93 protein-coding genes and 1 other annotated feature (1 of these 94 running past the window's edge) are annotated in these 107,306 nt (G+C 59.6%); of the genes, 16 read left to right on the top strand and 77 right to left on the bottom strand.

Annotated elements, in window-relative coordinates; translation table 11 throughout:
• Nucleotides 1–377: 377 nt before the first annotated feature.
• The 15 genes from VE009_RS04385 to gpr all read right to left on the bottom strand — a co-directional run bounded on the left by VE009_RS04385 (nucleotide 378) and on the right by gpr (nucleotide 15,187).
• A complete protein-coding gene (locus VE009_RS04385; RefSeq protein WP_325006176.1) occupies nucleotides 378–2,084 on the bottom strand; it encodes a copper amine oxidase N-terminal domain-containing protein in 1,707 nt (568 codons plus the stop codon).
• A 246-nt stretch (nucleotides 2,085–2,330) separates the two neighbouring features.
• Nucleotides 2,331–2,699 (bottom strand): hypothetical protein, encoded by a 369-nt coding sequence (locus VE009_RS04380; protein ID WP_325006175.1) that lies wholly within the window; start codon nucleotides 2,697–2,699, stop codon nucleotides 2,331–2,333.
• A gap of 16 nt (nucleotides 2,700–2,715) precedes the next feature.
• Nucleotides 2,716–3,081, bottom strand: a complete 366-nt coding sequence (locus tag VE009_RS04375; RefSeq protein ID WP_325006174.1) for a hypothetical protein — start codon at nucleotides 3,079–3,081, stop codon at nucleotides 2,716–2,718.
• Nucleotides 3,082–3,097: 16 nt separating this feature from the next.
• Nucleotides 3,098–3,232 carry a YfhD family protein gene (locus tag VE009_RS04370; protein WP_414694774.1) on the bottom strand — a complete coding sequence of 45 codons (135 nt, stop codon included), beginning with the start codon at nucleotides 3,230–3,232 and terminating at the stop codon, nucleotides 3,098–3,100.
• A gap of 79 nt (nucleotides 3,233–3,311) precedes the next feature.
• Entirely contained in the window at nucleotides 3,312–3,497 is a 186-nt protein-coding gene (locus VE009_RS04365; RefSeq protein ID WP_325006173.1) for a hypothetical protein, read from the bottom strand.
• A 102-nt stretch (nucleotides 3,498–3,599) separates the two neighbouring features.
• Nucleotides 3,600–4,718 carry a molecular chaperone DnaJ gene (gene dnaJ, locus VE009_RS04360; protein ID WP_325006172.1) on the bottom strand — a complete coding sequence of 373 codons (1,119 nt, stop codon included), beginning with the start codon at nucleotides 4,716–4,718 and terminating at the stop codon, nucleotides 3,600–3,602.
• Between the two features lie 74 nt (nucleotides 4,719–4,792).
• Nucleotides 4,793–6,637, bottom strand: coding sequence for a molecular chaperone DnaK (gene dnaK / locus VE009_RS04355; RefSeq protein WP_325006171.1), 1,845 nt, complete (start codon nucleotides 6,635–6,637; stop codon nucleotides 4,793–4,795).
• A gap of 69 nt (nucleotides 6,638–6,706) precedes the next feature.
• Nucleotides 6,707–7,303 (bottom strand): nucleotide exchange factor GrpE, encoded by a 597-nt coding sequence (gene grpE / locus VE009_RS04350; RefSeq protein ID WP_325006170.1) that lies wholly within the window; start codon nucleotides 7,301–7,303, stop codon nucleotides 6,707–6,709.
• Nucleotides 7,304–7,412: 109 nt separating this feature from the next.
• Nucleotides 7,413–8,438, bottom strand: coding sequence for a heat-inducible transcriptional repressor HrcA (hrcA, locus tag VE009_RS04345; RefSeq protein ID WP_325006169.1), 1,026 nt, complete (start codon nucleotides 8,436–8,438; stop codon nucleotides 7,413–7,415).
• A gap of 95 nt (nucleotides 8,439–8,533) precedes the next feature.
• Entirely contained in the window at nucleotides 8,534–9,001 is a 468-nt protein-coding gene (locus VE009_RS04340; RefSeq protein ID WP_414694773.1) for an N-acetyltransferase, read from the bottom strand.
• A gap of 182 nt (nucleotides 9,002–9,183) precedes the next feature.
• Nucleotides 9,184–10,350, bottom strand: coding sequence for a radical SAM family heme chaperone HemW (hemW, locus tag VE009_RS04335; protein WP_325006167.1), 1,167 nt, complete (start codon nucleotides 10,348–10,350; stop codon nucleotides 9,184–9,186).
• A gap of 150 nt (nucleotides 10,351–10,500) precedes the next feature.
• Nucleotides 10,501–12,315, bottom strand: a complete 1,815-nt coding sequence (lepA, locus tag VE009_RS04330; RefSeq protein WP_325006166.1) for a translation elongation factor 4 — start codon at nucleotides 12,313–12,315, stop codon at nucleotides 10,501–10,503.
• A 68-nt stretch (nucleotides 12,316–12,383) separates the two neighbouring features.
• Nucleotides 12,384–12,830 (bottom strand): hypothetical protein, encoded by a 447-nt coding sequence (locus tag VE009_RS04325; RefSeq protein WP_325006165.1) that lies wholly within the window; start codon nucleotides 12,828–12,830, stop codon nucleotides 12,384–12,386.
• 33 nt (nucleotides 12,831–12,863) lie between these two features.
• Nucleotides 12,864–13,988 (bottom strand): stage II sporulation protein P, encoded by a 1,125-nt coding sequence (locus VE009_RS04320; RefSeq protein WP_325006164.1) that lies wholly within the window; start codon nucleotides 13,986–13,988, stop codon nucleotides 12,864–12,866.
• A 197-nt stretch (nucleotides 13,989–14,185) separates the two neighbouring features.
• Nucleotides 14,186–15,187: a GPR endopeptidase gene (gene gpr / locus VE009_RS04315; RefSeq protein WP_325006163.1), complete on the bottom strand. Its 1,002-nt coding sequence runs from the start codon at nucleotides 15,185–15,187 to the stop codon at nucleotides 14,186–14,188.
• A gap of 182 nt (nucleotides 15,188–15,369) precedes the next feature.
• On the opposite strand from gpr, the gene rpsT reads away from it, so the two are divergent.
• Complete coding sequence (gene rpsT, locus VE009_RS04310; RefSeq protein WP_325006162.1) at nucleotides 15,370–15,642, top strand: 30S ribosomal protein S20; 273 nt, start codon at nucleotides 15,370–15,372, stop codon at nucleotides 15,640–15,642.
• Nucleotides 15,643–15,745: 103 nt separating this feature from the next.
• Here the strand turns inward: rpsT and holA are convergent, their stop codons facing one another.
• The 10 genes from holA to VE009_RS04260 all read right to left on the bottom strand — a co-directional run bounded on the left by holA (nucleotide 15,746) and on the right by VE009_RS04260 (nucleotide 27,915).
• On the bottom strand, nucleotides 15,746–16,786 hold the full coding sequence (gene holA / locus VE009_RS04305; protein WP_325006161.1) for a DNA polymerase III subunit delta: 1,041 nt from the start codon (nucleotides 16,784–16,786) through the stop codon (nucleotides 15,746–15,748).
• Between the two features lie 239 nt (nucleotides 16,787–17,025).
• Entirely contained in the window at nucleotides 17,026–18,126 is a 1,101-nt protein-coding gene (locus VE009_RS04300; protein WP_325006160.1) for a zf-HC2 domain-containing protein, read from the bottom strand.
• Nucleotides 18,126–18,671, bottom strand: a complete 546-nt coding sequence (locus VE009_RS04295) for an RNA polymerase sigma factor (protein ID WP_325006159.1) — start codon at nucleotides 18,669–18,671, stop codon at nucleotides 18,126–18,128. The genes VE009_RS04300 and VE009_RS04295 overlap by 1 nt, the downstream gene beginning before the upstream one ends.
• A 198-nt stretch (nucleotides 18,672–18,869) precedes the next feature.
• Entirely contained in the window at nucleotides 18,870–19,715 is an 846-nt protein-coding gene (locus VE009_RS04290) for a protein phosphatase 2C domain-containing protein (protein ID WP_325006158.1), read from the bottom strand.
• 64 nt (nucleotides 19,716–19,779) lie between these two features.
• Nucleotides 19,780–21,339 carry an extracellular solute-binding protein gene (locus VE009_RS04285; protein ID WP_325006157.1) on the bottom strand — a complete coding sequence of 520 codons (1,560 nt, stop codon included), beginning with the start codon at nucleotides 21,337–21,339 and terminating at the stop codon, nucleotides 19,780–19,782.
• Nucleotides 21,340–21,403: 64 nt separating this feature from the next.
• A complete protein-coding gene (locus tag VE009_RS04280; protein WP_325006156.1) occupies nucleotides 21,404–22,285 on the bottom strand; it encodes a carbohydrate ABC transporter permease in 882 nt (293 codons plus the stop codon).
• Nucleotides 22,285–23,265: an ABC transporter permease gene (locus VE009_RS04275; RefSeq protein WP_414694771.1), complete on the bottom strand. Its 981-nt coding sequence runs from the start codon at nucleotides 23,263–23,265 to the stop codon at nucleotides 22,285–22,287. The genes VE009_RS04280 and VE009_RS04275 overlap by 1 nt, the downstream gene beginning before the upstream one ends.
• Before the next feature lie 168 nt (nucleotides 23,266–23,433).
• A complete protein-coding gene (locus VE009_RS04270; RefSeq protein WP_325006154.1) occupies nucleotides 23,434–25,731 on the bottom strand; it encodes an AraC family transcriptional regulator in 2,298 nt (765 codons plus the stop codon).
• Between the two features lie 152 nt (nucleotides 25,732–25,883).
• On the bottom strand, nucleotides 25,884–26,951 hold the full coding sequence (locus VE009_RS04265) for a glycoside hydrolase family 130 protein (protein WP_325006153.1): 1,068 nt from the start codon (nucleotides 26,949–26,951) through the stop codon (nucleotides 25,884–25,886).
• Between the two features lie 16 nt (nucleotides 26,952–26,967).
• Nucleotides 26,968–27,915: a DUF1861 family protein gene (locus tag VE009_RS04260; protein ID WP_325006152.1), complete on the bottom strand. Its 948-nt coding sequence runs from the start codon at nucleotides 27,913–27,915 to the stop codon at nucleotides 26,968–26,970.
• Nucleotides 27,916–28,173: 258 nt separating this feature from the next.
• Between VE009_RS04260 and VE009_RS04255 the strand changes: the two genes are divergently transcribed.
• A complete protein-coding gene (locus VE009_RS04255) occupies nucleotides 28,174–29,013 on the top strand; it encodes a phytanoyl-CoA dioxygenase family protein (RefSeq protein ID WP_325006151.1) in 840 nt (279 codons plus the stop codon).
• A 65-nt stretch (nucleotides 29,014–29,078) separates the two neighbouring features.
• Here VE009_RS04255 and VE009_RS04250 read toward each other — a convergent pair whose 3' ends face one another.
• A complete protein-coding gene (locus VE009_RS04250; RefSeq protein ID WP_325006150.1) occupies nucleotides 29,079–30,017 on the bottom strand; it encodes a helix-turn-helix domain-containing protein in 939 nt (312 codons plus the stop codon).
• Nucleotides 30,018–30,202: 185 nt separating this feature from the next.
• Here VE009_RS04250 and VE009_RS04245 point away from each other — a divergent pair, with 185 nt between their 5' ends.
• Nucleotides 30,203–31,201, top strand: a complete 999-nt coding sequence (locus VE009_RS04245) for a DUF3231 family protein (RefSeq protein ID WP_325006149.1) — start codon at nucleotides 30,203–30,205, stop codon at nucleotides 31,199–31,201.
• A 51-nt stretch (nucleotides 31,202–31,252) separates the two neighbouring features.
• On the opposite strand, the gene VE009_RS04240 is transcribed toward VE009_RS04245, so the two are convergent.
• From VE009_RS04240 to VE009_RS04225, 4 genes are all read right to left on the bottom strand, one after another.
• Nucleotides 31,253–33,715: a DNA internalization-related competence protein ComEC/Rec2 gene (locus tag VE009_RS04240; RefSeq protein ID WP_325006148.1), complete on the bottom strand. Its 2,463-nt coding sequence runs from the start codon at nucleotides 33,713–33,715 to the stop codon at nucleotides 31,253–31,255.
• A gap of 98 nt (nucleotides 33,716–33,813) precedes the next feature.
• On the bottom strand, nucleotides 33,814–34,350 hold the full coding sequence (locus tag VE009_RS04235; RefSeq protein WP_325006147.1) for a cytidine/deoxycytidylate deaminase family protein: 537 nt from the start codon (nucleotides 34,348–34,350) through the stop codon (nucleotides 33,814–33,816).
• Nucleotides 34,347–35,639: a homocysteine synthase gene (locus tag VE009_RS04230; protein WP_325006146.1), complete on the bottom strand. Its 1,293-nt coding sequence runs from the start codon at nucleotides 35,637–35,639 to the stop codon at nucleotides 34,347–34,349. Before VE009_RS04230 ends, VE009_RS04235 begins: the two co-directional genes overlap by 4 nt.
• Nucleotides 35,640–35,709: 70 nt before the next feature.
• A complete protein-coding gene (locus tag VE009_RS04225; RefSeq protein ID WP_325006145.1) occupies nucleotides 35,710–36,333 on the bottom strand; it encodes a helix-hairpin-helix domain-containing protein in 624 nt (207 codons plus the stop codon).
• A 132-nt stretch (nucleotides 36,334–36,465) separates the two neighbouring features.
• On the opposite strand from VE009_RS04225, the gene comER reads away from it, so the two are divergent.
• Complete coding sequence (comER, locus tag VE009_RS04220; RefSeq protein WP_325006144.1) at nucleotides 36,466–37,296, top strand: late competence protein ComER; 831 nt, start codon at nucleotides 36,466–36,468, stop codon at nucleotides 37,294–37,296.
• A 3-nt stretch (nucleotides 37,297–37,299) separates the two neighbouring features.
• On the opposite strand, the gene leuS is transcribed toward comER, so the two are convergent.
• From leuS to spoVAC, 16 genes are all read right to left on the bottom strand, one after another.
• Nucleotides 37,300–39,735, bottom strand: coding sequence for a leucine--tRNA ligase (gene leuS / locus VE009_RS04215; protein WP_325006143.1), 2,436 nt, complete (start codon nucleotides 39,733–39,735; stop codon nucleotides 37,300–37,302).
• A 59-nt stretch (nucleotides 39,736–39,794) separates the two neighbouring features.
• Nucleotides 39,795–40,015, bottom strand: a binding site (T-box leader).
• Between the two features lie 68 nt (nucleotides 40,016–40,083).
• Nucleotides 40,084–42,387 carry a putative bifunctional diguanylate cyclase/phosphodiesterase gene (locus VE009_RS04210; protein WP_325006142.1) on the bottom strand — a complete coding sequence of 768 codons (2,304 nt, stop codon included), beginning with the start codon at nucleotides 42,385–42,387 and terminating at the stop codon, nucleotides 40,084–40,086.
• A 194-nt stretch (nucleotides 42,388–42,581) separates the two neighbouring features.
• Nucleotides 42,582–43,379 (bottom strand): class I SAM-dependent methyltransferase, encoded by a 798-nt coding sequence (locus tag VE009_RS04205; RefSeq protein WP_325006141.1) that lies wholly within the window; start codon nucleotides 43,377–43,379, stop codon nucleotides 42,582–42,584.
• Nucleotides 43,376–44,515 carry a CvfB family protein gene (locus VE009_RS04200; protein ID WP_325006140.1) on the bottom strand — a complete coding sequence of 380 codons (1,140 nt, stop codon included), beginning with the start codon at nucleotides 44,513–44,515 and terminating at the stop codon, nucleotides 43,376–43,378. Before VE009_RS04200 ends, VE009_RS04205 begins: the two co-directional genes overlap by 4 nt.
• Nucleotides 44,512–44,859 carry a ribosome silencing factor gene (rsfS, locus tag VE009_RS04195; RefSeq protein WP_325006139.1) on the bottom strand — a complete coding sequence of 116 codons (348 nt, stop codon included), beginning with the start codon at nucleotides 44,857–44,859 and terminating at the stop codon, nucleotides 44,512–44,514. The genes VE009_RS04200 and rsfS overlap by 4 nt, the downstream gene beginning before the upstream one ends.
• A complete protein-coding gene (gene yqeK, locus VE009_RS04190; protein ID WP_414694775.1) occupies nucleotides 44,860–45,441 on the bottom strand; it encodes a bis(5'-nucleosyl)-tetraphosphatase (symmetrical) YqeK in 582 nt (193 codons plus the stop codon).
• Nucleotides 45,442–45,449: 8 nt separating this feature from the next.
• Nucleotides 45,450–46,040: a nicotinate-nucleotide adenylyltransferase gene (locus tag VE009_RS04185; RefSeq protein ID WP_325006138.1), complete on the bottom strand. Its 591-nt coding sequence runs from the start codon at nucleotides 46,038–46,040 to the stop codon at nucleotides 45,450–45,452.
• Complete coding sequence (locus VE009_RS04180) at nucleotides 46,037–46,933, bottom strand: shikimate dehydrogenase (protein WP_325006137.1); 897 nt, start codon at nucleotides 46,931–46,933, stop codon at nucleotides 46,037–46,039. Before VE009_RS04180 ends, VE009_RS04185 begins: the two co-directional genes overlap by 4 nt.
• Nucleotides 46,934–46,990: 57 nt before the next feature.
• Nucleotides 46,991–48,115: a ribosome biogenesis GTPase YqeH gene (gene yqeH / locus VE009_RS04175; protein ID WP_325006136.1), complete on the bottom strand. Its 1,125-nt coding sequence runs from the start codon at nucleotides 48,113–48,115 to the stop codon at nucleotides 46,991–46,993.
• On the bottom strand, nucleotides 48,116–48,628 hold the full coding sequence (locus tag VE009_RS04170) for a YqeG family HAD IIIA-type phosphatase (RefSeq protein ID WP_325006135.1): 513 nt from the start codon (nucleotides 48,626–48,628) through the stop codon (nucleotides 48,116–48,118).
• 114 nt (nucleotides 48,629–48,742) lie between these two features.
• Nucleotides 48,743–50,971 (bottom strand): transglutaminase TgpA family protein, encoded by a 2,229-nt coding sequence (locus VE009_RS04165; RefSeq protein ID WP_325006134.1) that lies wholly within the window; start codon nucleotides 50,969–50,971, stop codon nucleotides 48,743–48,745.
• Nucleotides 50,968–52,209 carry a DUF58 domain-containing protein gene (locus tag VE009_RS04160; protein WP_325006133.1) on the bottom strand — a complete coding sequence of 414 codons (1,242 nt, stop codon included), beginning with the start codon at nucleotides 52,207–52,209 and terminating at the stop codon, nucleotides 50,968–50,970. The genes VE009_RS04165 and VE009_RS04160 overlap by 4 nt, the downstream gene beginning before the upstream one ends.
• Nucleotides 52,210–52,212: 3 nt before the next feature.
• Nucleotides 52,213–53,172: a MoxR family ATPase gene (locus VE009_RS04155; protein ID WP_325006132.1), complete on the bottom strand. Its 960-nt coding sequence runs from the start codon at nucleotides 53,170–53,172 to the stop codon at nucleotides 52,213–52,215.
• A gap of 621 nt (nucleotides 53,173–53,793) precedes the next feature.
• Nucleotides 53,794–54,144 carry a stage V sporulation protein AE gene (spoVAE, locus tag VE009_RS04150; protein WP_325006186.1) on the bottom strand — a complete coding sequence of 117 codons (351 nt, stop codon included), beginning with the start codon at nucleotides 54,142–54,144 and terminating at the stop codon, nucleotides 53,794–53,796.
• 19 nt (nucleotides 54,145–54,163) lie between these two features.
• A complete protein-coding gene (gene spoVAD, locus VE009_RS04145) occupies nucleotides 54,164–55,177 on the bottom strand; it encodes a stage V sporulation protein AD (protein WP_325006131.1) in 1,014 nt (337 codons plus the stop codon).
• Nucleotides 55,177–55,656, bottom strand: a complete 480-nt coding sequence (gene spoVAC / locus VE009_RS04140; protein ID WP_325006130.1) for a stage V sporulation protein AC — start codon at nucleotides 55,654–55,656, stop codon at nucleotides 55,177–55,179. The genes spoVAD and spoVAC overlap by 1 nt, the downstream gene beginning before the upstream one ends.
• A gap of 159 nt (nucleotides 55,657–55,815) precedes the next feature.
• Between spoVAC and VE009_RS04135 the strand changes: the two genes are divergently transcribed.
• Entirely contained in the window at nucleotides 55,816–56,406 is a 591-nt protein-coding gene (locus VE009_RS04135) for a hypothetical protein (RefSeq protein WP_325006129.1), read from the top strand.
• A gap of 38 nt (nucleotides 56,407–56,444) precedes the next feature.
• On the opposite strand, the gene VE009_RS04130 is transcribed toward VE009_RS04135, so the two are convergent.
• Together VE009_RS04130 and VE009_RS04125 are read right to left on the bottom strand one after the other, a co-directional pair.
• Nucleotides 56,445–57,350, bottom strand: a complete 906-nt coding sequence (locus VE009_RS04130; RefSeq protein WP_325006128.1) for a polysaccharide deacetylase family protein — start codon at nucleotides 57,348–57,350, stop codon at nucleotides 56,445–56,447.
• 65 nt (nucleotides 57,351–57,415) lie between these two features.
• Nucleotides 57,416–58,300, bottom strand: a complete 885-nt coding sequence (locus VE009_RS04125; protein ID WP_325006127.1) for an ROK family protein — start codon at nucleotides 58,298–58,300, stop codon at nucleotides 57,416–57,418.
• A 223-nt stretch (nucleotides 58,301–58,523) separates the two neighbouring features.
• Between VE009_RS04125 and VE009_RS04120 the strand changes: the two genes are divergently transcribed.
• Together VE009_RS04120 and VE009_RS04115 are read left to right on the top strand one after the other, a co-directional pair.
• Nucleotides 58,524–58,994, top strand: coding sequence for a MarR family transcriptional regulator (locus VE009_RS04120; RefSeq protein ID WP_325006126.1), 471 nt, complete (start codon nucleotides 58,524–58,526; stop codon nucleotides 58,992–58,994).
• Nucleotides 58,975–60,459 (top strand): DHA2 family efflux MFS transporter permease subunit, encoded by a 1,485-nt coding sequence (locus tag VE009_RS04115; protein ID WP_325006125.1) that lies wholly within the window; start codon nucleotides 58,975–58,977, stop codon nucleotides 60,457–60,459. Before VE009_RS04120 ends, VE009_RS04115 begins: the two co-directional genes overlap by 20 nt.
• A gap of 102 nt (nucleotides 60,460–60,561) precedes the next feature.
• Here VE009_RS04115 and VE009_RS04110 read toward each other — a convergent pair whose 3' ends face one another.
• Nucleotides 60,562–62,982 (bottom strand): glycosyl hydrolase, encoded by a 2,421-nt coding sequence (locus VE009_RS04110; protein ID WP_325006124.1) that lies wholly within the window; start codon nucleotides 62,980–62,982, stop codon nucleotides 60,562–60,564.
• A gap of 123 nt (nucleotides 62,983–63,105) precedes the next feature.
• Nucleotides 63,106–67,647 (bottom strand): chitobiase/beta-hexosaminidase C-terminal domain-containing protein, encoded by a 4,542-nt coding sequence (locus VE009_RS04105; protein WP_325006123.1) that lies wholly within the window; start codon nucleotides 67,645–67,647, stop codon nucleotides 63,106–63,108.
• A gap of 505 nt (nucleotides 67,648–68,152) precedes the next feature.
• Here VE009_RS04105 and VE009_RS04100 point away from each other — a divergent pair.
• Together VE009_RS04100 and VE009_RS04095 are read left to right on the top strand one after the other, a co-directional pair.
• Nucleotides 68,153–68,623, top strand: a complete 471-nt coding sequence (locus VE009_RS04100) for a hypothetical protein (RefSeq protein ID WP_325006122.1) — start codon at nucleotides 68,153–68,155, stop codon at nucleotides 68,621–68,623.
• Between the two features lie 92 nt (nucleotides 68,624–68,715).
• The gene (locus VE009_RS04095; protein WP_325006189.1) at nucleotides 68,716–69,258 is read left to right on the top strand and encodes a hypothetical protein; all 543 of its coding nucleotides are present in this window, start codon (nucleotides 68,716–68,718) and stop codon (nucleotides 69,256–69,258) included.
• Here the strand turns inward: VE009_RS04095 and VE009_RS27185 are convergent.
• From VE009_RS27185 to VE009_RS04020, 14 genes are all read right to left on the bottom strand, one after another.
• On the bottom strand, nucleotides 69,192–69,425 hold the full coding sequence (locus VE009_RS27185) for a hypothetical protein (protein WP_414694770.1): 234 nt from the start codon (nucleotides 69,423–69,425) through the stop codon (nucleotides 69,192–69,194). The genes VE009_RS04095 and VE009_RS27185 overlap by 67 nt on opposite strands.
• Before the next feature lie 17 nt (nucleotides 69,426–69,442).
• On the bottom strand, nucleotides 69,443–69,865 hold the full coding sequence (locus VE009_RS04085; protein ID WP_325006121.1) for a hypothetical protein: 423 nt from the start codon (nucleotides 69,863–69,865) through the stop codon (nucleotides 69,443–69,445).
• 89 nt (nucleotides 69,866–69,954) lie between these two features.
• On the bottom strand, nucleotides 69,955–70,701 hold the full coding sequence (locus VE009_RS04080; protein ID WP_325006120.1) for a class I SAM-dependent methyltransferase: 747 nt from the start codon (nucleotides 70,699–70,701) through the stop codon (nucleotides 69,955–69,957).
• Nucleotides 70,646–71,518, bottom strand: coding sequence for a YwqG family protein (locus tag VE009_RS04075; protein ID WP_325006119.1), 873 nt, complete (start codon nucleotides 71,516–71,518; stop codon nucleotides 70,646–70,648). Before VE009_RS04075 ends, VE009_RS04080 begins: the two co-directional genes overlap by 56 nt.
• A gap of 441 nt (nucleotides 71,519–71,959) precedes the next feature.
• Complete coding sequence (locus tag VE009_RS04065; RefSeq protein ID WP_325006118.1) at nucleotides 71,960–72,388, bottom strand: helix-turn-helix transcriptional regulator; 429 nt, start codon at nucleotides 72,386–72,388, stop codon at nucleotides 71,960–71,962.
• Between the two features lie 53 nt (nucleotides 72,389–72,441).
• Nucleotides 72,442–74,034: a hypothetical protein gene (locus tag VE009_RS04060; protein ID WP_325006117.1), complete on the bottom strand. Its 1,593-nt coding sequence runs from the start codon at nucleotides 74,032–74,034 to the stop codon at nucleotides 72,442–72,444.
• A 107-nt stretch (nucleotides 74,035–74,141) separates the two neighbouring features.
• Nucleotides 74,142–75,920 (bottom strand): extracellular solute-binding protein, encoded by a 1,779-nt coding sequence (locus tag VE009_RS04055; protein WP_325006116.1) that lies wholly within the window; start codon nucleotides 75,918–75,920, stop codon nucleotides 74,142–74,144.
• A 70-nt stretch (nucleotides 75,921–75,990) separates the two neighbouring features.
• Nucleotides 75,991–76,911, bottom strand: a complete 921-nt coding sequence (locus VE009_RS04050) for a carbohydrate ABC transporter permease (protein WP_325006115.1) — start codon at nucleotides 76,909–76,911, stop codon at nucleotides 75,991–75,993.
• A 19-nt stretch (nucleotides 76,912–76,930) separates the two neighbouring features.
• On the bottom strand, nucleotides 76,931–77,890 hold the full coding sequence (locus tag VE009_RS04045; protein WP_325006114.1) for an ABC transporter permease: 960 nt from the start codon (nucleotides 77,888–77,890) through the stop codon (nucleotides 76,931–76,933).
• A gap of 212 nt (nucleotides 77,891–78,102) precedes the next feature.
• On the bottom strand, nucleotides 78,103–79,917 hold the full coding sequence (locus VE009_RS04040) for a sensor histidine kinase (RefSeq protein ID WP_325006113.1): 1,815 nt from the start codon (nucleotides 79,915–79,917) through the stop codon (nucleotides 78,103–78,105).
• Nucleotides 79,914–81,539, bottom strand: a complete 1,626-nt coding sequence (locus tag VE009_RS04035) for a response regulator (RefSeq protein ID WP_325006112.1) — start codon at nucleotides 81,537–81,539, stop codon at nucleotides 79,914–79,916. Before VE009_RS04035 ends, VE009_RS04040 begins: the two co-directional genes overlap by 4 nt.
• The gene (locus VE009_RS04030; RefSeq protein WP_325006111.1) at nucleotides 81,524–81,769 is read right to left on the bottom strand and encodes a putative collagen-binding domain-containing protein; all 246 of its coding nucleotides are present in this window, start codon (nucleotides 81,767–81,769) and stop codon (nucleotides 81,524–81,526) included. The genes VE009_RS04035 and VE009_RS04030 overlap by 16 nt, the downstream gene beginning before the upstream one ends.
• Nucleotides 81,673–82,854, bottom strand: coding sequence for a DUF4038 domain-containing protein (locus VE009_RS04025; protein WP_325006110.1), 1,182 nt, complete (start codon nucleotides 82,852–82,854; stop codon nucleotides 81,673–81,675). The genes VE009_RS04030 and VE009_RS04025 overlap by 97 nt, the downstream gene beginning before the upstream one ends.
• 106 nt (nucleotides 82,855–82,960) lie before the next feature.
• Nucleotides 82,961–83,785 (bottom strand): MBL fold metallo-hydrolase, encoded by an 825-nt coding sequence (locus tag VE009_RS04020; protein ID WP_325006109.1) that lies wholly within the window; start codon nucleotides 83,783–83,785, stop codon nucleotides 82,961–82,963.
• A gap of 162 nt (nucleotides 83,786–83,947) precedes the next feature.
• Here VE009_RS04020 and VE009_RS04015 point away from each other — a divergent pair, with 162 nt between their 5' ends.
• Both VE009_RS04015 and VE009_RS04010 read left to right on the top strand, forming a co-directional pair.
• The gene (locus VE009_RS04015) at nucleotides 83,948–85,486 is read left to right on the top strand and encodes an RNA polymerase sigma factor (RefSeq protein WP_325006108.1); all 1,539 of its coding nucleotides are present in this window, start codon (nucleotides 83,948–83,950) and stop codon (nucleotides 85,484–85,486) included.
• An 84-nt stretch (nucleotides 85,487–85,570) separates the two neighbouring features.
• A complete protein-coding gene (locus VE009_RS04010) occupies nucleotides 85,571–86,338 on the top strand; it encodes a hypothetical protein (RefSeq protein ID WP_325006107.1) in 768 nt (255 codons plus the stop codon).
• Nucleotides 86,339–86,435: 97 nt separating this feature from the next.
• Here VE009_RS04010 and VE009_RS04005 read toward each other — a convergent pair whose 3' ends face one another.
• Together VE009_RS04005 and VE009_RS04000 are read right to left on the bottom strand one after the other, a co-directional pair.
• Entirely contained in the window at nucleotides 86,436–86,840 is a 405-nt protein-coding gene (locus tag VE009_RS04005) for a secondary thiamine-phosphate synthase enzyme YjbQ (protein WP_325006106.1), read from the bottom strand.
• 39 nt (nucleotides 86,841–86,879) lie between these two features.
• Complete coding sequence (locus VE009_RS04000; RefSeq protein ID WP_325006105.1) at nucleotides 86,880–87,410, bottom strand: hypothetical protein; 531 nt, start codon at nucleotides 87,408–87,410, stop codon at nucleotides 86,880–86,882.
• Nucleotides 87,411–87,550: 140 nt separating this feature from the next.
• Here VE009_RS04000 and VE009_RS03995 point away from each other — a divergent pair, with 140 nt between their 5' ends.
• The 4 genes from VE009_RS03995 to VE009_RS03980 all read left to right on the top strand — a co-directional run bounded on the left by VE009_RS03995 (nucleotide 87,551) and on the right by VE009_RS03980 (nucleotide 92,919).
• A complete protein-coding gene (locus VE009_RS03995; RefSeq protein WP_325006104.1) occupies nucleotides 87,551–88,549 on the top strand; it encodes a substrate-binding domain-containing protein in 999 nt (332 codons plus the stop codon).
• Nucleotides 88,546–89,994: a sensor histidine kinase gene (locus VE009_RS03990; protein ID WP_325006103.1), complete on the top strand. Its 1,449-nt coding sequence runs from the start codon at nucleotides 88,546–88,548 to the stop codon at nucleotides 89,992–89,994. The genes VE009_RS03995 and VE009_RS03990 overlap by 4 nt, the downstream gene beginning before the upstream one ends.
• Nucleotides 89,969–91,315 carry a response regulator transcription factor gene (locus VE009_RS03985; RefSeq protein WP_325006102.1) on the top strand — a complete coding sequence of 449 codons (1,347 nt, stop codon included), beginning with the start codon at nucleotides 89,969–89,971 and terminating at the stop codon, nucleotides 91,313–91,315. The genes VE009_RS03990 and VE009_RS03985 overlap by 26 nt, the downstream gene beginning before the upstream one ends.
• Nucleotides 91,316–91,530: 215 nt before the next feature.
• Nucleotides 91,531–92,919 carry a sugar porter family MFS transporter gene (locus tag VE009_RS03980; RefSeq protein ID WP_325006101.1) on the top strand — a complete coding sequence of 463 codons (1,389 nt, stop codon included), beginning with the start codon at nucleotides 91,531–91,533 and terminating at the stop codon, nucleotides 92,917–92,919.
• Nucleotides 92,920–92,984: 65 nt separating this feature from the next.
• Here the strand turns inward: VE009_RS03980 and VE009_RS03975 are convergent, their stop codons facing one another.
• The 11 genes from VE009_RS03975 to VE009_RS03925 form a co-directional block, all read right to left on the bottom strand.
• Nucleotides 92,985–94,580, bottom strand: a complete 1,596-nt coding sequence (locus VE009_RS03975) for an extracellular solute-binding protein (protein ID WP_325006100.1) — start codon at nucleotides 94,578–94,580, stop codon at nucleotides 92,985–92,987.
• A gap of 63 nt (nucleotides 94,581–94,643) precedes the next feature.
• Nucleotides 94,644–95,513, bottom strand: a complete 870-nt coding sequence (locus VE009_RS03970) for a carbohydrate ABC transporter permease (protein ID WP_325006099.1) — start codon at nucleotides 95,511–95,513, stop codon at nucleotides 94,644–94,646.
• On the bottom strand, nucleotides 95,507–96,397 hold the full coding sequence (locus VE009_RS03965; RefSeq protein WP_325006098.1) for an ABC transporter permease: 891 nt from the start codon (nucleotides 96,395–96,397) through the stop codon (nucleotides 95,507–95,509). The genes VE009_RS03970 and VE009_RS03965 overlap by 7 nt, the downstream gene beginning before the upstream one ends.
• A 257-nt stretch (nucleotides 96,398–96,654) precedes the next feature.
• Nucleotides 96,655–99,789: a glycoside hydrolase family 2 TIM barrel-domain containing protein gene (locus VE009_RS03960; RefSeq protein WP_325006097.1), complete on the bottom strand. Its 3,135-nt coding sequence runs from the start codon at nucleotides 99,787–99,789 to the stop codon at nucleotides 96,655–96,657.
• Between the two features lie 105 nt (nucleotides 99,790–99,894).
• A complete protein-coding gene (locus VE009_RS03955; RefSeq protein WP_325006096.1) occupies nucleotides 99,895–100,455 on the bottom strand; it encodes a hypothetical protein in 561 nt (186 codons plus the stop codon).
• 29 nt (nucleotides 100,456–100,484) lie between these two features.
• Nucleotides 100,485–101,060: an acyltransferase family protein gene (locus VE009_RS03950; protein ID WP_325006095.1), complete on the bottom strand. Its 576-nt coding sequence runs from the start codon at nucleotides 101,058–101,060 to the stop codon at nucleotides 100,485–100,487.
• A gap of 29 nt (nucleotides 101,061–101,089) precedes the next feature.
• Nucleotides 101,090–101,422 (bottom strand): hypothetical protein, encoded by a 333-nt coding sequence (locus VE009_RS03945; protein ID WP_325006094.1) that lies wholly within the window; start codon nucleotides 101,420–101,422, stop codon nucleotides 101,090–101,092.
• Between the two features lie 118 nt (nucleotides 101,423–101,540).
• A complete protein-coding gene (locus tag VE009_RS03940; protein WP_325006093.1) occupies nucleotides 101,541–102,350 on the bottom strand; it encodes a hypothetical protein in 810 nt (269 codons plus the stop codon).
• Between the two features lie 13 nt (nucleotides 102,351–102,363).
• Nucleotides 102,364–102,924: a hypothetical protein gene (locus tag VE009_RS03935; protein WP_325006092.1), complete on the bottom strand. Its 561-nt coding sequence runs from the start codon at nucleotides 102,922–102,924 to the stop codon at nucleotides 102,364–102,366.
• A gap of 111 nt (nucleotides 102,925–103,035) precedes the next feature.
• Nucleotides 103,036–103,584, bottom strand: coding sequence for an RNA polymerase sporulation sigma factor SigK (gene sigK / locus VE009_RS03930; protein ID WP_325006185.1), 549 nt, complete (start codon nucleotides 103,582–103,584; stop codon nucleotides 103,036–103,038).
• Nucleotides 103,472–105,169, bottom strand: coding sequence for a recombinase family protein (locus VE009_RS03925; protein WP_325006091.1), 1,698 nt, complete (start codon nucleotides 105,167–105,169; stop codon nucleotides 103,472–103,474). Before VE009_RS03925 ends, sigK begins: the two co-directional genes overlap by 113 nt.
• A 529-nt stretch (nucleotides 105,170–105,698) precedes the next feature.
• Here VE009_RS03925 and VE009_RS03920 point away from each other — a divergent pair.
• Nucleotides 105,699–107,306 carry the 5' portion of an AAA family ATPase gene (locus VE009_RS03920; RefSeq protein ID WP_325006090.1) on the top strand. Its footprint extends 684 nt past the window's final position, so the window shows 1,608 of its 2,292 coding nt (coding positions 1–1,608); the start codon lies at nucleotides 105,699–105,701; its stop codon lies beyond the right edge, outside the window.

Below are 107,306 nucleotides of genomic sequence, written 5' to 3'. Positions count from 1 at the left end.
CGCCAGCGTTCGTCCTGAGCCAGGATCAAACTCTCCAAAAAGGGTAGTTCGTCTATGCTCATTGCTAAGCTAGCTTTAAAACTTTGCTGTGATTGCTCACAGCGCGTATGCGCTCGTTGTTCAGTTTTCAAGGAGCAAGCTTGTGTTGCCTTCTTGCTTGTCCGATTCGCTTTTCGCGACCGGAATTTGAATATATCATATTCGCTTAGGTCTTTGCAAGTGGTAATTTATTACCGCTGCTTCGAACCGTTTTTCCGTCGTCGCTTAACTTGCGGCGACAAGAATATAATATAACGACTTTTGCCTCGGATTGCAACTTGTATTTTTTTACAGCCGAAAAAAATTTGGCCGGGGCAAGCCCCGGCCTCTTGTTTCGCTTAATCCAATGGATACAAAACGATGTCGATCGGTAAATTCGAGCCGGCCGGCGGCGTAAGCTCGATGTCGATATAACGCTCCGTTCCGGTCGTGCGGTGCAGCATGAACACGCCGTCAAGCGCCGTGATGACGCCGGAGGCGGGCGCCAAGATCATTTCTCCGTTAATTTTGAGCGCTCCTTTGAAGACGCCCCCGCGAGCGAGCATTACGAGCGCCGCTTTACCCGGATTGTTGATTCGGACATGATACATTACGCCGTAATTGCCCTTATTTTCGACGATTTGACGGCGGAATACGTCGTACCCTTCAACGAATACGTCCTCCGCGTCGTCGCCGATCGTAAACTTCGCCGCGCCGTTGACGCGGGAAGCGTCCGTTTCCATGCGAACCTCGGATACCGGGAACGTGCCGCGTACGTGACCGTTGTACGCCAACTCCGGGTATGTAAGCGCGGCTTCCATCGGGTCGTTCGGGAGCATTGCGGCGAAGGTGAACGTCACGTCGTTGTTCGTCTCCACGTCGTACACGAGGTTGATGCCCTGGCCTTTCTTCAATTTCGGCAGGTACACATACGCTTTCGATTCACCGGGCTGAACGGTTAGTTCCGGTTTATTTACGTCCCCGACAAGGAAATCCACGGATGCCTGATAGCCGATCAAATTTACGAAAACGGACGGATACACTTCGCCCTGCCGCTCCGTCTTGATCGCGACCGGATTCCGGCCGTGGTTCGTCGCGATGATGGCGAACTGCACGTCGGCATCCATCATATTGATATGATTTGCGTATAGGCGCGCCTTCCCTTCGACGGCGTCGCGGTACAGCACCCCGTACTCGGTTATGTTTTCGGGACTGTCGCTGACGAGCAGCTTCCGCGAATCGTCGCGAATGACCGCCATCGACAGCGGCGCGGCGCTCCGAATATACTGGTTCAGCTCGGTCGAGTTCATTTTGACGAACGACTGCGTTTTCGCGTGATGCATCTGGAACTCGGCCGGCGAATACATCGTGTCGTTTTCGATCGTGATCGTTTTCGTAAACCAATCGCTCACGTTCCCTTTGCTGTCGGTCACTTGGAGCGAAACCTGGTGATCTCCCGGCTTGAAGAACGCTTCTTCGCGGTTTTTCCAGGACACGTATTGGATGCCGTCGCCTTCGACGTCGTAGCTCAAATCGATGTACTGCACCTTTTCGCCCATTTTGTAGCTAGGCTTCCCGAACGTAAATTTCGCGATCGGCTTCGACCCGTCGCCGGACGGCAGCTCTGCGCTGAACGGTGCGTAGACGACCTCGACGCGATTCAGGACAGCATCGTATTCGTATTTCGCCCCGATGCGATCCATCATCCAAGTCAGCTGAGCCATCAGTTTGCCGTCAGGGCTGATCGCGAACGTCGGAGCGAACGTGCCGGGCAATCCGTCGACCAGCGTTGTGCGAAGCGTTAAATCAATCCACACTTCCGTTTTGCCGGCCGTCATGGCGATCGTGTTCGTTACGGGATCGTATACGACCGGAAAGCCGAACGTATCGCCCAAAAACTTCACGGGTACATACATTTTGCCGTTGTATACCGAAGCTGGCGACGTCAGTATCGTCGAGGATCCGTTGACGAACGCTTCGTTCTTGTCGACATACAGCCAAACTTTCATCGCCGTGGACGGCGCCGCGGCGGCGAAGCTTCCGAATGAGCCCAATGTTAATGTCATCAATAAGGCCAATCCAAGGTGCAACAAACGTTTCCTCATAAGTAGTTACCCACTCCCCTTTAGTCTCTCGCTCACAAATAGACGCGGGTTGGGGGAAAAAGTTTCACCGTTGACATGCAAAAATGTAATAAAGTTCCATTGCTCGACCCGATAATTTATTTCTATCAAGAACCTTTCGGAGGATACGGAAAAAGCGCAGGGGAGTTTGCTCCCTGCGCCGTTCATCGCCAGTCAACCAATACCCTATTACCAAACGCCTCCGGCTTCTTCGACGACCTTCAGCGCCTGATGGTGAACGCTCTCGTCGACGACGGCCGTCAGAAGCACGTCCCGGCCCGTCGGGCCGCCTTGCCCGCCGTCGCTCATGCCGCTGGCGTCGGTCCCCGCGGCCATGAGAATGCCAGGGTTGTTGCCCGACACATCGGCGTCGAGCGACAGCGCAGCCAAACTGCCGAAATCGCCCGTCGCGGGATTTTCGCGGTGCTGCATCCCGTCTCCCGGGTATTTCGAAAACCGATCGACGCTGACGTCGACGGCGCGAAGCGCATGCAGTTTCTGCGCGGCGCCCTGCGCATCTTCCGGCGATTTGAAATACGCTAAAATGTTTTTCTCCACGTTCGCCCACCCTCCTTTACTCGAAGCGGCCCCCGCGGCGCTTCACGATTTCGACGGCTTTGTCGTAATCGCGCTCGTCGACGACGGCCGACACGACCGGCCGCCCCTCTTCGCGGCGCTCGCCGTCCTCCGGCAAACCGTCCATCGACGCGACAGCGACGGCGGCCAGCGGCGGATAGCCCGGCATCGCCGACGAAACGCCGGACAGCATAGAGCCTTGATACAGAGGGATGAACGGCGTTTGGTCGATGTCGGCGAACCTCGTCTGAACGCCCATCGTTCGATCCGAGGTCGCTTCCTTCGCCCCTAACGCGCGCAAATCGGTAACCGCCGCGTCGGCGTCGTTCTCGCTATCGAAGTACGCTTGCAGATGCTTCGCCATGCCACAACCACTCCTTTTATTGCTGGCGGCGGTCGGCAGCTTCCATCCGTTCGAGCGCCTCCAGATCGTCTTCGTCCGCAAGCTCGCGGGAAAATTCGACGTCCTCGTTTTTGCCGATCGGCAGCTGCTTCTCCTGCTTCGCGTTGTCCACTGTATTCACCCCGCAATGCATCGAGATTGACGTTAGCTTGCCCAACCGGCCCCGATCCCATGAGAAAAGCGGAGTCCGGTCAGCTTTCGTTCCGGACCGCGTCGGCCGCATCCAGCGCGCCGACCGCGTCCTCGACCTCCGTTCGGCCGTAAAACCGGCGCTCCATCGCCAGATTCGCCTGCGTCGCGTCTTCCTCGTCCGCAAGCAGCTGCGACTGCGTCGCAGCGCTCATGCCCGGCTGATCTGTTTGCTTCGTCGTATCCATCGTGCCGCCTCCATCCTTATCGCGGGTGCACCTTCGAATAGGTTCCCCGACTTACCGGCGAATATGTGCGCAAAAAAAAGAGAGAGAAGTCGCCTTCTCTCCCTAATCGCCCTTGAACGCTTTGCGCATCCGTTCGAAGAACCCGTTATTTTCATGCGTCCGTTCTCCGGACAATCCCGCGAATTCGCGCAGCAGCGATTTTTGCTCTTCCGACAAATTCGTCGGCGTCACGACGACGACCTTCACATGCTGGTCGCCTTGCCCGCTGCCGCGGAGGCGCGGGACGCCCTTGCCCTTCAGGCGGAAATACGTATCCGTCTGAGTGCCCGCCGGAATCTTCAGCTTTACGCGTTCCGTGAGCGTCGGCACCTCGATCTCGTCGCCGAGCGCCGCCTGCGCGAACGTGAGCGGCACCTCGCAGTAAATGTCGTCGCCTTCGCGCTCGAAAAACTCATGCGGCTTCACCCGGATGGAAATGTACAAATCCCCCGGAGGGCCGCCGCGCACGCCGGCTTCCCCTTCTCCGGACACGCGAAGCTGCGCGCCGTCGTCCACGCCCGCCGGAATGCGGATATGAATTTTGCGCTGCTTCTTGACCTTGCCGGAGCCCCAGCAATTGTTGCAACGGTCTTTGATGATTTTGCCGGTGCCGCTGCAGTTGCCGCAGGCGCGCCGGTTCACGATGCGGCCGAACGGCGTATTTTGCACGACTTCCTGCTGACCCGAACCGCGGCATACCGAACACGTCTCCGGTTTCGTTCCAGGCTTCGCCCCGGATCCTTCGCAGACGTCGCAAGTTTCCGTTCGCGGAATCGTAACGTCCGTCTCCTTGCCGAAGACGGCTTCCTTGAACTCGATTTGCATTTGGTATTCCAGGTCCGCGCCTCGCTGCGGTGCGTTCGGATTGCGCCGGCCGCCGCCGCCGAAGAACATGTCGAAAATATCGTTGATGCCGCCGCCGAAATCCGCGCCTCCCCCGCCGAAGCCGCCGAAACCCTGATTCGGGTCGGCGTGGCCGTAACGGTCGTAGTTCGCGCGCTTGGCATCGTCGGACAGCACGTCATATGCTTCCTTCACTTCTTTAAACTTTTCGGCCGCGTCCGCCGCTTTGTTCACGTCAGGATGGTATTCCCGCGCAAGCTTGCGGTAGGCCTTCTTGATTTCGTCCGCGGATGCCCCTTTGCTGACCCCGAGCACCTCGTAAAAGTCGCGTTTCGCCACGCGTTCACCCCCTGCCCGCAAAGAAATCGAAGCCCAAGCGCGCTTGGGCTCCCACCTCTCGCATCAAAGCCGAATTATTTATCTTTGTCGTCGACGACTTCGTAGTCGGCGTCCACGACGTTGTCTTTCTTCGCCGCGCCTTCCGCCGCGCCCGCGCCCGCCGATGCGTCCGCACCCGCGCCTTGCTGCGCTTGCTCGTAGAGCTTCACGGAAAGCTGCTGAATGACATTCGACAATTCCTCGGACTTCGCCTTGATATCATCGGCGTTGCCGCCTTCGAGCGCCTTCTTGAGCGCTTCCTTCGCGTCTTCCGCCTTCTGCTTCTCGCCGGCGTCGACTTTGTCGCCGAGATCCTTGAGCGTCTTCTCGACGGCGTACACGAGCTGATCGGCGTTGTTGCGGAGTTCGACGAGCTCCTTGCGCTTGCGGTCTTCCTCCGCGTTGCGCTCGGCGTCCTTCACCATCCGCTCGACCTCTTCGTCCGACAAACCGCTCGAGGACGTGATCGTAATTTTTTGCGATTTGCCCGTGCCCTTGTCGAGAGCGCTGACGTTCACGATGCCGTTGGCGTCGATATCGAACGTGACCTCGATTTGCGGCACGCCGCGCGGCGCCGGCGGAATGTCGCTCAGCATGAAGCGGCCGAGCGTCTTGTTGTCGGCAGCCATGGCGCGCTCGCCCTGCAGCACGTGAATTTCGACGGACGTCTGGTTGTCCGCGTACGTCGAGAACACCTGCGATTTGCTCGTCGGGATCGTCGTATTCCGGTCGATCATCTTCGTGAATACGCCGCCCGCCGTTTCGATGCCGAGGGACAGCGGCGTAACGTCGAGCAATACGACGTCTTTCACGTCGCCCGTCAGGACGCCCGCTTGAATCGCAGCGCCGAGCGCGACGACTTCATCCGGGTTGACGCCTTTGTACGCTTCTTTGCCGATCAGCTTTTTCACCGCTTCTTGGACGGCCGGGATGCGCGTCGAACCGCCGACGAGAACGACTTTGTCGATTTTGTCCGGCGTCAGGCCCGCGTCTTGAAGCGCGCGGCGCGTCGGTCCCATCGTGCGCTCGACGAGGTCTGCGGACAGCTCCTCGAACTTCGCGCGCGTCAGGTTCATCTCGAGATGCTGCGGCACGCCGTCGACGACCGTGATGAACGGCAGCGAAATCGTCGTCGTGAGCACCGTGGAGAGCTCCTTCTTCGCTTTCTCCGCCGCGTCCTTCAGACGCTGCACCGCCGCTTTGTCCTTGGACAAGTCGACGCCTTGCTCTTTCTTAAATTCGGATACGAGGTGGTTGATAATGACTTCGTCGAAGTCGTCGCCGCCGAGGTGGTTGTCGCCGCTCGTCGCTTTCACTTCGAAAATGCCGTCGCCGAGCTCGAGAATCGACACGTCGAACGTGCCGCCGCCGAGGTCGAATACGAGAATCGTCTGGTCTTCGCCTTTCTCGAGGCCGTACGCAAGCGCCGCCGCCGTCGGCTCGTTGACGATGCGAAGCACTTCGAGGCCGGCGATTTTGCCTGCGTCCTTCGTCGCTTGACGCTGCGAGTCGTTGAAGTACGCCGGAACCGTGATGACCGCCTGCGTCACCGGCGCGCCCAAATACTCTTCCGCGTCCGCCTTCAGCTTCTGGAGAATCATCGCCGAAATTTCCTGCGGCGTGTACTCTTTGTCGTCGATGACCGTCTTATGGTTCGTGCCCATATGACGCTTGATCGAAATGACCGTCCGGTCCGGGTTCGTGATCGATTGGCGCTTCGCGGTTTCGCCCACGATGCGCTCGCCGTCTTTCTTAAAGCCTACGACGGACGGCGTCGTCCGGTTGCCTTCTCGGTTCGGGATGACGACCGCTTCGCCGCCTTCCATCACCGCGACGCAGGAGTTCGTCGTTCCAAGGTCGATACCGATAACTTTACTCATAGCCTGAACTTCCTCCTTAGGTTGGGCTGTCGATCTACTGTCTTCTATGTGTTGCCCGCGCAGATGACGTTATTCCGTCACCTTGACCATCGACGGGCGGATGACTTTCTCTTTCAGCATATATCCCTTCTGCAGCTCCTCGACAACGATGCCGGACTCCGTACCTTCTTCGGCCGGAACCTGCATGATCGCTTGATGCAGTTCGGGATTGAACGGCTGACCGATCGCTTCGATCGGCTTCAGCCCCTCGGATTCCAGCAGCTGCCCGAGCTGGCGCTGAATCATCTCCACGCCCTTCGCGAGCGCTTCGAAATCGCGCTGTTCTCGGCTTGCCGCAACCGCCCGGTCGAAGTTGTCGACGATCGGCAGCAGCCCCTCGATCAGCTTCTGCGAGGCGTACTTCGCGAATTCTTCCTTCTCGGCCCGCGCGCGGCGGCGGAAGTTGTCGAAGTCGGCTTGCGTGCGCAGGTAACGCTGGTAATGCTCCTCCGCGGTTTTCTTCAAGGCTTCCATTTCCGCGTTCGTCGCTGCTTCCTCGGCGAGTTCGGCGTCAGCCGTCTCCGGCGGCTCGGCGGTCGTCTCCGCTTCGGCGTTGGCCTCGGCATTCGTTTCCGTGTTCTCGACGGCTTCGTTCTCCGCCCGCTCTTTCTCCATTTCTTGTTTCATGGCGCCTCTCACCTCCTTCAAGCTATTATGTCCGTTGGCAATTTCATGCAGTCATCGCGCGTGCGCGCGGCAAAAAGCAGGAGACGATTGCCTCCTGCATCGGCGGTGCTTATCGGAACCAACGCGACAAACTGTTCGTCATATCCTTCGTAAACAGATCGAGAACGGCAATGACCTTCCGATAATCCATCCGGGTCGGACCCAAAATGCCGATCGTGCCGACCGGCTGGCCGTCAATCGCGTACGATGCCGTAATGACGCTGCAGTTGTTGATCGCTTCCAGACTGTTCTCGCCGCCGATGCGCACCTGAATGCCCGCCGGCGTCGAAGCGAACATGCTAAGAAGCGTCTGCGTCTGGTCGAACAGCTCGAGGATCGTCTTCACCTTGTCGACGTCCTTAAACTCCGGCTGCGTCAACATCTTCGTCGCGCCGCCCAAGTAGAGGCGATCGGACTCGTCGTTCTGCAGCACCGATTCGACCATGGAGAGCAGTTCCTCGTAGCCTGCAACGTGCTTGCTGAGCTCCGAGACCAGTTCGGTATACATCTTCGATCGGAGCCGGTACAGCGGCTCGCCCTTCAGCTTCGCGTTCATCAGGTTGACGAATTTCTCGATCTCGTTCATCGGAACGCCTTCCGGGATCGTAACCGTACGGTTCTCGACGTGGCCCGTGTTCGTGACGATGATCGCGACGGCCGACCGCTCGTTCAGCGGGATGAGCTGCAGCGACGCCAGCGTCGTCTTGTACGTCTCCGGTCCGAGCACGATCGCCGTATAATTCGTCAGGCCCGACAAAATCGATGCCGCCTGCTGCACGACGCTTTCGACTTCTTGGATTTTGCTCTCGAAAAACGACTTGATTGATTCCTTCTCCGTTGCCGTGAGCGTCCCTGGGCTTAACAAATGGTCCACGTAATACCGGTACCCTTTGTTCGAAGGAATGCGTCCCGCGGACGTATGCGGCTGCTCGAGAAAGCCGAGCTCCTCCAAGTCCGACATCTCGTTCCGGATGGTCGCGGCGCTGTATCCAACGTCACCGCGCTTCGATATGCTTCGCGATCCGACCGGCTCGGCGGACCGAATGTAATCGTCGACGATGGCCGCCAAAATCATCTTCTGACGTTCGGATAACAAGACGCAACCCTCCTCGGCAAGTGGCTGATTAGCACTCCAAAGCAGTGAGTGCTAAGCTACTCCAAACATACCGAATACGGAGGGTCGTTGTCAAGTCAGTCTAGTCGTTTCAGGACTGCAATTTCATCGCAGTTGTGCTGCTTTTTGCAATGAATGCAATCCCGCCAAACCTTTTCCGGGAAAATTTCTTTATTTACGACCGTAAAGCCGTTCCGTTCGAAAAACGCCACCTCGTACGTGAGCGCCATCAGCTTCGGAATGCCCATATCTCTGGCCTGCCGCTCGAGCAGCTCCACGATTTTGCGTCCGATACCTTGACCTTGGTACGCCGGATCGAGGCCGAGCGAACGGATTTCCACGAGATCCGCACCGAGACGCAGCAGCGCGCCGCAACCGACGACGCGCCCGTCGACTTCGGCGACGACGAACGTGTCAATTTGCTCCGTCAGCGCCTCCTTCGACCGGGGCAGCATGATGCCGCCGGCGGCGTATCCTTGAATCAGTTCATATAAATAGTCGACATCGTCGATCGTTGCTTTCCGGCATACCGCGGTTTGGATCACGGCGCATCCCACGCTTCCGTTATAAGATGATAATTGTGATTGAATAAATATACAACAAAATGAATACCCGTACAATACGACTTCGGCAAAAAAATGATTCCCTTACGACGTAACATACGTTGTAAGGGAATCAAAGGTTTGGGTTTCTTGTACTATTTTTTTATGACAATTTTTTGCAGCGGTTACGTCGCCGGCTGCGCCTCGAGGAACGCGCCGAACACTTCGTTCCCGAGCAGGATGCCGTTCCTTGTCAGGCGGTATCCGACAGGCGTCGCTTCGAGCAGCCCTTGCTTCGCGAGCCGTTCGATCGTGTTGCCGAACGTCTCGTCGAGTCCGCGCCCGAACTGCGCTTCGAAGTCGGCGCGGTCGACGCCCCTCAGGAGCCTTAAGCCGACCATCATGAAGTCCTCCATCGCTTCCCGTTCGGCGACTTCTTCCTGATCGAGGACCGGGAGTCCGGCTTTCGTCGCGTCGATGTACGGCTGAATGCCTTTGACGTTGACGTGGCGGCGACCCTTCACGTACCCGTGCGCCCCGGCCCCCAAGCCGTAGTAGCTCTCATTGCGCCAATACACGGTGTTATGCTTGCTTTCGAAGCCCGGCTTCGCGAAATTGCTGATTTCGTACTGCTCGTACCCCGCCGAGCGCATCCGGTCCATGATGAGGTGGAACATGGCGACTTCGTCTTCTTCCTTCGGCAGCGGCAGCTCGCCCCGCTCGTAGAGCGTGTGGAAGAGCGTGTTCTCTTCGACCTTCAGGCTGTATATCGAATGGTGCGGCAGCTTCAGCTCGAGCGCCTTGTCGAGCGTATCGCTCATCTGCTGCAACGTTTGGTTCGGCAAGCCGAAGATGAGGTCGATCGACACGTTGGCGAAGCCCGCCGCGCGCGCGTTGTCGATGCTGCGGTACACGTCGTCGACGGAATGAATGCGTCCGATCGCGTGCAGCAGGCCCGAATCGAACGACTGGACGCCGAACGACAGCCGGTTCACGCCGCCTTCTCGCATCGCCTGCAGCTTCTCGGCGTCGGTCGTGCCCGGGTTCGCCTCCATCGTGAACTCGTAATCCGGCGCGAGGTTCGGGAAATAGGCGCGAACGGAGGCGAGGAAGCGCTCCATTTGCTCCGGCGTCAGCACCGTCGGCGTGCCGCCGCCGACGAACACGGTGCGGATGACGCCGGGCGGGACGGCGCTCGCCGTCGCTTCCATCTCGCGCTCGAGCGCGTCGAGATATTCGTGCACGGGCTGCCCTTTCAGCACGTACGAGTTGAAGTCGCAGTAGTGGCATTTGTTCGTGCAAAACGGGATATGAATATACACCGCTTCCGGCGTTTCGGTCCGCTGTCTCATTAGGCTGCGTCACCGCCTTTCGATTGGTATGCTTGGCAGGGCGCCCGCGCGGCCGTTGAGTCGGAGAAACTCCGGATTATTTCGCCTGCGCCGCGCCCGCCGCCCAAAAACGACGCCCCGGCCAACATGCGCCGGGGCAACGACTAACGACTATTCGTCGATCTTCAGCACCGCCATGAACGCTTCCTGCGGCACTTCGACCGAGCCGACCTGCTTCATCCGCTTCTTGCCTTCCTTCTGCTTCTCGAGCAGCTTCCGCTTCCGCGAGATGTCGCCGCCGTAACATTTGGCGAGGACGTTCTTCCGCATCGCTTTGACCGTTTCGCGGGCGATGACCTTCTGGCCGATCGTCGCTTGAATCGGTACCTCGAACATTTGGCGCGGAATGATGTCCTTCAGCTTTTCGCACAAAATTTTGCCGCGGTTGTACGCGTTATCTCTATGCACGATGAACGACAGCGCATCGACCTTCTCGTTGTTCAGCAAAATGTCCATCTTGACGAGGTTCGAACGCTTGTAGCCCGATACCTCGTAGTCGAACGACGCGTATCCTTTCGTCCGCGACTTCAGCTGGTCGAAGAAATCGTACACGATTTCCGACAGCGGAATGTCATAAATGAGCGTCACGCGCGTCGCGTCGAGATACTGCATATCGATGAAGTCGCCGCGCTTGTTTTGGCACAGGTCCATAATTTGGCCGACGAAGTCCTTCGGCACGATGATCGACGCCTTCACGTACGGCTCTTCGATATGGTCGATCTTTTGCTGCTCCGGCATGTTGGACGGGTTGTCGATGTCGAGGACGGTGCCGTCCGTCAGGAACACTTTGAACACGACGCTCGGTGCCGTCGTCAGCATCGGAATGTTAAACTCGCGCTCGATCCGCTCCTGGATGATCTCCATGTGCAGCAGGCCGAGGAAGCCGCAGCGGAACCCGAAGCCGAGCGCTTGCGACGTCTCAGGCTCGTACCGCAGCGACGCGTCGTTCAGCTCGAGCTTCTCGAGCGCTTCGCGCAGCTCCGCGTAGTCGGCCGTGTCGATCGGATACAAGCCGCAGAACACCATCGGGTTGATGCGGCGGTAGCCCGGCAGCGGCTCCTTCACCGGGTTTTTCGCGTCGGTGATCGTGTCGCCCACGCGCGTATCCTTCACGTTCTTGATGCCCGCCACGACGAAGCCGACGTCGCCGGCGCGCAGCTCGTCCACGCTCGCCATCTTCGGCTTGAACGCGCCGACCTCGATAACCTCGAATTCTTTCTCGGTCGCCATAAAGCGGATTTTGGAGCCGGCCTTGATGACTCCGTCCATGACGCGCACGTACACGATGACGCCTTTATAAGGATCATAGTGGGAGTCGAAAATGAGCGCCTTCGTCGGCTTCTCCGCATCGCCTGTAGGCGGCGGCACCTTTTTCACGATTTGCTCAAGAATGTCTTTAATGCCGATGCCCGCCTTCGCGGAGGCGAGCACCGCGTCGCTCGCGTCCAAACCGATGACGTCCTCGATTTCTTGGCGGATGCGCTCCGGCTCCGCGCTCGGCAGGTCGATCTTATTGATGACCGGCAGAATTTCCAAATTGTTGTCGAGCGCCAGGTACACGTTCGCCAGCGTCTGCGCCTCGATGCCCTGCGCCGCGTCGACGACGAGCAGCGCCCCTTCGCAAGCCGCGAGGCTGCGGGACACCTCGTACGTAAAGTCGACGTGTCCGGGCGTATCGATCAAATTGAGCGTATACGTCTCGCCGTCGTCGGCTTTATATTGAAGCCGGACGGCCTGCAGCTTGATCGTGATGCCGCGCTCCCGTTCCAGGTCCATTTGGTCGAGCAGCTGCTCCTGCATCTCGCGCTGCTGCACCGCGCCCGTATATTCCAGGATACGGTCGGCAAGCGTCGATTTCCCATGGTCGATATGGGCGATGATACAAAAATTGCGAACTTTGCTTTGCCGCGAATCCATCGTAGACATAAGTCACCCCGTCGAAATAGCCGTATATCCTCACTATTATATCAGCAGCGAGGGCATACGGCAAAGCGTCAATGAATGACGGCGTCGAACACGGCGGCGATGAAGCGCAGAACGCCTTTCGCAACGTAGCGCAGCGTGTCGCCGAGCCAGAGGGAGAAGCGGTAAATGAGGCTCGACGGCTCGACGTCGCCGGCTGCGGCAGCGCCCGCAGCGCCCGCAGTGCCCGCAGAGGAGCCGGCAGTGCCCGCAGAGGCGCTCGCAGCGCCGGCGGTACCCGCGGAGGCGCCGGCCGCGGCGGTCGACGCCGCGCCTTCGCCCGGTCCCGCCTGCGCGGCATCCTTCGCTGGCGAACCGCCGCCGAAGACGGCGATCGGCGTGCGGGCGCCGGCCGGTTCCCCGGCAAGCAGCGGGCCTTGCACGCGCTCGATGCCCATCGCGGCGATTTCGATGCCGATGAATACGCAAACGATCGCAAGCACGACGGCCATCAACGCCTTCGTTCCCCACGCGTTCATTCAAGGTCCCTCCTTCCGACGACTGTCGCAGCGTTACGCCTTGCTCCCATCCTTCGCGTCGCCGGCTTCGCCGCCGTCCGCGCGCCCCGCGACCCGGACGCCGTTCTCGTCCATCGCCATCTCGGCGAGCACCGCGGCGAGCGCGTCGACCGTCCGGTAGCTCTCTTCCAGCGAATTGTCCACGCCGCCGATCTCGATCAACAGGCTTCCCGACGACAGCGACTGATTATACTCGCCGTTCCCGTGCTTTTTGCTTTTGGACAAAATTCCTTTGGACAAGCCCGGGAACTTGCGCTCCAGCGCTTCGTGGAGGCGCCTTGCGAGCGCCTCGTTCTCCTTCCAATTCGGGTTGCCTTGTCCCACGATAAAATAGAGCCGGGCGTAGTCCTTGCCGTCAATGGACACCGTCGTCTGTTTGCGGCGCTGCGAGTCGCGGTGAATGTCGATGAGGTACACAAGTTCCCTATGTACGGCGAGCGCCTCGCGGACGGTCGTTTTCGAATATTTGTACGAGTAGTTGTAGTTGAAGCTCGGCACCGCCGTATTGTAGTCGGTATCCGAGTGGACGGCGCCGACGCCTCGCTCCTCCAGCCGATCGCGCAGACGCTCGCCGAGCAGCGTCACGTTGACGTCCGCGTCGAACGCCTCGGCGGGCTGGTCCTTGCCGGTTCCCTTCAGCTCCGGAAGCCACGACTCTCGGTTATGCGAATGATAAATGAACGCCAGCTTCCGCTCCGTCCCCGCGGCGACCGCGTCGGCGGCGGCCGGTTTCGCTTCGCCCGCGGCCTCCGCAGCCGGCTTCGCTGCGCTGTCGCCGGCCGAAGCGGCCTCCTCCGGCGCCGGCGGCCCCATGACGTCTCCGGCGCCGGCGCTCGATGCCGCGTCCGGGGCGGCATCCGCGACGCCGCCTTCCGCAGGCGCCTCGGACGCGGCGCCGCTCTCCTTCTTCGACGCCAGCAGCGTCGTGCCGAGGCCCGGCTCGATGCCGGGCATGTCCAGCTTCATGCCGGCCGCGATCGTGCCCGTCACGAACGCGGCGGCTTGTCCTATCGACGACAAAGGGGGTTCCGGCGCGCGCGTGCTCGCCGCCCCGACCGTGCCGATCCCGACGCATACCGTCACTAACGCCGTCGCTAGGCGCATCCCGAGTTTATTCATCGTTCGGTTCCTCCCTTATCGGCGCGCGGTCCCGCTCAAGCGGAAACGACGCTCGCCGCTCTCTCAATCTACCGGTACTTCTACTCTATGAACACTGCGAGAGAATAGAACCGAAAAATAGAATCGGACGCGAAAAGCCGCCGGCGATTCCGGGGACGGCCGGATCGCGCGGCGGCGCGGACGTGCGCGCTGAGCGCCTAGTGCGTATAAGCAGAAACGTTGTTGACGTCGACCGCTTCGTGTAAAGCAGCGTTCAATCCGCTGGCGATAATGTTGGCGATGTCTTCGATAAACTGATCGATCTCCTTCGGCGTGACGAGCAGGTCGTGCCCGAGCGGGTTCAGCACCTCGCGCACCATGCCGAGCCGGTCCTGCTCCGTCATGCTCGGCAGCATGCCGAGGATCGCGTTCGTGTTCTCCGTCTGCTTGCCGAAGTTTTGCGACAGCAGCTCGATCGTGGAGTTGACGATCGTCGACGCGTAGACGACGGTCGGCACGCCGATGGCGATGACCGGTACGCCCAGCGACTCCTTCGTGACGCCTTTGCGCTTGTTGCCGATGCCGGAGCCCGGATGGATGCCGGTATCCGCGATCTGAATCGTCGTGTTGACCCGCTCCAGCGCTTTGGACGCGAGGGCGTCGACCGCGATGACGAGGTCCGGCTTCGACTTCTCGACGATGCCTTGCACGATTTCGCTCGTCTCGATGCCCGTAATGCCGAGCACGCCCGGCGCCACCGCGCTCACCTGGCGATAGCCCGGCGCCACCTGATCCGGCATCAGCTCGAAATAATGGCGCGTCACCATCACGTTCTCCACGACGATCGGCCCCAGCGCGTCCGGCGTGACGTTCCAGTTGCCGAGACCGACGATCAGCACCTTCGCGTCTTTGCCGATGCCCGCCTTTTCCAAATACGATTCGAAATGCTTCGCGAACAACGTGGCCACCCGGTCCTGCAGCTTCGAATCCTTATGGCGCAGTCCAGGCACCTCGATCGTCAAATAATGGCCGGGGCGTTTGCCGAGGGCGTTCGCCCCCTCCTCCGACGAAATGTCGATTTTCGTCACATAAATGCCGTCCTCTTCGTACGTCTCCGAGTCGACGCCGGGAATCGCAATCCGATCCCGCTGCGTCGCCATTTCGCGGGCTTCGACGGCGAGGTCGGTCCGCACCGAATATGCGCTCAAGTCCAAACTCATGCTCCCATCGCATCCTTCCTACGAACAGTCTTTCCGTAGTTTGCTGCTTCCGAAAGCGCCTTATGCACCCCGCGGACGAGCGAATCGCGAAAAGAGTTGATTTTTCGAAGCGCCCAAGCTATAATATGAAAAGTTGACTTTGGAACACCCTGCCCGGTTGTCTGTCAAGGAGGTGAAACGGCATGCCTAATATTAAATCCGCAGAAAAGCGCGTTAAACAAAGCGAGAAGCGTCGCCTTCGCAACGCGTCCCAAAAATCCGCTCTGCGCACAGCTGTAAAAACAGCGGAATCGGCTCTCACGCAAAGCGACGTGGAGAAGGCAAAAGAAGCCCTCCTGAACGCAACCAAGAAGCTCGATAAGGCGGTAACGAAGGGATTAATTCATAAAAACGCCGCAGCTCGGAAGAAATCTCGCTTGGCGAAGAAAGTAAACGAGTTGGCTGCAAAAGCTTAATTCCGTTCGCGAACGAACAAAGGGGTTGCCCTTGAGTCTATCCAGACTCGGGCAGCCCCTTTTTGTATGCCTTACTACGAGCCGGCGGAAGCGCCGGCGCGCGTTACCGCGCCGCCGACGCCGCGGCCGCCCCGAGCCGCAAAATGAACAGCTCGAGGCCCAGCGTCTTGTCGATCGAGCCGCTCTTCATCGCGAGATCGAGGTCCGCCAGCTCCTTCATCAGCCGCTCCAGCGTTTCCGTGCGAAACCGTTTCGCCTGCTCGCCCGCGATCTTGACCGCGTACGGATGAGCGCCGAGCTGCGAAGCGATTTGCTGCTGCGAGAAGCCCTGCTTCGCCAGCTCCTTCGCGCCGAGCATCATCCGGAACTGCCGGGCGATGAGCGCGAGCAGCTTGATCGGCTCCTCCTTCTCCTTGAGCAAGTCGTGCAAAATCGTCATCGCCCGCTCCGGCCGCAGCTTCGCGATTTCTTCGACGAGCTGGAACACGTTCTGCTCCGGCGTGCGGATCGACAGCGACTCGATATGCTCCGTTCGAATGGCGCCCCCTTGGCCGACGAACAAGGCCAGCTTCTCGATCTCCGACGCCAGCGTCGCGCAGCTGCCGCCGACGCGGGCGAGCAGCGCCTCGGCCGCGTCGGGCTCGATGCGCACGCCGCGGCCCGCGGCTTTCTTCGCGATCCACTGCTGCAGCTCGGCCGGGCCGAGCGGCGCGAACGGCAGCACGACGGCCGACTCCTTCAGCGACTTGACGACTTTCTTCCGTTCGTCCAGCTTCTCGGCGGGCACCGTCAACACCAAAATCGCATGCTCCGCGGGACGGGCGGCGTACGACTGCAGCGCCTCCGGCTTATGCTCCGCCTTCGACGGGTCGCGGCCGCCGGTCAGAAAATGAGCGTTCGAGGCGACTACGAGCTTACGAGGCGCGAGGAACGGCAGCGTCTCCGCGTCCTCCAGCACCGTCTCGAGCGGCGTCTCCGTCAAATCGTACCGGCTGAAGGCGAAATCCTTCGTCTCCGCGTCCAGCGCCGTGGCCGTCAGCAGCTCGAGCCACTCTCCCATGATGTGCGTTTCCGTCCCATACAGTATGTAAACCGGCCGAATCGTCCCCTGCGACCATTCTCGGGCGGCTTGCTTGTAATCCATGTCCGCTCCCCCGTCCGCGCTTCCAGTGGTTTCCCTCTTCTTATCTCTTAACATAGTAAAACAACAAAGGGATCGCGTCAAAGCGGCAAGCCGCCTTTCGCGATCCCTTCGTCCCATCACATCTATATAAACACCGGAAGGAAGCCCTAGGACCCTTCCTCCGCGGTGGATATATCAGCGGCTGGGACCATTCGTCGTTGTTCAGTATTACTATACGCAACCGGCGCGCAAGGTGTGCATCAAGGCGCCGCCGATGACGACGGTTCGGGCGCCGAATCGGCTTTCGCCTCGGCTTCCTTGCCCTCCGCGGCGTCGATCGCGAACGTACGCACGCCGTTCTCGGCCGTTACGCGGTACGTCAGCGTCGCTCCGTCCCATCCGACGAGCTCGATCGGCTCCGTCCATCGATGCGGCGAAACGTATTCCCCGTCGGCCCAAATGACCGCGACCGCCGCCGTTCCGTCCTCGAACCGCTTCACCTCGGCCGAATACGTCCCGTCCTCGGAGCGAAGCGGCTCGCCGTATTGATCCTGCGTCTCCGCGTGATCGAACGGGCCCGCGGCGATGCCGTACTTCGGCCCTTCCTCCAACCCTGGCGCTTCCGGCGAAGGCTCGGGCGTCGGGGCGCCTGCGCCAACCGCTCCGTTCGTCCCGCCTCCGGTGACGCCCTGCGTCCCTTCGGCTTCAGACTTTGGGGCGGGAGCGGCGAACGCGTCGTTCGACGCTTTGTCGGAAGGCGCCTCCGCGACGTCGACCGGAGTCCCGCGCTCGGCCGCAGCGTCGTGCCGCGCGCCGTCCGCCGGCGCTTCCGGCGCCGACGCGATGCTCATCGTCGCGCCCCCGGCCGCAGCGGAGCTCTCCGCCGCCGGCGCCGCCGTGTCGGCGGCCATCATCGACGACGCGGCTTCGTTCGCGGCCGTCGATTCTTCGGTCGAGCCGCCGGCGCCGCCGAACGAATCAGAGAGACCGTTCACGATCAATACGCCCAGCACCGCAGCCGCCGCAGCCGCGCCGCCGATGCGCGCGAACGCTCCACGGGCGTACCACGGCCGTGCCGGCCGTTCCGGCGCGCGCGCCGCCGCTTCGTCGCGCACTCGGTTCCATTCGCCCGCGGCCGCATCGATCTCCTGCAGGCGCGGAAGAATCGAATCGACGAGGCTGACACTCGGAGCGACTTTGGGCAAATTCGCCAAATCGTTATCAATTTGAAGGAGACGTTCCATCATCTCGGCGCAATCCGGGCACGATTCGAGATGGTCCGACAGCTTCTTATGCTCGTCGCCGTTCAAATCGCCGTCTAGGTGTCTCTGCATCAGTTCCATCACCTCTTCGCAATTCATCACCGAACACCGCCTTTCTGATACTCCTTAAGGAGCGTTTGTAGCTGTCGCCTGGCCCGAAACAAATACGACTTCACCGTATTGAGGGGCAGCCCGAGAGAGTCCGCAATTTCGGTGTAAGAGAAATCCTGCAAATACCGGAGCACCACGACCGTCCGATGGTGCTCGGGGAGCCGCTGAATCGCCTCCCGGATATCTTGCGCCGCGTAGGAAGACATAACTTCCTCCTCGACGTTGTTTTCCGTAGGAAACACCATGTTGTGCTCTTCGATCGACACCGACGCTTTCGCGCGGCGGAATTTATCGATGCAAATATTGGTGACGATGCGCTGCACCCACGTTTTGAATTGGGCCTTTTCCTCGTAAGAACCTATTTTGGTATAAATGCGGATCAGCGCTTCTTGCGCCGCGTCCATGGCATCTTGTTCGTTATTCAGGATGTAGTATGCCGTACGGTATACATGCGTCTCAATCTCGCGCAGCAGCGCGATCAGGGCGTCGCGATCGCCCGATTGAGCGGCTCTGATCAGATGTTGCTCCACCAAGATGGGGTCCCCCTTTCTTGCATCCTTTCAGACGCGCCATACGAAAATTTTGTTGCAGTCTTCTCGCAGTCTTCTCGTCCATCTTTAAAGATTCTACTCTATTCCGTCGATCCTGGCTATGGAATCGGGCGGCAGGGAATAACGCAAACACCGCCGAATCGGCGCGGAGACCGTTCGGCGGTGCATGGTTCGAGCGCGTTAAAATTGAATCCAAACGGCCGTTTTATCGTCGGACGTCTTCACCCGCGGGTACAACCGGCCGTCCGGGTCGCTCTCCTCCCGCCGGATCAGCCATTCGACGAACGGCTTCAGCCCCATCCCGGCGACCATCCGCAGCGTCTCCGCCGCGTCGAACGGCTCTTCGCCGGCCGGCTTGCAGACGTACAGCCCGTCGGACATGAGCAGCAGCGCCTTAAGGCCGATCCGGTTGATCGACCCGTGCTCGACGTAATCGTCGAAGGCGGGGTCGCCGTTGAGCACCGCGTAACCCGCATCGGTGTTCGTCCGCCGGCGCCCGTCGACGATTTGCGGCAGGACGCCGCGCCACTGCTCCGATCGATCGCGCTGTCCGCCCGCCGCCCCTTCCGCCCACAGGCGCAGCGTCTCCCGGTCGATCGGGGCGTTCTGGTCGCGCGTCACGACGCGAACGGAGCCGTCGGCGTACAGCGCCGCCAGCATGCAGTCGCTCGCCTGCGCGTATTCGACGCTCCGCTCGCGGACGCGCACGACGACCGCCGCGGCGCTCCACAGCGCTTCCTTGCGCGACGGATCGATCCCCTCCCGCTCCATCGCCTCGCGCAGCCGCCGATTCGCGGCGATCAACCGCTCGCGCAGCGGCTCGTCCGCCGCCGGAGCCCCTTCGTCGAGCAGCTCGGCGACGATTCGCGCGGCGAGATAACCGCCGGTTTCGCCCCCGGCGCCCGCGAACGGCACGAGCGACGTGGCGCCGTCCACGACGGCGTACACGCCCCGCTCCGTACGACTGACGAGAGCGTCCTCGTTCCAAGCGCCGCTCCCTTGAATGCTAATGGTTTCAACGATCATCGCGTATCCCCCAGCGAGAAATGCGGCTGCCCCGGAGATGCATCCCCGAGGCAGACCTGCGCGTTTATTTTCCGAGCGACGCCTTGTAAGCGTCAAGCTGCTTTTGGTATTCGGCGATCACTTTGTCGATGCCGGCCGCCTTCAGCTTGTCGAGCGCCGCGTCGATATGGCCTTCGTACGGCACGACGCCGTCGTAGATCGGCATAATGTCGGAGGTGTACACGGCCTGCACGTTCGCCATTTCCGCCTTCACCGCGCTCGGGTCGAAGAAGAAGTCCGCGGCGTAGAACGTCTCTGCGTTCGGATCCGCTTCGTACAGCGCCTTCTGCGCGCCGAGCAGCTTCGGGCTGAACCGGATGAAGTTCAGGTTGCCGATCATCCATTCGTCCTGCGCGTACAGCACCGCGTTGTCCGGGCCGAGGATGTACTCGAGGCCGCGGTCGCCGACTTTCGTGTACGTCTTGCCTTCGATGCCGTACATGAACAAGTCGTAGTTTTCCTGATTCGCGTACAGCCAGTTGAGGAATTTGACCGCCGCTTCCGGATGCTGGCTGCCGGCCGCGACGACGTTGACGTTCTTCGCGTTGAACATCCGGTAATGCGGTTTCTCCGGATTCAGGCGCTGCAGCGTGAAATCTTCGTCCTTCATGTCCGGGTACGTCTTCTTCATTTCGTCGGCGTTGTTCGGCGTGCCGAAGAGGAACGTATAATTGCCGCTAATAATTTGCTTGTCGAGCTGCTCCTGCTTCACGACGAGAATGTCCGGGTTCGTCAGCTTTTTCTCGTACGCCGTGCGGAAGAACGCCGCGTCGCGCTTGAATTCTTCCGTCTCCGCCCAGTTCTTCACGACGCCGTCGTTCCCGATGTAGGCGATTTTGTCTTTCACCGCGAACGGATAGGAATCGTACGCTCGATGCAGCACGTCGCTCGGGTCGCGCAAGCCGCCGCGAATCGGCAAATACGGCTTGGTCGCGCTGTCGACGACATTCATGACCTTCTCCATGCTTTCGAGCATCTCTTCCTGCGTTTTCGGCACGTCGGCGATGCCCGCTTTGTTTAAAAGTATGCGGTTCGCGGTGAAGGAACCGTCGACCGCAGGCTCGTACCAGTACGCCGGAATCGCGTACGTCTTGCCGTCTTTGCGGACGCCGCTCCAGACGGAATCCGGAATCGCTTTCTTCAAATTCGGGCCGTACTGCTCGATTTCTTGCGTAATATCTTTCACGGCGCCGCGGCCGATATAGTTCGCGAGCGAGATCCAATCGTTCATGACGTGGAACATGTCCATGTCGTCTTCCGTGGACAGCTTCAGATTAATTTTCTGCTCCCACGCGCCCCAGTCGATATACTCTTTCTCGATCTGTACGTTGACGCCGTCCGCGAGCAGCTTCGCGTTGACCGCTTCTTTGACCGCCTGCCATTCCTTCGGCTCCGAGCCCGGCAGCACGTATTTCAGCGTCACGGCCTGTTCCGTCTTCGCTCCGCCTTCGGACGCGCCGCCCGAAGGGGTCGAAGAACCGCCCTCGCCGGCGCTGGAGCCGCCGCTTCCCCCGCCGCTGCACGCCGACGCGGCGCTTGCTACGATCAGAGCCAAACCTGTAAGCATGACCGACCTTTTTTTCATCTTGACCCTCTCCTTACGCTTATTTTCTATATAACCTCTCACGAGGATTATAGCAATGCCGCGATTACCCTTTGACCGATCCGACGACGAGCCCTTTCACGAAGTAACGCTGCAAATACGGATACAGGAACACGATCGGCCCGACGGTGACGATGACCGTCGCCATCTTCGACGATTCCGCCGGCGGCGTGTACTGACCCGTGTTCGCCCCGTTCGGAATCATGCTTAGCATTTCGATATTGGAGCGAATTTTAAACAGCACGTATTGAAGCGGATACAAATCTTTGTTGTCGACGAGCATGATCGCGTTAAACCAGTCGTTCCAGTACGCCAGCGCGTAGAAGAGCATGACCGTGGCCAGCACCGGCACCGACAGCGGCAAATAAATTTGGAACGCGATGCGCATGTCGTTGGCGCCGTCGATATACGCGGATTCCCGCAGCGCTCCCGGCAGCGCGTCCATGAAGTTGCGCACAAGAAACATATTGAACGCGTTGAACATCAGGTTCGGCACGATCAGCGCGAATACGTTGTCCGTGAAGCCGAGCTTGTGGCAGATGATATACCACGGCACGATCCCGCCGCTGAACAGCATCGTAACGAAAAAGTACAGGTTCAAATGGTTCCGGTATTTCACGTTCGGATTCGACAGCGTGTACGCCGCCATCGTCGTAATGACGACCGCCGCGAGCGAGCCGGCCGCCGTGACGAAGATCGTCACGCCGTAGCTGCGCAGCAGCACGTCGGCGCTGTTGTACAGCGTCCGATACGCTTCCAAGGAGAACCGTTCGGGGAACAAGCTGTACCCGTTGCGGATCAGCGCGCTCTCGTCGGTGATCGACACGATGAACGTCAGCGCCATCGGCAGCACGCACAACACCGAGAACAGCAACAGAAACAAGTGAATGCCGGCCGACGCGGCGTCGAAGCGTCTATAAGTTCGCATTAATACAACGCCCCTTCCTTAAACCATCTGCGCGTGACCCAGTTCGCTATGAATACGAGCAGGAAGCCGACGGTCGACTGGAACAGCCCGACGGCCGCCGCGTTGGACGGATCGCCGATTTGGCGCAGCGCGCGGAACACGTACGTGTCGATGACGTCGGTCGTCGGATACAGCACGCCGTTGTCGCCGATGATCGCGTAAATCATGCCGAAATCGCCGTAGAAAATTTTGCCAAGATTCAGCAGCGTCAGGATGGCGATCGTCGGCGCGAGCAGCGGCAGCGTGATGCCGACGATTTTTTGCCAGCGGGAGGCGCCGTCGATGTCCGCCGATTCGTACAGCGAATGGTCGATGCCGGTAATGGCGGCGAGGTAGATGATCGAGCCCATTCCCGCTTCCTTCCAAATTTTCATCCCGACCAATATCCACGGCCACGCGTCCGCCTTCGTGTACCAGTTGACGGGCTCCGCGCCGAGCTTCTCGAGCGCTTGGTTGATAAGGCCGAAGTCCGTCGAGAAGAGGCCGTACATCATGTAGCTGACGATGATCCACGAGAGAAAATTCGGGAAAATCATCGTCGTCTGCGTCAGCTTTTGGAACAGGCGGCTTCGCACCTCGTTGAACAAAATCGCGATCGCCACCGCGAACACCGTGCCGAAGCCGATGAACAGCAGGTTCAGCTTGATCGTGTTCCACATGATGACGGCCGCCTCGCTGCTTTTGAAGAAAAACTCGAAATTGCGGAGACCCACCCACTCGCTGCCCAAGATGCCTTTCCGGTAATTGAATTGCTGGAACGCGATCAGCAGGTACGGGTACGTCATATAGGAGAATACGAACACGTACGCCATCGCGGGCAAAATCAGCAAATAGGAAAAGCGGTTTCTCGAAATCTCGTATAGAAAGCCCTTTCTCGTTTTCAATCGCCTCACCTCTCGTCTGCCTTTCTCGTTCGTCTGCCCTAAGCTTACCCGCGGCATAAGTCCGCCGTAAATTTCGACTATCCGTTCCCCTTTCAATCCGGGGAATTCGGCGCTTATAAAATCCGGTTCTTCTTCTAAAAAGGCGATGCGGACGCGCAAAAAAAAGGCGGCGGAACGCGGATTTTCCGCATTCCGCCGCCCGACTATGCCGGCGCCGGCTCTCCGTTACGTTTTCCGCCCGTGCTCCCGGAATTGGGTCGGGGTGATGCCGAACTTTTTCTTGAACAACGTCGTAAAGTACGGAACGTTGTAGATGCCTACCTTCTCGCCGATTTGCGCGACGGTATCCTGCGTTTCGATTAGCAACGTTTTCGCCCGTTCCATACGGATGTGGGTGACGTATTCGTTGAACGTCGCGCCCGTCACCGACTTGAACAGCTTGCCGAGGTAGCCGGACGACAGGCCCGCCTTCTCCGCGGCCAGCTCGAGCGACAGCGTCGGATCGGCATGCCGCTCTTCGAGAAACCGCTTCACGTCCTCGATCAGCTGTTCGTTCTTGACGGCGGCCGCGTTGTTGCGCGATTCCTCCGCGATCGTCACAATCCGGTTGCAGAAACCGAGCAGCAGCTGCTCCAAGTCGTCCACCGTTTCGACCCGCTGCACGGCGTCGAGATCGCGGTACAGCTCGTTGGGATCGATGCTCCAGACGTCGAGAATCGGTTCGAACTCTCGAATGACCGCGTGCAGCAAAAATGTCGTGTACTGCATCGCTTGTTCGTAATTGGCGCTGGCGATGAAGGCGATCCACGCGGCGACGTCGCCTTCGATCGCCTTCCGGTTGCCGAGCTTGACGTCTTCGAGCAAGCTCTTCTCGAGATTGCCCGGGTATTTCGCCGGCGCGCGATCGGCGTCCGGCGCTTTGGAGGCGTCCAGCACCGAGCCGGGGCCGTAGAAAAACCGGTTGTTCATGTACGAACGGGCGGTTTGATAGGACACATGCACATCGTCCAGCGACGACGTCATGTCCCCGATGCTCGCCGACACGGACAAACCGTAAAATCGGCGAATCGTATCCTGCACTTCGGACAGCACCAAATAGATACGGTCGCCGAGCGCCGCGCGATCCGACTGCAAGATGAACGCCGTCTCGTCATCCTCGGCGGCGACCCGGTCGGCGATGAACGACGCGCTCAGCTGTTCCAGCGCGATGTTGCCAATCGCGAACCGGATGAGGCCGCGGTCGAACGCATTATACTTTTGGCGGAACGCCGCCGCGCCGTCGATGTTCAGCAGCACGACGGCGAAATACGGCCCGCGCAGCCGCTCGCGCCATTCGCGTTCGATTTCGGCCGGCACGGCGTAGTCGGTCCGGTTTCCTTTGATGAGATGCTGCAAATAACTGTTCTTCAGCGCTTGAGACGATCGGCTCAGCGTCGATTTCAGCGTCCGTTCGGACGCTTCGTTATGCTCGAACGCCTCCGACAGCAGCTGATATTCGTCCAGCCGGAGCAGCGAGCGCTTCGCGTCTTCGGATCGGCGTTCGCTGACGCGGTCGACGAGCGTCTTGATCGGGTTGTAAATATTGCCGGTGAGCAGCAGTGACAACGCCGCACCGGCGACGATCAGCGTGAGGCCGATGAGCAGCGTCCAGTTGCGCAACTCGTACAAATTCGAGAGCAGCTGGTCGTACGGCCGCACGCTGACGAAGTACCAGTCGATCGTGTCCGATTTGACGTACGCGACGAGCTGCTTGCGGCCGTCGATGCTTCGCACGAAGCTGCCCTGCGGTTCGCCCGACTCCAGGATGTCCTGCACATAATCTCGATCGCGGAAGTTTTCCATGAAATACGCCGGATTCGAGTGCGACAGCACGACGCCTTCCGAGCTCATGACGAAATTGCTCGCGTCGCGCAGCGAAGCGCCGATGCGGCTCATCGTATTTTGGATATACGATTCTCTTAGGTCCAGCACGATCGCCGATTGCGGCGACTCGCTCAGCGAATGCTCGGGGAAAAACCGGAACGTGAGCAAATGGAGCGGCTCCCGGTTCGCGAGCTCGGCTTTGCGCGGGTAGAAGGCCAAATAGCCGCCTTGGTTGGACCGCTCCTCCGCCTCGAACCGCTGCGGCGGCAGCCCGGCCGTATCGATGTAAGCGCCGTTCTCGAAATTGTAAAGGCTGATGTCCGCGATGAACGGGTAAATGCTCTGCACCGCGGTCAGCAGCAGACTCGCGTTATAATCGATCTGTTTATTGCTTTCCTTCGCGTACATGAACGAGACGATTCGGTTGTCGTTCAGCAATTGGTACGAAATATCGTGAATTTGCGTATACACGACATCGGCCGTATAGCTGACCTGCGACAGCATCTCCCGAGACGAGCGGTCGATTTCCTGCACGGCGCGCGACGAAAAAAGCGCATACAAAATCGCGCATACGACGAACACCGTCACGGTGACGAGCAAGACGTAGGAAAGCACCAGTCTGCGGTACACGCGGTAATGTTTGATCCGATTGAAAATCATATCGCTCCCCCCTGCATCCACCTATCTTACAGGAACATATCCTTCGCAATCAATGCCCATCCGATTCCTCCCGGGGCTGCAGGCGGAGCGGCGCGCGAATAAGCGCCAAAAACCGCTGCCGGTTCTGGCGCTTTCAAATCTTTCTTTAAGCCTCACACATCGACATCGGTTAAACCTTCCAAAATATCGTTCAGGCTGAGCTCCGCGCAGGCCATCGACGTGTCCGCCGCCCCGTAATACATGCGGACGACGTCCCCGTCGACGACGACGCCGCACGAGAACACGACGCCGCCGAAAAACCCGTTCTTCTCGTAATCCGCTTCAGGCTCGAGAATCGGCCGGGCCGACCGCGCGATCACCTTCGTCGGATCGTCCGGATCGAGCAGCGCCGCCCCCATGCAGTAGCGGTGATCCGGCGTCGCCCCGTGGTACAGCTCCAGCCAGCCGCGCTCGGTGCGGAACGGCACGGCGCCGCCGCCGATTCGTCCGCCGTCCCACATGCCGGGACGCAAGCCGAGCAGATGCTTATGGTTGCCCCAGTACAGCAGGTTGTCCGATTCGGCGATCCACATTTCGGGATGCCCGGTGCTCTTCGTCGTGGGGCGGTGCAGCGCGTAATATTTGCCGTTGATCCGCTCCGGGAAGATGAGGACGTCTTTGTTGTCGGGACCGAAAATCATCCCGTGATGCTCGTACGTCTTGAAATCTTTCGTGGACACCATCGCCTCGCCGATGCCGACCGGGGACACGGCGGAGAAATACACGTAGTACGTGTCCCCGATTTGCGTCACGCGCGGATCTTCGATGCCGAACGTCTCGAGACGGTTCGACGGGTAGACGAACGGAGCATCGTCGATCGTGAATCGTCTCCCGTCCGCGCTGCGCGCGATCCGGATGTACGATATCGACGTCAGGTAGGCAAAGCCGACGCTCTGCCGCACGTCCCGGATGACCCGCGGGTCGGAAAAATCGTATCGCTCGTCGTCTCGGCGCAGTTCGACGATGTCGAGCGCGCCGGTGTCCGGGTCGTAGACCGGGGCTTTGACGATGTCCGGGTTTTCGGAAATCGGGCGCTCCGCGACGCGGAGGAGGAGCAGCGTTTCGCCGTTGTACGTCGCCACGCCCGCGTTGAACGCGCCGATCACTTCGAATCCGTCGTGGTACGGCGGCACATCCGACGGGGCGATGATCGGGTTTTCTTCGTATCGGTACACGCGCATTGATTGTAACAGCTCCTTATGATTCGAATCGTAAGAACGGATCGGGGATGGTGATGCGATGCGCTTCCGCGTCGCTGATGCCGGCATACAAATCCGCGGTGCCGTCGGCATGGCGGATCAGTCCGCCGCTGAACACGACGTCGCGCAAGTCGCTGCGCTTCGCCGCGCCCGGGAGGAACCGATCGCGAACGGCGATCAGCTCGATGTCGGAGCAGCTGCCGCGGATCGGGTCCATCGCGAATACCATCGGATAATAATGCCTGTCGCCCGCCGCGTCGAAGCAGGCGATATGTCCGAGACAGCCGACTTTGCCGTTTCTCAGCACATGCGCCTCGTTGACGCCGCCCCATTCTTCATCGGTGAATTGCTCCGGGAAGAGCGGCGCCTCCTCGATCAGCTTAAGCGTCACGTCCTTCAGGCTCGCGGCGCGCGCGAAGCCGATTTTGCCGCGGCCTCCTTTCTTCCCCTGCGGCCGCGTAAAGACGCCGATGCCGCCGTCCGCGAGCTCGACGAGGCGCAAATCCTTCATCCCGTCGGGACCCGTGAAGAACGGCTCCAGCTCCGCGACGGAACCCCCTTGATAAAACACCGTCCGCCAAGCGAGCATGCCTTCCCGCTCCGGATGCGGATAAATTTGTACGCCGCCGAGCACGAGCTTGCGTCCGATTTTCGTATAGAACGGATCCTGCAGCTTCAGCGTCGGCGCGCCTTCGCGCGGCACCCAGACGCCGTCCCGCTCGACGAAGAACACGACCTGCGAATGCTCGCTGTCCCTCGCTTCGACGCGCCCCGCGATAACGAGCTCGCCTTCGTCGAGGAAAGGAGCCGTAATATTATAGACGTCGTTCGCTCCGACCCCTTGGAACGTCAGCTTCGTCGGATTCGACACCTGCGAAGGTTTTTCCAAATATTCGGCGAGCAGCGTACTGCACGTTTTCACGCCGCCTTTGTTCATCGCACTCATCCTTTTTATCCAGTAGTCGTCAACCCTCTGCATCAACAGCGTATGCCGGTCCGGCGCCGGAGTAAATTTCGAGTATCGGCTTTCCTTTCAAAACCGAGCGACGGCGGCCTTGGCGCCTTATAAAAATCGGAGATGCTTTCAAATCCGCGACGAAGCTAAAAAAAATGCTATTTCGCCGAAACAGAGTGAAGGCGCGGTACAGCCTCTTCCCCGTAAGATGAAGTCAAACTTCGATACTTCGATGGGAGGAACGATTGGATGACGCAGCAAACGCTCGACATCGCCGCGCTGACGAGGCAATTTCACGAGGACGGATACTTGGTTTTGAGGAACGTGCTTTCGCCGGAGAAGGTGGAACGGGTCAACGCCGCCGTCGATCGGCTGCTCGAAGCGGAAGAGGAGAGCCTCAGCTACAACATTTATCATTCGGCGGCGAAAGCGCCGGAAATTTTGGACTTGATCGACGAGCCGACGGTGCTTCCCATTATGGTGAACCTGCTCGGCTACAACATTCAGCTGCATATTTCCCATCTGACCGTGCGCAAGCCGAACCCGAACGACGAGAAGACGAATTCGGCCAGCTTCATCAACTGGCATCAGGACGGCCCGCATCCGCAGTTCCCGCAGATCGGCGGCCTGACCTCGTTATATTACGCGAAAGCGTGCTATATTTTGAGCGATATGAGCGAGCCGAACCGCGGCAATACGAAAATTATTCCCGGCAGCCATCGCAAACCCGGCTTCAAGCCCGTGCAGCAAGACGTTAACGTGCCGATCGAAGGGGAAATGCAGGTATGCGGAAAGCCGGGGGACGTGTTTATATTCGGACAAAACCTGTGGCATGCCGGCGCGCCGAATCGGTCGCAGCATACGCGGCGGCAGCTGTTCCTCGGGTATAGCCCGTTATGGATGCGCCCGATCGATTACCATCGGGCGTCCCCGGAGCTGCTCGACGGGGCCGACCCGGTTCGCCGGCAACTGCTCGGCGACATCAGCGCGAACTGCTTCCATTATTACGTGCCCGGCGCCGACATGACGCCGCTGAAGGCGCTGTGGCAGGGCGGAGGCGCAGCGACGAGCGCATACGACAAGGAATGACGCAAGGAACGACGAACTCCCGGAACGGCTCGGGCTGGCGACAGCCCGGACGCGCCGGGAGTTTTTCATTGCCGCCGCTCGCGGTACTGCTTCGGACTTTTGCCGACGTGCTGCCGGAATACGCGGGCGAAATAGTTGGAGTCATTGAAACCGCACTGATGGGCGATGTCGGTGACGGTGACGGAGGTGACGTCGAGCAGCTGCTTCGCCCTTTGCACGCGAAGTTTGTTAATGTACTCGGTGATCGTCTGCCCCGTTTTCTCTTTGAACAGATGACTCAGGTACGCCTCGCTGCAGTAGCTGCCGCTCGCGAGCGCTTTGAGCGTGATCGGGTACATGTAGTTTTCCTTGATATATTCGACCGTGCGGTGCACGATGTAGCTGCGCTTATGCGACTCGGCGACCGTGTCGATGTTCTGCGCGCTCCGCGCCGTCAGCAAAAATTTCTCGTACAGCAGCGCGATGTACTCCGACAGCATGCCGACATGCGCATGCAGCTCCTCCACGTCGAGCGTCAGCGGTTTCGTCGTCGCGCGGTATCGATCTTTCAATTCTTCGGCGTCCAGCCCGTATTTCGCCGCTTGGCGGGTCAGCCGTTCGTCCGCCGCCCGCGGGTCGGAGCAAAACTGCCCGACGCACAAAAACGCGATCAGCCGTCCGTTCCAGCGGATCGGGAAGCGCATTTCTTCTACGCCCATGTAACACGAGCCGTAGAAAGGTTCCTCCGTTCGGGAACACATGCGGCAGAGCACATTTTTGCTTCGCGCGCACGAGCGGAACGCCGCTTCGTTTTTCTTCAAATAATTGCAAAACGGGTTGTTGTGGTACAAATACGGGGCGAAGACGACGGACAATCTTTCGTCCATTTCGCTGATTCCGGCGATGTCATGCAAATTGAGGCCGACGTCGTATCGATCGCAGAGGAAACGCAAATACGCCTCGACGCGATCCGCCGGAGACTGCTTCAGACGGGCTAGACGCTCGTTGACGGTCGCGAAGTTCACTCTCAGCCCCCCTTATCGCGCGAAACCCTTCCTTATCATATTGTAAGGGTTTACAGAGATTTTACTTCATGCCTTCGCTGCGCTTCAACCTGTGTTTCGCGGAACGTTCGGGAGTCGGTACATAATGTTTGCGCAATTGGTTGAAGTTATAAGAAAATCCAACGATGCGAGCGGGGTTACCGATGATGACGAAAGAGCCACTTACATCCGCCGAGATGGGCAAGCTTTGGGCCACCTACATGGGCAACAGCATGGCGGTCTGCGTGTTGCGCTATTATCTTCGCCATGTGGAAGACGAAGACGTGAAGAACATTCTTCAGCGGTCGTACGATCTTGCGACCCGATTCACGCAAACGGTCAAAGACGTCCTGAAGGAAGAAGGGCACCCGGTGCCGTTCGGCTTCTCGGAGCAGGACGTCAATCTCGACGCGCCCCGGCTGTTCGGGGACGAATTTTACCTTCATTATTTAAAGTACGTCGCGAAGGCGGGACTCAGCATTTACGGCATCGCCGTTCCGCTCGTGACCCGCAAAGACCTTCGGGAATTTTACTTTGACGTGCTGCGCTCCACCGCCGAATTGATGATCGACATTAATGCGGCTTTGGAAGATAAAAGCAATCTGTCGAAACCTCCGTTCATTCCGGTTCCGGACCAGGTCGATTTCGCGCGGAGTGAAAGCTACCTCAGCGGTTTCTTGGGGCAAATCCGACCGCTTCAGGCGCTCGAGATCGCCCATTTGCACGACAATTTGGAGAACAACGCCACGAGCCGGACGGTCTTAGTCGGTTTCGCTCAGGTCGCCGAGACGCCGGAAGTCCGAAACTATTTTGTTCGCGGCGGCGAAATCGCGGCAAAGCACTTCGCCATTTTCAGCGACGTCATGTCCAAGGCGCATTTGCCGTCGCCGCCGATCTTGAATCATCTGGTCACCGATTCGACGATCGCGCCGTTCTCGGAAAAGCTGATGATGTTCCACAAGCTCGACATGTTTGCGATGCGCATCCGTTCCTATGCCAATTCGCTGGCGGTCAGTCCGCGGCACGATTTGGCCGCGATGTACGGGAGATTGATTCTCGAAGTCGGCAAGTACGCGGAAGACGGCGCGCGGACGATGATCGATTTCGGCTGGATGGAGCAGCCCCCGCACGCGGCCGATCGCGAAGCGCTCATATCTCGCCAATAACCGCTTGCTTCTCGTTCGCCGCCGGCGCCTGCGCGCGCAAGGTTACGCGGCTTACCGCGGGAGCTTCGTCCGAACTTGCCACGCGTCCGCTTCGACGCGGAACTGAATTTCGCCGTGCTGATCGGTTCGCAGCGCCGGAATGCCGTTGTCGTCGAGCCGCTGCAGGACGGATGGGTGCGGGTGGCCGTAGATGTTGTTCCGCCCGGCGGAAACGACGGCGACCCGCGGCCGCCATGCGTCCAGCCATCGCTGCAATGTCGACGATTTGCTTCCGTGATGCGCCGCCTTCAACACGTCGATGCGCGGGAGAGCGGAGCCGGCGCCGATTTCCGCGGAACGGCCCGACACGATCTCCCGCTCCTCCGCTTCGCCGATATCGCCCGTCAGCAGGAACGTTCGCGAGTACATCGTCGCCAGCAGAACGAGCGATGCTTCGTTCTGCTCCTCTTCGACGCGAAACGGCCCTCGCTCCGTCGGATACACCGCCACCGCCTTCGCCCCTCCGGCTTCGACCGTCATCCCCGCATGCATCGGGATGAGCGGTACGCCCTGCGACAGCGCGGTTCGGTAAAATCGCTCGCTCGCTTCGCCGGATTTAACGGTGCCGTTAAAGAAGATGCGCCGCACGGGGATATGCTCTAGCACCGCTGAAAGCCCGCCGATATGATCGGTGTCCGCATGCGACACGAACAAGGCGTCGATCGACTGTACGCCTCTTCGCTTGAGCAGCGGCACGAGCACGTCCTCGCCTACCTCGAACGGGTCGCTGCGCCGCCTCCACTCTTCGCCCGGCCGCTCGAATCGAATCGTGCCGCCGCCGTCGACGAGCCAATGCGCGCCGGAAGGCGTGCGCAGCAATATCGCATCGCCTTGGCCGACGTCGAGGAACGAGACGTAGCCGGCGCGGTCGAGGGCATCCGGCGCGTACGCGTACGCCAGCAAGCCCGCCAAGGCGGCGGCGCATGCGGCGGCGGCGAAGCGGCCGAAGCCGGGGCGGCGCCGAAGCTCGGGGCTCGTAGCGGCGAGCAGCAGTGCGTAATAAGCTGCGATCCACCACGCCGGCGGCGTCGCCCAGATGGTGGAGGCCGACTCCCAGCCGCTCAGCCGTTCCACCGCCAGAAAGCACAGCGCCGTCAGCTTCTCCGCGAGGTACGCGGCCCATGGGGCGACCGGCGGAGCAACGTACGCGAGCAGCAGCGCGGCCGTGCCGAGCGGCAAGACGGCGAAGCTGAAGGCCGGTACCAGCAGGAAGTTCGCGGGAAACGACAGCCACGAGAAGCCGTTGAAATATGTAATCGTCAACGGGAACGACACGCACTGCGCGACGAGCGTCACGGCGACGGCGGAACGCAGCGGCTGCGGACGGATCGCTCGGAGCAGCTCCATCGCTCGCGGCGTGAAGATGATGAGCCCGGCCGTGACCGCGAACGATAACTGAAAGCTTACATTGTACAAATAATACGGTTCCCACAGCAGCATCAGCAGCGCCGCCGCCGCTAATATGTGGAGTCCGTCCTTCAGCAGCCGTCTACGGGCGGCGTACAGCGCGATTGCCGCCATCAGGCCGGCCCGCACGACCGACGGCGACATGCCGGTAAGAACGACGTATACCGGGACGGCGGCCATCGCGAGCTCGAGCCTGCGCTCGCGCGAGAGCGGCAGCTTGCCGAGCAGCCACAGCAGCGCGCCGACGTAAATCGCGACGTGAAGGCCGGAGATGGCCAAAATATGCGTGAGGCCGATTTGCGAAAACGCCTGAAACTGCTCCGGATCGAGGTCGTCCCTTACGCCGAGCAGCAGCCCCTTCATGAATCCGGCCGTCGGCTCCGTAAACAGCGCCTCAAGCCGTGCTCCCATATGCTCCCGCACCCGGTCGACCCGGTCGAGCGCTTTCGCCGCGAACGCCCCTTCCGCTTCGCCGATCCGCCGCAAAGCGGCCAGCCCGTCCGCCCGGAGCGTCCAGAACGTATGCTGCCGCGCCAAATACAACCGGTAATCGAAGCCCCCGAAGTTCGTCGCGGAGGACGGCAATCTCAGCTCGCCGGCGACCTCTGCCGTCTCTCCCCGACGCAGCGATCGCGCCCGCTCCGCCTCCGCTTCCGTCTCCAGGCGGACGTACACGCGAATTCGCTCCCCGGAAAGCTCCGACTCCCGCGCTTCGATCGTTGCGGCGGCGGCGGCCACATCGAACGCGAGCCGATCGCCGTCGACCTCGGGCTTCGAGACGATGACGCCCGCGATGACCGCCGGCTTCCCTTCTCCGTCCGGGGGCGCGATCGCGGAGACGTTGCTCCGCTCCGCGAGCTCGAATCGGACGACGCCGGCCGCGAAGGCGGCGGCGACCAGCAAGGCGGCGGACGCGGATCGCCGAACGCTGCCTCCTTGCGCCGCGGCGGCCGCAAGGCCCGCAGCGGCGACGCCGGCCGCCGTCCACCCGGGCGCGTACGCCGATGCGGCCGCCATACCGGCCGTCCACGCCACGACCGCCCACAGCAGCGGTCTCCGCCAAATCATCGCGCTCCCCTCCCTTGCACGAAAATACGCCGTTACCCGGAATCGTTCCGGATAACGGCGCATGTGCTTCATGGCCTACTTATGAATTTCTCGAACCTTCATACATTTGCCGAGCTCGCGTCCGCGTCGCCCCCGTCCCGCTCCATCGCGGTGCCGGGCGGCGGCGTGTACGGCTCTAGGCGGCGAAACCGAATACCGAGCTGTTCCATCAGCTTGACGACTTTCTCGGCGTCCTTCGCGTACGGGCGATGGTACACGATTTCCTTCACGCCGCTGTTCGCCAGCATGTTCGCGCATGTCCAACACGGCTGGTCGGTCACATACACCGTCGCGTCTTCCCGGTCGTGGAGGTCCGTAAACAACAGCAGGTTTTGCTCCGCATGAATCGTGCGGACGCAGCGCTGCTTCTTCACGAGCCGCTCCTCGCCGTCGCCGGGGACGAGCTCGTATTCTTCCACCACCATGCAGCCGGCCTCGGTACAGTCCGGCACCCCCATCGGCGCTCCGTTATACGCGGTGCCGAGCAGCTTCTTCCCCTTCACGAGCACGGCGCCGACATGGCGGCGCGAGCATTGCGACCGGGTGGAAGCCATGTAGGCGATGTCGAGAAAGTACGTGTCCCAGTCTTTCCTCATTGCTGGCTGGCGGCGAGCGCCTGATCGAGATCGGCGATAATGTCCTCGATGCCTTCCGTGCCGACCGACAGGCGCACCATGCCCGGCGTGACGCCCGTCGCGGCGAGGTCTTCGCCTTCGAGCTGCGAATGCGTCGTGCTCGCCGGATGAATGATGAGCGACTTCGAATCGCCGACGTTCGCGAGATGCGAGAACAGCTTCACCGAGTTGATCAGCTTCTTGCCCGCCTCGATGCCGCCTTTCACCTCGAACGTCAAAATCGCGCCTTGGCCCTTAGGCATATACTTCTGCGCGAGACGGTACGAAGGATGCGACTCGAGACCGGCGTAATTGACGCTCTCGACCGCAGGGTGGCTCGTCAAATATTTCGCGACCGCAAGGGCGTTGGCGCTATGGCGTTCCATCCGCAGATGCAGCGTCTCCAGCCCTTGCAGCAGCAGGAACGCGTTGAACGGCGCCAGCGCCGCGCCCATGTCGCGCAGCAGCTGCACGCGCGCTTTGATGATGTAAGCGATCGGGCCGACCGCTTCGGTGTACACGACGCCGTGGTAGCTGGGATCCGGCTCCGTCAGCCCCGGGAATTTGCCGCTCGCCTTCCAATCGAACGTGCCGCCGTCGACGATGACGCCGCCGATCGACGTGCCGTGGCCGCCGATAAACTTCGTCGCCGAGTGGACGACGATGTCGGCGCCGTGCTCGATCGGGCGGAGCAAATACGGGCTCGGCAGCGTGTTGTCGACGATGAGCGGAATGCCGTGCTCATGGGCGATGTCCGCGATCGCGCGGATGTCCAGCACGTCGCCGCGCGGGTTGCCCACGGACTCGACGTAGAGCGCTTTCGTCTTGTCGTTGATCGCGCCCCGGAAGTTGCTCGGATCCGTCGGATCGACGAACCGCACCTTGACACCGAGCTTCGGCAGCGTGTGAGCGAACAAGTTGTAGGTGCCGCCGTACAAGCTCGACGCGGATACGATCTCGTCGCCCGCTCCGGCGATATTCAATATCGAATACGTGATCGCGGCTTGTCCGGAAGCGACAGCCAGCGCGGCCGGCGCGCCTTCGAGCGCCGCGATGCGCTTCTCGAACACGTCGGTCGTCGGGTTCATGATGCGGGAATAAATATTGCCGAATTCTTTCAAGGCGAACAAGTTCGCCGCATGCTCCGTGTCGCGGAAGCCGTACGAGGTCGTTTGGTACAGCGGCACGGCGCGGGACATCGTCGTCGGGTCGATTTCCTGACCGGCGTGGACGGCCAGCGTGTCGAGCGACGGTTTGCGTTCGGTAGACAAAACAATCCCTCCCAGGACAAGTTAGCTTACTATCGAGAATTTTCGCACATCGACGATAAGATGAAAAGCATTATTTTCCACTCTCGTCTTCGGCTGCGACCGTGATCGCGGCTTCGATTTTCGCGAAGATGGACGGACCGATGCCTTTGACGTTCAAGAGGTCTTCTTTGCGCCGGAACGGCCCCTCCGCCTCGCGGTAGGCGACGATCGCCGCCGCCTTCGCCGGGCCGATGCCGGGCAGCGCGTCGAGCTGCTCCGCCGTCGCGCGGTTCACGTCGACGAGCCCGCTCGACGCGGCCTCGGCCGGCGCGGCTTCCTTCGCGGGAAGCGACGGCTCGGCCGCGCCGGACGGTGCGGACGAGCCGGGCGGCGCCGACTCCGCGAGCGGCGGCTCCGGCTGCGACTCCGGCTGCGGCTCCGGCGATACGTGGCCTTCCGCTTGCGGCGCCGACTCCGCGCCAGGCCCCCCCGTCGTCGAAGCCGCGGCCCCCGCGCCATCAGCCTCGCCGTCCGGAGGCGCCGCCTCCGGACCGGCCGGCTCCGTCCCCGCTTCCAGCCACGCCGCGATCTCCGCGTTCGCGTCGAGCCATGCCGCTTCCGCGGGCGCCCCTTCCCGGCCGTAGGCGGACGCCAATAAGAAATAAGCGCCTGCCAACGCAAGAACGATTGTCAAACTTTTGTACTGGGCGAACATGGAAAACCACCTCGAAGCAGGCTGTTGCGCATTTCGTCTGCATATAGACGTGCGTACGATTCATATAGTTTACAAATTACGACACATCGCTATCGATTTCGAATCGAAGCGCTCGGCAGAGGAGGAACTTCGATGAACGTCGGGTTTATCGGCACGGGCAGCATGGGCACGATCCTGATCGAATCGTTCATCAAAACGAACGCGCTCAATCCGGAGCAAATCGTCGCGGCGAATCGGACTTTCGCGAAGGCGGAACGGCTCGCGGAAACCCATCCTGGGCTTCGCGCCGTACCGACCAATCGGGAGGTCGCGGACATTTGCGATATCATCTTTTTATGTATAAAGCCGAAGGAGTTCAAATGCGTCATCGACGAAATCCGGCCGTACGTAACTCCGGCTCAAATCGTCGTGTCCATCACAAGCCCCGTTCTGATTCGTCATTTGGAAGATCATATGCCTTGCAAAATCGCTAAAATCATACCGAGCATTACAAATTACGCATGCAGCGGCGCTACGCTTGCGATGTACGGAAGCCGAATGAATGCCGAAGACGTGGAAGCGTTGGAACGGTTGCTGCGTTGCATGTCGAAGCCGCTTGTCGTTTCTGAGGAATATACGCGGGTTTGTTCGGATTTGTCCAGCTGCGGTCCTGCGTTTCTTGCGTTTTTCGTCGAGCAGTTCGTGCAGGCGGCCGTCGCGTATACCGGTCTGCCTCGCGAGGAGGCGACGCGGCTCGCGTCGGAAATGGTGCTCGGCACCGGTCTCTTGCTGACGGAAGGCGGATTCTCTCCCGAATCGCTTCGGGAGAGAGTGACCGTCCCCGGAGGGATTACGGCGGAGGGGCTGCGCATGCTGTCGTTGGACCTCGACGGCACGTTCGAGCGGCTCCTTCGCACGACCCACAAGAAATATAGAGAAGAGTTGGATAAGGTGGAAGGACTGTTCCTGAATCCTCAGTCCTGACCGTTACCCGACGACGATATTGACGAGTTTGCCTTTCACGGCGATGACTTTGCGGATTTGTTTCCCGGTCATCGCCTCTTTGACTTTATCGAGCGACTTGGCGAGCTCTTCGAGCGCCTGCTCGTCGGCGTCCGCCGCGACCTTCGCCCGCTCGACGATTTTGCCGTTGACCTGCACGACGATCTCGACCTCTTCGTCGACCGTCCACGCTTCGTCGTATTCCGGCCACGGCACGTACGAGACAGAGCCCGTTCCGCCGAGCTTTTCCCACAGCTCCTCCGCGATATGCGGCGCGATCGGGGACAGCATTTGGACGAAGTGCTTCATGCCTTCGAGCGGCAGCGTGTCCTGCTTGTACGCTTCGTTGACGAAAATCATCATTTGCGAAATCGCCGTGTTGAAACGAAGCGCCTCGTAATCCTCGGTCAGCTTCTTGATCGTCCGGTGCCAGACGCGCTTGAACGCGTCGGTGCCGCCGTCCGGCTTAATTTTCGGCTGGAGCGTTCCCTCTTCCGTCACGAACAACCGCCATACGCGGTTCAAGAAGCGGTATACGCCTTCGACCCCGTTCGTGTTCCACGGCTTCGTCGCTTCGAGCGGCCCCATGAACATTTCGTACATGCGCAGCGTATCCGCGCCGTAGTTTTTCACGATGTCGTCCGGGTTGATGACGTTGCCGCGCGACTTGCTCATCTTCTCGCCGTTGTCGCCGAGGATCATGCCTTGGTTGACGAGCTTGTGGAACGGCTCCTTCGTCGACACGACGCCGATATCGTACAGCACCTTATGCCAGAAGCGCGCATAGAGCAGGTGAAGCACCGCGTGCTCCGCGCCGCCGATGTACAAGTCTACCGGCAGCCACTGTTCTTGCTTCTCCTTCGAGCAAATCTCTTTGTCGTTATGCGGGTCGATGAACCGGAGATAGTACCAGCAGCTGCCGGCCCACTGCGGCATCGTGTTCGTCTCGCGGCGCGCCTTCATGCCCGTCTCCGGGTCGATCGTGTTCACCCACTCCTCGACGTTCGCGAGCGGCGATTCGCCGGTGCCCGACGGCTTAATCTCGTCCACGTCCGGGAGCAGCAGCGGCAGCTCGGATTCCGGCACCGGCTTCATCGTGCCGTCCTCGAGATGCAGAATCGGAATGGGCTCGCCCCAGTACCGTTGACGGGAGAACAGCCAGTCGCGCAGACGGTACGTGACCTTCTTCTCGCCTTTGCCGTTCTTCGCAAGCCATTCGATCATCCGGTCGATCGCCTCTTCCGTGTTGAGGCCGTTCAGGAAATCGGAATTGACATGCTCCCCGTCGCCCGCGTACGCCTCGACGGATACATCGCCGCCCTTGACTACTTCAAGGATCGGAAGATCGAATTTCTTCGCGAATTCCCAGTCGCGCTGGTCATGGCCCGGCACCGCCATGATCGCGCCCGTGCCGTAGCCGGCGAGCACGTAATCGGCGATCCAGATCGGCACCTTCGCCCCATTCACCGGATTGACCGCGTACGCGCCGGTGAACACGCCGGACTTCTCCTTCGCGAGATCCGTCCGCTCGAGATCGCTCTTGCGAGCCGCGGCTTCGCGGTAAGCGTCGACGACTTGGCGCTGCGCGTCCGTCGCGATCTTGTCCACGAGCTCATGCTCCGGCGCAAGCACGCAGTACGTCGCGCCGAACAGCGTATCCGGGCGCGTCGTAAAGACGACGAGTTGGTCGTCCGTCCCGTCGATCGGGAACCGCACCTCGGCGCCGACCGACTTGCCGATCCAGTTGCGCTGCATTTCCTTGATGCTCTCCGACCAGTCCAGCTCCTCCAAATCTTCGAGCAGACGTTCGGCGTACGCCGTGATGCGAAGCACCCACTGGCGCATCGGCTTGCGGATGACCGGATGGCCGCCGCGCTCGCTCTTGCCGTCGATGACTTCCTCGTTCGCAAGCACGGTGCCGAGCGCCGGACACCAGTTCACCGGCAGCTCCGCCACATACGCGAGCCCGCGCTTATAGAGCTGAATGAAAATCCACTGCGTCCATTTGTAGTAATCCGGATCGGTCGTGCTGAACTCGCGGTCCCAGTCGTAGCTGAAGCCGAGCGACTTGATTTGCCGGCGGAAGTTGTCGATGTTCTTGAACGTAATGTCGCGCGGATGTTTGCCCGTGTTCAGCGCGTGCTGCTCAGCCGGCAGGCCGAACGCGTCCCAGCCCATCGGATGAAGCACGTCGTAGCCGCGCATCCGCTTGTAGCGCGATACGATATCCGTCGCCGTGTAGCCTTCCGGGTGACCGACGTGCAGCCCTTCCCCGGACGGGTACGGGAACATGTCGAGCGCGTAAAACTTCGGTTTGTTCGGGTCCTCCAGCACTTTGAACGTCTTGTGCTCGTCCCAATATTGCTGCCATTTCGGTTCGATCGTTTGCGGCGCGTAACCGCCTCTAGCCGTCTCTGTCATGACCTGCGTCCTCCTACAACTCTTGGAATGCTAAAAAAGCTCCCGCCCCTAGCGAATTCGCTAGGGACGAGAGCCATTCTCCCGTGGTACCACCCTAGTTAACGGCCCGCGGTGCTTCCCGGTCCGTTCCCTCTGCCTCTTAACGCGAGGTGTTCGCCGCGGGTTTGGCCCGCGGTGCTCCAAGGCGAGTTCGCCGTCCATCCGTACCGGCTTTCACCACAAGCGCCGGCTCTCTGCGAAACGGAATATAACGGGTACTGCTCCTTGTCGATGCGCCATCTGTGCATTTTCCCAAATTATACGCAGGAACGGCGCCGAAAGTCAAGAAGGACCGGCCTTCCGAGACGGTTACCGTCCCCGGCTTCTTTCGACGGACGAACCGCTCGCTTTGAGCGCCTGTTCGAACTCCGCCGCCTCCATCGGTTTTCCGTACAAATAGCCCTGAGCGACCGGACAGCCGAGCGATTCGAGCGCCGCGGCCTGCGCTTCCGTTTCGACCCCTTCCGCCACGACGCCGAGCTCGAGATTGTCCGCCATCTCGATAATCGTCTTGACGACGGCTCGGCCCGCCTTTTCCGCCATATCGTCGACGAACGATTTATCGATTTTGATCGTGTCGATCGGCAAACATCGGAGGATGGACAGCGAGGAGTATCCGGTGCCGAAGTCGTCCAGCGAGACGTGCACGCCGAGCGCTTTCAGCCGGTGCAGTACGTCGAAGGACTCCTTTAAGTTTTGCACTACGCTTTCGGTAATTTCGAGCTCTAGCCAATGCGGTTCGAGTCCCGTGTCCGAAAGCGCCTCCGCGACCGAATCGACGAAACGTTCTTGGCGGAATTGCCGCACCGACACGTTAACCGACATTCGGAACGGCGGAAATCCGGCTTCCTGCCATGCTTTCGTTTGCCGGCACGCCTCCCGGATCACCCAGCAGCCGATCCTCTCGATCAAATCCGACTCCTCGGCGATCGGAATGAACGCCATCGGCGGCACGAGGCCGATCCCGGGGCGGCGCCAGCGGATGAGCGCTTCCGCGCCGACGATGCCTCGCGTCGCCATCGCCGCTTTCGGCTGATAAAACAGCGCGAACTCGCCCTTCTCCAGCGCCTCGCGAAGGCTGGCCTCCAACTCCAGCTTCCGCTGCATCGCTTCGCTGAGCTCTCGCGTAAACCATTGGACGTTGTTCTTGCCCTTCTCCTTCGCCAGGTATAAAGCGAAATCGGCATGCTTCAGCAATTCCTCGATCGTCTCGCCGTCTTCCGGATACATGCTCACGCCGATGCTCGGCGTCACCGTCAATTCATGTCCGTCAATGCGGAACGGCCGTTCCAATTGCTTTATGATGGATCGGGCCGCCTCGACGCCGGACGCTCTCGAGGCGCCGGGCAGCAGGAGCGTAAATTCGTCCCCGCCCATCCGCGAGGCGATGCCGGAGTCGCCGGCCCCCTTGCGCAGCCGGTCGGCGAATTCGACCAACACCTTATCGCCGACCAAGTGGCCGTGCGTGTCGTTGATTTTTTTGAAATTGTCCAAGTCCGCCACGAGCACCGCGAACGTGCCGGCGCGTTCCCGGGCGTACCGGATCATCGCCTGCAGCGACCGATGGAAAAACATCCGGTTGCTGATCCCGGTCAACGGATCGCGGTAGACGAGCTCGTTCAGCCGCCTCACCAGCCTGGCGCCTTTTTCCATAATGACGATTTGACGGACGAAGACAAGCAGCACGACGAGCAGCGTCCCGTATTCGAGCGCGTCGATTTCCCCGTTTTGCTCGATCATGGAGATGACCAGCAATATGGCTGCGCTGATGTACGGCAGGACGCTGTATTTGTCGTCGCCCTGTTCGAGCACCTCCGGCCCGAAGCGGTCGGCGCCGCTCGCGCCCGCGCGGATGACGCGCTGCGTGTGCAGCCCCGCCAGTCCCATCATGAACGGAGGCAGCAGCCAGAGCGGATCGATGAAGCTCCCGGTCGCGTAATTGTTCGTCGTCAGCATGTATGTGAGTGCGGTGTCGACCAAAATTTGAACGACGAAGCCGATCAAAATGAGTCCGAGCGCCCTCCTGTCCTCCATAAGCTTAGACAGATAATATAAGCTAATCGTGACGAACAGCAAACATAGATCGAGCGTCGGATACGCGAGAGACATGACGATATATCGAAACGGCAGCTCCGAAGCGCTCAAAATCGGGGCGATCAAAAAATGAACGCTTAACGAAACGGCCGTGCCCATAAAAATGAGGATATCGAAAACGAATCGTACGACGGATCTCGTATACAGCAGGAACCGGTAGATCAACGCCGCCAAAAGCAAGACGTACTCTGTAACCCAAAGATAATCGGTGACGTATGGAAACGGGGTTTCTATGCGGAGGATGAGCTGAGTCCAAAGCAAAATGAACGACGCTGCGATGAACGTCCCCATAGCGAGGCATAACAGCAGCCAAAACAAACTATCCCTCGGTGTTCTCGTTCTCGTCGCGAGAAACGTGCGGTACAAAACGAACAGGCTGATGCCTGCGCCCGTGATGGATAACACATGCGTCCCCCATCGCAAGAACACTTCGTGATCGCGGAAAACCGCAATCCATGTATAGAACAAGGCGATATAGAGAGTGATGGCAAGGTATGCCGGCATGTTCCGGGATTTCATCGATGTGGTGTGCTCCCTTGCTTTCTGGTAAAGGATTGACCGGATGGATGAAGTTGATTATACCAGACCTGACGAGTCGTGTAAGGGCGCGCCGGGATCGATTCGCGCGATTCAAAATACGCGGCGGCCCGGTGCATCACTCGCCTGCACTTCGGACCGCCGCGTCGATTTTCTTTTTTACTTCGTTCGTCCTGTCAGCCCGGCTTCGTCGCCGCGAAAAACATCCGCAGCGTCGCCTCGTCGTCCACCGGCTCGAAGGTGAAGTCCGCGAACGTCTCGACGTCCGTAAAGCCCGCTTCCGCGAGCAGCCGGCGCAGCGTCGCTTCCGGGTACGCCCGCTGCCGATGCGTCTCGACGACGCGAACGTACCGCCCGTCCGGCTCCGGCAGGAAGAACGACACTCGGTGCTCGATCGTCGCGGACGCTTCGTCCAGCTCGCACGTCCATATGTAAGAGACGTCCTCCTCGTCAAGGCAGAACGGCTCGGTTGCCGCCAGCTCCTCGAGGCGATTCGCGTGATGCGCATCGAACAGCAGCGCGCCGCCGGGCTTCAGTCCCTCGTACGTGCGCCGGAACATGCGCAGGACGTCCTCTTCCGTGAGCAAATAATTAACGCAGTCGCACAGCGATACCGCTGCGTCGACCGGTTCGGGCAGCGCCCACTCCCGCATATCGCCCTCTACCCAGCGCAGTTCGCCGGGCACGTGCAGTTCGGAGCGGACGGACGCTTCCTTGTGCCGCGCGACCGCCAGCATGTCGCCGGACAAATCGATGCCGACGACCGACAGCCCCGCCTGCGCCAGCGGAATCGCGATCGTGCCGGTGCCGCAGCCGAGGTCGACGACCGTCTCGGGGCGGCCTCGCTCCGTCCAATATTCCTCCAGCCAGCCGAGCCATTCCCCGTACGGCATGTCGGCCATCAGCCGGTCGTACACGTACGCGAACACGCCGTACGGCGCGCGTCCCGCCGTTTCGGATGCGCGCGTCGTCATTGCAGCGGCTCCCCTTCGGCCGCCTGCTTCCCTTTTTCGGTCAAGTGGGTCCAGCTGCCCTTCTGCTCGATCAGCCCGTCCTTGTACAGCTTGCCGATCGCCCGCTTGAACGCGGACTTGCTGATGCCGAACCGCTTCGAGATCGCCTCCGACGGCGATTCATCCGAATACGGCATCGTGCCGTCGGGGCGGCGGCGCAGCTCCGCCAGCAGCTTGTCCGCGTCTTCGTTGCGGCCGACCTCTTTGCGCTGGCGCATCGATAGATTGACGTGCCCGTCCTCGCGCACGAACGTGACGCGCGCGTTCACCTTCTCGCCAACGCGCAGCGGCCTCGTCCGCTCGTGCGACGGGATGAACCCGATCGCTCCGAAGCCGAGCACGCCGCCTTCGACGACGACGAGCGCGCCGGTCTGCAGCGACCGGTACACCCACGCGTCCATCCACCGGTTGCGCCAAGCTTCCGGCGCCTTGAAGGCGTACCGCTCGAGATCCGCTTCCTTCACGGCGCGGGCGAGCAAGCGGCCTTCCTTGTCGCGGTCGAGCAGCACGTACACTTCGTCCCCTTCTTTCGGGAACACGGACGGCTCCTTCGGCAGCTCCTTCGCCGGCAGCAGCACGTGCCGGACGAGCCCGATGTCGAGGAAGCAGCCGAGCGTCGGATGGATGTCGGCGACTTTCAGCCGCGCCACGTCGCCGACCTTGGCGAGCGGCTCCCGCAGCGTCGCCGTCATCCGGTCTTCGCTGTCGTGGTACAAATACGCGTCCACGTCGACGCCGGCTTTCAGCGGTTGGCCGAGCGCCTCCGGGAACGGCAGCAGCACGTCCTGCGTCCCGTTCGTCAGCGTGAAGCCGTGAGACGTCTCTTCTTTGACCCGAAGCTTCTGCACCGTCCCCGACATCAGCGGCGGAACGCGTACCAAGTTGGCGTCATGCGCGCGTTCCGGGCGAGCGGCGCGCTGCTCGCGCTGCGGGCGGTCGAAGCGCTGCTCCCCGCGCCCGGCGCCGCTCGGCCGACCCGCGCGCCCCCCGCGATTGTCGCCGCCCGGACGGGCGGCGCGCTGCGGACGATCCATGCGGCCCGCTCCGTTCGGGCGATCCGTGCGGCCCGTGCGATCCGAACGATTCATCCGGTTCATGCGAGCTCAACGGACTTCGCGTCCGACCACAGCCGCTCGATGTTGTAATACTCCCGCTCCTCGCGGTGGAACACGTGCACGACGACGTCGCCGATGTCGAGCAGCACCCAGCGCGCGGTGTCGAACCCTTCGACGCCGCGGACGCGGACGCCGGATTCCTCGGCCTTCTTGCGAATTTCCGTCGTGATGGACTGCACCTGCGTGTCCGAATTGCCGTGGCAGATGACGTAATAGTCGGCTACCGGAGAAATGCCTTTCAAATCGAGCGCGACGATGTTTTGCGCTTTCTTGTCTTCCGCCGCTTCCACGGCAATTTGCAGCAATGCGTCAGGGGATACGGTCATTCAAAAACCTCCCGATCGAATGTAAGTTATTAAATCGTTGCGGGTGAGCACCGTCAACGGGTAAATGCGTTTGCCTTGCTCGAGCAAAAACCGGATCGTGCCGTCGAAGCCGGCGACGAGCGCTTCCTCGAGGCTCGTCTTCGCGAGCTCGCGCAGCCGGTCCACGCCGGGAAAATCCCGGCCGGGTTCGATATAATCGGCGAGGCAAATAATTTTGTCCAGCTTCGTCATGCCGACTCGGCCCGACGTATGGTATCGGATCGCGTCCAGCACCTCTTCGTCCGCGACGCCGAAATCGCGCTTCGCGGCGTAGGCGCCCGCATGCGAATGCCACAGCTCCTTGTCGTAAAGCAGCGTGTCGAGGCCGGCGGGCGCGCCTTCTTCTTCGATCGCGGCGCGCTGCCGATCCACCGGCCAAAACTTGGCCACGTCGTGCAAAATCGCGGCGACGCGCGCTTTCTCCGCATCGCCCCCGAACCGTTCGGCGAGCGCTACGGCCGACTCGACGACGCCGAGCGTATGCTTCCACCGCTTCGCCGGCATCTCCCGCTCGACGAGCGCCATCGCTTCCTCGACGGTCATGCGCATCGTCATGCGTACAGCCCCCTCTCCTCGATATATCGCCGGACCGCTTCCGGCACCACGTATCGGATCGACTGCCCGCGCTTCCTTCGCTCGCGGATGTCGGTGGAGGAAATATCGAGCGCGGGCATGTCCGCGAGCACGACGCGTTCCCGGAGGAACGGCGGAATCGCTTCCCGATCGACGGGAAAGCCGGGGCGGGTGAGGCCAAGGAACGTCACCTGCCGCGCGATCGCTTCGATGTCGTGCCAGTTCGGCAAATACAGCACCATGTCGCCGCCGATGATCCAGAACAGTTCGGCGTCCGGCTCGCGCGCCTTCAGCGCGGTCGCGGTGTCGACGGCGTACGATACGCCGCCGCGCTCGAGCTCGATCGGCTCGAGGCGGAACGCCGGATGCCCGTGAATCGCGAGCTCGACCATCGCGCGCCGGTGTTCCGGCGCGGCCGCCGGGGACGTCGACTTATGCGGCGGGCGGTACGTGGGCATGAAACGGACCTCGTCGAGCGACAGCGCCTCCCTCGCCCGCTCCGCCGCGACCAAATGGCCGAGATGGATCGGGTCGAACGTGCCGCCCATCAAACCGACGCGCCGCGTCACGCCTTCGTCCCCTCGATCCGCGCGCCGAACGCCTCGAGCACCGCTTCGCGCATCGCCGCGGCGGGCGCCGGCTCGCCGGTCCAATATTCGAAGGCGTAGGCGCCCTGGTACACGAACATGCCGAGCCCGCCGTGAACGACGGCGCCGGCCGCTTCGGCTTCGCGCAGCAGCTTCGTCGTCAGCGGGTTGTAAATCAAATCGCTGACGACGGCGCCTCTCCGAATGCCCGATACGTCGATCGGGACGTCGTCCGCGTTCGGATGCATGCCGATCGGGGTCGTGTTAATGATAATATCCACTTCGCCTATAATATGGTCGATTCGGTCCCAACCGATTCCGACCGCGTCCGCGACGGCGGTCAAATCGTTCGCGAGCTCCTCGGCCTTCGACGCGGTTCGGTTAGCGATATACAGCTTCGCCGGCGACTCCTTCGCGAGCGCGTACCCGACGCCGCGGGACGCACCTCCGGCTCCGAGCATCAAGATCCGGGCGCCCGCGACGGCCGCCCCCGTCTCTTCTTTGAGCGAACGGACGTAGCCGATGCCGTCCGTGTTGTACCCGATCAAGCGTCCGTCCCGGTTGACGACCGTATTGACCGCCCCGATGGCCCGCGCCGTCTCGTCGATGTCGTCGAGATATTTCATGACTTCGACCTTGTGCGGAATCGTTACGTTGACGCCGCGGATGCCGAGCGCCCGGACGCCGCGAATCGCGTCCCCGAGCGCCTCCGGCTTGACATGGAACGCGACGTACGCCGCGTTCATTCCGGTCTCCGCGAACGCGCGGCCGAGCATGATCGGCGATTTCGAATGGCGCACCGGATCGCCGAATACGCCGTACAGCAGCGTGGCGCTGTCGAACGAGACGCCGCGCGCCTCCCCCTGCTTGTCCATCTCTCTTCTCCCCTTTGCTTCCATCCCTTGCGCGAAAACCGATGCGCCGCGGACCTCTTAAATGAGCGCGTCGCGAATGATCGCCTTGACGCCCTTCGGCGCATGCACGTCCACGATCGCGCCGGTCTCCCCGTGCGCTCGAATCCAGCCGAGCCCCGAAATATAAATGTCCGTATCCGTCCCCGGCTTAATGCGGAACCGATGCTTCGCAAACGGCGGCAGCGCGTCTATATCTTCTTTCCTCGGCGGCTGCAGCAGCTCGCCCGCGTGCGACGCGTACAACGCGTCCGCCCGCTCGAGCTTCGTCCGATGGATCGTGAGCGACGGGCTGACGTAGCAGGTGAACGATTGATGCGCCCCTTCTACGAAATCGAAGCGGGCGAGCGCGCCGAAGAACAGCGTCTGCGCCGAGTCGAGCTGGTACGTGGCCGGCTTGACCGGCTTATGCGGCACGATCATGCCGAGGTATTCTTTGGGCACCAGCTCCGTGAGACGCGACTCGTAAACGATCCCCGGCGTGTCGATGACGTTCGAGCCGTCGTCGAGCGGGATGCGAATCAAATCGAGCGTCGTTCCCGGATACGACGACACCGTCACCTCGGCGTCCAAATCGCTGTAGTCGGCGATCAAGCGGTTGACGAGCGAGCTCTTGCCGACGTTGGTCGCGCCGACGATGAACACGTCGCGGCCGCGCCGATGCTCTTCGATCGCTTCGACGAGCCGCTCGAACCCGGTGCCCCGCTTCGCGCTGACGAGCGCCACCTCGACCGTGCGCAGCCCTTCCTCCTTCGCTCGCTTCTGCACCCAGTTGCGAATCCGGTTCGGGTTCGTGCCGGGCGGCAAAAGATCGATTTTGTTCACGACGAGCACGACCTCATTGCTGCCAACGAAACGCTGCAGCCCCCCGATTAAGCTACCTTCGAAATCGAAAATGTCCGTAATATGGACAACGAGGCTGTCCGTATTGCCGACCTCGTTCAACATGCGCAGGAACTCGCCTTGATCCGGGGTGACGCTGGACGCCTCATTGTAATGCTTCATGCGGAAGCAGCGCTGGCATATGATGGGCCTGCGTTCGAGGGCCGATGCCGGCACGTAGCCGAGCGCCCCCTTGTTCTCGCTTTGCACCGCTACGCCGCAGCCGGAGCAGCGGCCTTCTACCGTTCGATTCGGTTCTGCCACTTACGGGAGCCACCCTTTCTTGCGAAGTCTCGTTATAAACGCCCGTTCCAAATTGCGGTTGACGTTGCGCGTCACCCAGCCCTCGTCGGAAGCCGCAATCGGCTCAACGAGTATCGTATACAACCCTAGCCGGTTGCCGCCGAGCACGTCCGTCATCATCTGGTCGCCGACGATCGCCGTTTCATGAGGGCGTAAGCCCATCATGGTCAGCGCTTTGGAGAACGCCGCGTTGAGCGGTTTCTTGGCGCGCGAGACGAATGGCAGCCGCAGCGGCTCCGCGAACGCCCGCACGCGAGCTTCGTTATTATTGGAAACGACTACAACCTGGAACCCGCGCTCGCGCACGCCGTCAAGCCATAGGACCAGCTCCGGCGTCGCCAGAGGCACCTTCGCCCCGACTAACGTGTTGTCGAGGTCGGTCATAATCCCCCGGATGCCGCTCGCTTTCAGCGCCTCTAGGTCGATATCGTAAATCGTGCGAACCGTTTGTTTCGGCAGCAGCATTTGCAGCAACGTACATTCCCTCCGACAACGTTTCTTGGGTCAAATCATACCATAATTTGCACCGACGCGCCAAAAGGAGCCGGCCAAGGCCCATGACGGCCCCGACCGGCTCCAGTTGCTGAGCTACAAGCTTTCGCGCAGCTTGCGGATGCGGTGCTCCGCGTTGTTGTACTCTTCCTCCGTCAGCCCGCTTCCGCTGTATTTCGCTTTTTCGAACGTCAGCAGGAGCGCCTCCAAATCTTTTTTCAGCCACGTATGCTGCTGCATCCATCGCGACATCATTTCGCGCACCGTCTCGTGCTCCGACCACGTGAGGCCTTTGCGCTTAAAGCGCGCGAGCAGCCGTTCCATGTCGGCCAAAAACTTGACGTTGTAATTCGGCGACTTGCGGAAGCCGCGCGTCCGAAGCAGCGTCAGCCATTGGTAGCGGACCGCGAAAAACACGAGCATGCCCGCGATGCCAGCCGACACGATCGAAGCGACGACCAAGCTGCGAACGCCGTTCTCCGGCTGCGCCGTCTCATCCGCCGGCAATTCCGTCTCGACCGACAATTGTTCGGGCAGCGTCACTTCGGTTTCGTTCTCGACCTGCACGATCGGCAGCGCGAAGCCCGACGTCGGCTCGAACGGAATCCAGCCATACCCTTCGAAATACACCTCCGCCCACGAATGCGCGTCGGAATTTCGCACCGTGAACATTCCGGGTCCGTCGATGTCGAACTCGTCGCCGGGCAAATACTGCTCGAAAATCATGTCGGCGTTCGATTGCCCGGGGACGTAGCCTTTCACCCAGCGGGCGGGAAGGCCAAGCGTCCGCGCCATGACGACCATCGCCGTCGAAAAGTAGTCGCAGTATCCTTCCTGCACCTCGAACAAGAAGCTGTCGACGAAATCGGCGCTCTGCCGCTTCGTCAAATCCGGCTCGTTCGTGTACGGGAACGTCATGCTGAGATACTTCTCGAGCGCCTTTGCCTTCTCGTACGGGCTGGCCGCCTCCTTCGTCACTTCGGCCGCCAGCGCCGCGACCCGCTCCGGAAGCGTGTCCGGCAGCTGCAAATATTCGCGGAACTCCCTCGGGTCGGAGACGGGCGCCGCCTGCTTCAGCTTCTCCTCGTCGATGACGGGCATGAGCGAGGTGACCTTATAGGAAGCTGGGTACGGATTGTTCGGGCGCTCGACCCAAATCATCGACTGATCCGACATGTCCCAAAACGCGCGGCCGAACCGGACCGGTTCGCCGTTCACGACGCCGGGCTCCACCGTTTGCGCGTACGGCGCGCTGAACAGCACCGGGAACGACTTTCCTTCGACGACTCGGAACGTTTGCGTCACCTCGATCGTGTCGAGGCCTCCCTCTTCCGGGGGGACGAGCAGCGGCTCGGACGGCCGGAGCGGCTCGAGCCGTTCCCGGTCGTCGAACGATTTCTCCTCCCAGCCGGCGCCGTTATAGACGGCGCGCGTTTCCCCGCGCCAGTAGCTGCGCCTCGACGTGTCGACGGTGAACACCGGCGTGTAGTCGAACCGGAACGCGCCGCCGAGATTCGCGTCGTCGCGGCTATAGCCGGACGAGGAGCTGGCGGGCGCGAGCGCCGCGAAGCCGGGCCCGCTGCTGAACGCCGGCACGACCTCGCCTTGGTACGTTTTCCAAGCGGTGTACGGATCCATGATGATCGGGCGGATGCTCGGCGCGAGCATCCCTAGCGACAGCGACGCGGAGATGATCGTAATGATCATGACCGTGATCGGCACCGGATAGCTCATCAAGTTGCTGTAGCCGTCCGGATCCCTCGTCTTCAGCTGCTTCAAGTGATGCACGACAAGCATGACCAGGCCGCAGCCGATTATGATCGCGACCTGCTCCCACAGCCGAAACAACGAGAACGAGTCGACGATCGAAAACAGGACGACGCTGGACGCCATGACGGCGAACAGCCGCCATTTGGTCGTAATATACCAGCGGACCGCCTCGTACGCGAGCCACGCCCCGAGCGAAAACCACAAGAACGGCATCAGCCTCGTCGCGTATTCCAATGCGCCGAACACCCAGCCGAGCAGATGGTCCGGCGCATTGTCGACCGGATCCGGCCGAATCGCTTGAGCGGTAATGTAAAAACAGGCGGCCGCGGACAGCAGCGCGCGAAGCCACGCAGGCCTCGGCGCGGCCCAGAAGACGAGGAGCGCGGCGGCCATCGAGTACCCGACGATCGCCGTCGTTACCTCCAGCCAATAAAAATCGAACCAAACGACATACTGATACAAGAAAATGCCGAGAAATAAGTGCATCGCCTTGTCGTGCCAATCCTCCGCCCACCGGCGGACCGCCGCTTCGACGAACGAAATCTTTTGGGTCATCCGCTCTTCCCTCCCAACAAGAGTGGAAGCTCTTCCAGCTGGCGGATATTGTACGATGCGACGCCGACCGAACGGAGCGCGGCGGCCCAATCGTCCTTCCCGCCCGCGCCGGCATTCGTCTCCGGGTTAATCCACATATGGCAGGCGCTGACGCCGTTCACGTCGAGCCATTTGAGCAGCTTCATGAGCGATTCGCCGCGCTGCGGGCTGACGAGAACGACGAGGCTGCCGGTGCTCGGCAGGCGCGAGCGGTCCCGCAGCAGGCGAATCGGGTCGCCTTTCGGGTCCGGCTGCACCTCGATCAGATGCTGCTCGATCCGCTTTCGCGTCTCGTAGCCGCCCGGCGGCGCGGAGAACGCCCGCCCGCCGCCGACAGACAGGAAGCCCGTCGCCATGCCGCGCGAAGCGGAAAACTGCAGCAGCGACGCGGCGACCGAGACGGCCAGCTCGAACTGCTGGCTCGTGCGGTACGCGTTCGTCTGCCGGTCGAGCACGATCGTCAGCTTCGGCAGCGATTCGCGCTCGAACTCCTTCGACTTCCAGTGGCCGGTCCGCGCCGTCGCGTTCCAATGCACCTTCGCCAGCCGGTCGCCGTAAATGTATTCGCGGACGCCGTTGATTTGCGTCGTCTCGCGCTGGGAGCCGTTCACGGAGGACTGCTGGTGGTGGCCCTTGAACAGCGTGCGAAGCTCCCGCCATTCGGGGATTCGCACCGTGCGCGGCAGGACGCTGAACGTCAGCGGCATCTCGATCGTGCCCGCGTGCTCGAACAGGCCGAAGATATCCTGCGTCACGCATTGGACCGCCTCGAACTTGTACAGGCCGCGGCCGAGCGGGGGCGTGACGTACGTCAGCTCGCCGCGGCGCTTCCAGTCGGGAACGAACGTCCCTTCGTACGTTTGCGTTTCGCCGCCGACTTTGGCGAGACGGTCTTTCACCGTCACGTACGGAATCGGCCAAATGCCCGGAATGTCGACGCGGATGTTGGCCCGCAGCGCGCTGCCCGCCTGCAGCGTGGCGCCGCCGGCGACGCCGCCGATTTCCCTGCGGCCGCGCGCGGAGGAAATGCCGCTCCACCGACCGAGCAGCAAATATACCGATAAAGTCGAGATGATGATCAGCAGCATCAGCGACAGCTTTCCGCCCTGGAACGCGACGAAAAACAAGCAGGAGACGAAGCACAGCGCCAGTCCCCATGCCTTCACGGACCAACGCATCGTTCTGGGGGCTCGCTGCATATCTTATCGCTCCAATCGAACCGGCACCTTCACGTCCCGGTAAATCGATTCGAAAATCGACTCGAGCGTCACGCCTTCCATCCTCGCTTCCGTCTCCAGCACGAGCCTGTGGCCGAGCACGTACGGCACGAGCCATTTGACGTCGTCCGGAATGACGAAATCGCGGCCCTGCAGGAACGCGTACGCCTTGGCGGCGCTGACGAGCGCGAGCGTCGCCCGCGGGCTCGCGCCGAGCAGCAGCTGGCGATGCTCCCGCGTCCGGCGCACGAGCTCGACCGTATACTGCGCCACGCTTTCTTCCATGTGAATCGTTTTCACCCGCTCCTGCAGCTCGATGAGCCGCCCCGCGTCCATAACGGGCTGCAAGTCCTCCAGCGGGCGCACGGTCGTCTGCACCTGCGCCATGCGCAGTTCCGTCCCTTCGTCCGGATAGCCGAGCGCGAATTTCAGCATGAACCGATCGAGCTGCGCTTCCGGCAGGACGTATGTACCTTCGAAGTCGATCGGATTTTGCGTCGCGAGCAGCAGGAACGGCCGCGGCAGCGTGTGCGGCTCCCCGTCTACGGTGACGTGATGCTCTTCCATGGCTTCTAGCAGGGCGGATTGGGTTTTCGTCGTGGCGCGGTTAATTTCGTCGATGAGGAGGATGTTCGTCATGATAGGACCGGGACGAAATTCAAACGTCTCGGTCTTGGGGTGGTATATCGAAACGCCCGTAATATCGGTCGGCAGCAGGTCGGGATTGCACTGGATGCGCCGGAACTGCGCTTGCACCGACTTCGCCAGCGCCTTGATCAACACCGTTTTCCCCGTTCCCGGGACATCTTCTAATAATACATGCCCCCCGGCCAGCAAGGCCGTCAGCATGAGATCGATTTCGTCGCTCTTCCCGTAGATGCACGATTCCAAATTACGCTTCAGGTCTCCCACGATGCGAACGTCGTTTTCCAAACGCGTATCCATGTCCGGTGCCTCCTCTATTTCCGTCTATATCTTCCATATTACTAAAAGTAAGGGGACCCCGTACACCTTGAGAGTCTCTAATTTTTTTTGTAACGATTTCCATGCAACTTTTTGGCGTGGACAAACGTTTGGAGCGGCACTGACAGCGCAAATTTTTTGCGGTTCGCGGGAAAGAGCACGAAAAGTGTGCGGTTGCGCCGGACAGCGGCGACAATGCGGGGGTTCGGGGGCGGATGGCGCGGCAAGGGGCGGCACGAACAGCACACATTTTGTGCGGTTCGCGGGAAAGAGCACGAAAATGGTGCGGTTGCGCCAGACGGCGACGACGGTGCGGGGGTGCGGGCGCGGATGGCGCGGCGGTGAGCGGCATACACAGCACAAATTATGTGCGGTTCGCGGGAAAGAGCACGAAAATGGTGCGGTTGCGCCAGACGGCGGCGACGGTGCGGGGGTGCGGGAGCGGATGGCGCGGCGGGGAGCGGCACGAACAGCACACATTTTGTGCGGTTCGCGGGAATGAGCACGAAAAGTGTGCGGTTGGAGCAGACGGCGGCGACAGTGCGAGGGCACACAGAAACCCCGGGCCCATCCCGGACCCGGGGCAATCAGGAGCAGCGCGGCTCAGCCTTTCGGCCGAACGAGCAGCGCCGCGAAGAACGAAAACACGATCGCGGCCGAAATGCCGGCGCTCGTATAATGATAAATGCCGCTCACGAGGCCGACGGCGCCGTTTTGGCCCAGCTCCGTGAGCGCCCCGTGCGTCAGCGAGTTGCCGAAGCTCGTGATCGGCACCGTCACGCCGGCGCCGGCGAATTCGATGAGCGGGTCGTACAATCCGAACCCGTCGAGGACGGCGCCGATGACGACGAGCGTGACCATCGTATGCGCCGGCGTCATTTTCAGCACGTCGAACATGAGCTGGCCCACGACGCAAATCGCGCCGCCGACCACGAACGCCCAAACGAAAGGCATCAACGTCTCCATACGCTTCTCACGCACCTCCGCTCTCGATCGCCACGGCGTGGGCGATGCAAGGAATGCTTTCTTTCTGCTGCACGGTCAGCGGCGACAGCAGCGATCCGGTCGCGACGACGAGAATCCGCTTCAGTTCGCCTCGTTCGAGCCGCTTCAGCAGATGGCCGTACGTCACCGTCGCGGAGCATGCGCAGCCGCTGCCACCGGCGAACACCTCCTGGCGTTCTCGGTCGTACATGAGCAGCCCGCAATCGTCGAACGTCGTTTCGCCGATCGGCACGCCGTTCTGCTCGAACAGCTCGCGGGCGATGCTCACGCCGACGGACGCGAGGTCCCCCGTGACGATCAAGTCGTAATACCCTGGCGACACGTCCATGTCGCTCAAATGCGCGCGGATCGTATCGACCGCCGCCGGCGCCATCGCCGCCCCCATGTTGAACGGGTCGGTGATGCCGAGATCGACGACCCGGCCGATCGTCGCGGCCGCGATGCGCGGCCCTTCGCCGCCGCGGGCGACGAGCGCCGCCCCCGCCCCCGTGACGGTGTTTTGCGACGACGGCGGCTTCTGCGCGCCGTACTCCGTCGGGTAGCGGAATTGGCGCTCCGCCGTGCAGTTGTGGCTGCTCGTGCCGGCGAGCACGCGATCCGCGTGCCCGGTCGACACGGCGAGCGCGGCGAGCGCGAGGCTTTCCATCGACGTTGAGCAGGCGCCGAACACGCCGAGATACGGGATGCCGAACGTCCGCGACGCGAACGTGGCGCTCACGATTTGGTTCAGCAAATCGCCGCCGATGAACAAGTCGACGTCCTCAATCGCGACCCCCGCCTTCTGCACCGCGAGCAGCGCCGCTTCCTCCAGCATTTTGCGCTCGGCCTTCTCCCACGACGTCTCGCCGACGAACAGATCGTCGTGCACGATGTCGAAATCGTCCTTCAACGGCCCTTCGCCCTCGAGCGGACCGACGACGGCCGCCCGCGACAAAATGACGGGCTTTTCGTCGAACACCCACGTTTGCCTGCCTCGCTTCATCAGGACTGCCCCCCAGTGCCGATAATCCAGTGCACGAACGCCACGAGGAAGGCGGAGACGGTGCCGAAGACGACGACGGCGCCCGCCAGCTTGAACATCCGCGTCGCGACGCCGAGCACGATGCCTTCGCTCCGGTGCTCGATCGCCGCCGACGACATCGAGTTCGCGAAGCCGGTAACGGGCACCGCGGTTCCCGCGCCGGCCCACTGCGCGATTTTGTCGTACACGCCGAGGCTCGTCAGCACGACCGACAATAAAATCAGCAGGACGACGGTCGGGACGCCGGCCTGCTCCTTCGACATGCCCGCATAATGAACGAACAACGTCGTGATCATTTGCCCGATTACGCAGATGGTGCCGCCGGCCACGAAGGCGCGGAAGCAATTGCGAAGCACCGGCCGCGCCGGTTCCTTTGCTTTCGCCATTTTCTGATATTCTTTCGCGGTCAAGCCGAAACGCCGTTTCGTCGCGCTGGTCACTAGGCTTCCCTCCAATTGCCTTTGCTGCCTTTATTATTTCCCGGTCCGCGCTGGAACATGTTTCGTACGGGGGCTAGGAAGCAGTGGAAAATGGACGGGCTCTGAACGCGTGGGAAAGTTCGGCGAAATATGATACGTTGGCGAGAGGAGGAGAAAACGATGCAAACGATTCGGTATTACGAACGGTTGGAGGAAGACACCCCGGCGAACGGCGCGTGCGTGCGCGTGCACAAAAACGCCCCTTGGCTGCCGAAGCTCCAAGGGGCCGAACAAGTGTGGATCGAAACCGCCGACGCGGAGGCGGCGCTGGAAGCGGCGGCGGCGGTGCGCCGCCCGACGCTGAATTCGCTCGCGGCGGACGAGGCGGCGTGGGCCGCGCTGGGCGCGGACGCGCTGCGGCGGTTCGAGGCGGTCGTGCTGCTGCCGTTCCGGCCGGGGGCCGCGGCGCAGCGTTACGAAGACAGCGTCGCGGCCGTCTTCGACCTCGCCAACCGGTACGGCGTTCCGCCGGAGCGCCGCATTATAGACGTGTGCGTCATGCCGAGAAGCGTCGAGCCCGACACGGCGGCATACGAGCGCCGCATCGCGTGGCTGCGCGAGGCGTTCGGCGCGAGAACATGCGGCGGAGTCAACAATTACGTGTACCAAGAAAACGAAGATCTGCTGCCGGACGTATGGTCGCGGCTATCGAGGGCCGGCATGACGTACGGCATCGTCAGCGCGCGGCTGGCGGAGCGGTTCGGCTGGTAATCCAGCGATCCAGCCGCCTCCCCGCCGAACCGGGATCGTTACCGCTCCCCGCGCTGCATCGCGCGCAGCTCCGACCAGCGGGTGCGCCGGATGCCGGCTTCGCTCATGGCGGCGAGCACTTCGGGATCGCGGAAAATATCCATCTCCCAGCCGCGCTTTTCCCAATGCGGATTGATCGCCTTCAGCTCGTCCGTCACGAGCGACGGATGGATGATCAGCTCGTTCACGCCGGGACGCAAGTTCCGCAGCAGGGCGATCATGTCCCGTTTGAAGCTGTCGTACGTTTCGCCCGGCAGCTTATGGAACGGCAGGCCGACCAACTCGTCCAAAATCGCGACGCCGAGCGAATCCGCGAACATGCCGAGCTGCTCCGCCTTGCGCTGCAGCTCGGGCGGAGCGCCCCGATCCTGCGGCGCCCGGCGGGGGATACGGAACGGCAGCCGGTACGAGGCGCACACCTCGAACACCTCGCGAAGGAAGTCGCGCCCCGTCGCAAGACCGTAGACGGTGCCCATATGGTTGTCCACGTGCGTAGGGTCGAGCCCGAGCGCCGTCGCCGCCTCCAATTGAGCGATCAGCTCCGCGCGCACGTGCGCCGGATCCGCAGTCCGTTCGACGGCCGCCGCGTCCGCCGGAAACCACCCTCCCGTTACGACGAGCGAGGAGACGTCTCCCCCGCGCTGCACCGGTCCCCATTTGTACCCTTCCCATTCGCTCGTAAGCGTGAAATGGACGCCTACATTAAACTGCGGGTGCGAGGCGCTCCAGCGGACCGCCTCCGTCGACCAGCCGCACGGCATCATGACCGTCGCCGAGTCGACCGCCCCTTCCTCGAGCAGCCGAAAAATGCCCTCGTTCGTCGCATGGCACATGCCGAAGTCGTCCGCGTTAATGATGAGCAGACGATCCTCCGGCCCGAAGCCTAAGCGTTCCGCCGTATTCATGCCGTTCGCCTCCCTGTTCTCGAAATCTCGAAAAAGACTGAGCCGAAAGCCGCCGATCCGTTTCGTTACCGATTCGCGCCCGCCAGCGCCGCCCGGCCGAGCGCCAGCGCGCCGCACAACCCTGCGTTGTCGCCGAGCCCCGGCGGCACAATATAACTGTCGATGCTCGAGACGATTGCTTCGGCCCGAACGTAGCCGTTCAACAGCCGACCGACCTCCGCGCGAATGAGCGGGAACAATTGCTCCTGCTTCATGACGCCGCCGCCCAAAATGACCTTCTTCGGGGACAGCAGCAGCACGGCGCCCGCCACCGCCTGCGCGATGTAGAACGCTTCGATTTCCCAAGCCTTATGGTCTACGCCAAGCTCATGGCCTTTGACGCCCCAACGCTTCTCGAGAGCGGGGCCGGCGGCCATCCCTTCCAAGCAATCGCCGTGGTACGGACACACCCCCGCGAACGCATCGTCCGGGTGGCGGCGCGGCAGCACGTGGCCCCCTTCCGGATGGACGAGTCCGTGCACGAGCTTCCCTTCGGCGTATACGCCGACCCCGACGCCGGTGCCGATCGTGTAATACAAGCAGCTGTCGAGACCTTGCGCCGCGCCCCATGTCGCTTCGCCGAACGCGGCGGCGTTGACGTCGGTATCCCAGCCGTAAGGCACGTCGAATTCTCGCTTCATCGCGCCGAGGAAATCATAATTCGACCAGCCGGGCTTCGGCGTCGTCGTGACGAAGCCGTACGTCGCGCTGGCCGGGTCGATGTCGATCGGACCGAACGTGCCGATGCCGATCGCTTCGACCGACTTCCCCCGGAAATAGTCGATCACGCGCCGGAGCGTCTCCTCCGGCCCTTCCGTCGGAAAACTGACGCGATCCTCGATTTGTCCGTGTTCGTTGCCGATGCCGCAAACGAACTTTGTTCCCCCCGCCTCAATGGCGCCGATTCGCATAATGCTCTCTCCTTCGATGTCAAACTATGAGTTATATAGGTAGTCCATTCTCGCTGCGTGACTTCATTGTATCCCGAACCCCCGGCCGGAGACAACGCCGGAACGCGAGGCGACCTGTGCCCGCAGCGTTTTGCTTCCAATCGATTGACGATGAGCCCCTTCAGGCGTATAATCCTTCGCATACGAATTATTTGCATGCAAATTTAAAGGTGAGGAGTGCCGTATGACCCCCGAAGAACAACAACGGATGTACCGGGTAGTGAACTCGTACCGCGAAGTGCATCATTTATTTTTTCAAAAGCTCTTGAAAGCGGCCCAGCCTTACGGTTTAACGCCGGGACAGCTGCTGGTGCTGCGGGTATTGGACGAACACCCGCACATTACGTTAGCCGAATTAGCGAAGCACCTGCACCTCGGCAGCAGCACCGCAAGCGGCATCGTCGACCGGATGGAGAAGGCCGGGCTCGTCGCGCGGGAGCGGGGCCGCGACGACCGGCGCGCCGTTTCGTTGTCCCTCACCGCGCGAGGCGCGGAGGTGCGAGCAGCGACGCAAACGGCTCGCCTCGAGCTGATGGCGCCGATGCTGGCGCTTTCGAACGAAGAGCTCGACCGCATCGTCGCGCTGAACGAACGCATCGTTCACCTATTGAAAACGGAAAGCGAGGAATGGCAATTTGACGACGACGAACGTTAACGAAACCGCCGCCCCGTTGAAACGCGGACCGATCCTAGCCGCCCTGGTCATCGGCGCCTTCGTCGCGCTGTTAAGCCAGACGCTGCTTAACGTAGCCCTTCCGAAGATGATGGAGAACCTCGCCATCAGCGCGAATACGGCGCAATGGCTTACGACCGGCTACATGCTCGTCAACGGCGTGCTCGTTCCGATCAGCGCGTATTTGATCGGCCGCTTTACGACCCGCACGCTGTTCAACTCGGCGTCCCTGCTCTTCCTGCTGGGCACGATCGTATGCGCGGTCTCGCCGGGGTTCGGCCTGCTGCTGGCCGGTCGACTTGTGCAGGCGGCCGGCGCGGGCATTATGATGCCCCTCATGACCGTCGTCGTCCTGACGATATTCCCCGTCGCGGAGCGCGGCAAAGCGATGGGCACGATGGGACTCGCAATGATATTCGCCCCGGCCGTCGGACCGACGCTGTCGGGCTGGATCGTCGAACATTATTCATGGCGCGTGCTGTTCTACATCGTCATTCCGCTGGCGCTTCTCGCGTTTCTTTACGGCTATTACGCCATGCGGAACGTAACGAAGTCGCAGCCCTCCCCGCTCGATAAAACCGGAGTGCTGCTGTCGACGCTCGGGTTCGGCGGCTTGCTCTACGGCTTCAGCGACGCCGGCAACGACGGCTGGGGCAGCGCGCCCGTCGTCGCGAGCCTCGCGATCGGCGTCGTCTCGCTCCTGTTGTTCATCCGCCGCGAGCTCACGACGGAGAAGCCGATTCTCGAATTCCGCGTCTTTAAGTACAGCATGTTTTCGCTGACGACGGCCATCAACGGGATCGCCACGATGGCGATGTTTTCCGGCATGATTTTGCTGCCGATTTATTTGCAGACGCTGCGCGGTTTTACGCCGATGGAATCGGGGCTGCTGCTGCTGCCCGGAGCCATCCTTATGGGGATCATGTCCCCGATCACGGGCGCCATCTTCGACAAAGTGGGCGCGCGCTGGCTCGCCGTCGCCGGCCTCGGCATCACCGTCGTAACGACGTACCAATTCAGCGTGCTGACGCTGGACACGTCGTACACGCACATTCTGTGGGTGTACACGGCCCGGATGTTCGGCATGTCGCTCATGATGATGCCGATCCAAACCGCCGGCCTTAACCAGCTGCCGCAGCGGCTGGGCGCCCACGGCTCGGCGATGTCGCAGACGCTGCGTAACGTCTCCGGCGCGCTCGGCACGGCGCTGCTCGTGTCGATCATGACGCACGAGGCGGCGACCCGAGGGAAGGAGCTGATCACAGCGGGCGGCATCGACCCGAACGATCAGGCCGCCATGCTAGCGGTGACGCAGGAAGCCGCCGTCCACGGCATCAACTACGCGTTCGTCGTTGCGACGTGGATGACCGTAGTGTCGTTCGCGATGTCTTTTTTCATTAAAAATACGAAACCGCAGGAGGAAGCTCCCGCGCTCGCCAAGGCGTAATTTCGGAAAAAAGCGGCCTTCGTCCCGATTTCATCGGACGAAGGCCGTTTCGTTTTCTTAGATGCTTCCCCTGATTCCCGTGTACACGTAATCCTTACTCGTTTATTCGCGTTCGATCGTCACGTCTCCCGCGATGCCGAACCGGACGAAGTGCCAAAAATCGCCGTGCGTCCGTTCGGGGGCGTCCGGCCGATCGGCGAAGTTTTTGACGCCCTCGTACTGCGCCGGGCTCGTCAAATGGCGATCGCCATCGATATGCCGATGCGGCCCGAACGTATTGAACGTGCTCGGAATCAGTTCGACGCGCAGCTCGTGAGCTCCGGCGGCGAGGCCGTTCGGCAGCGCGACCGACCAAGTCGGGCCCCAGCACCACCCGGCGTCGACGCCGTCGAGGAAGACGCGCGCCGCCTGCGCCTCAACGCCGTTCAATCGCAGCCGCGCCGGTCCCTCGACAGCCCGCTCGCACTCGAACGTTTTGACGGCCGCGATCGGCTCGCCTGCGAACGGATAGCCTGACGTGACGGCGTCTTCCGCCAGCGGCGGCGCTTCGCCGCGCAGCTCGAACGGCCCCGCCGACTTGAGCTGCCGATCGTCCTTCGGCGCGAACCCCGAGCGGCTCGCGACCGTAAACCGCCCGCGCACGAACGCGAACGGCTCGCCCTCCCCGCCCGGAAGCGGCTCGACCTCGATCGTTAGCGTTTCCGCCCCGGCCGCGGCCGGGAGGGGCGCCTCGAAGAGGCCGTCGGCGCGCCGTTCGAGCGAGAGGCGCTCCCCTTGCGCGTACGCGGCTTCCACCGGGTCGTGCAGCACGAGCGCGGCGCCGTCCAGCGCCGCCTCCGGCGCGCGCCGCACGACGGCGCGCAGCCGCTCGCCCGCTCGCTCGAACGCGAGCGGCAGCTGATTGCGCGCGGGCGCCTCCGCGCGCCACAACGATTGCGCCGGCGTCAGCCCCGCCGGCGCAGAAGCCGCGGCCGCTTCGCGCACGCGCCGCGGCCCGTGCAGCGCGGCCTCCGCCTCGGCGGCCGCGAACACCGCGACGCCCGCCGCGCGCAGGGCGTCGAGCCGCTCCGGCGCCGCCCAGCGGCAGCCGTCCGCGACCAGCACGCGCCGATATGCGCGCCGCCCGATCCACAGCGCGCCGTCCCGCAGCGCGCCCGCCTCCTCGCGTTCCTCGGTCAGCTCGTAATGCGCGCCGGACGCATAACACGCGTCGATCAGCTCGAGGAACGCGCGGTTGATCCGCCCCGCGGCGTTATCCGGATAGTGCGAGCCGTCGTGCTCGTTCATGCCGTGCGCTTCCGACGGGACGAACGCCGCCATCACCCCGCGCGTCGGGGCGACGACGAGCAGCTCCGGCTCGGCGCGCAAATCCGGCAGCGCCGCCGCCCGCCGGCGCACATCCGCCAAGACCGCCGGGAACGCCTCCCGCCACGTCAAGTGGCACGGCATCGACGGCGGCCAGTCGCGGATCGCCTGCGATTTCAGCCGATACTGGTTCAGGTGCAGCACGAAGCGGTCGACGCCGTGGCTCGCGAGCCAGAGGCAGTAGTCGACGAAGCTCTCCGGCGACACGCCCCAGCCCGAGCCGCCCATCGCTTCGGCGAGCGCGTGCTCGCGCCCTTGCTGCATCGCGATCGAATGCGCGATCCGGGGATAATAATGGTTCCCCGGATACCGCTCCAGCGCGTCGATCGCCGGCGTCTCCACCTCGCGCAGGACGCGGAAGCAGGAGCCGCTGTACGACAGCTGGAAGAACGGATGCTCCTCGGCCTTCAGATGCGCGGTGAACCGTTTGCCGTGACGCGCGCACCATTCCCGAATCGGACGGTAGAACGACTCCGCCAATAGATCGGTAATCAGCTCCCAATACCGCACCCGCGCTTCCGCGCTGTCTGCGCTGTCCGCGCCGTCTGCGAACAACGCCGGGAGCCGCGGCAGCAGCTCTTCTCCGTACCGCGCCGCATACAGCTCGGGCAGCCGGTCGTCCCACGGCAGCGAACCGTCCTTCACCGTCGCCCCGTGTCCGTCCAGAAAGCCGACCTCGTCCGTGAAGAAGCCTTCGACGTAAGCGAACGCCTCCGGATCGAGCCCGCGCCGATACCCTTCGTGCGTAATGTCCATGAACAGCGACACCGCCTCCGGGTCGAAGGACGACGGCGCGCGCCGCTCGCGGAAGACGGGGCGGAAGCCGCCGGCGCCGTCCGCCTCGAGAGCGACCCATCGGCACGTCAGATCGGGGCGCCGCGCCAGCACCGCGCCGCCGGCCGTGCCGGACGGCCAGCCGTTCTCGTCGTACAGCCAGAACGTCATGCCGATGCGCTTCGCGTACAAAATAAGCTCGGACACGGCGGCGAGGTACGCCTCGCCCATATATTCCGGCCGGTTCGGGTAATATCGCGGGTGAAACACGACGCCGTTCAGTCCCGCGGCTCGCATCTCGTCCAGCTGCGCCTTCAGGCTGTCCGGCTCGAGCGGGTCGTTAATCGCCCAAAAGCTTAAAAACTGCAAATCTCGTTGTGTCATGAAAGTATGGTCTCCTCTCCGATATCGGCCGAAAAGCCGCCCGCCCCTGCAGGGACGAGCGACTTTCGATTGGTATATGGGGTCTTCCCTAGTCAGACCGCAGGTTCGCCCGCGCCATGCGGCTTACGGCACCGGCACGATCTCGATCGCGTCGAGGAACGCCGTGTTGTCGCCCGGCGCCGCGGTGCCCGCGAACGTAATCGTCCGGCTCGCGCCCGAAGGCACGACGAACGCGTCCGTCTCGTACGTCTGGAAATCGGACGTATTTGGCGTGATCGTGCCAATAACGGCGCCGTCCGCGCTGACGACAATCGTTTGCAGGCCGCCGAAATTGCGCTTCGCCGCTTGGAACTTCATTTTGTACGTCCCTTTCGGGAGGAACAGCGTCTGGCTGAACTGCCCGTGCGTCCCGTCCTTGCTTTGGATGAGCGCCGTCTGCTCGCCTTCCGGCGCCGGCGCCGCGCCGAAGGCGCTGCCGTTGCGCTGGATGCCCGCATGCGTGTTGAACGTCCAGCCGTCCGTGAAGTTGCCGCGCACGTTCGATACCTCCGGCGACTCGAACCCGGCGTTCGCGAACGCCGGCGCCTCCGATACAGGCGCGCCGATGGCAATCGCGTCGAGGAACGCCGTGTTGTCGCCGGTCGTCGTCGTCGCCTTGAACGTAATCGTATGCTGCCCCGCGACGATCTCGAACGGATCCGTGCGGAATGCGGCATACGTCGTCGACGTCGGCGCGTAGGACCCGATCAATTGCCCGTCAAGCAGCACGTCGAACGTTTGCTGCCCGCCGAACGCGCGGCGCGCCGCTTGGAACGTAAGCGCATACGTGCCGCCCGGTAAATCGACCGTTCGGCTGAATTCGCCCTGCCCGCCGTTCGTGTTCAGGTACGCCGCCTGCATGCCGGACGGCGCCGGCGCTTCGCCGAACACGCTGCCGTTCTTCACGAGGCCGGAGTAGCTGTTGAACGTCCAGCCGTCCGCCGCGCCTCCGACCTGCACGCCGCTGCCCGCGGTAACGACCGGCGTTTCGAAGCTGCCGTTCGGAATCGTCGGCCCTGCCGGCGGCGTATACGGCACGATGGCGAACGCGTCGAGGAACGCCGTATTGTCGCCCGTCGTCGTCGCCGCCGCGATCCGAATCGTGTGCTTGCCCGGCGCCTCGACGACGAAGCCGTCCGTCACGTACGTCTGATAATTGCCCGACGTCGGCGTGAACGATCCAAGCAGCTGGTCGTCGAAATATACATAGAACGACTGCTGTCCGCCGAACGACGTCCGTTTCGCCGCTTGGAACTGAATTGCGTACGAGCCGGCCGGGAACACGGCCGTCTGCTTCATCTCGCCGGCGGTTCCGTTCACGGTTTGCAAATAGCCCGCCTGCGTCCCCTCCGGCGCGTCCGGCGCGCCGAACACGCTGCCGTTGCGGATGATGCCCGACGTATTGCTGAACGTCCAGCCCGCCGTGCCGCCGACGAGAACGCCGTTGTTCGACGTCACCCTAGGCGTTTCGAACCCGCCGTTCGCGAGCGACGCAACGGAAGGAATCTCGACCCGCTCGATCGCGACGCCGTCGACGAACGCGAGCCCGTCGCCAGAGATCGCCGCGAACGTTACGTCCTTCGCGCCTTCCTCCACCGTGAAGAAGTCGGTCTCGTAAGACGCATACCCGCTCGCCGTCGGGGTGAACGTTCCGACGACGTCGCCGCCGACCTTCACCGCGATTGTCATCGGCGCGCCGGACGAACCGTTCGCCGCCCGGAACTGCAGCGCGTACGTGCCCGCCGGGAAATACGCCGTCTGGGCGAACGAGCCGCCGACGCCGCCTTCCGCCATCAGGTACGCCGCCTGCACGCCGACCGGCGCGTTCGGCGAGCCGAAGCCGTTGCCGTTACGGACGACGCCGGAACGTTCGTCGAACGACCAGCCCGCCGTCACGCCGGTCAAGATGCGGTCGTCCTCGGTCGCCGCAGGCGACTCGAAGCTTGCGTTCGCGAGATGCGGCTGGGACGGCTCCTTCGGATAGCCGATGCGCACGTCGTCGAGGAACGCGGTGTTATCGCCGACGGTCGTCGTCGCGACGAACGAAATCTTATGACGCCCGCCCTCCGTCGCGAACGGCTCCGTCCGGAACGTCACATAATCGCCCGTGGAAGGCGCGTACGAGCCGATGACCGTATCGTCGAAATAGACGTCGAACGTCTGGAGCCCGCCGAAGCTGGTCCGCTTCGCCGCTTTAAACTCCATTTGATAGGTGCCCGGCTTGAAGTTGATTTCTTGGTACAGCACGCCGGACACGCCGCCGTCCGTCTTCAAATAGCCGGTCTGCACGCCTTGCGGCGCCGGGGTCGCTTGGAACGGACCGTTATTGTGCTGAACGCCCGTGCGGCTGTTGAACACCCAGCCGTTCGTCATCGGCCCCGGACGCGCCGACGTCGTCGCCGGCTTCTCGAAGCCGGAATTGTACACCGTCACGACCGGCAGTTCGTCCGGAATGTCGTAGCTAAAGAAGCAGCGCTTCGACACGCCCGGGTTCGGGTCGCCGAACACGTCCGCCGAGCAGGCGACGCCGTCCGTATGCACCGCGTAGTTGAACAACCCGTCGGCGCCGAACGCGACGACCGCTTCGCCTTCGAAGTAGCATTCGCCGCCTTCGTACATGCAGAACTCGTAGCCGTCCGGCCCGTTGCTCACTTGACCGATTTGGTACAGCGCGGATACGCTGCCCGAAGGCTTCAGTCCCGCCTTGAACGCTCTCGCTTTATACAGCGCGAGCGAGCCGTCCTTCAGGATGATCGGACGCGTATACAGCGGCGACGATTCGGTCGGCGTACTGCCGTCCGTCGTGTACCGAATGTCCGCGCCCGGCGTCGTCGTCGACAGGACGAGCGCCTCGGCGGACGGGTACACGCCCGGCTGCAGGCTGAACGTCGGCGTTTCGGCCGTGTTCGGCAGCGACTTTGGCAGCACCTTTACGAGCGCGACGCCGGATGCCGACGGATCTTGCTCGCTCGTCGCTCGAACGGCGATGTACGTTTCATGCTCCACCTGCGGCGCATGGTAGACGCCCGTGTTTTTGTTGATCGCCCCGTTGTTTTCGCCGACGATGCTCCACGTTACACCGCCGCCGCCGTCGATGACGTTCGCGGAGAACTCGATTTTATCCCCCGAGCGAACCGTCGGCGTCAGAGGCGTCACTTCGACCTGCGTCTGCGCCGGCGCCGTCGTATAGATCGCCACCGTATATTCGCCGTCGATGCCGGCGTCGCGGAACGACGTTCCCGCTTCGAAGGTGCCGGACACCGGCGGCAAAATCGCGTTGCCGGTTCGCTCGACGTCGTCCTGGTACGTCAGCTTGCGGAACGTCTTGCCGATCTCGACGCCGCCGAAATCGAACGTGACGTCCTTCGGCGCGCCCGCCTTGCTTTCGAGCAGAATCGTATAGTTCCCGTCCTGCGACCGGAACGCGGCGGCCCGCACGTTCGGAGAGCCGACGTCGACCTTCAGCACCTCGCTGTGCTCCGGAATGTACCGCGTCAGCAGCCCGCCGATGTAGAACGTCTTGCGCGGCGTCATACCGAGCACAAGCGAATCCCACATCGTATAGACGCCGTTCGTGCCGCCGTACGGATCAGGACTCCAGACGCCGTTCAGCTGCCAAATGAGCGCCGACTTGACGCCGAGATTAGCAGAAGCGATGACCGAGTTCGCGAAGCCCGCGTCCCAGTTGCTCGCATTGTCGTCGCCCCAACCGAATTCGGTCAAATGGACCGGCTTCGGCTTCACGTAATCGATCCGCGTCGCGAACTGCACTTTCAACCCTTCGTACGATTCGCCGTACACGTGGAAGCTGTACCCGTCCATATGCTCGTCGACGTGATCCTTCATATACCGCGTCCAAGCCGGCGCGCCCGTTTCTTCCGGACCCCAAATTTCGATCCGGTCGCGAAGGCCGTCCTGCGCGAGCCGCTCGCTCGCTTTCCGGACCATCTCCGCATAGTACGCCTGTTGATCGCCCGGCGCTTCGAAGTCCCAGCTGCCGTTCGGCTCGTTGTAGAACGTTAAGTATTTAATGTTGTCATATCCGCGATTGTCGATCAGCTCGCGGAGCACCGCCGACGTCGACGCGGCGTACGCGTCCAAATCGGCCGGCGCGCTCGTCCACGGATCGACGCCGGGAATGTTGAACCATTCATGCGCCTTCGAACCGATTTTCCAGCCCATGTTGAATTCGATTTCCGTGCCGGCTTCCTTGAACGCGTCCAAATATTTGTAAAACGCCAGCATCTCCGGACTGTCCCACGTATACACGCCTTTGCTCGATTCCATCCAGTCGATCTGGAACCAGACGCGGGCGACCTTCGGCTGCACCGTCGCGATCCGTTTGCGGTCCATTTCCCAATGAGCTTCCGTGTAACCGTGCCGCGTCGTCCCCTGCATAAGCGACGTCGGAATGACGTTGACCCCGACGCCGAGGAAGTCGGACTGCACGACCTCGTTCGGATCGATGCGGACGACGGCGGTTTCGACGGCCGCGCCCGTCCCGGCGTTGTCCTCGGCCAGCGCCGACGGCGCCGACGTCGACCATGAAGACAGCACCAGCGAGGCGGCCAAGGCGAGAGCGCCGGCCGTTTTCAGTGTGGCTTTTCTCGTACGGATCCTGTTCATTTCTCCTTAATCATCCCTTTTCTTTGGAAAAATGGTGTGGCTCGACCGTTGTTTCCGGATCTTGCGGATTGCGATTCCCCTTCACCTCCCCGCTCTCATCGTACCGTCTCGTAACCGCTTCCAGTTTGAAGGATCTTAGGAAACGATTGAATTGTTTACCGATTCGCCGGCGCGGCGGGTTGAAAAATATTTGGGCAACTTGAACAAGTTCGCGGCGTCGTTCAAATGAGTCTTATCAAACTAAAAAAACCACTCCTTGGAGTGGCTGAAGTGTTGGATTTCCCCCGGCAAATGCGCTAAAACTTTAGATAATACCTTGTCTTGTGACCCAGGATACTTGAAAACCTAACGACTCAAATGCCTGTTTCACTTCCTGCTCGCTTAACCCTTTATAATCTAAAGAAATCCATTTCCCCATAAAATCACTACGGCATCCGTTTTCACCCTAACCATTTATGAATTTATGGTGAAATGATAGAATATTACATAATACTGGGAGGCGACTATGTCAAAGGTTTTTTTGTTAATATGCCCATTGTTATTCATGGTTGCTTGTTCGGGAATTAACTCTACTGTAGATCAAAATAACGAGGATCAGGCCGGGGAACCGCTTGCTCAACTAGATGAAAGACCGAGTGACACATTCATGATGGATCTTAGAGAAACTATGAATCTTTCCTTTAAGATTATATATGCGATGGAGCGCAAGGATTACGATTACCTGGAGTCGGTTTCAGCTCCGGGGGTAACGGTTAGTCGAGAAGAAGATACAATACACTTCAACGATAACTCTGTTAATTTTCTTGAAAATGTGAATTTAAGCAATCTCGAATATTGGAGTTCGACTTATCTTGAATCGGATACAAAATTTCAAATAGGCTTTGCTCATTTCTTTGATGACACACATAGCACATTTTATATGAGTTTTATCCGTAAAGATGGTCATTGGTTGTTTAATGGTTTTATAACTAACTGAATATTATGGCCATGCCTCGGGGGGCGGAATAACACAGTTCGGGGAAAAATACGGTATATACGAAGCGAGGTAATATGTAAGGAGTGCCTTATTTGAGAAAATCTATTCGTTTCTATCGACTGCTGCTCATGGTTGGAGCTTTGATGATCCTTCTCGTGACAGCAACTATCATCTGGTATCTACGCTCAGATCCATTAATCAGTAACGGTTTGACCATATATACGGACCCGAACGGCAATAAAGTGTATAGTATTCAAGTTGTAAATAGAAGTAAGTCGGATATCAAATTGCAAAGCGTAAAGGTGAATGGTGCGGCGATACCGGATCACGTTCAACTCGGCATCACTTTTAACTCAAGCCGCCTTGTGCAATTTTTGGGAGCGGAGACAGACCCGAATACGAAAGTTATGGACTTGAATGCCGCATCGATCCGGCCGCAACTATCCGCTACAGACATGCAAACGATTTTTGCTGGTAAGATGAATTCGAAGAAGCTTACGCCTATCCATTACGGAGTCATCGTTCGGTACGACAAAGAGCCGATTCAGGAGGTGACGATCCGATATAGTTACTTAGGTTTTACCAAAGTAAAACGTATAACCCATTGGTTTGACTCCGATGAAAATCGAAAATAATCCACAGTGCAGCCGCGTGCCGCAAGATAAATGGCATTCCGGACGGGACCACAGCCGAGCTCGAACACCTTTCCAGGGCGGAAGCGATCATCTTCGAAATATGCGGCTAAGTTCTCATCGGGATCATTGAGCACATATTCTGTACTGTAGATCGTCCCATCTCCCATATGCTATTCCCCTCTCGTCAAAAATCGCCTCCGCATGCAAACTTATTCCATTTAGTCAAAACGGGTATATCTTCTTGACCTGACGGCGTAATAGCACAAACTTGTCTAGGAGATCCGGTCGTAAAGACTGCTCGAACCGTTAATGCTTCTCCACCATTGTCGAAAGTTAAATCGACATGTCCTGTACATACGCACCCATCGTCGTATTCCCCCTCCACGTTCTTAAACGATTGGAGTTCGAATCCGCCTTCCTTCACGTGTTGTGCGATCGTTGCTAGATCGGTGTGACTCAGATAAAATTCTGAGGCGACATCCGGATCCCGCTCAATCACCTGGTTCAAGTAAGAGGATAGTTGCCTCTCAACCAAATACTTGCTTATTGGCACCTTGAACAAAAAAGACGCCAACAAAAATACCACGTAAGCCGTAAATACAGTCATTAACACTTTCCTTATGATTGTCATCTTGGCACATGCCCCATTCCTTACGCTGCTCGGTTGCTTTAGCAGCATGACGAAATAGTGATCGCCTAGCGCGGTTCGTTACCGCTCTTCGGCTTATCCCACACTAAGGAATACCGGTAATAGAAGCGCCGTCGGATTGTCGCTCCCGGCAATATGTCATGGGCCGCTTGGCGAATCTCAGTTAACGATTCTTTAGGCTCTGCCATTCGGACGCCCGGATCTTGCATCCCGCCATGCAGTCGATCCATGAGACGGATCGGTACAAGAACAACTCCTGCGATTACAAGATCGATAATAGACTTGTCAGCCGCTAATCCGACGATCAAGAGCCGCCCGCCGGGCGCTAGAACTTGGCCCATTTTGTCCAAAGCGCTTCTCAAATCCATATGATGTAACGTCGCTACACAGATGACCGTAGAAAACCGTTCATGTAAAGACGGAACTGGCATCTCCAAGAAGTCGCCGGTGATGAACGACACGTTCGTAACCGCAGCAAGTCTTGCTTGCGCTCGCAAAATGGTTTCCTTGTCAGGGTCAATTCCCACGACTTCTTGGGCATAAGGCGCAAGGCGTTGAAGCAGCAATCCATCGCCGCACCCAATGTCCAATACCCGTCCGCCGCGCAGCTTTGCGTCGGCCACTAACTCTCCGTGAAAAGCTGTATTGTGATTCCAATAATTCTCGATCTCATTGCCCTCCCTTCTCCGACCATTGCCTGACTTGTAATGGACGTTTCGGCATAAGATGGGCGAGTGGTCAACCGCATTGCATTTCGCAAATAACGCGGTCAAAACGCTCGGACTTAAGATCATTCTCGTGAATCCAAAAGTATAGCCTTCCGACATCGCCGAACATGTTACCAATCTTATCCTCCTCGGAATCGATCTGCAGCAATAGCCGCCACTTTACGGCGGACTCTATAACTTGCCTTCTGACATCAGCTTTTCTTAAGTCCTCCCACGATAGTCCCTTAGCGAGCGTCTCGCAGTGAATTTGCATATCGCCCTGTATTTGATCCGGGTGTCCAAGCAAGCGATGGATGTACTCGTCAGGTTGCCACCGCTCGCGAAACTGCTCAAGGAAGACGCTCCAGTATGTCTCGTAGCCTTCTGCTCCATAGCTTAATCCGATGCTTTCCAAATACGCAGATTCCGAAGTCGGAACACATAAACGAGGCGCGAACGAAATCCGGTTCGGTCTCATGATGGACTCCGAAGCAAGCTCTACAGGTACCGATGTACGTTGAAGCCGCACCAAATCTTCAGCGCTTGTGAAGACGACTCGACATGTTTTGGGGTCGGTATAAAAGTCTTCGTCCTCCTCGTACATGGCACCTAGGGCGTAAAAAAAGGATAACAACCCTCTTGAAGGCAGCGGCGACGGTAAAGGAATTTCGGCGAGATTGATTTGGGCGATAAACGACTGTTCGTAGCCCCGCCATTTCGGCCATGCGAGGTTGTCCGGAAGGTCTGGAGCCCCTCCGACTTTACTTGCGCCGAGGGGAATCGCGTCATCTGACTCCGGTTGCAAATGTAGTTGGAACGACGGAAAGATGAGCGGACGAATCTGATTCTCAAAAGCGCCTAATCCAGATTCAATAAGCAAGCCGATTATTTCCTTTTCGTTCATGTGCATATCCCCTTTTCGTTCTCCCATGTGTCTTATGAACCGCCTTTTCCGATTAAGTATGTTAACAAGTAAGACGTACAAACTCCCCCTACCGTTCCAAGCCGGCTGATTTGCAGGGCGATCCTTTTATTCGAACAAGGTTCGTTGCCGGCGACGAATATATACGGGTAAGATCAAGGGGCAGTCCATGGATACCTTCGCACCGATGGAAACGTCGTTACAGGTGAACCGACGGTCTAAAGCCGCCATAGCTTGCGGTTATCGTCAGACGGTCGGCTCACCTCGGAAGCGCGGTGATGGCTATGGGGGATAACACATATGGTTATTGCGAGGTAAGCGGCTGGCGCAAAATCGCGGCGGTTGCGGCGGGCTGCGCTCATCCAGTCGGTCTAGTCTCGGACGGCACGGCCGCGGGCGATAACCGATATGGCCAATGCGACGTCAACGGCTGGCGCGGCATCGCATTCCCTCTTCTCGGGCTCTAACCTCCGCCCGGAATCGATTGGCGCTGACGCCTGTGTACAACTTGAACCGTTTGTAAAACATATCGACCTCCAAGTATCCGACGCGCCGGGCGATCTCGTACACCTTCCAATCGGTTTCCCGCAGCAGCCGCTTCGCCGTCTCCATCCGTTCGCGTGCGATATAGTCCTTCAAGGATGCGCCGCATTTCGCTTTGAACAAGCGCCCCAAATACGCTGCGTTCATATCCAGCACCCTCGCCACGCTTTTGATCGACGCTTCGGCCACGTCCAACCGGCGAATCGCCGCGTCGACCCTATGAAGCAGCGCTTCGCCTTCGTCGGACGGCTCCGCCTCGTCGATTTCCTCCTCGATCCGCTCTTCGTTCAAATAAGTATAGATTTTCAACTCCCCCTTGCCGTCCGATAAGCCGCTCCCCGCGGAAGTACCGCGGCCCGCGGTTACGGCAGCACCGTGATCAGCGCAACGCCGCACCCGGCCGAGCCGGACGCGCTCTCCGCCTTGACCGCGACGAGCCTCGGCGCTGCGATGCCCTCGGGTGCCGCGTACCGTCCCTCCGCGTCGATCGTGCCGTTCCCTTCCCCGACGACGCTCCAGCGGACGCCGCCCTCGCCGTCGATGACGCGCGCGGAGAGGGCCACTGTCCGCCCGGCGACCGCCGACGACCGCGCGGGCGTCACCTCCACCTGCGTCAGCGGCGACAGCGTCGTATACACCGCGACCGCGTAGCCGGCGCCGGCCGGCGCCTCGTCCGCGAAGCCGCCCGCTTCCGCGTCGAACCGGCCCGCGCAAGCGGGCAGCAGCGCGTTGTCTTCGGGCGCGATCCCGTCCGTGTAGACGAACTTATGGAACGTCTTCCCGACCGGCGCGTTCGCGAACTCGAGCTCGACGCCGCGGGCGCCGTCCTTGCACTCCACGACGACCGTCACGTCGCCCTCCGCCGATCGGAACGCGCTAGCGCGGACGTCCGGCGACGACGCGCTCGTCGCGAGCACCTGGCTGTGCGGCGGGATGTAGCGCATCAGCAGCGAGGCGACGTAGAAGCTGCGGTTCGGCGCAAGGCCGTCCGCGACGGAGTCCCACAGCGTGAAGACGCCGTTCGTGTTCACGCCTTCGTCCGGGTCCTCGCAGCGGACGCCGTTCAATTGCCAGATGAGCGCCGAGTGCAGCCCCTCGTTCGCCGCTTGAATGACGTAGTTGGCGTAGCCCGCATCCCATCCGCTCTCTTCCGGATGCGGCCAGCCGAACTCGGTCATGCCGACCGGCTTCGGCGCGACGTAGTCCCGCCGCTTCGCGATCTGGCCGCTCAAATCGTCGTACGAGCCGCCGTAAATATGGAACGTATATTCATCGATCCATTCGTCCGCATGATCCTTCATATACAGCGCCCACGTCATGTCGACCTCTTCAGGTCCCCAAATGCGAACCCGCTCCCGCAAGCCGTCCGCGACGAGCCTCTCGTGCACCGTCCGCAGCATATTCGCGTAATATTCCCGCGGGTCCCCGGGGGCGTCGAAATCCCAATGGCCGTTCGGCTCGTTGTAGAAGGCGACGTATTTGATATTGTCGTACCCTCGGCGGTCGATCAGCTCGCGCAGCGCGGCGGAGCACGAAGCCGCGAACGCCGCAAGATCGCGCGGCGCGCTGATCCGGCCTTCGCACCCCTCGATGGCGAACCACTCCTGAATGTCCCGCCCGACCTTCCAGCCGAAATTGAGCTCGACTTCGGTGCCCGCCTCCCGGAACGCGTCCAAATACGCGCGGAACGCCTGCATCTGCGGACGCTCCCAATCGTATACGCCCTTCTCGGGCTCCATCCAGTCGACCTGGAACCACACGCGCGCCACCTTCGGGCGCAGCGCCGCGATGCGTTGGCGGTCGATCTCCCAATGCGCTTCTTCGTACCCGTGCGCCGCGTTGTTCGCCATGAACGCGACCGGAATGACGTTCACCCCGACCCCGAGAAAATCGTCGTGCAGCACGCGGCTACCATCGACGCGCACCTTCGCCGTCGTTACGTTCCCATGCGTCAATCGAACTTCCTCCCTTTCCCTATTTCGCTTGAATTTCCCTGATCAGGACGAAAAAACGAGCCAAAGTCGATTGGCTTTGGCTCGTTGATTCGGCCTTGCGGCGGAGATTAGTCGGTCAATCCGTGCGCCGCGCGAAGCTTGGCGACTTCCTCGTTGTAGAATTTCGTGAATTCTTCCGCGCCGCCTTTCTTGAACGCCTCGATCGCTTCCTGCTTGTTCTTCTCGAACTCCGCTTCGTCCTTGGACAGGATGATCTTCGCCGCTTGGCGAGCCGCAAGCTCTTTGAGCGCCGCTTCCGTTTTCTTTTGTTCTTCCGTGAGCGTGACGCCCGGCACGGTGTTCCGCTTTAGGATCTCGTCGTCGGACATGCCGTTCATCCACGTCGTCCACGTGTTCAGCTTGCCTTCTTCGATCAGCTTCTTGAACACTTGACCGGAGTATTCCGCGCCGTAGTGCGCCGCGAAATCTTTCTCGAGCGGCGTCGCCGCCTTCGCGAGCGCCTCTTCCGACGTGAACAGGTCGACAGGCTGATTGTCGTTCGCATTAATGACGGCGTTGCCGAGACCGATCAGGTTGCGATCGAGCGACAGCGCGGACGCTTCGAAGTCGGTGCCGCCCTTCGCTTTGAGCGCGAGCGTCTCCTCGGTGAGCGTCGGTTTGCCGTCCACCATCGTCCAGTGAGTGCCTTCCACGCCGTTGTACATCGTTCTTGCGCCTTCGTAGGAATAGATGTAGTTCAAGAACTGCATCGCCTTCTCCGGATGCTTCGAGCTCTTCGAAATCGCGTACGTTTTGTCCTGCCAGCCGAGCGGATTGACGCCGCCGGTCCAAGCCAGTTTGCCTGCCGGCACGACGATGTACCCTTGGTCGCCTTCCGGATGCTGCGCGTTGAAATCGCCCATCGCCCACGTCGCCGGACCGACGACGATTTGGCCGGCCGTCGCCTTCGCCATGTAGTCGTTGTTTTTCATCGTGAGGGAGTCCGGATCGAGGAGCCCCCGGCGATGCGCTTTGTTGTAGAATTCCATCGCCGTCCAGAAGTTCGACGATTCGTCCGTCAGCGTGCTGATGAATTTGCTTCCGCCAACCGTCGTCGCCGTCAGATCGCTCGTCACGCCGGTCAACTCCGTGAACGTAATCGGCGGGATCAAATACGGCCAGAGGCCCCAATCCTGCCACATCGAGACGCCGTATACGGGCTTGCCGTCTTCGGTCTTCGGATGATTTTTGACGATTTGTTCGACGGCGTTCAGCAGATCGTCCATCGTGTTGATTTCCGGCGCGCCGATTTCCTTATACCAATCCCAACGAATCGTCGGTCCGATCGTAATAGGCGAGATCGCCGTGCCCGGCTTCGGCTGCACCTGCGGCGGCAGGAAGTACAGCTTGCCTGTATCGTTGCTCCAGTTTTTCTTGCTGTATTCAACGACCGTGCCGATGTTCGCCGTAATGTCTTTGCCGTGCTCCGCGAGCATATCGTCCATCGGGATGATCAAGTCGCCTTCGATCAGCTGCTTCTCGAACTTGTTGACGTCCGCTCGGACGATATCCGGCAGGTCGCCGCCGGCGAGCAGCACGTTAAACTTGTTCTCGTCCGCTTCGACATACTCGATTTTGACGCCGATCTTCTCCGCGATATCTTTCGCGACGGCGCTGTCGGGATATTTGTTCCATTTGGTGCCGGTTTCCATGACGAGAACCCGCAGCGTGACGAGCTCCTCTTTCGTTCCTTCGCTCGCGCTCTGCTCCCCGCCTTGATTCGCCGCGGACGGCTCCGGGTTCGTCCCGCCTTCGTTCGACCCCGCGCCGTTGTTCGTGCAGGCCGAAAGCATCAGCGCCGCGGCCATCATGGGGACGGCAAGCGTCTTTGCCGCTTTTTTTCTCATTTGTGTACCCTCCCAAATTAATTGAAGTGAGTCTATAATTATCGGCGGTGCGAACGCCGGATAATCCGTCTTACCCTTTCACCGCGCCCAGCATGATGCCTTTGACGAAGTACCGCTGCAGGAGCGGGTACACGAGCACGATCGGCAGCGTGACGAGCATGGTGATCGTCATCCGGATCGACTGCGGCGTCAGCGAACGCACGATGTCGCCTCGCGTCAGCTGCTCTGTCGTCATGTTGGACAAGTTCGTCGACTGGTTCAAGAAATTCCAAAGCACGAGCTGCAGCGTCTGCAGTTTCGGATTTTCCACCAGGAAAAAGTTGTCGAACCACGTGTTCCATTGGCCGACCGCCGCGAACACGGCGATCGTCGCGATGATCGGCATCGACAGCGGGAAGATGACGTACGTGAAAATTTTGAAATAGCCCGCCCCGTCGATTTTGGCCGATTCCTCGAGCGACGCCGGCAGCTGCTCGATGAACGTCTTGATCAAGATGACGTTGAACGCCGAAAGCGCGGAAGGAATAATGTACAGCAGGAAGTTGTTCTGCAAGCCGTACGCCTTCATCGTGAGGTACCACGGAATGAATCCGGCGTTGAAATACATCGTGACGAGCACGAATCGGTAAATGTATTTGCGCAGCGGCATTTCGTCCTTCGTGATCAAATACGCGAAGAACGAGCAGCAAAACACCGTAATGAGCGTGCCGAACACGGTGCGGAGCAGCGAGACGAGGGCCGCGTCCCGGATGCCCGGCAGCGCGATCGTCGTTTGGTACGCTTCCAGCGAAAAGCCGGCCGGCCACAGGTAGACGCCTTTCTGCGCTTCGATCGAATCGCTGATCGAATAGATCAGAATGTAATAGAATGGATAGATTGTGACGATAACCAGCAGCGTTAGAAAGAGATAATTGATACTGTCGAATGTGAAGTCCTTCCAATCGATCGGCCTTCTGCGGCGGATCGGCTGGACGCTCGTTTGCGCGCTCATGCTTGTGGCTCCTTTCCCATTAAATGATGCCTTGGCCGCGGATTTTTTGGGACAAAAAGTTGGCCGTAAAGAGCAAGATCACGCTGATGACCGATTTGAAAATGCCGACGGCCGTGGAGTAAGAGTAATCGCCGGTGACGAGACCGAGACGGTACACGTACAGATCGAGCACCTCGATGCGGTCCGCGATGATGACGTTCGTAAAGACGAGATATTGCTCGAAGCCGGCGGACAGCAGATTGCTGATCGAGAGCAGCAGCAGCACGATGAACGTCGGCATGATGCTCGGAATCGTAATATGCCAAATCGTGCGCAGCCTCCCCGCGCCGTCGACCTTCGCCGCGTCGTACTGCTCGCTGTCGATGCTGACGATGGCGGCCAAATAGATAATGGCGCTCCAGCCGACGCCTTTCCACAGCAGGAGCAGCGTCTGGACGGTCCATACGCGGTCGTAATTGCCTAACACGTTAACCGGCGTGTCGCTGAGGCCGAGCTTGAAGAGGATCGAATTGACCGCCCCCTCGGTGCTGAACATGGCGAACGCCAGCGAGTATACGATGATCCAGCTAATGTAGTGCGGCAGCGTCGAGGTCGTCTGCACGAGCCGCTTGAACCACTCGCTTTTCACTTCGGACACCATGATCGCGAACAGCATCGGGATCGGCGCCGTCGCGATCGACAGCAGGCTGAGCGCCAGCGTGTTGATCAGCACGGGGCCCATGCGGGGGTCGGTGAGCATGGCGGCGAAGTTTTCGAGCCCGATAAACTCCGTCTTGCTGAGCGGAATGCCGGGCCGGTAGTCGAAAAAGGCGTAAATCCAGCCGAACAACGGCACGTAGCTGAACGCGAACGCGAACGCGACGAACGGCAGCGCCATCAGCAGCAGCTTCACGCCGTCTTTGCGAAACAGCTTCGACTTTTTCGTCGCTTTCTCTGTTTGTGCTGCGTAAGTGATCTCCATCGTTTTTCTCCTTTTCATGCAGTCTGTTTCTCTCCTGTACGATCATGATAACGCTTTATTCCCTCCGTCCGAATGAACGATCTTACGACATATTTGAAAAATCCGGGGGCTCGCCGGACCCGCCCCTTCCCCGAATTGAACGATTTTTCGTTTGAGTTGAACTTTCTCGCCGCGCGCCGGAACGGAAAAGGACAGCGCTGCCGCTGTCCCATGCGAAAGTTGAAAAAAATTCAAGACGTCGACGCCGGAAGACGGACGACCACTTCCGCCCCCTTCTCCCTCGGTTCGAACCGCAGTCCGTACTGCGCGCCGAAATAAAGCTGGATGCGCTTGTTGACGTTGCGCAGCCCGACGCCGCCGGCGGTCTCGCCCATCTCGCCCGACCGTTCGCCGGATCCGTCCCCGGCCAGCATCGCGTTGAGCGACTCCAGCAGCTCCGGCGTAAGACCGGGACCCGTATCGCGGACGATGATCGCAAGCTCGTTCCCTTCCCGCCGGACGCAGACGCGAATTTCGATTCGCTGCTCCTCGATTTGCCGCCCGGATTGAATCGAGTTTTCGACGAGCGGCTGCAGGATGAAGCGCGGCACGCGGCAGTCCAGCTCGTCCGGCTCGACCTCAATCGCGAACACGACCCCGTTGTTAAACCGCCAGTTGATGATTTTAATGTAGTTTTCCAAGTAGCTGAGCTCGTCCCGCAGCGTGCACATCGAATCTTTGCTGGCGTACGCCGCGCGCAGAATGTTGCCGAGCGCCACGATGCTGTTGACGATGTTGTCCGCCTTGATGATCGACGCCATCCAGCGGATCATGTTCAGCGTGTTGTACAGGAAATGCGGGTTGATTTGGTACTGCAGCGCTTCGATTTCGAGCTCTCGTTTCTGCTCCTGCATGGCGTTGTTCTTTTGGATCAGATCGACGATGCTGAGCGACATTTCGTTGAAGCGCCGGATGACCGTGCCGAATTCGTTGTTCGGCACCTCCGGGAACGTGACGCCGAGCTCCCCGCGGCCGATGTCCTTCATTTTGCCGGACAGGAGGTGAAGGGGACGAATCATTTTGTTCAGCCAAAAGTACGAAACGATCAAAATGACCAGGAGGCTGAGCAAAAATACGAGGACGATGATGCGCTGCACCGCGTAAATTTGCGCCGAATAAGGATTTAGCGGAATTTCCTTCATCACGTACCAGCCGGACGTCTGCAGCTTGTAATAGACGATTTGCACCGGCGCGTCGCCGTTGTTGTCGTCGTAGCTGCCGAACGTTCCCCCCCGCCCCGGAACATACGGACTCGCCGTGCCGACGCGCTCGGGCCGCGAGCTCGAAATGATCGTCCCGCGCCCGTCGACGATGTACATTTCGCCGTCTTCCGCGGACAGCGACGCCGAATAGATCGAGGCGAGGTACCGCTCGTCGATATTGAAAATAAGCGTCGCGCTGACGCGCGGGTCGTAGATCGCCCGGGTCCCTCGCAAAATGCTGACGACGGCGCCGTCCCGGCTTCCGGTCATGTACGGGTTGTAAAACGATTTGCGCATGTTGCCTTCGACGACGATGTTCGGGTACTCCGACAGCGACCTCCGATACGGCTCCGATGCGAAAAACGCCTTCACCCATTCTTCCACGGGATGGACGAGCGTCGTGTTGCCGCTGCCGCCGACCGCGCCTTGATTTTCCGCCGTAATGTAAATGGAATGGACGAAATTGTAATTGTCGATGAATTTTTTGATCAGCTCGTGCAGCATGTTTTTGGAATTGAGAAATTCCAGCTCGCTCTTCTCGGTCAAATTGAGCAGCAGATCCTGAATCTCTTCTTCGAGCAGGAACATCTTCTGCAGCCGGTCGACGTCCGCGAGCAGGCCGGCGATGTTATGGTCGAGCTGCTGAAATTGCTGGAACAGCAGACGCTCGTTCTGCTCCTTGATCATGCCGAGCATGAACGAATATAAATAGTAGGTCGCGCCCGAAAGCACGACCAAGCTAATGATCATGAAATATAAAATGAGCTGCGAACGAAGGCTTTGGAACCAGCCGAACGGTTTCATGTCTCGCTCCTGGGCGCCGACATCCACTGCCGCCGGTATTCGTTCGGATTGAGCCCGGTGACCTTCTTGAACACCTTGCTAAAGTACGTGTATTCGGGCGAAAAGCCGACCTGCACCGCGATGTCGTACGATTTCATCTGTGTGCCGATGAGCAGCTCCTTCGCCCGTTCGATCCGATACCGGTTCAAATAGTCGACGAACGAAATTTGCAGCTCTTTCTTGAACAAATTGCTCAAATAGCTGAGGCTCAAATTGACGTGGTCGGCCACCGTCTGCAGGCTGATGTTTTCCGCGTAATGCCGCTTGATGTATTGGATCGCCTTCGTAATTTCGCTGCTCATATGCATGTGGCTGCTCGCCTGCGCCGTAATGTCCTCCAGGAACGTTACCGTCTGCTCGAGCATTTCCGGCAAATTGTCGCATTGCTCCAGCTTGTCGGTAATGCTGACGAGCAGCGTCCATTCGTTCTGATTGTCGTCGTAGACGTTCGTCGAGATCCACTGCACGAGCTGGTACAGCATAATTTCGATCGATTTGCGCTCCTCCGAGAGCGTCGCTTCGAACACGTCGAGAAATTGGTCGAGCTCCTTCTGCTTCATCGGCGACAGCAGCGCCCGCAGCTCCGGCGAACGCCGGATGCGCGACAGCAGGGCGGACAGCGGCGCGTGATCCGCCGTTTGGCCCGGCTGGTGCAGATGGCCCGGCCCGGTCCAAAACTTCCGCTCGAGCGCCTTCCCGGCCTCCGCGTACAGCTTCGGCAGCGACTTGAAGCCGCTTTGGATGCCGCTGACCCCGAAGGAGACGGATCCGTTGAAATAGGTGCGGATGACTTCCTGCACGTGATTCAGGATGACGCGCGTCTCCTGCATGACGGTCTGCTCCGAATGCATGTCCTCGAAGTGGAACAACAGCAAATACCGCGTTTCGTCCAAAGGGAACGATTCCCCTCGCTTATGGACGCTCGTAATTTCGGCGAGGATGTTCAGCAGCGTCATTTTGATCAAATGGCCGTGCTCGTCGCGAAATTTCTCCTTCAGTTTCGGGAACCGGTCGATCTCCATCACGCAGGCGACGAGCCGAATCGGCGTGAGGCGCAGGCCGTTCCGCGCGACGAACAACTCGAATTCCTCCGCGCTGAAAATGTTGTAGAAGAGAAAGTCCTTCAGCACTTTCTCCTTGAGCAAATCCATGTTTTGGCGCGTCAGCGTGCCGACGCCTTCCTCGGCCGGCGCGCTCCGCCCTTGCGCGAGCAGCTCGCGCCGCACTTCCTCGAGGACGGTCTCGATTTCCTCCTCGGTCATCGTCAGCTTCAGAATGTAGCTGGACACTCCGTGCTGCATCGCCTTGCGAGCGAGATCGAACTCCTCGAGGCACGAAAGCACGACGAGCCGCGTCCCCTTGTCCGCGCGGCGGACGTTCGCGATCAGCTCCATCCCGTCCATCTTCGGCATCCGGATGTCCGTGATGACGACGTCCGGCTTCTCGCGCTGGTAATACTCCCACGCCGCTTGGCCGTCGGGGAAGTCGGCGACGACCTCCATGTCGAATTTGGCCCAGTCGACCGAATTTTTGAGGCCGAGCCGGACCAGCATCTCGTCCTCGACGATCATGACTCGGAACATGATCCCGCCTCCAGCACGAGCACCCAATCGCTGCCGCGTCCGGACGACGGCGGCACGAAGCGTCGGACGCCTGCGTTCTCTATTCTCCCGATGCTCTCCGCGGCGCCGGAGCGCGGGTCGAACCACGAGGCGGTCAGCCGGCCGCCCGGCAGACGCCCCAGCTTCGCCGCGATCGGCGCGCCGTTCGGCGTGTACACGTACGCATGGTCGTCGGCGCGGGCCGCGGCCATATAGTTGTTGCCGGCGTCGTTGTTCTCGACCATGTCCGGGGCGGCGCGAGCCGCCCGAAGCCGCGCGCCTCCGCGAGCGCGCGCACGTGCCGCATCCGCTCCGCCCCCGGGCGCCGCAGCGCCTGCTTCCAGCTCATCAGGAACGAGTGTCCGTGGCCTTCGCTGGGTCCGTCCATCATCGACCAGACCGAGTGGTGGCCGTACGTGTGCCCGAGGGCGCCGGACAGCACCGCGTAATACGCCGCTCGGCGGACGTCCGCTTCGTCGAAGTAGCCGTTCTCCGTCCGGAAGCCGACCGGAATATCTTCGTAGCACGGCTCGCCGTCCAGCGTCGGCTTGACGGGCTGCCGCTCGTAATCGGCCAGCACCCGCTTGTAGTTCGTAATCTGCGCTTCGCCGTGCCCGGATTGGATCATATTGAAATCGAGCCAATCTTCGTCGTGCATATGGTGAGAGGACGACTGCGCGCCCTGCGGATGGAACGTCATCAAGTGGCTGCCGCCGTCCCCCTCTTTCAGGCCCCGCGCCATCGCGTCCACGATTTCGAAATGGCGCCGCGTCTGCAGCGGCCGGTCGCCGCCGAGCACCCAGACGACGTTCGCGGCGTCCCGGTACCGCTCGCCGAGCCAGCGGCCGTACGCGAAGGCGTTCTCCGGCGTGAACAGTTCCGGCCCTTTCCCCCAGAGCTTGTTAAATTTATCGCCCCACGTCGGCAGCAGCGCGACGTACAGACCGAGCGACGCCGCCTCCGACAAAACCCAATCGACATGGTCCCAATACGAATACGGTCCTTCGACGTCCGGCAGCGCCGGGTCGACGGCGCCGGACGCGTTCGTCCGCAGCGGCCGCCGGCCGTGGGCGTTGTCCGTCGTCGCCCCTTCGAACTCCGCGAGCGCCACCGCCTGCACGACGGTGAAGCCCTGCTCCGCCCGCGTCCGCAAATAATGGACCGCATCGTCCCGGTTCAGCTTATGAAACAGCTCCCACGCCGTATCGCCCAGCCAAAAGAACGGCGTTCCGTCCTCTAGGACGAGAAAACGTTTGGTAGCGCTTACTTTCAAACGCTGCAGTGGTTTTCCCCTCATCCCTCACCCATCCTCGCGTTTTTTTAAATATTGGCGTTTAGTCTTGTATTTTATTATATTTTATCGCCTAACACGCAGGATAACAACAAAAAGTAGCTCGCTGTTTTTATTTCCAAAGGATAAACCGCTCTCCAAGCCGCGGCAGTCGGAACGGCAGCTCCGGATACGTCTGGTAGATGTAATCGACGAAGTACGCCGGATTTTCGTCGTTGTGGCGGAAGATGCCGTAATGCATCGGCACGACGACGCCCGCGCCGATGTCCGCCGCGAGGTCGGCCGCTTCGCGGTAGTTCATGTTGCCGACGATGTTCGCGGCGGTTCGCCGGTAATCTCGGCCGTTGATCGGCACGAACGCGGCATCGACGTTCTCGGGGCGAATCCACTCCGGCAGCTCGGGGAAGCCGATCGTATCGCCCGCGTGGTACACCGTAAAGCCGCCGAACCGGAACGTATAGCCGAGGAAGCGGTGATTGCCCGCCTCATCCCGCTCGAACGTATCGTGCATGGCGGCGAACGCTTTGATTTCGACGCCGGGCAGCCGCAGCGTCTCCCCGTGATTCATGCCGGCGAGCCGCCGCTCGTCCAGCCCGAAGTCCCGCATCAACGAGAGGTGCGCCCTCGGCGCGACGAACGTCGTCGATGCCTTCGTCCGCAAGGCGCGCAGCGTCGCGTCGTCCATATGGTCGTCGTGGTGGTGCGTGCACAGGACGGCGTCCAGCGGCGGCAGCGCCTCCGGGGCGATCGGCGGCGGCGCGGTGCGCGACCAGGGCGCCCCGTATTTCTCGTATACCGAATCCGATAAGTATAAGTCGATGCCGACCGTGCAAGCGGCGCTTTTCAGCACGAAGCCGCACTGCCCGAGCGCCCATACCGCGATCGCGTCCTCCGGCACGACGGCGCTTTCGATCTCTTTCGCAATATCCCGAACCATAGATTCATCCCTCCGTATTTTTGCTGTGCTTTTCCCCTCATTTAACCACAAATGCCCAAAGGCAAACATATGCTAGTTTCGAATATTGTAATAAAATAAAAATAGTGGCTATATTTGATCACCAAAGCTGCGCATGGACGGGCCGGAGACGAGGTTGGGCACATGAATCAAGAGAATTTGATTTCGCGCGCGGCCGCAGGCGATCGGGACGCGCTGACGCAGTTGATTGCGGCGTATAGGCAGGATGCGGCGCTGTGGGCCCGCGATATTATGCGGGACGCCCACCTGGCCGAGGATGCGGTCCAGGAATCGTTCCTGCGGCTGGCTGCCAAGCTTCCCGGCCTTCGGGACCCGGAACGCTTCCGCCCATGGCTGAGGAAGCTCGTCCGCAGGACGGCGATGAATATGCTGCGCGGCGCGGAGAACCGGACGAAGCCGTTCGGCGAGCTGCCCGAGTCGGCCGATCCGTATTCGTGCAGCCGTCCGGACGAACCGCAGCAGGGATTGCTCGACCGCGAGCTGCGCCGCGAAGCGGCGGACCGCTCGTCTTCGCTGCTGCGCGGCAACGCGAAACGCGTGATGGACGCGGCGGTAGATGGACTTCAGCCGGATGAAACCGCGGCATCGCTCGGCATCGCCCGAAGCAATGTTTATAACCTGATTTCCCGTTCCCGTTCGAAGCTGAACGAGGAGCGTTTCCGAACGGAAGTTGACCGCTATCTCTCCGATCGCCTCCGCCATGGCAAACCGGGCCGCATCGTCCTCGACGAACCCCGTTTTTCTCGTCCATATGCGCTGATGTCCGTGGCATTGCTCGAAGCGCTGCGGTATGGGGGCGATACGGAGCAGCAGCTTACGACGGTCATGGGGACGACGGGCGACGCATTCCGAATCGGCATTTCCTCCGGATGCGGCTGGAGGGGGCTGTCGACGTTCGACTGGAGCTACGCCTTCTACGGCGCTGCGGAGCGGATCGGCTGGAGCGCCCGATGCTTCGGGCGTCCCGGAAGACAGCAGCTTCGGCCGGAGGAGCAAGTCGGCGTGTTGCAGCTGATCCATGATGCCGTGGAGGCAGGCATGCCGGCCGTCGTATGGAATTTGTCGATCAACGAGTTCGCATTAGTTTACGGGTACGACGACTCGGAGCGCGTGCTGCTCGGCCGAAGCCACCGCCCCGGCGTGCAGCGCTATATGTATGAGAGCCTAGGCAGAAGTCCCGAAAGTCCGGGGCTGTTCGCAGCCGTTCTGGAACGACGGACGGGCGCTTTCGTTTCCGTACGCAACGTCCTTGCCGGGATCGTAAAGCAGATCCGGGGGGAAGAGCCCCGCATTCCCGGCTTTGCGTTCGGACAGGCTGCTTACCGGGAGTGGCGAAGCGCCGTCTTGGAAAACCGTCTGGACCCGCTTGGCCATGCCTACCAAGTAGCTCTCCTGACGGAAGCCCGCGAACATGCCTGCCGTTATCTGGAGCAGCTCTCCCTGGACCGGAACATTCGCGGCGAAGCGCGGTCTTTGTTGGCGGACGCTAGCCAATGGTACGAGCATGTCTGCAAGGCTTTGCTGCAGCTGTATCCTGCCTTCCCGTTCGGTATAGGCGGCGTTACGTCGAACCGGGAACAAATGGCGGCAGGTCTCCACGCTGCGATGGAGGCTGAAGCGGAAGCGGCGGATCGTCTGGAGGCCGCGATGGAGAGGTTATAATTTTTTTCGTTGTAGATTGATAGAGATTTCCGTTTCGATGTGTCCTTGTGTTGAAGTCAACTTATTGGAGAGGAAGTGCAGGCTTTGACACACCCGATCAAACCCGTCATGCACACCGTATTTTTGCCCGTAACCGATTTGAAGGCGTCCATTGAATGGTACGCGAACTTGTTCGAACAGCCGATCCGGCCGAACAAAACGGGAGGCGGCATCTACTGGGGAGTATCGTTCGACGGCACCGGGATCATTCTCGACAGCAATATGTGGGGGTTCCCGCCGATGATCATGTTCGAGTCGGTTCGCGATATCGACGCATCGTACGACTACTGCAACCGCATGGGATATATGCACATCGGGGAGCTGTACCGTTATTCCGAAGCCTCCCATTTCACTGTGGGCGGCAACATGGTCTGCTGGGCCGTATCGCACGAACAGCCGCAGGAACCTGTAGGCGATGCGCACCCGCTGCTTCGACGGATCAGCCGCGTGATCGCGCATGCGGACCATGCGGCCGAGACGGAGAGCTGGTACGCCGGCTTTTTGCGGAAAGACGTGCGGCCGGATCCGGTCGTGCAAGGGTTGAACGGCATTGCGATGGAGAAAGGCGCCGATCTGCTGGTCGACGATAACCGGCTGTCGCAGACCGGCAAGGTGCATTACGAGAAGCTTCAGCTCGACCTGCGCGTCGCCCCGGCGCTGGTGATCGATTCGCCGGATGTCGAAGCGGCGAGAGCCCACGTGTCCGCGAAACACGCATCGAACGTGACCGGAATCGAAGAACGGCTGGGCGCGGCATGCTTCACGTTCTATGACCCGTACGGCAACGGGATCATGGTGCGGCAAACTCCTTGATCCATATGAAAACCACCCGCTAAGGGTGGTTTTTCCCATTCAAATGGCAATCTCGACGGCTGGTTGACTTGGTTCATGGTTCGTCTGTAACCCGTCTCTATTCCGTCCGCACGATTTTCACGTAGAACGTCCGCTGACGCGGGCCGTCGAACTCGCAAAAATAAATGCCCTGCCACCGCCCGAGCAGCAGCCGCCCGCCTTCGATGATGACCGTCTGCGACGCGCCTACCGTGCTCGCCTTCAAATGCGACGCCGAATTGCCCTCGATATGCCGGTATTTCGGATGCTCCCAAGGGTACACCTCGTCCCAACGCATGAGCATATCGCGCACGACGTCGGGGTCGGCGTTTTCGTTGATCGTAATGCCCGCGGTCGTATGCGGACAGTAGACGACCGCCAGGCCGCCGACGACGCCCTCGCGCCGGACGATGTCGGCGACGCGGTCCGTAATGTCGATCATCTCGTCCCGTCGGGACGTCTGAATCGTGCCGGAATGCACCATTACGCCTCATTCCCCTTCTCGACTACATAGAATTACTGGTTATTTTACCACGATCTCGAGCGGCGCCGAAACGATTCTCAACTCTTCCCTCCATTGCTCGTCCGCATCCCGCAGGCGGAACGACGCGGTCGCCACGATGCGGTACGTTCCCGGTCGATCGACCTTCAGCGTTTGTTTACCAGGGTTGTACGGCTCGTTCGGGCGCAGCGGCACAATGAACCCGACTTGATCCGTCACGAACGTCTTGATCAGCGGTTGGTCGTTCGAATCGTAAATTTGAAAATGCGCGAGCGGCGAAGCATGCATGATTGTTACGGCTTCGTCGGAACGATAGATGAGCTCCGCCGCGACTTCGAACGGTTCCCCGGCCTTGAACTCGGCGTTCGGCGACCATATTCGCAGCTCGAATCGTTCCGCCTCGGCCTCGTCCGCCGAGCCGACGGGCGAAGCGGCTTCCTTCGCCGCGCCCGGCTTCTCCTCGCTGGGCGAACCGCCGGAGAGCGACGCATCCTCGCACCCGAGCAGCGCCGCAAGCAGCAAGCCTGCCGCGGCGGCGTTCCGCGTTCTCAACGTCCATCACCTCCCGCCTATATCGACGCCGAACGCCGCGAGAAGGTTTCGTCGACGCGCGGGAGCCGTTTCCGTCGGCGCGTCCGGTGGTATAATGTAAAGCAGGCTTTCTATTATAAACGGAGCGGTCGAGGGTTCGCATGACATCAAAATCGAAATCGAAACTCCTATGGAATATCGGATTGGCCGCGCTTCTGCTGGCGCTCGCCGCCTGCCTCGCGCAGGTCGCGGAGACGGCGCGGAGCGTGCGCGACTTGGTGGGGGTCCGCGGCGAAGGCGAAAGCGTCGGCGCCCCGCGGGCGGTGCTCGTCTCGCAGGAAGCGGACAACCCGTTCTGGCGAGCCGTCGAACGGGGGGCGCGGGAGGCGGCCGCGCAGGGCGGCTGGCTGCTCGAATACGCGGGGCCGCGGCGCATCGACCCCGAAGAGCAGCTGCGGCTGCTCGACAAAGCGATCGCGAGCGGCGCCGACGCGATCCTCGTGCAGGGGATCGGCGACGAGCGGTTTCGGCGCTTGATCGACGACGCCGTCCGGCGCGGCATCGTCGTGATCACGGTCGACACCGACGAACCGGGGAGCGCGCGGCAGGCGTACGTCGGCTCGAACAATGAGCAGGCCGGCGAGACGGTCGGCCTGCTCGTGGCGGAAGCGTCGCGGGGGCGAGGCGCTGTCGGCGTGCTGATCGGCGACGAACGCGCGCCGAACCAAATCCAGCGGCTCGAAGGGTTCCGCCGGGCGATTGCCCGCTACCCGGGGCTCGCCATCGCGGACGTCGCCGCTTCGTCGATTTCCCGCCTGCGGGCGGCGGCGGAAGCGGAGCGGATGCTCCGCGAGCATCCGGAGATCGGCTTCATGGTCGGCTTCAGCTCCTTAGACGGCATCGGCATCGGCGACGCCGCCGAACGCGCCGGCTTGCCGCTGCCGAACATTTACGCATTCGACGACGTGCCGGAGACGATGGCCGGCATCGCGGGCTGCCGCATCGCCGCGACGATTCAGCAGCAGCCCGCGCGCATGGGCGAGCTCGCCATGGAGCTGGCGCGGCAAGGCGCCGCCGGACAGCCGCTGCCCGAGTACAACTATACGGCAGCCGACGTCGTGACGGCCGACCCGAGCGGCGCGGGAGGACATTGTTCATGAAAATCCGCACGAAGCTGATGCTGTTTCTCCCGCTGCTCGTCGTCTTTACGAATGCGGTCGCATTCTTTTTGTTCCATACGCTGAACGAAACGCAAGCAAGCTACGAGACGACGATGAACCGCACGCTGCTATACAATCAAATCGCGCGCAGCGCGGAAAGCCACGTGCAGGCGCTGCACGCGTATTTCGCGAATCCGACCGAGCGTCGGGCGCAGGAAGCGGAGGCGACGAGAGCCGACCTCGAAGACCGGCGCGCCCAACTCGAGCGGCTGCCGCCGGGCTACGCGGACGAGGCGGTCCGGCTCGGCTTCCTGGGCGTCGTGGACACCCTGCTGGCGCAATCGTCGCACGCCGCCGCGGCGAGCCTCGAGCTGCAGCCGGAGCAGGCGCTGGCCTTGTACGAGCCGGTCGAACGAACGCTCGCGTTCGTGCAGGAAGACGCGCAGCGATTGATCGACGAGGAGCTGAGCGCCTACGTGCCGATCTTCGCGAAGCTCCAGCAGGAACTCGCGAAGCTGTACGACTACGGCGTATACGTGTTCGCGATCAATGCGCTGCTCAGCGTCATGCTGGCGCTGTGGATCTCCCGCAGCGTGACGGCGCCGGTGTCCCGCCTCGTCCGCATGGCCGCGGATTTCGCCAAAGGCAAACGCGCCGAGCCTCCCCCCGTCCGCGAACGGACGGACGACGAATTCGCGCTGCTGACGGACACGTTCCTGCGCATGCAGCGGGACGTCGTCGCGCTGATGGAGGCGGAGAAGGAATCGTTGGAGAAGGATCGGCTGGTCAAAGAGCTCGAGCTGCAGGCGCTCCAAAGCCAAATCCATCCGCATTTTTTGTTCAATACGCTGAACGTCATCTCGAAGCTCGCCCTGCTGGAAGGCGCAAGCCGGTCGAGCGACCTGATCGTCGCCGTGTCGAATATGCTGCGGTACAATTTGCGCCGCTTAGACCGCCCTGCGACGCTGCGCGAAGAGGTCGAGCACGTGCAGCAGTACATCGCGATTCAGCGGGCGCGGTTCCGCGACAAAATCGCGTTCGCGAGCGACGTCGACGAATCGCTGCTCGACATGCCCCTTCCGCTGCTGACAATCCAGCCGATCGTCGAGAACGCGTTCGTGCACGGCGTCGAGAAGAAGGAAGCCGGCGCGCGGATCGAACTGCGGGCGCGGCGGGTCGGGGACGAGGCGTGGATTACCGTCGAGGATAACGGCGTCGGCATGCCGCCGGAGCTCGCGAACGCGTTAATGAAGATGGAATACACGCCCGAAGGGAACGCGTCCGGCATTGGCGTCCGCAACGTATTGAAGCGGCTGCAGCTGTTCACCGGCCGCAGCGACTTCGTCGACATCCGAAGCGCCGAGGGCGTCGGCACGTCCATTACCTTGAAGTTACCGCTCGGAAAGGAGGAGAACGACGATGTACCGACTATTGATCGCGGATGACGAGCCGCTGGAGAGGGAAGGATTAGAATGGATCGCGCGGAGCGCCATGCCGGACGCCTTCCGCATCATTCATGCGGACAGCGGCCGGACGGCGATCGCGCTCGCCGAAGAGCATCGGCCGCACATCGTGTTCATGGACATCAACATGCCCGGCATCCAGGGGCTTGCGGCGCTGCGCCAAATCAAAACGCTGCTGCCGGACGTACAAATGGTGCTCGTGACCGCATACGATTATTTTTCCTACGCACAGGAAGCGATATCCCTCGGCGTCAAAGAATTTCTCGTGAAGCCCGCTTCCCGAGAGCGGATCGAAGAGACGCTGCGCCGCATGGTGGCGCAGGTCGAGCAGGAAAAATCGAGACGGGAGCAAGAGCTGGAGCTGCTGCACAAAGTGTCCCAGCTGGAGCCGATGGTGGAGAACGAGCTGGCGTTCACGATCATGGCGAACCCGGTGCAGGCCAAAGACGTCGACACGCTGACGGAATGGCTGTCGTTCCCGCTCGACCGGGGCTGCGCGCTCATCGCCGCGTTCCCGAAGCAGGCGTACGAGCTCGATAGCAAGAGCATCTACGATTCGGTGCGAAGCTTCGCCAAAGCTTCCTCGCTCCCCTGCATCGTCAGCTCGCTGATCGATTGGCACATGACCGTGTTTTTCCGATTTCCGTCGGAGGAGGCGTCGAGGAGCGGGAAGGAAGAGCTGCGAACGTTCGGCGCCCGGCTGAACGAATTTCTGCTGCGGCAATACGGCTTCTCGGCGTCCGTCGGCGTCGGTGCGCCGCAGCGCGAAGCCGAAGGCTTCCGAACTTCGTATTTCGAGGCGGTGTTCGCTTCGACGTTCGTCGGCGACGCCGGCGGCGTCCGATTGTTCGACGAAGTCGTGCAGCCCGGCGAACGCCCGCCCGAGGAGCTCGCCCATAGCGCGGGCCAGGACGCCGAACGCCGGAGCTACGTCGTCTCCGCGCTGCAGCGCATCCGGGACGAACGGGAGCGCCGCACCGTCACGGTGCTGGACCGGGCGAAGGACTATATCGCCGAACGGTTTACGACCGACATTTCCCTCGAAGACGCGGCGGGCTTCGTACACCTGCACCCGCAATATTTCAGCAAGCTGTTCAAGCAGCAAACCGGAGAAAGCTTCACCGATTTCGTGACCCGGCTTCGGATCGAAAAAGCGAAGGAGCTGATCGCGTCCGGCGAGCTCAGCTTGAAAGAAGTGTGCTACGAGGTCGGTTACAAAGATCCGAACTATTTTAGCAGAGTCTTTAAAAAAGTGACCGGCTCCACGCCTTCCGAGTACAAAGGAACGGTCCAACAAACGTAACGACCCTGGGTCCTTGCCGCCGGCAAGGACTTTTTCGTTGTCCATCTCGAAAAAATGCTATCTTTCGCAAGCTTGCCAAACGAACGGAACATTTAATGGCATCAAGGAAGTGCGGGTATACAACGAATAAGTGCAGGCGGCCCCATGCTATAATGGCAACGCTGCTCCCGAAGGGACGGCAAAATACAGGCTTACTCGAAAGGTGATCGAACGTTATGCAAGCATCGGTTCCAGCAACAACGAACGACATTCGTTCCCATAACATGAAGTTCGTGACGCTCATTTCCAGTATCGCCGCCATCGGCGGATTATTATTCGGTTTCGACACGGCCGTCATTTCGGGCGCGATCGGCTTTATGCAGGAACGATTCGCCCTCAACGAGTTCCAAGTCGGCTGGGCCGTCTCCTCCCTGATCGTCGGCTGCATCGGGGGCGCCGCGTCCGCGGGCGTCCTGGGCGACAAATTCGGCCGGAAGAAAGTCATTTTCGCCGCGGGCGTTCTGTTCGTGCTCGGCTCGCTCGGCTCCGCGATCGCAGGAACGTTCTCCGTGTTCGTGCTCTCCCGCATTCTCGGCGGCATCGGGATCGGCATTACGTCCACCCTGTGCCCGATGTACAACGCGGAGGTCGCGCCGGCGAAGCACCGCGGCCGGTTGGTCGCGCTGAACCAGCTCGCGGTCGTCACCGGCATTTTCATCGTCTATTTCGTTAACTCGTACATCGCCGGCCTTGGAGATGCCGCTTGGAACGTAGAGAACGGCTGGCGCTGGATGTTCGGCGTCGGCGTCTTGCCGGGCGTCGCGTTCCTCGCGCTGCTCTTCTTCGTGCCGGAAAGCCCTCGCTGGCTCATCAAGCAAGGCCGCCCCGCCGAAGCGCTGCCGATCCTGGTGAAAATTCACGGCGAAGATGCGGCGAAGCAAGAGGTGCTCGACATCAAAGCTTCGTTCGCGCAAGAGGCGGGTCCGCTTCGCGACTTGTTCCGTCCGGGGCTGCGGCTCGCGCTGCTCGTCGGCGTCGGCCTCGCGGTACTGCAGCAGGTGACCGGCATCAACGCCGTCATGTATTACGCGCCGGAAATTTTCAAAGCGACGGGCGCAGGAACGAACGCGTCGCTCGTCCAAACGATCATGGTCGGCTTCGTCAATTTCGTCTTTACGATTCTCTCCATCTGGCTGATCGACAAGGTCGGCCGGAAAGCGCTGCTGCTGGCCGGCACGTCGGTCATGGCGCTGAGCCTCGTCGGGATCGGCGCCGCGTTCCACACCGGGTACACGTCCGGAACGGTCGTGCTGCTGCTCGTGCTCGTGTACGTCGCCGCGTTCGCGGTATCGCTCGGTCCGGTCGTCTGGGTCATGCTGTCCGAAATTTTCCCGAACCGCTACCGCGGCCGGGCGACCGCCATCGCAGCGATGGCGCTGTGGATCGCCGACTACATCGTATCGCAGTCGTTCCCGCCGATGCTGTCGTTCGCGGGCCCCGCGCTCACGTTCTGGGTGTTCGCCTTCATGTCCGTCGTCGCGCTCCTCTTCTCTTGGAAGCTCGTGCCCGAGACGAAAGGAAAGTCGCTCGAGGACGTAGAGTCGCTTTGGAGCCGCAAGGCATAATCAACGAATCCTTTCTCAAAGGAAAAGCCGCGTTCCCGATACTAGGGAATGCGGCTTTTCGCTTATTACTTCTTGCCGTCGAACAAATGCTTGCCCGTGTACAGCTCGCCCGGAGGGAATTCCTTGTACTCGAATTTCGGCGAGCCGAGCTCTTGATACAGCTTGTTGTAGCCGTCGAGAATGTCCTGCCCGCCGCTCTTCAGCCAATCCTGCGCGAACGCGTCGAACGTATCGAGGCTCTGTTTGCCCGTGACGACGTCCGTATAATACGTATCGACCTTCGTGTTGAGCTGCACCCGCTTCGCCACCAAATCCGGCTGCGGCGGCATAAAGTAGACGGGATCGACGTCTTCGCGGGAAGCGTTCCGCTCGGTCGGGTAATAAAACTCCGCCCAGTCCGCCATCACGCCGTACATTTGGTACCATTCGTCGGGGCTCGCGAGCGGCTTGTAGTACACCGACCAAGCGATCTGCTTGCCTTCCTCCGTCGGAACGATTTTGTCGCCTTCCTTCGTGTAGTGCTGCCCTTCGATGCCGTAGTTCGTAATTTGCTGCGTTTCCGGCTTCAACAGAAACTCGATGAACTCGATATGCGCTTCGACGTCCTTCGTATCCTTCGCGATCGCGACGTTCGAGGACACCGGGTAGTACGCTTTGGAATACGAAGGCTTGCCGGTTTTGCCCGTCGGGAAGTCCATGAATTTCGCGTCGCCGCCCGTTTCCGCCACGGCCGGAATGATCGTCTTGGACGCCCAAGGGTATTCCAGCACGAACAAGCCCATTTTGCCGCCGATGAACATTTCCTGCGTCTTCTGCGCATCCAGCATCGCGAAGTCTTTCGCGATCATTCCGTCTTTATACAGCTGCGCCGTGTACGCCAGATACTCCTTCGCTTCCGGCAGAATCGGGGTGTAGACGACTTTGCCGTCTCGCAGCGCGAATTCCGTCGGGATGCCGAACATCCCTTTGATCGGGGAGAACGCGCCGGACAGCTGGGAGCCGTCGGTGCCGCCGTGCGGGGAACCGAACACGCCGAGCGGAACGACGCCGTCGCCGCGCGCCTTGAACGCCTGCAGCATTTGATTGAACTCGTCGAACGTCTTCGGCTGACCCGTCATGCCGCTTTCGAGCAGCCAATCCTTGCGCACGATGTAGGACGGACTCTGCAGCGCGATCGCCTCCGGGAAGACGATGCTGTACTGCTTGCCGTCGATGCGGGAAGCGCTCTGGATTTCCGAGTGAAGCGTTTCCAAAGATGTGCCTTTGAGATAGTCGTCCAGCGGAAGCAGCGCGTCTTGATTGACCAAGTTCGCCAGCCACTCGGTGCCCCCGCGGATGATGATGCCGCTCGCCTCGCCGGAGACGAGCATCGCGTTCAACTTCTCGTCCGCGCCCTCCAGCGGCAAAATTTCGAATTCGATATCGAACCCGCTCTTCTCTTTCCAATAATTGATGATGAAGTTGTCGTCCTTCGTAATGCCTTCCGGGAATTCCTGCACGTTGCCGGATACGATGAGTTTCACTTTTCTTTTCTCGCCCGACGTATTGCCGTTCGCGGCGTCCGTGCCCGACGAGCTTTCGCCGCCGCCCCCGTTCGTGCAAGCGCCGAGCAGCGTAACGACGAGCAGCAGCGGCAGCAGCCAAGTCCATGTTTTCCTCATGCTCTTCGAACCCCTCTTTCAACGAATAATAATTGCAAAGCCCGTCAGCGAATTGGACCGGCGTTATCCTTTAATGCCGCCGATCATCACCCCCTTGACGAAATACTTTTGCAGAAACGGGTACACGAGCAAAATCGGCAAAATCGTAAACAGTACGGCGGCCCCTTGGACGGAAAGCAGCGCGTAATGATGATCGGTGAAGACGGTCATGATCGATCCGTCGGTATTTTGGATCAAATTTTTCAGGACGATCTGCAGCGTATAGCGCTCCGGCGAGTTGATGTACATCAGCACGTCGAACCAATAGTTCCATCGGAACACCGCGTAAAACAGCGCGATCGTCGCCAAAATCGGCTTCGACAGCGGCACGATGATGTACGCGAGCACCTTCCAGTTGGACGCGCCGTCCATCTTGGCGGATTCCTCGTAATCGAGCGGCAGCGACCGGAAGAACGAAATGAGTATGATGACGTTGAATGCGCTGATCATGTGCGGGATGACGAGCGCCCAGAACGTATCCAGCAGGCCGAGCGTTTTGACGACCAAGTACGTCGGAATGATGCCGCCGTTGAACAGCATCGTAAAGACGATCAACAGCGAGAAAAAGCGCGCGCCCGCAAGGTACGGCCGGGACAGGGGATACGCCGTCAGCACCGTCGTGACGAGCGACAGCGCCGTGAACGTGACGGTGGCGGCGACGGTGATGCCGAACGCGTCTTGGAAGGCGTTGTTGCCGAACACGAAGGCGATCGCCCCGGTCGTAAACCCTCTAGGCCACAGAAACACCTCGCCCGACTGCACGAAAATTTCGCTGCTGAAGCTCATAGCGAACAGCCGGACGAACGGGATGATGCACAGCAGCGTCATGACGATCAGGATCAAGTAGGAAAAAAACGTGACCAACCGCTGCTCCCAACCTTTGCTTCTTACCAAATCGATTCCCCTCCCATCTTCTTCGCGAACCGGTTCGCGCCGTATACGAGGGCGAACGCGACGACGGATTGGAACAAGCCGACCGCGGCCGTGTAGCTGAGCTGCATTTGCCCGAGGCCGATCCGGTACACGTACGTCTGGATGACGTCCGCGACGTTGTAGACGGCTGGGCTGTACATGAGCAAAATTTGCTCGAAGTCGCCCGTGATCAAATTGCCGACGCTGAGGATCAGCAGCACCGTCGCCGTCGCGCGGAGGCCCGGCAGCGAGACGTGCCAAATTTGCCGCAGCTTCGAGGCGCCGTCGATTTCCGCGGCCTCGTACAAATGCTGATCGATGCCGACGAGCGCGGCGATGTACAAAATTGTCCCCCATCCGGCGTTCTTCCAGATGTCCGAGGCGACGAGCATCGAGCGAAATTTGCTCGTGTCGCTCAGGAACGCGATCGGCTCGAGGCCGAAGAAGGCGAGCGCGTCGTTCAGAATTCCCGTGTCGTACGAGAAAATGCTGATCATGAGCGTCGCGACGACCGTCCAGGAGAGGAAGTGCGGCAGGTAGATGACCGACTGGATAAACCGAAGCGTGGCGCGGCGGCGGATTTCGTTCATGGCCAGCGCCAGAAGGATCGGGATCGGAAAGCCGAAGATCAACTTGTACGTGCTGATGAGAACGGTGTTGGTCAAAATATTGTAGAAATACTCGTCTTGGAACAACGTTTGGAAATGCTTCAACCCGACGAAATCGCTTCCAAAAATGCCCCGTCCGATTCGGAAGTCTTGGAACGCGATCACGATCCAAAGCATTGGCAAATACGAGAAGATGATAAAAAACAATACCCCCGGCGTCATCATCGCGTATAAATCCCAGTTTCTCAGCTTTTTCATAGTCTCCCCCAATGCCTCGCCAACGGTCTCGTTACCGAAACGGAAGCGAACAATGATCTGTTTACCTGAGATTTTATACTACATATTGTTATTTGTAAACATATAATATTATTAATTATTGTTGTTGATGATTGTTTGTCATCACTTTTGAAAACATCGGTTTCCTTTCATTGCCGTTCGACGGCGAAAAAACGCCCGGCGCGGCGCGCTCGCAACACGAGCGCGCCCGCCGGGCGCTTGTTTCCAACGCTATGCTTTTATCCTTCCGGAATGATGACGTATCGGAACGTGTAGGACCGGGTTGCGTAGAGGGTGAACTCCGGATGCGTCCGCGCGCCCCAGCTGTTGTCCCCCCCGACGCCCATTTGCTTGTCGGCGAGCCGCACGACCGTCCGGACGGAAGGCGGGAACTTGTATGGATGATCGTGCGCTTCGAGCTCCTCCGGCGTATACGGCAGCACGCACGCTTCCAGCGTCGGATTTCCGGCGAACGCCAGTCCAATCCCGTCTGCGTTCGTCACCTTGATCCAGCGGACGTCCGTTTTGTTCCCGCACTCTTGCGGCTTCAGGTACGGGGTCAGCTGATCGGCGACGCTCCCTTCGTATACGCCGAGCTTCGCGCCGACGGACCGATCCCAATAATTTTCGTGGGGACCCCTTCCGTACCATTCGATGCGATCGAACGCTGCGTCCAGGCAGAGCAGCATGCCGACCTCCGGAATTTCCGGAAGCCCCGGCGCCGGATGCAGCGACTGGCATACCGCGATTCGCCCGTCCGGATATATTGTATACGTCACGGTGCAGACGGACCGATTCGCGTCGGGCAGCTCGTATTCGGCGTCGATCTCCCACGACCGGCCGGACTTCCTCTTCGCGAGCGAGCGGAGCCGGCGTCCCGGGCCGGCCGCTCTCCATGCGGCGCACCGGACGTCCAGGCCGTTGCCCCGGTCGTTATCCGTTACGGCGCGCCAGAAATTCGGCCTCGGTCCTTGCCGCAGCCGTTCGACGCCCCCGCAACGGTAAGACGCTATTTCGCCGGCGTTCGTATCGATCGCGAGCTCGAAGCCGTCCCCGGCGATGCGCCAGCGGCCGTCTTCCTCGGTCAACGCGAGCGCCTGCGGCTCGCCGTCATCCGGCTCCGCCGCCGCATGCCGCGCGGCCGGCAGCCCCCGAACCGGAAACTGGGCGAACGCCACCTCGTGCCCCTCCTCCGCCCAGCGCGTCCCTGCCGCAAGGCGCAAGCTCAGCTCGACCCACAGCTCGGAGCGGTCGTCCGCCCCCGGTTCGGCGCTGCCGGCGGGCAGCTCCAAGCGGATGTCCGCCTCGGACAGCGGCGCGACGCGGAACGTCCCCGACGCCGGTTCGGAGGCCGGCCGGCCGTCCCGCAGCAGCCGCCACTCCCAACGGAATTCCCCTAAGTCGGTGAACAAAAACTTGTTGATCGCCTTGAACGTTCCCGTCTCGGGATTCCAATCGGTGAAGCCAACGTTCTGGTAGCACGCTTTGACTTCCGGCAGCTTCGGCGACGCCGTGCGGTCGGCGAACAGAAGGCCGTTGCCGCTGAAATTGCCGTCATGCGGCGATTCGCCGAAGTCGCCGCCGTACGCCATATATTCCGTCCCGTCCGGCGACTTCGTCCGAATTGCCTGATCGACCCAATCCCAAATGAACCCGCCCTGCAGCGCCGGGTACCGGTCGAACAATTCCGTATACTTGAACAAATTGCCGCACGAATTGCCCATCGCGTGACTGTATTCGCATAGGATGAACGGCTTTTTCGGATCGTTCCGCGCATATTTCTCCACGCCCTCCGGCGACGTGTACATTTGGCTTTCCACGTCGGAGACGTCTTCGAAGGCGCGGTGGTGGAAAATGCCCTCGTAATGGACGATCCGGGTCGGATCCGCCTCCTTCAAGAAGCGGTACATCGCCCGGAAATTTTCGCCGCCGAACGATTCGTTGCCAAGCGACCACATGACGACGGAAGGATGGTTTTTGTCCCGCTCCATCATCGACCGGCACCGATCGACGACGTTGTCGCGCCATTCCGGCTTGCTGCCGGGGATCGTTCCCTCTTCCTCCGTCTGCCCGTAGCGCCACGTGCCGTGCGTTTCGAGATTCGTTTCGTCGATTACGTACAAGCCGTATTCGTCGCACAGATCGTACCACCGCGGATGGTTCGGATAATGAGAAGTTCGGACCGCGTTGATATTGTTCGCCTTCATCAGCTTGACGTCCCGCTCCATCTCATCGAACGAGAGAGCCCTTCCCGCGTCGCAGGAAAACTCGTGGCGGTTGACGCCCTTGAACACGACCCGCCGGCCGTTGATCAAGATCAGGTTGTCGCGAATTTCGACCTTGCGAAACCCTACCTTGCAGCGAACCGCCTCGAGCTCCGTTCCGTCGCCGGAGCGCAGCGACAGCACGAGCGTGTACAGGTTCGGATGCTCCGCGCTCCATTTCGCCGGAGCGGCGACGAACGCGCGAAGCTCCGCCTCGGCGAAACGCCCTTCCTCCAGCGCCGCCGATACGCGGAAGCCGTCGTCCGTCACCGCCCGCCCGTCGGCATCGTATAAGGCGCCCGCGACGACGACATCCCCGTTCCGCGCGCCCGGATACCGCAGCAGCGTCGTCCGAACGCGCAGCTCCGCGTGCTCATATTGCTCGTCCAGTTCCGTGCGAACCTGAACATCGTATACGTGAACCGGGCTCGGGGAGACGAGCAGCGCTTCGCGAAATATGCCGGACAGCCGCCAAAAGTCTTGATCCTCCAGCCAGCTGCCGTCGCACCACCGGTACACCTCGACCGCCAGCCGGTTACGCCCCGGGCGAAGATACGGCGTAATATCGAATTCGGCGGGCGTGAATGTGTCTTCGCTGTATCCGACGAGCTCGCCGTTCAGCCATACGTAGAACGCCGACTCTACGCCGCGGAAGTGGAGATATACCGGTCGATTCGCCCAACCGGCAGGCAGCTCGAAGTGCCGCACGTAAGAGCCGACCGGATTATAGTTGGTCGGGGCGTACGGCGGCGCGATCTCTTCTTTCTCGATCCAAGGATAGCGGATGTTCACGTACTGCGGGTAGTCGTACCCGTGGAGCTGCCAGTGCGAGGGCACCGGCAAGTCCGCCCACGCCGACACGTCGTAATCGTCGCGGTAAAAATCGGCCGGCCGGTCTTCCGGGCGTTCGGAGAACGCGAACTTCCAGCTGCCGTTCAAGCTCATCGTTCGGCCGGAAGCGGGCGCATCGGACCGAAGCGCCTCCTCCGCCGTATCGTACGGAACGAAGTCCGCTCGTGCCGGCATCCGGTTCAATTGAAAGAGATCCGGGTTGTTGTTCCACTCGGGATACCCGTTTGCAGGCGGCTCGTATCGCCATTTCCGAAACATGCGTCCACACCCTTTGCGAAGGTAAGAGTCCTATCCGCTTCGATTATACCCGAAAGCGCTGCCAGCACGACACAATTCTATTGACCTAATCCATCTCAGCGCTTCTTATAGTTTTGCAGTATCGACCGATGGCGCAGTTTGATCCTTCCGCAATGTCTTATCGCCCCTCAGACCGAATAAAATCCGTAAAACGTTCATTTTTCTAATGATGAAGTGATATAGCATCATAATTACGGAGAATGAAAGAATGGTCATCATAGCTAACTTCGCTGAAACCGGCCATTCCAAGTTATAAATAAAGAAACCCAAAAGGACAATCACCGGTTGATGCAGCACGTAAAATGGCATGGAGGCTTCGCTAGTATATCTCAATACCCCATTCGAAAATTGAAGGAACCTGTCGCCTAAGTAAAGAATAAAAAACAGGCAATTCCAAACAAGAACGACTCTCAAAATGCTGAAAATGGCGGAACCAGCGGTTCCATCTTCGGGAAAACCGAATCGGACAGCCCATATCACATAAGCAATTGTACTAATGATGCTGATTACCCCGGTAACAACACCATGCTTTCGAACAAACTCTCGCAGCCCTGCTCTCGCAAAAAAGTAGAATCCGTAAGCGTATAGCAGAAAGTAAAATACGATGCCCCAGCTCGCTAAATTCACAATGTCATTAAACCAAATGACTGTTAATACTAAAGGTACAGGCAGATGGAAAAATGTAAAAAATGAAACGGTTTTTCCGAAATGTTTTGCTTCCTTTTTAGAAAGAAAGGCAAAGTCACACACGAAAAGATTAACAGCATTAAGAGGTACCACAAGTGGTGACCGAAGAACGCAAAATTTCCTGTCCCCCCGATTTCTAGATACAGCCCGTCAAAATAACGAGGGAAAAAAGATAGAAAGGAGCCTTCGAACTGCCGGTTCACTGCCCTTTCCACGTAAACTTGAGGAGGAGACAAAACGAACACCCCCACAAGCAACGGCAACCCAAGTCGTAATAATCGTTCCTTAATAAATCCCTGGGCATTGCGCTTTCGCAGCGCATGAAACGTTCCAATCCCTGAAATCACAAAAAAGACGGGCATCATCCAATTCCCTGCCAGCAGGGAAAATACTTCTATGTACGTTTTGTTAATATCGATGTTCTTAATGTGCCACGGGTACGAATTAAAAAACATGGATACGTGATATAAGAAGACGATCAGCATGACCAAGACTTTAATCCAATCGAGGTCATGGGATCTTCCGTTCTGACCAGTTGCGTTCAAAGGATTCCCTCCAGTAGTCGAATTCCATCTTACCAACCAAATTGATATAACGTATAAAGAATAAAAGCAGTAGATACCAAGACCGACAAAGAAGTAATTCCTCTCATCCAAAGAGGCATATGTTTTCGCTTCAATAAACGGTATAGAGCAAACGCAGTCGAAATTATGGACACGAATATCATCGCCCTTCTTGCCCACAATACGCCGGTCGTGGCAGCCAAAGTGCTCGTTGACCCGCCTAAGATAAGCAAAATCAACATATGAAGCCAATGATGCGACGAAGCAATAACCGATAATACGATCGATGACATGGAAGCCGCGACGGTGGAGGCTGCCACTCTCTTATGCGCATGATGATTCATCTGTAATCTCTCCTTTTTCTTCTTAGATGCAATTATAAGATACCCCCCTATGGTATGTCAACGACGAAATCTTTCTCTACAAATCAAGGGGCCGCTCCACATCGAAGCAGCCCCTTCTTTATCTATTCTCGATGGTAAGCAGTTCGTCAACCCTTGGCTGGTTATCTTCCCTGACAATACCTTCGACTTCGAATTTACCGCCGAATAACCACTTATGATAACGCTGGAATACGTCGCGGGCTTTCATAAAACGGGTATCCGCGTCAAGCTGACGAATCAAAGCAAATTCTTTCTCCTCGTCGATTCCCGCCCCGTCCGATTGTTCGGTATTGCTCCAACTCAGGTTATCGATGGCGCCGCGGTACGCTTCGTCAATCTTCATAACGATTTGCAACAATGCGCCGTCATTGTGCTTGTTCCAAGGAAGTGGCCCGTCGGTATACGTCTTCAATTCCTCGACGACAGCGGCGCCTCGGGTCAGTTCGTCGGCATACAGCGCCTTGAATGTGTTATAGTTGTCGGTAAGCATTTTTTCGGTTGTGAACGGGTCGATCGCAAAATCCCCCAACCCTTCGACTTCCGCGGAACCGATCAAGTATGCGTCGATCAGTCTGTATGAATGACCTAACAACGCTTTCGTTTCGCCTTGCCGTTCCCCGATATAGGGTAACACTTCCGTATCGAACCGCTTCGTTGCCCCAGTTCCGGTTCCATCTTCCGTCCCGATGAGTACTTCAACGGTATAATTCGCATTGGACGGGTTAAGTACGATGGTTTCCTTCGGTAAGTCGGGTTTCTTTACTTCAACGAGTTTCAGCTTATCGGCCTTCTTCGATCCGTTATCGGCATAAACAGCGATGGAAGTGCCGCCTGCGGCAGCAAGAGCCAAGGAGATCGTTGCAGCAAGCATCATCTTCTTGCGTTCCATTCCATTCATTCCTTTAATCGTAGTTTTCGACGAACCAATGAATTTTTTGCGCTAACTCGCCGTCAAGCGCCAATGAAGCTCCATAATAATCCGCATGGTCCGAATCGTTAAACACCCAATAGTCTAAGTCATGAAGAATACGGTGAATGTAAAACAATGCTTCAACATCTTCGCGGTAGACCGCGATCCCGACTAATTTGGAAATCGTCAGCAAGTCTTGCTTTACCGCTTCGTTCGTTACGCTCTCGGCAAGCTCTTGGAACGTGACATGATTCGCCATGTGACCAGTATTGCGGTACATTTCCCAAGCTTCGGCGCGTGTTTGTACGTGGGTAAATTGCTTGTAGTTGCCCCAACCAAGAATATCGTTATACCCGTCGTGTAATTGTGCAATTTTCCTTTTCACAAGCTCGTCTGTTAGATTCGAGGACTTTACTTGCGCTACAAGTTCTTCGCTCGGCGGCGGTGCCGTATTGCCCGATTGAGCGTTTTTCAACGCCAAGCCAGCGGCGGCGGCCATTCCGACAAGCAATACGAACCCTCCGACGATTCCGAATAGCAACTTACGGTTCACAGGAACGTCACCTTAATAATTCCATAGTTCATAGAATTATACGGCTCAACAATTTCAAAAGTTGCACACAAAGAGGCCACGGCATATAGCCGTGACCCCGGTGAACGAAATTCATTTCTTTTGTTTGTAAAACTCATGGTAAAGCTTCATTAACGCCCTCTTCTCAATCCTGGACACATACGATCTCGAGATTCCCAACTCCTTCGCAATCTCCCGCTGCGTTCGTTCCTCTCCGCCGTGTTCGAGGCCGAAGCGTCCGCGGATGACCTCCTGCTCCCGTTCGTCCAAAATATCGAGGTGGGCGTAAATTTTCGACTTCTCGATTTTCATCTGCACTTGGTCGGCGACCTCGTCGGTTTCGGTGCCGAGTATATCGATCAGGGTGATTTCGTTCCCTTCCTTATCCGTACCGATCGGGTCGTGAAGGGAAACGTCCTTCTTCGTCTTTTTGAGCGAACGCAGATGCATCAGAATCTCGTTCTCGATGCAGCGCGCCGCGAACGTCGCCAGCTTCGTCCCTTTGTCGGGCGAGTACGACTCAATGGCTTTAATCAGGCCGATCGTCCCGATGGAAATGAGATCCTCGAGATCTTCCCCCGTGTTGTCGAACTTTTTGAGGTTGTGTACTCGATCCAACGTCAACCCTAGACGAAAGAAAATGCTGCCGCTTCAACTCGTCAAGGGCACCAACAGCCGTGACCTGTACTTCGTTGCCCTCGAAACGAATTAGGACCTCATCCACTAACGTTTCCACGATATGGCGCTTATCCTCGAAGGTTAACCGATCCCCGCCGCTCTCCACGAACGTGCAGATGGTTTGCGTCAAATCGACCATGCGAGCGGAGGAGAGCTCATTCTCCAGCAAATCCGAAAGTTGCCTTTCGAACCCGACGAGTTCCTGCTGCAGTGACTTCAGACTGGCGCTAATGTGTTTCATTTCGTTCAACATTTCTTCCTCGTCAATAATCTCCCGCTTAAACATGACTTTAATCTTTTCCTTTTCCTTTTCCTTTTGCTCCATTTGCCGTTTGATATGGTCCACAGCGGACTGCAAATCTTGCTGTATGTCCGCCGAGCGATTTTGTAGTCGCTCTACGTAATCTTCCGGATTAGACAACATATCCAAAATTAACCGCCATATGTATTCGTCGAGCATCTCGGCGCGCAGCGTTAGGGAGGGACATTTATCGACCCCTTCTCCGTACTTCTTTGGAAATTTGTTCGGACAGCGGTAGCAAGTGTACCGTATTTTCTCTCCGGTTTCTTTGTTATGCCTGCCTGTATAGGTTGTAGCTTGCCACACTCGGCCGCAATGTCCGCACCTTACCATCGATTTAAGTAAATATTCGTATTTCACATTTCCCGACTTTTTCATATTCTTCTCTTTCTGGACTTGGGCCAACTCGAACAATTCCGGGTCGATAATGCGGGGGACTTCCACCAAGATCCAGTCTTTTTCCGCCCTATACTTGTATGTTTTACGTGGAGTACCGTTTTTCGTTTTCTCTCCCCGAATTTTCTGCGTTTCCCGCCGGTTATAATAAAACTTGCCGACATATACCTCCGACGTCAGTACCCGCCGAATCGAACTCGCGTTCCAATTCCGGCTTTCGCCGCGTTTCGGCACCGCTCCGAGAGCATAAAGGCGTTCGCCGATCTCCCTCAGCGTATAGCGGTCGTAAACATACCAATGATACATTTTCCTTACGAATTCAGCTTCTTCTTCGTTGATAACTAACGAATGGTCCTTTAAATCGTAACCATATGGAGCTGCTCTCATAGGCATAATTTTTCTGTCTTTTTCGACCGCTTTCAATCTGCCCCGTACCGTCCGTTTCTTGATTAAAGACAACTCATATTGCGCGATCGAACTCATCAAATTAAAGAAAAGTTGCCCTTCCGGAGTATTACGATATTCGGTATCTACAAATATCAACTCGACATTACTACGCTCCAACTCGCGGCAAAGAATTAATTTATCCGTTAAGTCTCTTGTCAATCGATCGGGGTGGGTTACGACGAGGCGGTTGATCAACCCTTTGGCGACGTCCTGCCGTAATGCGTTCATCGCCGGACGATCAATATCCTCGCCCGTAAAGCCTTCTTCGCGATAAATTTTGATTGTCCCTTGAGGAAGGCTTATGTCTCTGGCTTTTCGAACGCAAATGTCAATCTGCGCGTCCAGACTGGTTCCTTCCGAAACCTGCATGCCCGTTGAAACCCTGGAGTAAATTGCCGTGTACATGGAGTTACCCCCTTTTTATGGCAAGGTTTACGTCAAGTATTGACATGCCTAACAACAAAAAAACCGGCCTATTCAGTCGGTTTTAAGATCAATCGTTTTAAAATGTAGTCAATCGCTGCTTGCTTTGCTGCCGCTGCAGATAAGGTTCTTGAGGGTTCTTGCCCCGTTTGGGCATAAGGCACGTATACGAAGTTCAACGTCTGCGTTCGTCGCTCCATACCCTTCACCTCGATACAACCTTATTCCGCGCGCAGTTTGTCCTATGCGGGTCGTTCTCGTTTTTCCTCACGCGGGTCGTCACATATTTGGGAGGCTGTCCGATGCAGGGGGAACTCCTGGAGTTAATAAATTCCAAGAGCATTGTGAGAACATCCCCTTGAGAATTATTCGAATGTATGAAATTCCCCCTTTTACATGGAATCCAATGGTTTCCTCTTTTTATTTATTGACTGAAGATGTTTCACACAGGTTTATGTTACAATAAACCCATAATTTGTCGTTTAATGCTGTCGAATGGGAGGCGAGCAAGTTGATTAAAAAAATAAATAGAATAATGAACTTCGGCATCTATAGAGATTATCAAGTAGATACAAATTTTCTGCCGTTTTCGAAGTACAATCTCTTATATGGCTGGAATGGTAGCGGCAAAAGTACCTTTTCAAGATTAATGAGGATGTTGAGCAGCGGGGTAATTCCACCAGAATTCAATGACTGCCAGATTGAAGTGGAACTGGAAAATGGATTATTAATTACCCACCAAAATCTAGAGTCGTTACAGGCTAGGATGCTCGTATTTAACCAGGATTTCATTGATGAAAATATCAACTGGAATCAAGTTATAAAGAGTATTTTATTGATTTCTGAAGAAAAGATTGATGAACAAGTAAAGTTGGAAAAAATAAATGAGGAATTAGTAAAGGTGTTGAAAGAAAGAGAAAAGATGAAAACTGAATATGAAAAAGAATTCAGGGAGATTAATAACTTTCTCTCAGAAACGGCTAGTAAAATCAGAACGCAGTTCCAAAAGATAGAAATTGACGATAAGTACTACCTTAACTACAACAAAAGGACAATTCAAAAGCTATTTGAGAACAACAATATCTCACCTAGCGACCGGCCATTTAGTTTGTCAGAAATTGATAAAATTTCGAAATCAATAAAGCCGGTGGAGAAAAGTTTGTTGCACCACTCTGGCATTAATTTTGACAGACAGGAAATTCTACAAATTAGAGAAAAAGTCCTTACAGTATTACGCACTTCATACATCTCTTTTAGTATTCAAAAATTGAAAAACGACAGTAAATTAAGCAATTGGGTAGAACAAGGTTTAATGATACATAGGTCCAATAAGAATGAAACTTGTGAATTTTGTGGGGAAAAGTTAAGTCAAGATAGACTACTTGAACTTGAACAACACTTTAATCAGGAGTATATGAACTTCAAAGATAATATTCTCAAGGTTAGAACCCAGATTGAAAACAAGAGAATTGAAATTACAAACTTCCCTCATACTAATGATCTGTATGATGAACTTCAGTTTGACTTTAATCAGCACATAGTTGAAATTGCAGCAATATCCGATTCATTAAATAGAGTCTTTGAAAGTTGGTACAAAAAACTTACTGAAAAATTGAATGATCCATTTGGTTCTATAGAGAATTATGATGATTTTAATGAAATCCAAGTTAAAAATCTATTTTATCACAATGAGGCCGTTTTAAAGGTAATTCGCCAGCACAATGAGAAAACTACAAATTTCAAGCAAGAAATTGCAAGATTAAAAAAATCCCTTGAGATTCACATGGTGCTTGAAGCTACTATTAATTTTAAGTTTTTCGCAAAACAAAGTTCATTAAAGAAAAAGCATGCCTTAGTGAATGAATTAACCGAAACCATTCATAAATACGAAATGGAAAAAATGAACTTTGAAAGTTCGCTTTCAAATCAGTTCTTAGGAGCAACTGAATTCAATAAGAGACTACATAGTTTCTTGGGGCACAAAGAAATCTGGTTACAGTTTGACGATACAATGAAAGGATACCAAATATTAAGAAATGGCGCGCAAGCCAAAAACTTAAGTGAGGGTGAAAAAACTGCAATTGCTTTTGTTTACTTTATAACCAAATTAAAGGAACAT

This window comes from Paenibacillus sp., from assembly GCF_035645195.1.
Taxonomy (GTDB): domain Bacteria; phylum Bacillota; class Bacilli; order Paenibacillales; family YIM-B00363; genus Paenibacillus_AE.
This window is presented reverse-complemented; position numbering and strand designations above follow the sequence as displayed.

Coding starts and splice junctions, on each gene's coding strand:
- VE009_RS03975 (WP_325006100.1), bottom strand. CDS start 94,580: ATGAGGAAAACATGGACTTGGCTGCTGCCGCTGCTGCTCGTCGTTACG.
- VE009_RS04365 (WP_325006173.1), bottom strand. CDS start 3,497: ATGGATACGACGAAGCAAACAGATCAGCCGGGCATGAGCGCTGCGACG.
- rsfS (WP_325006139.1), bottom strand. CDS start 44,859: ATGACCGTATCCCCTGACGCATTGCTGCAAATTGCCGTGGAAGCGGCG.
- VE009_RS04210 (WP_325006142.1), bottom strand. CDS start 42,387: ATGAAATCCCGGAACATGCCGGCATACCTTGCCATCACTCTCTATATC.
- VE009_RS03925 (WP_325006091.1), bottom strand. CDS start 105,169: ATGTACACGGCAATTTACTCCAGGGTTTCAACGGGCATGCAGGTTTCG.
- VE009_RS04130 (WP_325006128.1), bottom strand. CDS start 57,350: ATGAATACGGCGGAACGCTTAGGCTTCGGGCCGGAGGATCGTCTGCTC.
- VE009_RS04225 (WP_325006145.1), bottom strand. CDS start 36,333: ATGTTCGCCCAGTACAAAAGTTTGACAATCGTTCTTGCGTTGGCAGGC.
- VE009_RS04205 (WP_325006141.1), bottom strand. CDS start 43,379: ATGACGACGCGCGCATCCGAAACGGCGGGACGCGCGCCGTACGGCGTG.
- VE009_RS04255 (WP_325006151.1), top strand. CDS start 28,174: ATGACGCAGCAAACGCTCGACATCGCCGCGCTGACGAGGCAATTTCAC.
- VE009_RS04270 (WP_325006154.1), bottom strand. CDS start 25,731: ATGATTTTCAATCGGATCAAACATTACCGCGTGTACCGCAGACTGGTG.
- VE009_RS04005 (WP_325006106.1), bottom strand. CDS start 86,840: ATGGTGCATTCCGGCACGATTCAGACGTCCCGACGGGACGAGATGATC.
- VE009_RS04110 (WP_325006124.1), bottom strand. CDS start 62,982: ATGACACAACGAGATTTGCAGTTTTTAAGCTTTTGGGCGATTAACGAC.
- VE009_RS03985 (WP_325006102.1), top strand. CDS start 89,969: ATGTACCGACTATTGATCGCGGATGACGAGCCGCTGGAGAGGGAAGGA.
- VE009_RS04030 (WP_325006111.1), bottom strand. CDS start 81,769: ATGGCCGCGGCCCGCGCCGACGACCATGCGTACGTGTACACGCCGAAC.
- grpE (WP_325006170.1), bottom strand. CDS start 7,303: ATGAAACAAGAAATGGAGAAAGAGCGGGCGGAGAACGAAGCCGTCGAG.
- comER (WP_325006144.1), top strand. CDS start 36,466: ATGAACGTCGGGTTTATCGGCACGGGCAGCATGGGCACGATCCTGATC.
- VE009_RS04375 (WP_325006174.1), bottom strand. CDS start 3,081: ATGGCGAAGCATCTGCAAGCGTACTTCGATAGCGAGAACGACGCCGAC.
- VE009_RS04300 (WP_325006160.1), bottom strand. CDS start 18,126: ATGAATTGCGAAGAGGTGATGGAACTGATGCAGAGACACCTAGACGGC.
- spoVAD (WP_325006131.1), bottom strand. CDS start 55,177: ATGAAGCGAGGCAGGCAAACGTGGGTGTTCGACGAAAAGCCCGTCATT.
- VE009_RS03980 (WP_325006101.1), top strand. CDS start 91,531: ATGCAAGCATCGGTTCCAGCAACAACGAACGACATTCGTTCCCATAAC.
- VE009_RS04235 (WP_325006147.1), bottom strand. CDS start 34,350: ATGAGGAAAGACTGGGACACGTACTTTCTCGACATCGCCTACATGGCT.
- VE009_RS04290 (WP_325006158.1), bottom strand. CDS start 19,715: ATGATCGTTGAAACCATTAGCATTCAAGGGAGCGGCGCTTGGAACGAG.
- gpr (WP_325006163.1), bottom strand. CDS start 15,187: ATGAGTTTGGACTTGAGCGCATATTCGGTGCGGACCGACCTCGCCGTC.
- VE009_RS04180 (WP_325006137.1), bottom strand. CDS start 46,933: ATGGACAAGCAGGGGGAGGCGCGCGGCGTCTCGTTCGACAGCGCCACG.
- VE009_RS04325 (WP_325006165.1), bottom strand. CDS start 12,830: ATGAACGCGTGGGGAACGAAGGCGTTGATGGCCGTCGTGCTTGCGATC.
- VE009_RS04260 (WP_325006152.1), bottom strand. CDS start 27,915: ATGAGTGCGATGAACAAAGGCGGCGTGAAAACGTGCAGTACGCTGCTC.
- VE009_RS04155 (WP_325006132.1), bottom strand. CDS start 53,172: ATGGATACGCGTTTGGAAAACGACGTTCGCATCGTGGGAGACCTGAAG.
- VE009_RS27185 (WP_414694770.1), bottom strand. CDS start 69,425: ATGGGAGATGGGACGATCTACAGTACAGAATATGTGCTCAATGATCCC.
- VE009_RS03990 (WP_325006103.1), top strand. CDS start 88,546: ATGAAAATCCGCACGAAGCTGATGCTGTTTCTCCCGCTGCTCGTCGTC.
- VE009_RS04075 (WP_325006119.1), bottom strand. CDS start 71,518: ATGAACGAAAAGGAAATAATCGGCTTGCTTATTGAATCTGGATTAGGC.
- VE009_RS04020 (WP_325006109.1), bottom strand. CDS start 83,785: ATGGTTCGGGATATTGCGAAAGAGATCGAAAGCGCCGTCGTGCCGGAG.
- VE009_RS04055 (WP_325006116.1), bottom strand. CDS start 75,920: ATGAGAAAAAAAGCGGCAAAGACGCTTGCCGTCCCCATGATGGCCGCG.
- VE009_RS04120 (WP_325006126.1), top strand. CDS start 58,524: ATGACCCCCGAAGAACAACAACGGATGTACCGGGTAGTGAACTCGTAC.
- VE009_RS04245 (WP_325006149.1), top strand. CDS start 30,203: ATGACGAAAGAGCCACTTACATCCGCCGAGATGGGCAAGCTTTGGGCC.
- VE009_RS04125 (WP_325006127.1), bottom strand. CDS start 58,300: ATGCGAATCGGCGCCATTGAGGCGGGGGGAACAAAGTTCGTTTGCGGC.
- VE009_RS04105 (WP_325006123.1), bottom strand. CDS start 67,647: ATGAACAGGATCCGTACGAGAAAAGCCACACTGAAAACGGCCGGCGCT.
- VE009_RS04165 (WP_325006134.1), bottom strand. CDS start 50,971: ATGACCCAAAAGATTTCGTTCGTCGAAGCGGCGGTCCGCCGGTGGGCG.
- VE009_RS03965 (WP_325006098.1), bottom strand. CDS start 96,397: ATGAAAAAGCTGAGAAACTGGGATTTATACGCGATGATGACGCCGGGG.
- VE009_RS04135 (WP_325006129.1), top strand. CDS start 55,816: ATGCAAACGATTCGGTATTACGAACGGTTGGAGGAAGACACCCCGGCG.
- VE009_RS03960 (WP_325006097.1), bottom strand. CDS start 99,789: ATGTTTCGGAAATGGCGATACGAGCCGCCTGCAAACGGGTATCCCGAG.
- VE009_RS04080 (WP_325006120.1), bottom strand. CDS start 70,701: ATGATCTTAAGTCCGAGCGTTTTGACCGCGTTATTTGCGAAATGCAAT.
- VE009_RS03945 (WP_325006094.1), bottom strand. CDS start 101,422: ATGAATCATCATGCGCATAAGAGAGTGGCAGCCTCCACCGTCGCGGCT.
- VE009_RS04040 (WP_325006113.1), bottom strand. CDS start 79,917: ATGAAACCGTTCGGCTGGTTCCAAAGCCTTCGTTCGCAGCTCATTTTA.
- VE009_RS04285 (WP_325006157.1), bottom strand. CDS start 21,339: ATGAAAAAAAGGTCGGTCATGCTTACAGGTTTGGCTCTGATCGTAGCA.
- VE009_RS04280 (WP_325006156.1), bottom strand. CDS start 22,285: ATGCGAACTTATAGACGCTTCGACGCCGCGTCGGCCGGCATTCACTTG.
- rpsT (WP_325006162.1), top strand. CDS start 15,370: ATGCCTAATATTAAATCCGCAGAAAAGCGCGTTAAACAAAGCGAGAAG.
- VE009_RS04265 (WP_325006153.1), bottom strand. CDS start 26,951: ATGCGCGTGTACCGATACGAAGAAAACCCGATCATCGCCCCGTCGGAT.
- yqeK (WP_414694775.1), bottom strand. CDS start 45,441: ATGACCGTCGAGGAAGCGATGGCGCTCGTCGAGCGGGAGATGCCGGCG.
- VE009_RS04015 (WP_325006108.1), top strand. CDS start 83,948: ATGAATCAAGAGAATTTGATTTCGCGCGCGGCCGCAGGCGATCGGGAC.
- VE009_RS04200 (WP_325006140.1), bottom strand. CDS start 44,515: ATGAACCGGATGAATCGTTCGGATCGCACGGGCCGCACGGATCGCCCG.
- dnaK (WP_325006171.1), bottom strand. CDS start 6,637: ATGAGTAAAGTTATCGGTATCGACCTTGGAACGACGAACTCCTGCGTC.
- leuS (WP_325006143.1), bottom strand. CDS start 39,735: ATGACAGAGACGGCTAGAGGCGGTTACGCGCCGCAAACGATCGAACCG.
- VE009_RS04100 (WP_325006122.1), top strand. CDS start 68,153: ATGTCAAAGGTTTTTTTGTTAATATGCCCATTGTTATTCATGGTTGCT.
- VE009_RS04385 (WP_325006176.1), bottom strand. CDS start 2,084: ATGACATTAACATTGGGCTCATTCGGAAGCTTCGCCGCCGCGGCGCCG.
- VE009_RS04240 (WP_325006148.1), bottom strand. CDS start 33,715: ATGATTTGGCGGAGACCGCTGCTGTGGGCGGTCGTGGCGTGGACGGCC.
- VE009_RS04035 (WP_325006112.1), bottom strand. CDS start 81,539: ATGTTCCGAGTCATGATCGTCGAGGACGAGATGCTGGTCCGGCTCGGC.
- holA (WP_325006161.1), bottom strand. CDS start 16,786: ATGGATTACAAGCAAGCCGCCCGAGAATGGTCGCAGGGGACGATTCGG.
- VE009_RS04275 (WP_414694771.1), bottom strand. CDS start 23,265: ATGCCGCGGGTAAGCTTAGGGCAGACGAACGAGAAAGGCAGACGAGAG.
- VE009_RS03940 (WP_325006093.1), bottom strand. CDS start 102,350: ATGGAACGCAAGAAGATGATGCTTGCTGCAACGATCTCCTTGGCTCTT.
- lepA (WP_325006166.1), bottom strand. CDS start 12,315: ATGTCTACGATGGATTCGCGGCAAAGCAAAGTTCGCAATTTTTGTATC.
- VE009_RS04050 (WP_325006115.1), bottom strand. CDS start 76,911: ATGAGCGCGCAAACGAGCGTCCAGCCGATCCGCCGCAGAAGGCCGATC.
- spoVAE (WP_325006186.1), bottom strand. CDS start 54,144: ATGCCTTTCGTTTGGGCGTTCGTGGTCGGCGGCGCGATTTGCGTCGTG.
- VE009_RS04045 (WP_325006114.1), bottom strand. CDS start 77,890: ATGAAAAGGAGAAAAACGATGGAGATCACTTACGCAGCACAAACAGAG.
- VE009_RS04320 (WP_325006164.1), bottom strand. CDS start 13,988: ATGAATAAACTCGGGATGCGCCTAGCGACGGCGTTAGTGACGGTATGC.
- VE009_RS03995 (WP_325006104.1), top strand. CDS start 87,551: ATGACATCAAAATCGAAATCGAAACTCCTATGGAATATCGGATTGGCC.
- VE009_RS04025 (WP_325006110.1), bottom strand. CDS start 82,854: ATGAGGGGAAAACCACTGCAGCGTTTGAAAGTAAGCGCTACCAAACGT.
- hemW (WP_325006167.1), bottom strand. CDS start 10,350: ATGAGACAGCGGACCGAAACGCCGGAAGCGGTGTATATTCATATCCCG.
- VE009_RS04160 (WP_325006133.1), bottom strand. CDS start 52,209: ATGCAGCGAGCCCCCAGAACGATGCGTTGGTCCGTGAAGGCATGGGGA.
- VE009_RS04085 (WP_325006121.1), bottom strand. CDS start 69,865: ATGACTGTATTTACGGCTTACGTGGTATTTTTGTTGGCGTCTTTTTTG.